This is a genomic window from Hyphomicrobium sp. D-2 (assembly GCF_029872155.1).
Classification (GTDB): Bacteria; Pseudomonadota; Alphaproteobacteria; order Rhizobiales; family Hyphomicrobiaceae; genus Hyphomicrobium_A.
In genome coordinates this window covers 743,939-859,281 of sequence record NZ_JARXLA010000008.1, presented here as the reverse complement: position 1 = coordinate 859,281, position 115,343 = coordinate 743,939, and the positions used below count along the sequence as shown (strand labels likewise).

Annotated in this window: 99 protein-coding genes, 1 tRNA gene and 1 pseudogene (1 of these 101 cut by a window edge); 42 read left to right on the top strand and 59 right to left on the bottom strand. The window is 61.3% G+C overall.

Annotated elements, in window-relative coordinates; translation table 11 throughout:
* The 4 genes from QEZ49_RS16455 to nhaA form a co-directional block, all read right to left on the bottom strand.
* On the bottom strand, positions 1-1,183 hold the 5' portion of the coding sequence (locus QEZ49_RS16455; protein WP_280388433.1) for a cytochrome c peroxidase. It extends 38 nt beyond the left edge of the window; the window shows 1,183 of its 1,221 coding nt (coding positions 1-1,183); its start codon is at positions 1,181-1,183; the stop codon falls past the left edge of the window.
* A 273-nt stretch (positions 1,184-1,456) separates the two neighbouring features.
* A complete protein-coding gene (locus QEZ49_RS16450; RefSeq protein ID WP_280388432.1) occupies positions 1,457-2,170 on the bottom strand; it encodes a Crp/Fnr family transcriptional regulator in 714 nt (237 codons plus the stop codon).
* A 75-nt stretch (positions 2,171-2,245) separates the two neighbouring features.
* The gene (locus tag QEZ49_RS16445; protein WP_280388431.1) at positions 2,246-2,608 is read right to left on the bottom strand and encodes a hypothetical protein; all 363 of its coding nucleotides are present in this window, start codon (positions 2,606-2,608) and stop codon (positions 2,246-2,248) included.
* Positions 2,609-2,989: 381 nt separating this feature from the next.
* Positions 2,990-4,381, bottom strand: coding sequence for a Na+/H+ antiporter NhaA (nhaA, locus tag QEZ49_RS16440; protein ID WP_280388430.1), 1,392 nt, complete (start codon positions 4,379-4,381; stop codon positions 2,990-2,992).
* A gap of 374 nt (positions 4,382-4,755) precedes the next feature.
* Here nhaA and QEZ49_RS16435 point away from each other — a divergent pair, with 374 nt between their 5' ends.
* Complete coding sequence (locus QEZ49_RS16435) at positions 4,756-7,023, top strand: TonB-dependent siderophore receptor (protein WP_280388429.1); 2,268 nt, start codon at positions 4,756-4,758, stop codon at positions 7,021-7,023.
* A gap of 129 nt (positions 7,024-7,152) precedes the next feature.
* On the opposite strand, the gene QEZ49_RS16430 is transcribed toward QEZ49_RS16435, so the two are convergent.
* The 6 genes and pseudogenes from QEZ49_RS16430 to QEZ49_RS16405 all read right to left on the bottom strand — a co-directional run bounded on the left by QEZ49_RS16430 (position 7,153) and on the right by QEZ49_RS16405 (position 12,698).
* Positions 7,153-7,239 (bottom strand) — tRNA-Leu (locus tag QEZ49_RS16430).
* Positions 7,240-7,329: 90 nt separating this feature from the next.
* Entirely contained in the window at positions 7,330-8,061 is a 732-nt protein-coding gene (locus QEZ49_RS16425) for a ceramidase domain-containing protein (protein WP_280388428.1), read from the bottom strand.
* Positions 8,062-8,118: 57 nt separating this feature from the next.
* Positions 8,119-8,748, bottom strand: a complete 630-nt coding sequence (locus tag QEZ49_RS16420; RefSeq protein WP_280388427.1) for an SIMPL domain-containing protein — start codon at positions 8,746-8,748, stop codon at positions 8,119-8,121.
* A 47-nt stretch (positions 8,749-8,795) separates the two neighbouring features.
* Positions 8,796-10,597 (bottom strand): annotated as a pseudogene (gene aspS, locus QEZ49_RS16415) (aspartate--tRNA ligase).
* Between the two features lie 324 nt (positions 10,598-10,921).
* Positions 10,922-12,037 carry a linear amide C-N hydrolase gene (locus tag QEZ49_RS16410; RefSeq protein ID WP_280388426.1) on the bottom strand — a complete coding sequence of 372 codons (1,116 nt, stop codon included), beginning with the start codon at positions 12,035-12,037 and terminating at the stop codon, positions 10,922-10,924.
* A 298-nt stretch (positions 12,038-12,335) separates the two neighbouring features.
* The gene (locus QEZ49_RS16405; RefSeq protein WP_157066647.1) at positions 12,336-12,698 is read right to left on the bottom strand and encodes a hypothetical protein; all 363 of its coding nucleotides are present in this window, start codon (positions 12,696-12,698) and stop codon (positions 12,336-12,338) included.
* Between the two features lie 151 nt (positions 12,699-12,849).
* Between QEZ49_RS16405 and QEZ49_RS16400 the strand changes: the two genes are divergently transcribed.
* Complete coding sequence (locus tag QEZ49_RS16400) at positions 12,850-13,416, top strand: hypothetical protein (protein ID WP_280388425.1); 567 nt, start codon at positions 12,850-12,852, stop codon at positions 13,414-13,416.
* A 71-nt stretch (positions 13,417-13,487) separates the two neighbouring features.
* On the opposite strand, the gene QEZ49_RS16395 is transcribed toward QEZ49_RS16400, so the two are convergent.
* From QEZ49_RS16395 to QEZ49_RS16385, 3 genes are all read right to left on the bottom strand, one after another.
* Entirely contained in the window at positions 13,488-13,871 is a 384-nt protein-coding gene (locus QEZ49_RS16395) for a DoxX family membrane protein (protein WP_280388424.1), read from the bottom strand.
* Positions 13,872-14,022: 151 nt separating this feature from the next.
* Positions 14,023-15,126, bottom strand: coding sequence for a TonB family protein (locus QEZ49_RS16390; RefSeq protein WP_280388423.1), 1,104 nt, complete (start codon positions 15,124-15,126; stop codon positions 14,023-14,025).
* A gap of 227 nt (positions 15,127-15,353) precedes the next feature.
* Positions 15,354-17,021, bottom strand: coding sequence for an OmpA family protein (locus QEZ49_RS16385; protein ID WP_280388422.1), 1,668 nt, complete (start codon positions 17,019-17,021; stop codon positions 15,354-15,356).
* 406 nt (positions 17,022-17,427) lie between these two features.
* Between QEZ49_RS16385 and rnd the strand changes: the two genes are divergently transcribed.
* Entirely contained in the window at positions 17,428-18,621 is a 1,194-nt protein-coding gene (gene rnd, locus QEZ49_RS16380) for a ribonuclease D (RefSeq protein WP_348534823.1), read from the top strand.
* A 222-nt stretch (positions 18,622-18,843) separates the two neighbouring features.
* Here the strand turns inward: rnd and QEZ49_RS16375 are convergent, their stop codons facing one another.
* The 7 genes from QEZ49_RS16375 to QEZ49_RS16345 form a co-directional block, all read right to left on the bottom strand.
* Positions 18,844-19,752 carry a J domain-containing protein gene (locus QEZ49_RS16375; RefSeq protein ID WP_280388421.1) on the bottom strand — a complete coding sequence of 303 codons (909 nt, stop codon included), beginning with the start codon at positions 19,750-19,752 and terminating at the stop codon, positions 18,844-18,846.
* A gap of 209 nt (positions 19,753-19,961) precedes the next feature.
* Positions 19,962-21,497, bottom strand: coding sequence for a Ppx/GppA phosphatase family protein (locus QEZ49_RS16370; RefSeq protein ID WP_280388420.1), 1,536 nt, complete (start codon positions 21,495-21,497; stop codon positions 19,962-19,964).
* A gap of 20 nt (positions 21,498-21,517) precedes the next feature.
* Entirely contained in the window at positions 21,518-23,710 is a 2,193-nt protein-coding gene (locus tag QEZ49_RS16365) for an RNA degradosome polyphosphate kinase (protein ID WP_280388419.1), read from the bottom strand.
* Positions 23,711-23,797: 87 nt separating this feature from the next.
* Entirely contained in the window at positions 23,798-24,484 is a 687-nt protein-coding gene (locus QEZ49_RS16360) for a DnaA/Hda family protein (RefSeq protein WP_280388418.1), read from the bottom strand.
* Between the two features lie 22 nt (positions 24,485-24,506).
* A complete protein-coding gene (locus QEZ49_RS16355) occupies positions 24,507-25,646 on the bottom strand; it encodes an AI-2E family transporter (RefSeq protein WP_280388417.1) in 1,140 nt (379 codons plus the stop codon).
* Positions 25,647-25,693: 47 nt separating this feature from the next.
* Entirely contained in the window at positions 25,694-26,254 is a 561-nt protein-coding gene (locus tag QEZ49_RS16350; RefSeq protein WP_280388580.1) for a CDP-alcohol phosphatidyltransferase family protein, read from the bottom strand.
* Between the two features lie 157 nt (positions 26,255-26,411).
* Positions 26,412-27,560: a DUF2066 domain-containing protein gene (locus QEZ49_RS16345; RefSeq protein WP_280388416.1), complete on the bottom strand. Its 1,149-nt coding sequence runs from the start codon at positions 27,558-27,560 to the stop codon at positions 26,412-26,414.
* 138 nt (positions 27,561-27,698) lie between these two features.
* Between QEZ49_RS16345 and purM the strand changes: the two genes are divergently transcribed.
* Positions 27,699-28,823 carry a phosphoribosylformylglycinamidine cyclo-ligase gene (gene purM, locus QEZ49_RS16340; protein WP_280388415.1) on the top strand — a complete coding sequence of 375 codons (1,125 nt, stop codon included), beginning with the start codon at positions 27,699-27,701 and terminating at the stop codon, positions 28,821-28,823.
* Positions 28,824-28,927: 104 nt separating this feature from the next.
* Here the strand turns inward: purM and QEZ49_RS16335 are convergent, their stop codons facing one another.
* Entirely contained in the window at positions 28,928-29,296 is a 369-nt protein-coding gene (locus tag QEZ49_RS16335; RefSeq protein ID WP_280388414.1) for a hypothetical protein, read from the bottom strand.
* A 235-nt stretch (positions 29,297-29,531) separates the two neighbouring features.
* Between QEZ49_RS16335 and purN the strand changes: the two genes are divergently transcribed.
* Together purN and QEZ49_RS16325 are read left to right on the top strand one after the other, a co-directional pair.
* Positions 29,532-30,191 carry a phosphoribosylglycinamide formyltransferase gene (gene purN / locus QEZ49_RS16330; RefSeq protein WP_280388413.1) on the top strand — a complete coding sequence of 220 codons (660 nt, stop codon included), beginning with the start codon at positions 29,532-29,534 and terminating at the stop codon, positions 30,189-30,191.
* 228 nt (positions 30,192-30,419) lie between these two features.
* Positions 30,420-31,817: a cytochrome P450 gene (locus QEZ49_RS16325; RefSeq protein WP_280388412.1), complete on the top strand. Its 1,398-nt coding sequence runs from the start codon at positions 30,420-30,422 to the stop codon at positions 31,815-31,817.
* A 110-nt stretch (positions 31,818-31,927) separates the two neighbouring features.
* On the opposite strand, the gene QEZ49_RS16320 is transcribed toward QEZ49_RS16325, so the two are convergent.
* Positions 31,928-32,461: a hypothetical protein gene (locus QEZ49_RS16320; RefSeq protein WP_280388411.1), complete on the bottom strand. Its 534-nt coding sequence runs from the start codon at positions 32,459-32,461 to the stop codon at positions 31,928-31,930.
* Positions 32,462-32,617: 156 nt separating this feature from the next.
* Here QEZ49_RS16320 and QEZ49_RS16315 point away from each other — a divergent pair, with 156 nt between their 5' ends.
* Positions 32,618-32,974: a cytochrome c gene (locus QEZ49_RS16315; protein WP_280388410.1), complete on the top strand. Its 357-nt coding sequence runs from the start codon at positions 32,618-32,620 to the stop codon at positions 32,972-32,974.
* A 55-nt stretch (positions 32,975-33,029) separates the two neighbouring features.
* On the opposite strand, the gene QEZ49_RS16310 is transcribed toward QEZ49_RS16315, so the two are convergent.
* Both QEZ49_RS16310 and ndk read right to left on the bottom strand, forming a co-directional pair.
* The gene (locus tag QEZ49_RS16310; RefSeq protein ID WP_280388409.1) at positions 33,030-33,566 is read right to left on the bottom strand and encodes a dihydrofolate reductase family protein; all 537 of its coding nucleotides are present in this window, start codon (positions 33,564-33,566) and stop codon (positions 33,030-33,032) included.
* 281 nt (positions 33,567-33,847) lie between these two features.
* Positions 33,848-34,270, bottom strand: a complete 423-nt coding sequence (gene ndk, locus QEZ49_RS16305; protein ID WP_280388408.1) for a nucleoside-diphosphate kinase — start codon at positions 34,268-34,270, stop codon at positions 33,848-33,850.
* 237 nt (positions 34,271-34,507) lie between these two features.
* Here ndk and QEZ49_RS16300 point away from each other — a divergent pair, with 237 nt between their 5' ends.
* Both QEZ49_RS16300 and QEZ49_RS16295 read left to right on the top strand, forming a co-directional pair.
* Complete coding sequence (locus tag QEZ49_RS16300) at positions 34,508-35,764, top strand: DUF4339 domain-containing protein (protein ID WP_280388407.1); 1,257 nt, start codon at positions 34,508-34,510, stop codon at positions 35,762-35,764.
* Between the two features lie 160 nt (positions 35,765-35,924).
* On the top strand, positions 35,925-37,844 hold the full coding sequence (locus QEZ49_RS16295; RefSeq protein WP_280388406.1) for an ABC-F family ATP-binding cassette domain-containing protein: 1,920 nt from the start codon (positions 35,925-35,927) through the stop codon (positions 37,842-37,844).
* Positions 37,845-38,253: 409 nt separating this feature from the next.
* Here QEZ49_RS16295 and QEZ49_RS16290 read toward each other — a convergent pair whose 3' ends face one another.
* The 9 genes from QEZ49_RS16290 to QEZ49_RS16250 all read right to left on the bottom strand — a co-directional run bounded on the left by QEZ49_RS16290 (position 38,254) and on the right by QEZ49_RS16250 (position 48,284).
* Positions 38,254-38,694, bottom strand: a complete 441-nt coding sequence (locus tag QEZ49_RS16290; protein ID WP_280388405.1) for a gamma-glutamylcyclotransferase — start codon at positions 38,692-38,694, stop codon at positions 38,254-38,256.
* A 124-nt stretch (positions 38,695-38,818) separates the two neighbouring features.
* Positions 38,819-41,059 carry a glycine--tRNA ligase subunit beta gene (gene glyS, locus QEZ49_RS16285; RefSeq protein ID WP_280388404.1) on the bottom strand — a complete coding sequence of 747 codons (2,241 nt, stop codon included), beginning with the start codon at positions 41,057-41,059 and terminating at the stop codon, positions 38,819-38,821.
* Positions 41,060-41,173: 114 nt separating this feature from the next.
* A complete protein-coding gene (locus QEZ49_RS16280; protein ID WP_280388403.1) occupies positions 41,174-41,539 on the bottom strand; it encodes a hypothetical protein in 366 nt (121 codons plus the stop codon).
* A 152-nt stretch (positions 41,540-41,691) separates the two neighbouring features.
* The gene (locus QEZ49_RS16275; RefSeq protein WP_068460830.1) at positions 41,692-41,925 is read right to left on the bottom strand and encodes a hypothetical protein; all 234 of its coding nucleotides are present in this window, start codon (positions 41,923-41,925) and stop codon (positions 41,692-41,694) included.
* Positions 41,922-42,884 (bottom strand): glycine--tRNA ligase subunit alpha, encoded by a 963-nt coding sequence (locus QEZ49_RS16270; protein ID WP_280388402.1) that lies wholly within the window; start codon positions 42,882-42,884, stop codon positions 41,922-41,924. The genes QEZ49_RS16275 and QEZ49_RS16270 overlap by 4 nt, the downstream gene beginning before the upstream one ends.
* 71 nt (positions 42,885-42,955) lie before the next feature.
* On the bottom strand, positions 42,956-43,615 hold the full coding sequence (locus tag QEZ49_RS16265; RefSeq protein WP_280388401.1) for a GNAT family N-acetyltransferase: 660 nt from the start codon (positions 43,613-43,615) through the stop codon (positions 42,956-42,958).
* Positions 43,616-43,781: 166 nt separating this feature from the next.
* Positions 43,782-45,386: an autotransporter outer membrane beta-barrel domain-containing protein gene (locus QEZ49_RS16260; protein WP_280388400.1), complete on the bottom strand. Its 1,605-nt coding sequence runs from the start codon at positions 45,384-45,386 to the stop codon at positions 43,782-43,784.
* A 316-nt stretch (positions 45,387-45,702) separates the two neighbouring features.
* The gene (locus QEZ49_RS16255; RefSeq protein ID WP_280388399.1) at positions 45,703-47,271 is read right to left on the bottom strand and encodes an autotransporter outer membrane beta-barrel domain-containing protein; all 1,569 of its coding nucleotides are present in this window, start codon (positions 47,269-47,271) and stop codon (positions 45,703-45,705) included.
* A gap of 230 nt (positions 47,272-47,501) precedes the next feature.
* The gene (locus tag QEZ49_RS16250; RefSeq protein WP_280388398.1) at positions 47,502-48,284 is read right to left on the bottom strand and encodes a helix-turn-helix domain-containing protein; all 783 of its coding nucleotides are present in this window, start codon (positions 48,282-48,284) and stop codon (positions 47,502-47,504) included.
* Positions 48,285-48,380: 96 nt separating this feature from the next.
* On the opposite strand from QEZ49_RS16250, the gene QEZ49_RS16245 reads away from it, so the two are divergent.
* From QEZ49_RS16245 to sugE, 3 genes are all read left to right on the top strand, one after another.
* Positions 48,381-49,412, top strand: a complete 1,032-nt coding sequence (locus QEZ49_RS16245) for an MBL fold metallo-hydrolase (protein WP_280388397.1) — start codon at positions 48,381-48,383, stop codon at positions 49,410-49,412.
* A gap of 206 nt (positions 49,413-49,618) precedes the next feature.
* Positions 49,619-50,200 (top strand): glyoxalase superfamily protein, encoded by a 582-nt coding sequence (locus QEZ49_RS16240; RefSeq protein WP_280388396.1) that lies wholly within the window; start codon positions 49,619-49,621, stop codon positions 50,198-50,200.
* A 197-nt stretch (positions 50,201-50,397) separates the two neighbouring features.
* On the top strand, positions 50,398-50,718 hold the full coding sequence (gene sugE, locus QEZ49_RS16235) for a quaternary ammonium compound efflux SMR transporter SugE (RefSeq protein WP_280388395.1): 321 nt from the start codon (positions 50,398-50,400) through the stop codon (positions 50,716-50,718).
* 56 nt (positions 50,719-50,774) lie between these two features.
* Here sugE and QEZ49_RS16230 read toward each other — a convergent pair whose 3' ends face one another.
* The 6 genes from QEZ49_RS16230 to QEZ49_RS16205 all read right to left on the bottom strand — a co-directional run bounded on the left by QEZ49_RS16230 (position 50,775) and on the right by QEZ49_RS16205 (position 54,315).
* The gene (locus QEZ49_RS16230) at positions 50,775-50,975 is read right to left on the bottom strand and encodes a hypothetical protein (protein WP_280388394.1); all 201 of its coding nucleotides are present in this window, start codon (positions 50,973-50,975) and stop codon (positions 50,775-50,777) included.
* A gap of 372 nt (positions 50,976-51,347) precedes the next feature.
* A complete protein-coding gene (locus QEZ49_RS16225; RefSeq protein ID WP_280388393.1) occupies positions 51,348-51,584 on the bottom strand; it encodes a hypothetical protein in 237 nt (78 codons plus the stop codon).
* Between the two features lie 136 nt (positions 51,585-51,720).
* On the bottom strand, positions 51,721-51,945 hold the full coding sequence (locus QEZ49_RS16220) for a hypothetical protein (protein WP_173952579.1): 225 nt from the start codon (positions 51,943-51,945) through the stop codon (positions 51,721-51,723).
* Positions 51,946-51,984: 39 nt separating this feature from the next.
* Positions 51,985-52,827 (bottom strand): S49 family peptidase, encoded by an 843-nt coding sequence (locus tag QEZ49_RS16215; RefSeq protein WP_280388392.1) that lies wholly within the window; start codon positions 52,825-52,827, stop codon positions 51,985-51,987.
* Between the two features lie 242 nt (positions 52,828-53,069).
* The gene (locus tag QEZ49_RS16210) at positions 53,070-53,915 is read right to left on the bottom strand and encodes a methyltransferase (protein WP_280388391.1); all 846 of its coding nucleotides are present in this window, start codon (positions 53,913-53,915) and stop codon (positions 53,070-53,072) included.
* Positions 53,916-54,048: 133 nt separating this feature from the next.
* Positions 54,049-54,315, bottom strand: a complete 267-nt coding sequence (locus tag QEZ49_RS16205; RefSeq protein ID WP_280388390.1) for a DUF2007 domain-containing protein — start codon at positions 54,313-54,315, stop codon at positions 54,049-54,051.
* 71 nt (positions 54,316-54,386) lie between these two features.
* Here QEZ49_RS16205 and QEZ49_RS16200 point away from each other — a divergent pair, with 71 nt between their 5' ends.
* A complete protein-coding gene (locus QEZ49_RS16200) occupies positions 54,387-55,394 on the top strand; it encodes a polyprenyl synthetase family protein (RefSeq protein WP_280388579.1) in 1,008 nt (335 codons plus the stop codon).
* Positions 55,395-55,471: 77 nt separating this feature from the next.
* A complete protein-coding gene (locus QEZ49_RS16195) occupies positions 55,472-56,017 on the top strand; it encodes a hypothetical protein (RefSeq protein ID WP_280388389.1) in 546 nt (181 codons plus the stop codon).
* Positions 56,018-56,078: 61 nt separating this feature from the next.
* Here QEZ49_RS16195 and QEZ49_RS16190 read toward each other — a convergent pair whose 3' ends face one another.
* The 3 genes from QEZ49_RS16190 to QEZ49_RS16180 all read right to left on the bottom strand — a co-directional run bounded on the left by QEZ49_RS16190 (position 56,079) and on the right by QEZ49_RS16180 (position 60,914).
* A complete protein-coding gene (locus tag QEZ49_RS16190) occupies positions 56,079-56,942 on the bottom strand; it encodes a 4-(cytidine 5'-diphospho)-2-C-methyl-D-erythritol kinase (protein ID WP_280388388.1) in 864 nt (287 codons plus the stop codon).
* A 215-nt stretch (positions 56,943-57,157) separates the two neighbouring features.
* Entirely contained in the window at positions 57,158-58,954 is a 1,797-nt protein-coding gene (locus tag QEZ49_RS16185) for a tetratricopeptide repeat protein (protein ID WP_280388387.1), read from the bottom strand.
* 280 nt (positions 58,955-59,234) lie between these two features.
* Positions 59,235-60,914, bottom strand: a complete 1,680-nt coding sequence (locus QEZ49_RS16180) for an electron transfer flavoprotein-ubiquinone oxidoreductase (protein WP_280388386.1) — start codon at positions 60,912-60,914, stop codon at positions 59,235-59,237.
* A 169-nt stretch (positions 60,915-61,083) separates the two neighbouring features.
* On the opposite strand from QEZ49_RS16180, the gene QEZ49_RS16175 reads away from it, so the two are divergent.
* Complete coding sequence (locus QEZ49_RS16175) at positions 61,084-62,019, top strand: uracil-DNA glycosylase (RefSeq protein ID WP_280388385.1); 936 nt, start codon at positions 61,084-61,086, stop codon at positions 62,017-62,019.
* Positions 62,020-62,100: 81 nt separating this feature from the next.
* On the top strand, positions 62,101-62,637 hold the full coding sequence (moaB, locus tag QEZ49_RS16170; protein WP_280388578.1) for a molybdenum cofactor biosynthesis protein B: 537 nt from the start codon (positions 62,101-62,103) through the stop codon (positions 62,635-62,637).
* A gap of 68 nt (positions 62,638-62,705) precedes the next feature.
* Here the strand turns inward: moaB and QEZ49_RS16165 are convergent, their stop codons facing one another.
* Entirely contained in the window at positions 62,706-63,455 is a 750-nt protein-coding gene (locus tag QEZ49_RS16165) for a hypothetical protein (RefSeq protein ID WP_280388384.1), read from the bottom strand.
* Between the two features lie 968 nt (positions 63,456-64,423).
* Between QEZ49_RS16165 and QEZ49_RS16160 the strand changes: the two genes are divergently transcribed.
* From QEZ49_RS16160 to QEZ49_RS16145, 4 genes are all read left to right on the top strand, one after another.
* A complete protein-coding gene (locus QEZ49_RS16160) occupies positions 64,424-65,539 on the top strand; it encodes a PA0069 family radical SAM protein (protein WP_280388383.1) in 1,116 nt (371 codons plus the stop codon).
* Between the two features lie 68 nt (positions 65,540-65,607).
* The gene (locus QEZ49_RS16155) at positions 65,608-66,264 is read left to right on the top strand and encodes a ribonuclease HII (RefSeq protein WP_280388382.1); all 657 of its coding nucleotides are present in this window, start codon (positions 65,608-65,610) and stop codon (positions 66,262-66,264) included.
* A 164-nt stretch (positions 66,265-66,428) separates the two neighbouring features.
* A complete protein-coding gene (locus QEZ49_RS16150; protein WP_280388381.1) occupies positions 66,429-67,556 on the top strand; it encodes a site-specific DNA-methyltransferase in 1,128 nt (375 codons plus the stop codon).
* Positions 67,557-67,743: 187 nt separating this feature from the next.
* On the top strand, positions 67,744-69,096 hold the full coding sequence (locus tag QEZ49_RS16145) for an NAD(P)-binding domain-containing protein (RefSeq protein WP_280388380.1): 1,353 nt from the start codon (positions 67,744-67,746) through the stop codon (positions 69,094-69,096).
* 145 nt (positions 69,097-69,241) lie between these two features.
* On the opposite strand, the gene QEZ49_RS16140 is transcribed toward QEZ49_RS16145, so the two are convergent.
* On the bottom strand, positions 69,242-69,514 hold the full coding sequence (locus tag QEZ49_RS16140; RefSeq protein WP_068460868.1) for a hypothetical protein: 273 nt from the start codon (positions 69,512-69,514) through the stop codon (positions 69,242-69,244).
* Between the two features lie 207 nt (positions 69,515-69,721).
* Complete coding sequence (locus QEZ49_RS16135) at positions 69,722-70,219, bottom strand: N-acetyltransferase (RefSeq protein WP_280388577.1); 498 nt, start codon at positions 70,217-70,219, stop codon at positions 69,722-69,724.
* 82 nt (positions 70,220-70,301) lie between these two features.
* Here QEZ49_RS16135 and QEZ49_RS16130 point away from each other — a divergent pair, with 82 nt between their 5' ends.
* The 6 genes from QEZ49_RS16130 to QEZ49_RS16105 all read left to right on the top strand — a co-directional run bounded on the left by QEZ49_RS16130 (position 70,302) and on the right by QEZ49_RS16105 (position 77,756).
* Entirely contained in the window at positions 70,302-71,207 is a 906-nt protein-coding gene (locus tag QEZ49_RS16130) for a Ku protein (RefSeq protein ID WP_280388379.1), read from the top strand.
* A 323-nt stretch (positions 71,208-71,530) separates the two neighbouring features.
* Positions 71,531-71,905, top strand: a complete 375-nt coding sequence (locus tag QEZ49_RS16125) for a septal ring lytic transglycosylase RlpA family protein (RefSeq protein ID WP_280388378.1) — start codon at positions 71,531-71,533, stop codon at positions 71,903-71,905.
* Between the two features lie 302 nt (positions 71,906-72,207).
* Positions 72,208-73,812 carry an EAL domain-containing protein gene (locus QEZ49_RS16120; RefSeq protein WP_280388377.1) on the top strand — a complete coding sequence of 535 codons (1,605 nt, stop codon included), beginning with the start codon at positions 72,208-72,210 and terminating at the stop codon, positions 73,810-73,812.
* A gap of 204 nt (positions 73,813-74,016) precedes the next feature.
* Positions 74,017-76,053: a hypothetical protein gene (locus QEZ49_RS16115; RefSeq protein WP_280388376.1), complete on the top strand. Its 2,037-nt coding sequence runs from the start codon at positions 74,017-74,019 to the stop codon at positions 76,051-76,053.
* A gap of 85 nt (positions 76,054-76,138) precedes the next feature.
* Complete coding sequence (locus QEZ49_RS16110) at positions 76,139-77,371, top strand: ParA family protein (protein ID WP_280388375.1); 1,233 nt, start codon at positions 76,139-76,141, stop codon at positions 77,369-77,371.
* Entirely contained in the window at positions 77,319-77,756 is a 438-nt protein-coding gene (locus QEZ49_RS16105; RefSeq protein WP_280388374.1) for a hypothetical protein, read from the top strand. The genes QEZ49_RS16110 and QEZ49_RS16105 overlap by 53 nt, the downstream gene beginning before the upstream one ends.
* A 41-nt stretch (positions 77,757-77,797) precedes the next feature.
* On the opposite strand, the gene mutY is transcribed toward QEZ49_RS16105, so the two are convergent.
* Positions 77,798-78,841 (bottom strand): A/G-specific adenine glycosylase, encoded by a 1,044-nt coding sequence (mutY, locus tag QEZ49_RS16100; protein ID WP_280388576.1) that lies wholly within the window; start codon positions 78,839-78,841, stop codon positions 77,798-77,800.
* Positions 78,842-78,992: 151 nt separating this feature from the next.
* Here mutY and QEZ49_RS16095 point away from each other — a divergent pair, with 151 nt between their 5' ends.
* The 4 genes from QEZ49_RS16095 (at position 78,993) to smc (ending at position 84,833) form a co-directional block, all read left to right on the top strand.
* Positions 78,993-79,592: a DciA family protein gene (locus tag QEZ49_RS16095; protein WP_280388373.1), complete on the top strand. Its 600-nt coding sequence runs from the start codon at positions 78,993-78,995 to the stop codon at positions 79,590-79,592.
* Positions 79,593-79,796: 204 nt separating this feature from the next.
* Positions 79,797-80,450, top strand: coding sequence for a DsbA family protein (locus QEZ49_RS16090; protein ID WP_280388575.1), 654 nt, complete (start codon positions 79,797-79,799; stop codon positions 80,448-80,450).
* 14 nt (positions 80,451-80,464) lie between these two features.
* A complete protein-coding gene (locus tag QEZ49_RS16085) occupies positions 80,465-81,268 on the top strand; it encodes a DsbA family protein (protein WP_280388372.1) in 804 nt (267 codons plus the stop codon).
* 103 nt (positions 81,269-81,371) lie between these two features.
* Positions 81,372-84,833 carry a chromosome segregation protein SMC gene (gene smc / locus QEZ49_RS16080; RefSeq protein ID WP_280388371.1) on the top strand — a complete coding sequence of 1,154 codons (3,462 nt, stop codon included), beginning with the start codon at positions 81,372-81,374 and terminating at the stop codon, positions 84,831-84,833.
* On the opposite strand, the gene QEZ49_RS16075 is transcribed toward smc, so the two are convergent.
* Positions 84,815-85,600, bottom strand: a complete 786-nt coding sequence (locus tag QEZ49_RS16075) for a class I SAM-dependent methyltransferase (protein ID WP_280388370.1) — start codon at positions 85,598-85,600, stop codon at positions 84,815-84,817. The two genes, smc and QEZ49_RS16075, sit on opposite strands and share 19 nt — an antisense overlap.
* Positions 85,601-85,752: 152 nt before the next feature.
* On the opposite strand from QEZ49_RS16075, the gene gloB reads away from it, so the two are divergent.
* The 3 genes from gloB to QEZ49_RS16060 all read left to right on the top strand — a co-directional run bounded on the left by gloB (position 85,753) and on the right by QEZ49_RS16060 (position 89,135).
* Entirely contained in the window at positions 85,753-86,526 is a 774-nt protein-coding gene (gene gloB / locus QEZ49_RS16070; protein ID WP_280388369.1) for a hydroxyacylglutathione hydrolase, read from the top strand.
* A gap of 4 nt (positions 86,527-86,530) precedes the next feature.
* Complete coding sequence (locus QEZ49_RS16065; RefSeq protein WP_280388368.1) at positions 86,531-86,980, top strand: cupin domain-containing protein; 450 nt, start codon at positions 86,531-86,533, stop codon at positions 86,978-86,980.
* Between the two features lie 238 nt (positions 86,981-87,218).
* A complete protein-coding gene (locus QEZ49_RS16060) occupies positions 87,219-89,135 on the top strand; it encodes an NYN domain-containing protein (protein WP_280388367.1) in 1,917 nt (638 codons plus the stop codon).
* A gap of 301 nt (positions 89,136-89,436) precedes the next feature.
* Here QEZ49_RS16060 and phbB read toward each other — a convergent pair whose 3' ends face one another.
* Both phbB and QEZ49_RS16050 read right to left on the bottom strand, forming a co-directional pair.
* The gene (gene phbB, locus QEZ49_RS16055; RefSeq protein WP_280388366.1) at positions 89,437-90,165 is read right to left on the bottom strand and encodes an acetoacetyl-CoA reductase; all 729 of its coding nucleotides are present in this window, start codon (positions 90,163-90,165) and stop codon (positions 89,437-89,439) included.
* A gap of 103 nt (positions 90,166-90,268) precedes the next feature.
* Complete coding sequence (locus tag QEZ49_RS16050; protein WP_280388365.1) at positions 90,269-91,456, bottom strand: acetyl-CoA C-acetyltransferase; 1,188 nt, start codon at positions 91,454-91,456, stop codon at positions 90,269-90,271.
* Positions 91,457-91,699: 243 nt separating this feature from the next.
* On the opposite strand from QEZ49_RS16050, the gene phaR reads away from it, so the two are divergent.
* Positions 91,700-92,356, top strand: a complete 657-nt coding sequence (gene phaR / locus QEZ49_RS16045; RefSeq protein ID WP_280388364.1) for a polyhydroxyalkanoate synthesis repressor PhaR — start codon at positions 91,700-91,702, stop codon at positions 92,354-92,356.
* Between the two features lie 178 nt (positions 92,357-92,534).
* Here phaR and QEZ49_RS16040 read toward each other — a convergent pair whose 3' ends face one another.
* The 3 genes from QEZ49_RS16040 to mtgA all read right to left on the bottom strand — a co-directional run bounded on the left by QEZ49_RS16040 (position 92,535) and on the right by mtgA (position 95,441).
* A complete protein-coding gene (locus QEZ49_RS16040; protein WP_280388363.1) occupies positions 92,535-92,945 on the bottom strand; it encodes a hypothetical protein in 411 nt (136 codons plus the stop codon).
* A gap of 259 nt (positions 92,946-93,204) precedes the next feature.
* A complete protein-coding gene (gene rpmF, locus QEZ49_RS16035; RefSeq protein WP_280388362.1) occupies positions 93,205-93,390 on the bottom strand; it encodes a 50S ribosomal protein L32 in 186 nt (61 codons plus the stop codon).
* 224 nt (positions 93,391-93,614) lie between these two features.
* Positions 93,615-95,441, bottom strand: a complete 1,827-nt coding sequence (gene mtgA / locus QEZ49_RS16030) for a monofunctional biosynthetic peptidoglycan transglycosylase (protein ID WP_280388361.1) — start codon at positions 95,439-95,441, stop codon at positions 93,615-93,617.
* A 199-nt stretch (positions 95,442-95,640) separates the two neighbouring features.
* Between mtgA and QEZ49_RS16025 the strand changes: the two genes are divergently transcribed.
* The gene (locus QEZ49_RS16025; protein WP_280388360.1) at positions 95,641-96,540 is read left to right on the top strand and encodes a farnesyl diphosphate synthase; all 900 of its coding nucleotides are present in this window, start codon (positions 95,641-95,643) and stop codon (positions 96,538-96,540) included.
* A gap of 85 nt (positions 96,541-96,625) precedes the next feature.
* On the opposite strand, the gene QEZ49_RS16020 is transcribed toward QEZ49_RS16025, so the two are convergent.
* From QEZ49_RS16020 to QEZ49_RS15995, 6 genes are all read right to left on the bottom strand, one after another.
* Positions 96,626-97,330, bottom strand: a complete 705-nt coding sequence (locus QEZ49_RS16020; RefSeq protein ID WP_280388359.1) for a porin family protein — start codon at positions 97,328-97,330, stop codon at positions 96,626-96,628.
* A 289-nt stretch (positions 97,331-97,619) separates the two neighbouring features.
* Positions 97,620-98,156, bottom strand: coding sequence for a histidine kinase (locus QEZ49_RS16015; protein ID WP_280388358.1), 537 nt, complete (start codon positions 98,154-98,156; stop codon positions 97,620-97,622).
* 30 nt (positions 98,157-98,186) lie between these two features.
* A complete protein-coding gene (gene ispG / locus QEZ49_RS16010) occupies positions 98,187-99,473 on the bottom strand; it encodes a flavodoxin-dependent (E)-4-hydroxy-3-methylbut-2-enyl-diphosphate synthase (protein ID WP_280388574.1) in 1,287 nt (428 codons plus the stop codon).
* 187 nt (positions 99,474-99,660) lie between these two features.
* Entirely contained in the window at positions 99,661-100,476 is an 816-nt protein-coding gene (locus QEZ49_RS16005) for a metal ABC transporter permease (protein WP_280388357.1), read from the bottom strand.
* The gene (locus tag QEZ49_RS16000) at positions 100,470-101,384 is read right to left on the bottom strand and encodes a metal ABC transporter ATP-binding protein (protein WP_280388356.1); all 915 of its coding nucleotides are present in this window, start codon (positions 101,382-101,384) and stop codon (positions 100,470-100,472) included. The genes QEZ49_RS16005 and QEZ49_RS16000 overlap by 7 nt, the downstream gene beginning before the upstream one ends.
* 5 nt (positions 101,385-101,389) lie before the next feature.
* Positions 101,390-101,845, bottom strand: a complete 456-nt coding sequence (locus QEZ49_RS15995) for a transcriptional repressor (RefSeq protein WP_280388355.1) — start codon at positions 101,843-101,845, stop codon at positions 101,390-101,392.
* 288 nt (positions 101,846-102,133) lie between these two features.
* Between QEZ49_RS15995 and QEZ49_RS15990 the strand changes: the two genes are divergently transcribed.
* From QEZ49_RS15990 to QEZ49_RS15980, 3 genes are all read left to right on the top strand, one after another.
* Complete coding sequence (locus QEZ49_RS15990; RefSeq protein WP_280388354.1) at positions 102,134-103,288, top strand: thiolase family protein; 1,155 nt, start codon at positions 102,134-102,136, stop codon at positions 103,286-103,288.
* Positions 103,289-103,609: 321 nt separating this feature from the next.
* Entirely contained in the window at positions 103,610-106,852 is a 3,243-nt protein-coding gene (locus tag QEZ49_RS15985; protein WP_280388353.1) for a hypothetical protein, read from the top strand.
* Positions 106,853-107,034: 182 nt separating this feature from the next.
* Positions 107,035-108,411 carry a VWA domain-containing protein gene (locus QEZ49_RS15980; RefSeq protein WP_280388352.1) on the top strand — a complete coding sequence of 459 codons (1,377 nt, stop codon included), beginning with the start codon at positions 107,035-107,037 and terminating at the stop codon, positions 108,409-108,411.
* 115 nt (positions 108,412-108,526) lie between these two features.
* Here QEZ49_RS15980 and QEZ49_RS15975 read toward each other — a convergent pair whose 3' ends face one another.
* Complete coding sequence (locus tag QEZ49_RS15975; protein WP_280388351.1) at positions 108,527-109,375, bottom strand: fumarylacetoacetate hydrolase family protein; 849 nt, start codon at positions 109,373-109,375, stop codon at positions 108,527-108,529.
* Positions 109,376-109,849: 474 nt separating this feature from the next.
* Between QEZ49_RS15975 and QEZ49_RS15970 the strand changes: the two genes are divergently transcribed.
* The 4 genes from QEZ49_RS15970 (at position 109,850) to QEZ49_RS15955 (ending at position 115,180) form a co-directional block, all read left to right on the top strand.
* Positions 109,850-110,377: a sigma-70 family RNA polymerase sigma factor gene (locus QEZ49_RS15970; RefSeq protein ID WP_280388350.1), complete on the top strand. Its 528-nt coding sequence runs from the start codon at positions 109,850-109,852 to the stop codon at positions 110,375-110,377.
* 65 nt (positions 110,378-110,442) lie between these two features.
* Complete coding sequence (locus QEZ49_RS15965) at positions 110,443-111,399, top strand: FecR family protein (RefSeq protein ID WP_280388349.1); 957 nt, start codon at positions 110,443-110,445, stop codon at positions 111,397-111,399.
* Between the two features lie 278 nt (positions 111,400-111,677).
* Entirely contained in the window at positions 111,678-114,185 is a 2,508-nt protein-coding gene (locus QEZ49_RS15960) for a TonB-dependent receptor (RefSeq protein ID WP_280388348.1), read from the top strand.
* 365 nt (positions 114,186-114,550) lie between these two features.
* Entirely contained in the window at positions 114,551-115,180 is a 630-nt protein-coding gene (locus QEZ49_RS15955) for a biliverdin-producing heme oxygenase (RefSeq protein WP_280388347.1), read from the top strand.
* The last annotated feature ends 163 nt before the right edge of the window (positions 115,181-115,343 follow it).

The window sequence follows — 115,343 nt, the reverse complement described above, 5'->3', positions numbered from 1 at the left end:
TGTCCGTCAGCGTTCTGAGAAACGCTTCCAGCGCCTTGATGCGATAGTCGCTCAGCGCTAGTCCGGTCTTGAGCTGGAACGTGGAAAGGTTCTCCGGCACCTCCGCATCGCCCCATGGCTTGCCCGTTTCTGGGTTGATCTGCGCCGCTGGCTGCAAGCTGGTGTACTTGTTGTAGAACTCAATCGACGTCCGCAGCTTGTCGAAGACGCCGTTATGCATGTAGGGGCCGGTGACAGCTACGTTGCGCAGCGTCGCCACCTTGAACTTTCCAGCCTGCGCGGGATCGGCAATGTGCGTGCCGCTGGTCAATCCGGTGTCGACATAGTCACTGCCCTTACCGCTCAATTCACGCGCCTTCGGATTCACCGGCAAACCGATGTTGTGATACTCGAAGCTCGTGAACAGCTCGGTTGAGAGATCGCCACCGCTGCGTATCGGACGATGACATAGCTGACAGTTCCACGTCAGAAACACCTGCCGGCCGAAATCCTCCAGCGACGTGAATTTTTCCTCGCCACGCAGCACGCGATCGTACTTTGAATCGAACGGCGAAAATTCTTCTGTGCTCTGATATGCAGCCAGCGCCTGCGCAGCGGCGTCAAACACCTTCTCGGGATCAGAGAAAACATCATCACCGAAAAGCTGCCTGAACTGCACGGCATATTCCGGATTCTCGCGGATACGCTCGGCCACGGATGCGCCGTCCGGCATGTTCATCTCAACCGGATTGAGCATCGGCCCTTTGGCCTGCTCTTGCAGATTGTCGGCTCGCCCATCCCAGAACAGACCACCGGTGATCTTGCCGTTCTCGTGCTTCGTCAGTGGCGGCGTCATGTGAGAATACATGAGCGTCGGAGTATTGCGATCGCCCATCGCGCCCGCTTCGTCGCCCATAGACACAGCGCGCCCGGCGGCCGTTTCACGCGGGTCGGTGAATGCGTGTTCAGGGCTATGACAGGTCGCACAGGACTGCGTGCGATTCTTTGACAGGTTCGTATCGAAGAACAGGCGCGCGCCAAGCTGCTCTATCGGCTTAAGCTGCGCATTCTGGCTGGCGGACGTGGGAACGTTCAGGAACAGCGGCGCGGTCAGCACCGCCAGCGCCGGCAGGATGATGACGCCGATCCTCCGTTTCCAGTTGTTTTGTTCCGCGCCCCCACGCGCGACCGTTTCAGCTTTCATATCGTCACCAGACTTGCAGGAATTGCGATCCTGTCCGGTAGCCTTGACGATGTAAGCAACACATCTCGCCGGCCATCCGAGACGGATCCCACAGCCGGGCAGCATATGGCGGCGGGATGCCTTTTGGCCTCCCCCCTTCCTTTACATCTTCCTTACATATTCGCGGCGCGGCTGGCCGCTTTCATCCTGTACGCAGGTGCAAAAAAAGCAGCCCGGCACAACGATGAAACCGGGCTGCTTTTGATCTACTTTCGGTGGAGATGCGGGGACGGCTTAAAAGCCAGCCGCCTCGCCCACGCAGATCTTCTCCATCAGGTCGCGATCGAGGATCGCGATCCGATCCTTGCTCAAGGGCATGATTGCGCCAGCGGTCCGCAGCCGCCGCAACACCCGGCCCACGGTAGCGGCCGCCAGTCCCAGACAGCAGGCGATATCCTGCTGCGCGGGCGCAATCCGCAGTTCACCGGAATCGCCATTGCCGTCGGCCTTGGGCAGCGCAAGTATAAAGCCAGCCAGCGCACCAGCCGCATTGGTGCGCAGGCGTGCACTCGCCTCCCGCTGCAGCTTTTCAAGCTTGCTGGTGAGCGCATCACCGATCATACGCTGCAGCGCTGGCGACTGCTCTATGGCATCGCGGCTGATCCGCATGAGCATCGTCCGCGAGATTGCCTCCGCCGACGACTGATATGTCTGGGCGGAGGAGAAGCCGAGGAACGAACCTGCGCCGGCAACTTCAATCGCCTGCCGGTAGCCGGCATCGTTTTGCGCAGAAAGAACAACCGCACCGGACACAACCTTATAGACAACGTCAGCCGGCTGCCCCTGCTCGAAAACCTTGCGCCCCTTGGAGTAGACAACGGTTGTTGCCTTGTCGCCAAGGCCGCGCAGCGCAGCGGGGTTTAACACAGTTGCTGAGCGGTGAGGCACATGGGCAGCATCGCCAGCGCGCGCGGACATGATCCGCGCAGCAGTATCCATTTTCGTCATTGATAAGATCTCGCCAAATCTTGCCCAGCCGTCCACGCGGGAAAGGCCGGTGTCTTCCGTTGGATGATGTTTCGATTAGGCGAGGTTGAGCGGTGGCCCGCGCGGCTGTGCAGGGGCTTCAAACCGAGATGGTAGTTCGGATACTTTGAGTGCGAACGAGAGCCGCACTGGCAACAGGAATTCGGGAACAACCAGCGCGATTTCCGGCACCGGACAAATGGCCGGACCGAGCAGGCAGGCTTCGCAGATCGCGCTTTTGACTTCCGCCGAGCCGTTGATCGACGCCTTGGCGCAGAGGTGCGGAACTGTGCCATCCGGCAGCGCAAACGCCGTTAGGTCAGGCGTCGGCTTCATAGGCACGTGCGCAAGCGGCAGCGTCAGCATCGCTAGCCCGTAAAGGGCGGCGAGCATCAGACAGACTGCGCTTTTGTACCTCATGGACCGCATTTCGCCATGCTACGCAGCCGATGCCAATGACGTCAATTAAGCTCCGTCGACCAAGACAGATGGCCGCAGAGCCAATTGCCGGGAATTATTAGGAAAAATTGGCTCCGCGGAACGCGTGCAGCGCAGCATTTTTACCTGGAAGCGACCGGATTGGTTGGGCCTTTTATGTGTGCAATCGCAGCAATTTGATTGGCTCTAAATTCCAAGCCCTTCGCCCGTCGATTCCGCGCTGGTAACTCCACCGGCCTCTCCTGTCTTACCGTTGGGCAAAATCTGCCGCCTTCAGATCGGTGCGCAGCACCTGCGCGGGGGATCACAATGCATTGCCGGACTGCATCGATGCACGCTTGCGCTGCGCAACAGCCGACTACACTACACGCTCAAGCCAGGCTGCGAATGGCGCCGCTGGCGGCGGATAACCATCGCACCAAACGCAAGCCCGAGAACGGCAGCAGTGACTGACCCCAGCAGGACGCCAAGCTTGGCCGCTGCCAACAGGTTTTCGTCGTTGAAGGCAAGCATGGCGATGAAGATCGACATGGTGAAGCCGATGCCTGCCAAAAGGCCTATCAGCATAACAGAGCCCCAGCTTACGCCCGGCGGCAGCTGCGCCCACTCCATGCGCACCATCAGCCAGGTGGCACCGACGACACCCAGTGGCTTTCCAAGAACCAGCGCAACCGCCACGCCAAGCATCACCGCTGCAGCGCCGTTGGCATTGAGATCGACACCGCCCAGCGTGACACCAGCATTGGCAAGGGCAAACAATGGCATGATGCCGAACGCGACCCAGGGGTGCAGCGCCATCTGAACCCGCACCACCGGCGGCAACAGATCACGCCTCGCCAGCCGGAGCTGACGTAGTGGCCGCTGCAAACTATGCGCGTCTTTCGCGCTGTCAGCATCGCCATCGCGCAACTGGCCCGCAACGCGCGTCATCACCTCAACCGGGCTCTCCCGCGATGGCGCGGGCAGCACGGGCGTCATCAGGCCTAGAACTACACCCGCCAGCGTCGGGTGTGCGCCTGTCATCAGCAGGCCTGTCCAGATGATCGCGCCGGGCAGCACATAGGCGTAAGCCGCGCCAATGCCGATCCGCTGCAATGCCAGCACCATCAAAATGCCGCCGCCCGCGACCCAGAAACCGGTGATGTCAAGACCGCCGGAATAGAAGAACGCGATGATGAGCACCGCGATGACATCATCGATGATCGCTAGCGCCAGCAGAAATACGCGCACGTTCGCAGGAATGGAACGCCCCAGTAGCGCCAGCACACCGACCGCAAACGCGATGTCCGTGGCGGTTGGCACTGCCCATCCGTGCGCGCGTAGTGGATCAGCGTTGAAAGCCAGATAGATCAACGCCGGCACGATCACGCCGCCCGCTGCGGCCACAACCGGCAGCATCGCCTGATCGAACTTGCTCAGCGCGCCTTCATGAATTTCGCGCCGGATTTCCATGCCGACCACAAGGAAGAACACGGTCATCAGACCATCGTTGATCCAGAAATGGAGCGAACGGGAGAATACGAACTCACCTAGTCCGAACGACAGCGGCATGTGCCAAAGGTGGTGATAGCTTTCGGCGAACTGAGAATTCGCCCAGATAAGCGCGAAGGTAGCCGCAATCAGCAGCACAACGCCGCTAACCGCTTCGATATGGAGAAACCGTTCAAGACGATCGAATGCCCGCTGGGCCAGCAAATGGGCGCGCGGAATTTCACGAATAGCGGATGTCGAATGGTCGGAATGGGACTGCTGCATCGGGTGCGTGTGCTCCGCGTGGCGGCCCGACCATCGCATTCCTGCCCGCCGCACTGCACAGCGTGACACCCTAAGGCGCCGTTATACACCCACGTCGCAGCATGACAACTCGGTGCGACGTGCCCGGACACATCGGAGCGCACGCAAAGCTCTGCACCTCCTGGGCAGCACTGCGATCCGCCGCCCTCCTCTGCCCGGATCGACAGTTGCCGCAACGATACAGCGTGACGAAGAACGTGTTTTCGTCACCGCAACGGATTGCGCGACAGCGACGGTCGGTGTTAACCGACTAAATCTGGATGTTATAACATCCAATATGTGTTGCTACGTCGCCGATCGAGGTGCGTAGGCGGTTGCGTAAAGTGGAGTTGTGTATGTTTGCTCGCGTATCTCTGGGCACGATTGCTTGCGTGCTGGCCACATCGGTGGCGTTGCCGCAATGGGCGGTGGCGCAAGAATCCGGCGGAAAAACCGCCACCAGCGAGCCTGCGACGGAGCTCGATGCGCTTGTTGTCGATGGCGCAAAAAAGAAAAAGCCCAAGGCGAAGTCAAAACCCAAGCAGGCAAGATCCGGCAGTGTCAGTGCTGCTCCGCCTGCCCCGACTGCAACGGCGCTGCCCGCTTCCGACAGCATAAATACCGATGCCGCAACAACAGAGAATAGCGGCAGTTACATTCCGACCGTCAGCACCATCGGCGGCAAGCTGGCTCTGCCGGTCAAGGAAACGCCGCGTTCCATTTCAGTGCTGACGCGCAAACGGCTGGACGATGAAAATGTGACGACCGTTGAGGAGGCCGCCACGCGCGCCACGGGCGTCTATGTGCGCAATCAGGGCGACCTGAACGACGGGCCGTTCTTCTATGCGCGCGGCTTCCTCATGTCCGTTTCCGAAAACGGCGTGCCGCTCGATACGACCTACTACGGATCAGGATTCGACACCGCGATTTACGATCGCGTCGAGATCATCCGCGGCCCGGACGGACTGATGCAGGGACAGGGCCAACTCGGAGGTTCGATAAATCTGGTCCGCAAAGCGCCGTTGGCTCAGCGTCAGGTGAGAACCGAGCTTTCGGCGGGGCAGTGGGATGCGTTTCGCGGCCTGATCGACGTATCGACGCCCTTGCTTGCATCAGGAGCCGTGCGCGGGCGCTTCGTCGTGCAGGCCGAAACCCGCGACTCCTTCGTTGATTACGCGGGCACCGAAAAGCTGCTGGGCTTCGGCAGTCTGGCGTTCGACCTTACCGACCAGACAACACTGACCGTGAGCGCCCTGACCCAGCAGAGCACGGTGAACCCCTACTTCGGCGCCATGCATATTCGTGACACCAACACCTACACGCCGCGCAAAATGTTTCTCGGTGCAGGCTGGAGCGAGTTCAACTATCGGCGCAATGAGCTGACAGCCGAGCTTGCGCATCGCTTCAACGAAGACTGGTCGCTGAACGTCAATCTATCGCGTCGCGACTATGACGATCACAAGCGCTTCGCGTTCCACAACCCGCACCCAAACTTTCATCAGACCGGCACGTCGGCGCTGCTGAACCGCGCCACATGGTTTGAAGGCGAGCACTGGACCGGAGACATGCATGTGAAAGGCCGCCTCAACTTCCTCGGCCGCAGACACGAGATAGTTGCCGGCGCGAACTTCGAGGATTTCGGTCACGAACGCTGGATACGCAATGCGCCATCGGTCGGCCTTTGGCCTGCGGGCAATCCGGAGGTGCCCTATGTGGAGCTCAGCAAGGCTGCATCGACAATATCGGACGTTACGCAACAAGGGTTATATGCGCAGGGGCGCTTCGAGGTGATGTCCTGGCTGCACCTCCACGCGGGCGCACGGCTGAGCAATTACAAATCGCAATCGCAGGCCAGCGCTACCGGCATCACCACTGTGCTTTACGACGAGGACAACGTCTTCACGCCCTATGGCGGCGTGGTTGTCGACGTTACGCGCGACTGGGCCGTATATGCGAGCTACGCGGATATTTTCCGGCCGCAATCGATCACAACCACGGACGCCTCCGACGCGACACTGCCGCCGATCGTCGGTGAGCAATACGAGGTTGGCGTGAAGGGCTCACTGCTTGATGGACGCCTGATGCCAAGCTTCGCGCTGTTCCGCGCCAGCGATACCGGCCGTGCGCTGCGCGATCCGCTGAATCCCGGCTATTACATTGCTGCGGGCGAAGTGCTGTCCGAAGGCATCGACATAGAACTGGCTGCTCGGCCGCTGCCGGGCTGGGAGTTCACCAGCGGCTACACATACACCGACACAACCTTCGCCGCCGGGCAACCAGCGGAAGTAGGCACACGCTTCAATTCGTTCTTCCCTAAACACACGTTCAAGTTCTGGTCCAACTATACGTTCGCCGATGGCATGCTTGCCGGCACCTCGCTGGGGTTAGGCGTTCGCGCCTACAGCGAAAGCTCAACGTCCTTCGCAAGCCCCTATCCGGCAACCGTCTCGCAACCTGCCTATGCGGTTGTCGATGGCCGGATTGGCTTCAAGCTGGATGAGCGCAGCGAATTGTCGATCAACGTGACGAACATGTTCGACACCGTTTACCTCCCTTATCCGGACGTGCGTGGCTTCTACGGTGAGCCCCGTCGCGCGGTGGCGAAGATCACAACGAATTGGTGAGGTGATGCATGCTGGCTGGAGCAGAAATGCGCAGTGCGCGTTCCAGCCAGCGCCCGCCTGAACCGGCATCCGTTGCGAACCGAAACCATAGCGCGCAGGATTGGTGTGGCGGCTGCGCGCCAGAAAGAGTGGTGCGGGCGGCCGGACTCGAACCGGCACGTCCATGAAGGACAAGAGATTTTAAGTCTCTGGCGTCTACCGTTCCGCCACGCCCGCAATCGGCTGTTTATGGGCCGAGTAAGCCTTACACGCAATCGGTCATCGGCATGTTTTTCCGCCGCAACCGTGGCTCCCCGAACAGGTATTCTATTCCTTCTCGCCTACCTTAGGCCGCACCTGCCCGTGCCGGAGCGCAGCCAGCAGCAGGATGAACAGCGCCAACCCGTTAAACACGTGCCACAGGAAATGCGTGCCCAGCGTGCGCCCGGCGACGATGGAGCGCGAACAGGTCTCCCAGTCCACGGTGCGGAACAGCATCGAGATAAAAAACACACCGGCAGCCGCGAACAGATACGGCGCTGCGCCCTGGCGGCGGAATGCAGCCAGCGCTCCAATCACAATCATGGCAACCAGCGCGGGGGCATAGTTCATCGTCCCGTTGAGACAGTGGCGCGCATTGCCCGCGACGGCAAACAATCCGGCGCGGCATTGAATGCTGCCGGCAAACTGAAGGCTCAACCAGAACAGCCCCAGGCCAAGCAGCACGAAAATCCAATGCAGCGCCAGATAGCGGCGCAACGCATATGCCACATAGGCGAACATGAAGATGCCGATCGGAATTGTATCCGCGCGCGCCGCCCACAGCGTTGCATAGGTATGGAACAGAAAGCTGCCGACGCCGATGATAAACGTGAGTGCGATCAGCAGCCATTCCGCTATGCCGCCGCGTTCACCCACCGGACGCCGCAACAGCAGCACCGCAGCCACCACAGCCGCAATGGTGAAGGCGCCATTGGAAATCGCGTTGAGCGGTTCAGCCCAGAAAGCGGCATCGCCGCCGCGCTCGCAATAGCGGAAGATTTTCTGCTGCCAATCCATTGCGCACCCGTGGGCCATGGCTCCATCGGCTGACACCTGAAGACGGAGCGCTTTGTTTTAGAGAAGCCTGAACTGCAGGTTTACCGTTGCCCCGACCGGTATGCTACTGGGCGAAAACGTTCCTAGCTTCTCATCGCTGTCGGCGTAAGCCGCTGTCAACTGGCCATGCTCTGACTGCCGCGGCGAGGCATCAAAATCGCTCTCGCTGATGTTGACCACCTCGCCCAATCTGGCGCCGAGAGCCTCGCAATAGAAGTTTGCTTTTTCTTGGGCGACCAGCACAGCGCGCCTACGCGCTTCGGTGCGCGCTGCCTGCAATTTCGATGTGAGAAATTCGATCGCCGTCAGTCGGTTCGCGCCGGATGACACAACGCCCGTCAGCACGCTCTCGACCGCCTCAAGGTCGGCGACCACACATGAGAAATTGACGGTCGCCACGTAGCCGCCCTCAATCGCGTAAGGCGGAGGCCGAATGCCACTCTGATGCAGCGCGATGCGGGACGATCGGATCTCGCCATTGCCCGACGCGATCAAAAACGCGCGGACGTTCTGGGCGGCGGTGCGCACACGGGAGAACGCATCCGCTAGCGCGGGCGCCGTGCGCGAAACCGCGAGCCTTATCAAGGCAAGGTCCGGCTCAACTCGGACAATCGCAGTGCCTTGGATGGAGAGAAGGCCCGTATGCATTACCACCGGGCCTCACACTCAGAGCCTCGCGTGCTCTACTTTTAGCTTTATTGCTTCTCCGGTGCAACCACGCGGATATGCAGTTCGCGAAGCTGCTTCGGCGCAACATCTGATGGCGCACCCATCAGCAGATCGTTGGCCTGCTGGTTCATCGGGAACAGCGAGATCTCGCGCAGGTTCTTGGCGCCAACCAGCAGCATCACGATGCGGTCGATGCCCGCTGCCATGCCGCCATGGGGCGGAGCACCATACTGGAACGCGCGATAAAGACCGCCGAAGCGCGCCTCGACATCGGCCTGCGTAAGGCCGGTGATCTCGAACGCCTTCACCATCGTGTCAGGGCGATGATTACGGATTGAGCCGGACGCAATTTCAAAGCCATTGCAGACGATGTCGTACTGATACGCCTTGATGTTCAGGCGCTCATCATCGTTGGCAGCGCCTTCAAGCGCCTCAAGCCCGCCCTGCGGCATCGAGAATGGATTGTGCGAGAAGTCGATCTTCTTGTCGTCGTCGTTCCACTCATAAAACGGGAAGTCGACAATCCAGGCGAGCGCGAACTTGCTCTCGTCGATCAGCTTCAGCTCTTCGCCGATGCGCGTGCGTGCATCGCCCGCGAAGCGATGGAACCGGGCCGGGTTGCCCGCCGCGAAGAACACAGCATCGCCTTCCTTCAGGCCCATCTGCTCGCGAATTGCATCCGCGCGCTCAGGCCCGAGGTTTTTGCCAACGGGACCCGCCGCCTCGCCTTCGCGGAAGAAGATGTAGGCGAGGCCCGGCTGGCCTTCGCCCTGCGCCCACGAGTTCATGCGGTCGCAGAATGCGCGCGATCCGCCGCCCGGTGCAGGAATGGCCCACACGCGCACCTTCGGATCCTTGTCGATCATGCCGGCGAAAATCTTGAAGCCGGAGCCGCGGAAGTGCTCCGTCACATCCTGCATCTCGATCGGGTTGCGCAGATCGGGCTTGTCGCTGCCGTACTTGGCGATGGCTTCGCTGTAAGGAATGCGCGGCCAGCCGTTGGTGACGGACTTCTCGCTGCCGGTGATGGCTGCGAATTCCTCGAACACGCCGGTGATAACGGGTTCCATCTTGTTGAACACGTCATCCTGCGTGACGAAGCTCATCTCGACATCGAGCTGATAGAACTCGCCCGGCAGGCGATCGGCGCGCGGATCTTCATCGCGGAAGCACGGCGCGATCTGGAAGTAACGGTCGAAGCCCGACACCATCAACAGCTGCTTGTACTGCTGCGGCGCCTGCGGCAGCGCGTAGAACTTGCCGGCATGGATGCGCGAGGGCACCAGGAAGTCGCGCGCGCCTTCCGGCGATGATGCTGTCAGGATCGGTGTCGAAAACTCGAAGAAGCCGCCTTCCGTCATGCGCTTGCGGAGCGAGGCAATGATCGCCATGCGCTGCATGATGTTCCGGTGCAGCGTCTCGCGGCGCAGATCAAGGAAGCGATACTGCAGGCGCAGATCTTCCGGATAGTCCGGCTCACCGAACACTGGAACGGGCAGCTCCTGTTGCCGTGCGACAGCACTTCGATCTCGGTGGCGAACAGCTCGATCTCGCCCGTCGGCAGATCGGCGTTCGTCGTGCCGTCCGGGCGCTTGCGCACGGTGCCGTCGATGCGGATGACCCATTCGGAACGCACAGCCTCAGCGTTCTTGAACGCGGGGCTGTCAGGATCGGCCACAACCTGCGTGATGCCGTAATGGTCGCGCAGATCGATGAACAGCACACCGCCGTGATCGCGCACGCGGTGCACCCAGCCTGAAAGGCGCACGTTGTTGCCAATGTCGGAGGCGCGCAAGGCCCCGCAGGTGTGCGAGCGATAGCGGTGCAGTTCAGCCATTTTCGGTCCCGTCGTCGTCCAGCGCCCAGACTGTCGGAGCTGCACCCGATTGCCAGCAAGTGGCGGACAATCGTGCATCTCCAGCACCCCGACTGCGGGGCTTCGCAAAGCGCTTGCTGCTTCGATTTTGCCGGGAAAAGCGCATGCCCCCCCTGGGTTGTCAACTGGCAACGGGGCGCGTTACCGGCTGCGCAGGTCAACTCCGCAGATAATTGCCAATGGGGGCGCTATTTCAGCGGCCATCGCCCCCAATTCGGTATGCGCGTGGTGCTTCAGCAGCGCAGCCAAGGGTTCGCCGACCGAACCCCGTGCCGTTCACGCCGCGCGGGCGTTCATTAAGGCTGGCGTGCCCTCCAGTGCTGCCCCCGTCAGCCCGTCCAGCATCAGGACCTTAGGTTCGCGCACACCGGCAAACGCCGCCAGATCCAGCCGCACATAATTCAGGCTGCGATAGTCGCGCAGGAACATCAGCCGGCGATCGAGATCGGCCAGACTGGTCCAGCATGAAAACTCGGTCGCGTAGGCCTGGCCGCTGCGATCATCCAGCCCCGGCACTTCCATCTGCGCGCCACCGCTCTCCGGATAGTCGATGGTGATGCCGCGCGGGCGGTCGAAGTTGTTCATTATGTGCCCCAGCGTCGTCACCGCATGGTCGGGCGACGCCGCCTTCTCGGCGAACTGCGCATAATAAACCGCGCGCACGAAGCGCCCCACCGACGTGTTGGAGGCGGGCAGCCCCTCGGTTGCGATGCCGCTGTCGGGTTGCATCACCTTCAAACCGCCGAACGTCGACACCGAACGGTCGACGTTGCTGAGGTAGGTGTAGTTGTCGAGATTGGTCAGGTGCCAACTGAATTCCGGACCGTTGGTCATCACGCCGACCGGATTGTCATAGAGGTGCATTTCACCATTGTGGAACTCGATCACGAGCGACGCACCCGTGGCGTCGTGCACCACATAGTGGAACGGCGCGACAGCACCGCCCAGAATTGGCAGCGCTTCCAGCATCACCGGCTGGCTTTGCAGCGCCGCCTTCACCTGGGCAACGGTTGCGAATTGCCCCAGCGCCCAGCTGCCCAGATCGATAGCAGACAGCACACCCCTGCCGGCCGGTGCCGGCGGCTGCTTGCCGCTGGCATTCGGATACGACAGCAGGCTGAATGTTAGTCCCTTGTCGTTCAGACCTTCCAGAGGCTTCAGTTCCGAGGCCGTCGGGCGGGCACCCGGAGCAGGCAACACCACCGGCATCGTGATGGCGAAGAACGCATGCTTGGCGGTGTAGGTTAGCGGCGTCTCGCCATTGATCTGCGACGTGTTTTCAAACCCGACAGGAAAGAACACCACGCGATACGGCAGGTTCATCGTGAGCTCGAGCGTGCGTCCGAAATAAACCCGGCCGGCTGTATCGCGATAGATCAGCGACGTGCACATCGTCTTCCCCTTCAAAGCAGATGGCTGGAGCCGTTCTCAGCTTCGCAAGGAAAACGGCTCAGCGTTTCGCGTCACACACAGAAGCGCGCGACGGCGTTGCACTAGTCGTCCCACCGGGGCGTTAATTTATGGTGGCGATTGCAGGAACGGCGCGGGCATCGATGCCAGGCTGCCATGGTCACAACTGCAATTGTGACGGCCGCCATGACGCGGCGCATGCCTATTGGAAAATACTTGCCTTGCTCAGCGCAGCGATTGCCGCTGCGCGAGCGTGCGTGCGATGCGACCTTTGATCGGATCAGTGCAGTGCCGGGCGCGCGATATCGCTGACTTCTTCGCTCTGCTCCTGGAGCTGCTCGGCAAGCGCTTCCGCCATTTCCATCTCGATCGCGTAGGGCGCTTCGTCATCGAAGCGAAGCAGCACCAGACGCTCGCCACTCGCGTGACCGACAGCAAACGTCCGCGGAAGCCGCGTCAATTCACCTGCCTGCGGATGGGCCGACGTCAGAGTTTCCAGCACAGGAACCAAGTTTGCTGCAATCGCCGTTGGCAGGCTGATCGCATATTCCTGACCGTCCGCATCGCGGAAGGAAAACTCAACCCGGCGTCGATCTTCCGAAACCGCAGTATCCGTGAGCGCCGTCGCTCGAAAAGTTTTCATCGCCGCCCCCAAGGCTCCGGCCGCCAAAGTCAAGCGCCTGCCTTTATCGTGAATTGAACCGTACAGCCTAACAAGGGCCGCAGCGGCCTTTATCGCAGAATTGCATCACCCTGTGCCCAAAATGAATACCGCAGCCATCCGGTGATGTCGTTTGGGCAAATTGATCGCCCCGGGGCAACCTGTTGCCCAAAATACGGAATTTGGCGGCCGCATTAGCTATAAAACAGGCTCGCCAATGCGCATCGCAAGCGAATTGAATGGCCTTTCACCGGCCACTGCTTCCGATATTCTCGCCACCGCCTGCCTTTTCTTTTTGCCCATTTATTTCGAGGAAACACCAGTGAATGCGCTGGCCGAATTGCTGAAAGACCCCACCGCCCACGCCATACTGCTGACGATCGGAATGGCAATATTGATCCTGCCGATGGTAGCGCTCAGCATCTGGTATCATCGCAACATCAAGGAGACCGAGGGCGGCCGCCGCTTGATGGGGCAACAGGCGCTAACTCCGCCGATCGCCGGCTCGTTATCCGGATTTGCAACCGGCCTGTCGCTGGGCAAGGCGATCGAAAAAGGCCTCTACGGCGATCATGCCCGCAAGATGCAGCATCGCGTGTATTGGGTGACTGGGCTGTGGCTAGCGGCGCTCGTTATCTATTTCGGACTGTTTATCTGGGCCGACGAGATCAACCGGCAGGCATCGATCCCGGCCTTGTGACGCGCCAGTTCGGTCGCGTTCTGCTCCGCGTGACCGATCAGCCCCGGCCTGCCGCCATCAACGCCGCCGCATCACAACGCCTGCGCAGCAGCCAGCAACAGTCCGCCGACGATCGCGATGTTGGCGATGAATGTGCGATGCATGACTTCACGCGTTTCGCCCAGTGGCTGCTCCCAGAAGTTCGACAGCACGTACGAAGCGACCAGCGTGTAGAGCGCCAGAGCCAGCGCAGCCGGGGCGACCATAGCACCCAGCATAAGGCACGCACCGGCAACCACCTCGAATACACTTGCCACCTTCAGCACTTCGCGCGGTGATGGGATGCCGCGCGCTTTCAATCCAGCCGCAGCCCTGTCACCGAGGGGGCCGAAATTATTGAGCCCGGTGAAAACAAACAGACCACCAAGCAAAAGCTGACCCAATGCGACCAGCATGTTTTGCAGCGAAAAATCCATTTGTCGGCCCCAATCGTTATCCCGTGCGAACATGCGAGCGAAAGCCCGAGTTCAGCGCATGTCTGGCATCATCACCATCAAGCGTGACCAACGTTTAAAGATGCGGCCAGCGACGCAACGATTGGCACTCTCGCAGCAACAATTTGTGGGATCAGCGATAGATGTACGTCACCGTAAAGGTGCGATCGGCGACCGTCGATTTCTTCGGCGGAAACGGATAGGCGGTCTGACGCGCTGCGAACACGATGTTGAAATCCATGTCCGGGTTGCCGCCGCTGTTGACCACCTTCACATCCGCGCGCGAGCCGTTTTCTGACAGCACAATACGAACCGTTACGCGCCCGCGCGCAGTCGCTGGCGGCATCGAGCGCCGCAACGCGCGTATGACATCAAGAGCAAATGCATCGTTTTCGCCCGAGCGGGTGATCCCCGGCGGCCGTTGCACCATCGAAGACGCGCCACCCGCATCCGATGAGCTCTCACCCATTTCCGAAGGCATGCTGAGATCAAGCGCGGCCGTGCGCTGACTGCGCTTCTTGGGCTGCTGCTTCGTCGGCGGCTTCTGTTTCTGCGCTCCCTTCTTCACCTCAGGCGGCTTCACCTCAGGCGGCTTCGTTTCCGCCTTCGGCGCTTCCTTCGGTGTCTCAACCGGCTTGGCTTCCTCTGGCGGCTCTTTCGCCTCCTCCGCCTTTTCAGCTTCGGCCGCATCGGCCAGCGCCGGAGCGTCCTCCAGCGCCTTCTCAACCAGATCGGGCGGCGCAGCATCAAGCGCTGGCTTCAGAGCCTGCGTGTTCTGCGGCTGCTCCGCCGGCGGCTCAGGCGCGGGCGGCGGTTCTGGAGCGGGATCGGAAACTTCAGGCTGCGGTGGCGGCGGCTGAGGCGGCTCGGGCTCGGCCATCGCCGTCTGCTGCTCTTCCTGGGGAGCAGGTGGCTCGGCCTGCTGCGGCTGTTGCGCCGGCTGTGCCATCGGTTGTTGCGGTTGCATTGCCGGCGGCGGGGAAGGTGGCGCGGGCGGCTCCATGCTATCGCGCAGCGTCGCACCATCAACGATTTCAACCGCGATGGAATCCTCAGCGCCGCCGTCAACGCCAACGCGGCGCTGTTCGTGCTCGGCCGCCGAGGTTAACGCCAGCATCAACGCCGAATGGGCCAGCAGCGCCACGAACAGCCCAAGCCAGAACGCCCGCTCCCGTTGCGGATGCAGCAAAGGCGCGCGATCTCGCTCCGGCACTGTTATGCCGGGCGTTTCCTGCACGGTCTCTCCAGCGTGCATTTGCCCGCCTGCCCCGGGTTGCCCATTTGTATCCGCCACGCCCATGGTTTGACGCCCGGCGAGCTAGTTGTCCATGCGATCCAGGTATTTTCAACAGCGAGCAAGTCGCATGGATGTCCGACACCAAGTTTCGGGGCTCCAACGCAAAAAGGCCCCCGGAAGAGGGCCTTTAAATTCACGTTGCCTTTAGCTCGCCTCAATTCCGCCGGTCACGGGCTGAGGCCAGCCACCGGCGGGATGTAGGTGGGATCGAGCAGATCGGCCAGCTCCCACATGATCCGGCGGGCGACTTCATCCATCGACGGATCGCGAATCACAAACTCGACGCGGCGGTCATCGGCGAACCGAATGGTCTGACCACGGTGCCTGAGGGCGTTGTACTTGGCGCCAGTGCTGCGGCCAACGGCAGCGAGACGGCCCGGCGCAAGCCCCTTGTCGATCAGATAGTCGGCAACGGCCTGGGCGCGATCCTGCGAAGTCTGAACCGCTGCGGAAGCTCCGGTCCGATCCGAAAAACCATGGATCTCGATCCGCATGCCAGGGCACGACTTGGCCAACGTGGCAAGGCGGTCCAATTCGTCATGCATCTCGTGATCGATCACAACACCGCGGGCGAAATGCAGCGGTCCGAAAGGCTTGCCCGAAAGATCGCAGCCATCGTCAGAGATTTCGCGCAGGCCGTTGTTGGGCTCGATAAAGGCCGGCGGCGACTGCAGCTGCGGCACGGAGATGGCACCGGTCTCAATCGACGGCGTATTCGCCGGCGGCAGCATGTAAGCGCCGCGAGCAATTTCACGGGCACTGTTCGCATTGCTGCTGGGGTTGGCCTCTGCGATCAGAAGCTGCTCGCGAGGTTCGACGCGGCAGTTGAACTGCGAGTAGCCAACCGTGCGGCACGGATCGAAGCTTGCGATCACGGTAACCGAAGCACGCGATCCAGATGCCATGTGCGCGCGATCCGCTGCCAAAACGCCAGCGACGACGAAGTTCTGATCGACTGCATCGAAACGGCAACCGGAAGCAGAGTAACCGGCAGCACGGCACACCTCGACGATCGACGCAACATGCGTAGCGCGCGTCGCATGATAGGCAAGGTCAGCACCATTAACATTGCAGCCGGAGCTGGAATATCCAGCCGAGCGGCACTGCTCCAGCACCGCGGTGATATCCCGATGGGCCTTTACGGGGCGCAGACCGACAACGGATCCGGTTGCTACATCAAGCGCTGCAACCCGCTGTTCCATGTGATTGCGCTGATACTGCTCAACGCAACGCTGGCGCGTGTCGTTGCTGACATTGCACGGCGACATGCGCGCTTCACGCTGGCGATCAAGCTCCGCATCAATGCGCGCCATCGACAGCTTGGTCAGTTCGTTCTGCTGCATGGCGAAGCGACGAACGCGCTCCTTGGCGGCAGCAACAAGCGCGTCCTTGATCCAAACCCGATGGGCCGTTTCAAGCTGCGGCTGATATTCGATCGCCGACGCGGCGATGATGGCAATCTGTTCGGCTGTGCGTGAAGCATCGAGCGCGCGGATTTTGTCGGCCCGCGCCACGGTGTCATTCAACAGGACTTCCTGATACGCGGCAAAACTATCAGCACGCGTCAGATCGCACAGCGGCGTTGAAGCGGTCGCGGTTTCAGCAGAGCAGTAGCTGGTGCTCAATGCCAGATCGCGGGCCTGGCGGGCCATCGCGACGGAAATCGAGCTGTTGGATTTTGCCGGACGGACGTGCCGCTCGAACGCGGCATCCACAGACGCCATCAGGCAACCGATACGGTCAACGGCATTGGCGCAGACACCGGTTTCGGCGGCAGCGGCACCAGGCCAGGCGAGGGGAGCCATTAACAACGGCAGAAAAGTGCGCATACGCATGACGGGGCCTCAAAAGCTGGGAGCGGCTGAAGGCGCGCTAAAAGACCCGATCAAATTGAAGATATTTTGCTTAAAATTCAGGGCAATAAAGGGATAAGTTGAGACCAATTCGCGGATCAAAACGGCACATTTGTACGTTTCTGCCGCTGTTCGAAGCGCTTTTCTGGCGACCATGATGGGAGGCTCGGCAGATCGACGCCAAAAAAGTGTAAGCGTTATTGCGGCCCAAGCTCTGCAAGTTGCACATCGGTCGGGTCGAATTTTCACCAGATGGATCAAAGGCAATTCGCAACCGCAGCATGGTTGATGCCTGCCACGAGGCTATGATCCCTGCCCGGAACTGACAGCCGGTGCGGCCATAGGGGTGCTATTTTGCAGTCGCTACCCCCGCGACAAATTCCATCGAATGCGCTATACCGCGCGCCTCATGCGCATTGTCACCGCCTCCGAAGAACTCAGCCAAGCCGTAGGGCGCCTTTCAGCCAGCGATTTCGTGACTGTTGACACGGAATTTTTGCGGGAATCGACCTTCTGGCCGCAGCTATGTCTGATCCAGATCGCCTCGCCTGATGAGGCAATGATTATCGACCCCATGGCACCGGGTATCGACCTCGCCCCATTCTGGGCGCTGATGGGCGATGAGCGGGTGACCAAGGTCTTCCACGCTGCCCGCCAGGACATCGAAATCGTGTACGCCCGCGCTGGCCTGGTGCCGCGACCCGTGTTTGACACGCAAGTGGCGGCGATGGTCTGCGGTTTCGGCGAGAGCGTCTCCTACGTTAACCTCGTCAAGAACGTGACCGGCGCGGACATCGACAAGTCATCGCGCTTCACCGACTGGAGCCGCCGTCCGCTTTCCGACCGCCAGCTTGAATATGCACTGGGCGACGTCACGCACCTGCGCGACGTTTATCGGCACCTGAAGGCTGACATCGACAAGGCAGGCCGGTCGGACTGGCTCAGCGAGGAGATGGGCATACTGACGGACCCACGCACCTATGCCTCCAATCCGGAGGAGGCTTGGCAGCGGCTGAAACTGCGCGTCAAGAACCGCAAGGCGCTTGCCGTCCTGATGGAACTTGCGGCCTGGCGGGAACGTCTGGCGCAGGCGCAGGACGTGCCGCGCTCGCGCATCCTGCGTGATGAAGCCCTTTATGACATCGCCAATCAGGCGCCGACCACGCCGGAACAGCTCAGCCATCTGCGTACGCTGAGTGAAGGCTTCTCGCGCTCATCGCGCGCGCGGGAGATTATCGAAGCTGTGAAGCTCGGTCTGGCGCGGGATGTCAAAAGCGTGCCGCCGGTCAACCGCGGAACTCAGCTTTCGGCCGAATCGACGGCTTTGATCGAACTGCTCCGCGTGCTGCTTAAGGCATCGGCCGCACGCCATCGCGTGGCCCCGAAGATGATCGCCGGTTCGGAAGATCTGGAGCGCATCGCGGTTGAAGCCGAGCCGGATATTCCGGCGCTCAAAGGCTGGCGCCGTCGTCTGTTCGGCGAAGATGCACTGCGCCTGAAGCGCGGCGAAATTGCCCTCACGCTGTCCGGCAGCGAAGTGGTGCCGATCGCAACCGGCAAGGCCTCGCAGGCAGCGCAATAGAAGCAAGCAACGCAAGGCTGCTAACGCCCCCGCATTTGGTGGATGCACGCTGCGACCACAATCTTGTCGGCCCGTATTTGCAGCGAACGCTGAAACTTGCGTAGTTCCCGGCGTTCTTTCCGACGCTCGGCGATTCCCGTTCCGGGAGCCGGCCGCCGAGTGGTTTTTACCTGCGCTCGGCGACTCCCGTTCCGGGAGCCGGCCGCCGAGCGCGTAGGGCAATTACTTGCGGCCGGGATCGTAACTGTTCTTCTGGCGCCATTCCGAGAAGAAATAGGCTAGCGTGTCGTCGATCTTTTCCGGCAACACGATGCGCACCGTCACGAGTTGGTCGCCAGCTTCCTGCTTGCCCGATGGCTTGATGCCCTTGCCGCGCAGGCGGAACACGCGGCCCGAACTGGTGCCCTTGGGAACAGTGATCTGCACACGGCCGCTGATTGTCGGCACCTCAACCTTCGCGCCCAGAACCGCCTCATCGATGCCGATGGGAACTTCGAGCATGATGTCTTCGCCCTCGCGGCGGAAAAACGGATGCGGACGCACGCGGACTTCCACCAGCGCATCGCCCGATTCGCCCGCGCCGACACCGCGCTGACCTTTGCCCTTCAGGCGCAGCACCTGCAGATCGCCCACGCCAGCTGGAACATTCAGATCCAGAGTGCCACCGCTCGGCAACGTCACACGCTTGGTGGCGCCGAGGGCAGCTTCAAGAAAATCGACTTCCAGCGTGTAGCGAACGTCCTGTCCACGGGCGGAGAAGTTCGAGGACCGCGCACCACCGCGAGCGGCACCGGAGAAGAAATCGGAGAAGATGTCGCTGAAGCCGAACTCATCAAAGCCGCCATTGGGGCCAGCGCCTGCGCCCGCATTGGCGCGCGCGCCGCGAGCGTACTGGCGATAGCCTGAATGGCGCGGCTCGCCACGGGCATTGATCTCGCCGCGGTCGAAGGCCTTGCGCTTTTCCGGATCGCCCAGAATTTCGTAAGCGGAGGTCACCTGCTTGAAGCGTTCTTCGGTGCCTTTGGAAATATCAGGATGCAGCTCCTTGGCGAGCTTGCGGAAAGCGCGCCTGACCTCATCGTCCGAGGCGCCCTTGGATACGCCCAGGGTGACATAAGGATCATCGGCCATTCGCGAGCGTCCTGTCCCCAATCGCGGCCCCATCGGGCCGGGTGCTAAACTTTAGCAGGAAATATGGCGGCGGCAGGCCGCAGGCAAGCGTTGCCCACTTCAAAGCGCCGTCTTTGCGTGCGGAGAATTGCCGCCGCCCCATCGGCGACCGCAGCCTCATCCGGCGCCAAGCCTTGGGCCCCGGACAGAAACCCGATCAATCCGCCGCATTACTTTAAGCGGATTTCGGGCTGTTTCTCAACGAGCTGCGCCAAAACCTCAAACCGCCGCCGCAGCCGCTCCCCATCAAGGGCGGCATACGATTTCGGGATCGTCAGCACCAGCTTGTCGTCCTCATAGGCGAGCGATGCCTTGTCGATGACGCCCGGCGTGCCAATCGACAGCGTATGCGCCGTACGGATCGCCGCCGCCACGATACGCGCCCTCTTCAAGGATCGCTTGCTGGCCAGCGCCTTGAGCCGCTCCGACAGATCGGCAGCATGCTCCTGGCTGGCGCCGACATGGCGGAAGAAAATCGCCAGCGCCAAGAACACGCGACCCTGATGGTCGATACCGGAAAGGCCTGCGTGTGCAAGCAGGTTCAGGCTTTGCTCGCCGCGATAATCAGGATGTTCCCGCCAGGCAATGTCGGAGATCAGGCACGCCGCATAGCGCAGGCGCCGCTCCTCCGGCGTCTCCTTGGGACCGGGCGGATCGAATAGCGGATCGGTCCACTTGCACAGCTCCCACGCCTGTTCGACCGAACGCGAGCGCAGCCCGGCGTATTCGGCGCAGAACGAAAGCAGCGGATCAAGCTGGCGCTCGTGTGCGGGCAGCAGCGAATAAATCAGCCCTTCGCGAACGCCGAAGGCAGAAAACATCACTTCGCTGGGGTTGAGTGTGCGCAGCAGCCGCTCCAGCGCGAACGCTGCGAACGGCAGCACTTCCCGCCGGATCTTCGGCAGCAGGCTGAAACCGGCCAGACCGGTCAGCTTTTTGGTTTTGCGCAGGAACTCACAAAACGCGATCGCTTCAGCAGTTGGGATCGCATAACCGTGCGTGACGTGCAGCGGATAGCGCGTCTGCTCCATGTGCAGGCGGGCAATGGCACGCCAGCTTCCGCCGACGGGGAAGAAGGTGCGGCCCGCGCCGACCGAGAGCCAGGGAACCTCGGCGATTGCGGCATCGATCAGCGGCTGGGCTTTCTCGATCTTGTTGCCGGTCGCATCGATCAGACGCAAACCACCAATCGGCAGCGTGGACGCGTGTTTGAGCTCTTCGGCCGAAATATCGATCAGCTCAAGACTACCGCCGCCGAGGTCGCCGGCAATACCATCGGGGTTGGTGAACCCCATGATGATGCCTTGCGCCACCAGCCGAGCCTCACGCTCGCCCGAGATCACTTCGATGGATGTGCCGAGCGTTTTTTCGGCTCGGGTGATGAAGTCTTTGCCGTCCTCAGCCTCACGCACCGCGGCGGTGGCGAATGCATGCAGGTGCTTGACGCCCAGCAAGCGGGCGATGGCACGGAACCGGCCGAGCGCCGCAATCGTCCGCTCGACGGCCTCGGTTCCGAGACGACCGGTAGATGCGATTGAACGGCCCAGGCCGCAAAGCACCTTTTCGTTGCATACCGGCGTGGGAGAGCGCACCGCGCCCTCATAGACCACGAGCCGAACCGAGTTCGATCCGATGTCGACGACGCCGACCGGCTCGGTCTCGCGAGCACGGCGGTTTGTGCCAAAAAGGCGCTCCAAGCTCGTCAAAGCTGCACCTGCTCCAGACGTCAGTCTTTGCTGAGCAGACTAAAGCGGGGAGGGAAGTTTTCCTTTAGCGCTTGTCCTCTTCCCGACAACGACGGGTTGGTGAGGAAGTACTGATGCGCGTTAAAGGGCTCTTCTCCCTTAGCCGGGCCGATCCGCTCTGACGAACCATCCGGCTTTATGCTCCAGCTCTGCTGGTTGTCCTTGAGGTTGGCAACCATGATCTGATCGAGCACCTGTTCGTGCACGGTTGGATTCATGATCGGCACCATGGCCTCGACCCGACGGTCGAGATTCCTTGGCATCATGTCGGCGGAGCTGATGTAGACGGCGGCCTTCGGGGATGGCAACCCCCGACCGCGTCCAAAACAGTAAATTCGGGCGTGTTCCAGGAAGCGCCCGACGACGCTCTTCACGCGAATATTTTCCGAAAAGCCAGGAATTCCGGGCTTCAGGCAGCACACGCCGCGCACGATCAGGTCAATCTGGACGCCTGCCTGACTGGCCTCGTAAAGCGCCTCGATGATCGGGCCATCCACAAGGGCGTTCATCTTCATCCAGATGGCGCCGGGGCGACCCGCCTTCACGTGCTCCATCTCCTCGCGGATGTGCGCAACGATTCGCTGGCGGATGCCGTGCGGGCTGGCCGCCATCGCCTCCAGCTCGGCGGGCTCGCCGTAGCCGGTGACGAAATTCATGATGCGCGTCACATCGCGGGCAATCGCCGGATCGGTGGTGAACAGTGACAGGTCAGTGTAAACGCGCGCCGTCTGCGGATGATAGTTGCCGGTGCCGATATGGCAGTAGCTGGTTAGCTCGCTGCCTTCGCGCCGTACGACCATGCCGAGCTTGGCGTGCGTCTTCAGCTCGATGAAGCCATAGACGACATGCACGCCCGCGTTTTCCAGATCGCGCGCCCAACGAATGTTGGCGGCTTCATCGAAACGCGCCTTAAGCTCGACGACGGCGGTGACGGACTTGCCCGCTTCCACCGCCTCTTTCAGCGCCTGCACGATCGGGCTGTCACGCGAAGTGCGGTAGAGCGTCCACTTGATCGCCATCACGTTGGGATCGGCCACGGCCTGACGCAGGAACTTCACCACCACGTCGAAAGATTCATACGGGTGATGAACCACCAGATCCTTCTTGCGGATGGCCGCGAAACAATCGCCGCTGAATTCGCGGATGCGCTCAGGGAAGCGACCGTTGAACGGCTTGAACAGCAGATCCGGCCGGTCGTTGTTGATGACCTGCGATGTATCGGCCAGCGCCAGCACGCCATCCTTGATGAAGACGGAATCTTCGCCCACCTCCAGCTCTTCGATGACGAACTTCTTCAGCCGGTTCGGCATCGCCGCTTCCAGCTCAAGCCGGATCACATGGCCGCGACGACGCTTCTTCAGCGCCGTTTCATATGACCTGACGAGATCTTCCGCCTCTTCCTGGATTTCAATGTCGCTGTCGCGCAGCACGCGGAAAGCGCCGTGGGCGTTGATCTGAAAGCCGGGGAACAGCTCGGATATAAAGAGGCCAATCACCGTTTCCAGCCGGATGAAGCGCTGTTCCTTTTCATCGGAACTTTGCGCGCTAAGACGGATGAAGCGATCAAGCTGGCCTGGAATGGGGATGAGGCCGTTCATCGCCTTCTGGTCGCTCTCGCGTTGCATCTCAACGGCGATGGTGAGGCCCTTGTTGAGGATGAACGGGAACGGATGCGCAGGATCGGCAGCGATGGGCGTCAGGATTGGGAAGATGTGCGTCAGGAACAGGCGCTGCAGCCATGTCCTGTCGGCAGCGGTGAGATCGCTCGCTCCCAGCATATGGACGCCAGCCGCCGCCAATTCATCCTTGAGCGTGCGCCAGATGGCCTGTTTCTCTTCAACCAGGCTGGCCGCAAACCGATTGATCGCGCGCAGCTGCTGCGCGGGTGTGGCGCCATCCTGTGACAGCGTCTGCACGCGCGCGGCAACCTGGCCGTAAATGCCGGCGACGCGCACCATGTAGAATTCATCGAGGTTCGACGCCGAAATCGACAGAAAGCGCAGCCGCTCCAGCAACGGATGGTTTTCGTTGCGCGCTTCTTCCAAAACGCGGCGATTGAACTGCAGCCACGACAGCTCGCGATTATAGAACCGATCCGGTCCCACCGGCGGCGACATATCCGTCTGCTTCTCTACGACAGCCTTCTCGCGCACCCTATTCCTCGCGCTCGCCATATCAGTCCTTCTCCGTCGCACGCCCGCCGCACGACATCCTACGTCACAAACGTGACACGCTGGAAACGCCTCGAAACTGAAACGAAATTAGTCATGGCTTTCGCCGAAACCGAGAAGCACCTCGGCCGCCAGTGGCCGGGTAACCTTACGGTGCTTCGCAAGCGCCAGGCGATCCACCGCCGCGACAATCGCATTTGCCGCAGCCATCGATCGCTCCATCCGAACGCTCATATAATCAATGACCGGCGGTTCGACGCTGAGTTGGCGATCGGAAAACAACTTTACAAGCACAGCCTTCAGTAGCGCTTCATCCGGCGGTTGCAGCTCAGCCATCGGCAGTGCACGCAGGCGCGACCTGAGATCCGGCACGCTGAATTCCAGCTCGCCCGGCGCTTTCCGCGACGTTATGAGCACCGCCAGTTTGCTCTCGCGAGCACGATTGAGCAGATGAAAAAATGCCTTTTCATCGGCAATGCCGCGATCGATGTCCTCGACGACGATTGCTCCGCCGTCCGGCAGGGCTGCTACAGCGTCATCGTGCAGTTCCGCCGCGGCGACGACAGATGCACCCGAGCGCAGCCGCCACACATTGGCAAGATGACTTTTTCCAGCCCCCTCCGGCCCGACAACCAGCGAAGCCGGATGCGGCCAGTTAGGCCAGCGATCGATGGTTTCGACCGCAGCCTCGTTGGAGCGACTGACAAGAAAATCTTCCGCGCCCAGCGCTTGCCGGTGCGAAAGATCAAATACGAGCTGACTTGGATAGGCGTTCATACCGGCGTGTGATTGCGGATGATTACGGCAAAACTGTTTTCGACGCAGAAGCTTGTTGTGCAGATGCCGGGATAGCGCCGCTGCCCGCAAGTGGGGGCGGAGAATCAACCCCGCTATACACAGGGCTGGCGAGGTAAAGCTGCAGCGCAAAACGCACCAGCACACCCGTCGCAGCGGCGATCGGCACTGCAACAAGTACACCCACAAAGCCGAACAGGTAGCTGAACACAAACAGCGAGAAGATCAGCCAGACCGGATGCAGCCCGATCTTGGAGCCGACGATCTTCGGCCCCAGAAAGCCGGCATCCAGCACCTGAGCGAAACCGAAGATCGCCACCACGGTGAGGATCGGCACCGTCTCGGGCCAGAACTGTACGAAAGCGATCGTCGTCGCGGTGATGAGCCCTAGCGCCCAGCCGACAAACGGCACGAAGCTCATCAGACCGGTGGCGAGACCAACCAGCAAACCATAGCGCAGGCCCATGCCAGCCAGTGCCACCGCATAATAGACCGCCAACACGAGACAGACGGTACCCTGCCCGCGAATGAAGGCTGAAACGGCCCCGTTCACTTCGCTGGCGAGCTTGCGGATGGTGGGCGCATGGGCGCGCGGCAACCAGGAATCGAGCTTGGCCAACATCGGATGCCAGTCGATCAGCACATAGAAAACCACCAGTGGCGTCACCAGCAGCAGCGAGAGGAAATCAAACAGCGCCCGGCCCTGGCTCCACAACGACGAAGCGATATAGCCCGCGAAGCTGGACATATTTTCCGTCAAGGCCTGCGCCGAGCGATCCATGCCGGCCTCGAACTCCGGATAGCTGGAGCCAAGCTGCTCACGCGCCCAGGTTTCAATCAGGGCGCGGAGGCGGCGTATTTCATCGGGCAGAGCAGCCGCAAACTGCTGCGCCTGGCTGACCAGCAGCGGCACCAGAAAAATGATTGCGGCGGCAAGCACACACGCAAATGCGGCGACGATCAGCGTTGCCGCTATCCCGCGCGGCAGCCCCCAATGGGTGAGCCGGTCTGCCAGCGGATTGAGAAAGTACGCGATCACGATGCCGGCAACGAACGGCAGGATGACACCACGCAACAGCGCGATCAGCAGTATCAGAACGATGGCCGCCGCGAGCCAGAACAGCACCTGACGTTCGACGCGCATGCTTCAAGCCCCCCGGCTGCATCAATGGTCCGCCATGCTAAGACGGTTCAGGCACTGCTGTCCTGATCTGAAATATCGTGGCCGGACATATGTAGCAGCCAACTGTGCAGGTAGGCAGCCAGCGAAGCGACGGTAAGCGCGCCGGTTATCCAGATCAGCGCGAACCGCGCCCAGCCAAGCCCAAGCCCGAACCCTTCGTCGGCCAGCACAGTAGCCGCCAGCACGATCTGCGCCACGGTGTTGGCCTTGGATACGACCAGCGGCTTGATGCGCACGGGATTGCTGAGCACCCACGACAGCATCACCGCCATGATGATGAGAATATCGCGCGAGACCACCGCAACGACCAGCCACAGCGGCAGTTTTCCATCGACGCCCAGCGCCAGAAAAATACTGACGATCAAAAGCTTGTCGGCCAGCGGATCGAGATAGGCGCCAAGCTCCGTCTGCCAGCCAAAGGTTTTGGCCAGATAGCCGTCTACCGCGTCGGACACACCGGCGACGATGAACAGCATGAAAGCGATCTGGGTTTCGTCGGTAATCAGCAACCAGAAAACCACCGGCACGAGGATCACCCGCATCAGCGTAATCAGGTTGGGGAGGTTCAAAGCCCGGTCCAAGCGTGTTCCCATCCGGCGCCGCGTTCGGGCGACGGCCATTTTCTGTCATGCCGTATTTGATCTGGCACGGATCTGCTTCACCAGCCCGAAGGAAAGCTGGGCCGTGCCCAAGCGTGCGCCTGGGGCGGGCGTCATTCAATAACGGCTAATTGCCCGAGCGCAAAATCAGCCGGTTTCCACCGCTTTCCAACATGAGGCCCCGGCCGTAGAGAGCGCTGGACAGAGCCTCCGCGCCACCTGGATAACTCATGCTGAGATCAGCTCCACGTGCCGACTCCGCCTCGATCTGCAGGTTTTCAACACCCGGCAGGCTGAGCAACTGGCGCCGCATCTCGGTCCACTCGCCGAGGCTGCCATATTGCGCCCGCAGCGCCACCGGCGTGCCCATGCCGGATGAAGTGGTGGCGTAGGCCGGCGCCGCATAGACTGAACCGCCGCCGCCGCGAGCCGGCAGCTTGCGCGCCTTCCAGCGGCCTTCAAGCACGCCCAGCCCGATGACCGCCGCCAGTTCCAGCGAGTAGGCCATGTCGCCGTCGAACACCTTATAACTACGCTTCAGGCTGATATCGCCAACAGCATCGATGCCGGCCAGCGTCACGCCAAGCTTTTTCGCGGCTTGATCAGGCTCGGCGATAGCAAGCACGACGTAGGGCGAGCCGTATTCACCCGCCAGTACCCGCTCCGCACCACTGCCGCCTTCGGCTGCGCGCGTCACCGCATCAGCAGGGATCGCTTCCTTCAGCGGCTGCACCGAGAACGGCGTCAGCGAATGTTCGAGATCAAGGCTTTTCCAGGTGTCCGACCACACCTTGGCGGCGGTGCCCTTTTCAAGCGAGCCATCCGCCTTGCGCACCACCGGCACTACGATGATCTCGCGCGCCTGATCCTCAACGAAGGGAATGCCTTCCTGCTGCAGTACCGAGCGCACGCTTTCCGGGCGGAAGGAAAAATCGAGACTGGCGATATAGCGGGTTCTGGAGTTGCGCTCCGACCGGACCGAAACGCCCTCAAGAAAATCCGAAGCCTTGAGCCCCGAGAGACGCTTGAGGCGGCCATAGTCGTTGACGGAAACCAGACGCTTGAGCAGCGATTTCAGCGCTGCCTCCTGCCCGTCGGCCATAGCCTTTTGCTTGGCGGTAACAGCGTTTTCAGCCGTTGCATCGACGGGATAATTGCCAACGGTGAAAACCCCGTCGCTGGCTGCGGAGGCAGCTCCGGCGACCATGACCACAGCGGCCGTAGCGGCGAGGCAGCGCCCCAGAAAACCTGAAAATTCCCGTCCAAACAGCCGCACGCGCATTCTCCTACCCCCGGATTCCCCGGGTTTTGTCCAGGGCGCGGTGAAACCGCGAGTTGCCCATCACCTGCATAAGCTGCTAGGGACGCGCCATCTTTTTCATTCAAACAGGCAGAAGTTGGGTTCCAAGGTCAAATGACAGAGCCTGATCGCGAACGCAACCCGGCCATCACCTATCGCGACGCCGGCGTCGACATCGACGCGGGAAATCGCCTCGTTGAGCGGATCAAGCCTTTGGCCCGCGCAACCCGGCGTGCGGGCGCGGATAGTGATCTTGGCGGGTTCGGTGGTCTATTCGATCTCAAGGGTGCGGGTTTCAACGATCCCGTGCTGGTGTCAGCCACCGATGGCGTGGGCACCAAGCTCAAAATCGCCATCGATACCGGGCTGCACAGCACCATCGGCATCGATCTCGTTGCCATGTGCGTCAACGACCTGATCGTGCAGGGCGCTGAGCCGCTGTTTTTCCTTGATTATTTCGCCTGCGGCAAACTTGAGGTCGACACCGCCGAAGCGGTTGTCGGCGGCATTGCCGATGGCTGCAAGCAGGCTGGCTGCGCCCTGATCGGCGGCGAAACCGCCGAGATGCCTGGGATGTATCAGCCTGGCGACTACGATCTGGCCGGCTTCTCGGTCGGCGCGGCCGAGCGTGGGCAGATCCTGCCACGGGACGACATCGCCGTCGGTGACGTGCTGATCGGCCTGAGTTCCTCCGGCGTGCACTCCAATGGTTATTCGCTGGTGCGCCGTCTGGTGAAGGAAAGCGGTCTCTCGTGGGAAGCCCCCGCTCCGTTCGCACCGGGCAAGACACTGGCCGAAGCCCTGCTGGCGCCGACCCGCATTTATGTGAAACCGCTACTGGCTGCCATCCGCGCGACCGGCGGCGCCAAGGACGGCGCGATCAAGGCGCTGTCGCACATTACCGGCGGTGGCCTATCTGAGAACGTGCCGCGCGTGCTGCCGGAAAACGTTGCCGCGCGCATCGACCTGAGCGCCATTTCGGTGCCGCCGGTGTTCGGCTGGATGGCGAACATTGGCCGCCTCGACGACGCCGAGATGCTGAAAACCTTCAACTGCGGCATCGGCATGGTGATTGTCGTCGCGTCGGCGGATGCGGATGCGGTGACGGCTGCTCTTGAAGCCGCTGGCGAAAAGCCGACCCGCATTGGCGAAGTTGTGCCGCCGGGCGGCGAGCGTTCGGAAGCCAAGGGCCGCGGCAACGCCTGGGCCGTCCAGTACACCGGCGCGCTCACCTATTGAAACGCTGGCCTCCTGAGCCACGCTCGCAGTCAATAAAAAACGGCGCCGACGGAAACGTCAGGCGCCGCTTTTGTATTCGCCAGTCCGGCAAACGCTTCGCTGCGTCAGCGCTCTCCGGCTGAAACCAGCTCCAGCGGACCATGGTCGTCGCAATGGTCGCCGTGCGGGTGATGCAGGTGCCCGTCGACCAGATAATCAACGTGGTCACCGTGCGGCACAGCTTCGTGGCCGCATCCCGGACCGTGAACGTGGCCCGGCTCATGCCCGGTGCACTTGTGCGCAGGCGTGCAGGCGTTCGGATTCTTCTCTGACACCTCAATCACGTGCTCATCGACGTGATCGCCGTGCGGGTGGTGCAGATGGCCATCGTGCAGATAGTCGACATGGTCGCCATGGCGAACCGCCGTGTGACCGCATTGCGGTCCATGCTGGTGAGAATGGTTGGCATGATGGGGATGAGAACATCCGGACATTGGTGGCCTCCAGCTTCCCGGCAAAGCGCGCTGCGGAGCAGACGATCTGCGGCGTTGTTATTATCGACGCTGAAAAGCTTAACGCGCTTTGAGATGAACCGCCACCAACTAACCTTCACGATAGCGGCAGCGCTCCGTCCGGTGTGCTTTCCCTTTCGACGAGCATTGAAGCGAAGGAAGCGCCTATGTATTGCAGGCACAGGCAGCAGCAACGGCGCGCGGATCACCCCAAGTCATGGCAGCGAAAAAACGCATAGGCATTCTTATCTCGGGCCGCGGCTCCAACATGGTGTCGCTGATCGAGGCTGCTCGCCGCCCTGACTATCCGGTTGAGATTGCCTGCGTGGTCTCCAACAGGCCGGATGCGGCGGGGCTGGACCGCGCGCGCGCTGAGGGCATTCCCGCCATCGCCATCGATCACAAGCTGCTCCCCAGCCGCGAAGCATTCGAGGCCGAGTTGGACGCCGCGTTACGCGGGGCGGGCGTTGAACTCGTCGTTTGCGCCGGCTTCATGCGCAAAATGACGGCTGGCTTCGTGGAAAGCTGGCGTGACGCCATGTTGAATATCCATCCTTCCCTTCTACCTTCGTTCAAGGGGCTGGACACGCATGCCCGCGCATTGGCGGCCGGGGTGAAGTTTGCAGGATGCACTGTGCACGTTGTCCGACCCGAGTTGGACTCCGGGCCAATCGTTGCTCAGGCAGCGGTGCCGGTGCTGGATGGCGACACGGAAGAATCCTTGGGCGCCAGAGTGTTAGCCGCCGAGCACAAGCTCTACCCGCACGCCCTCAAACTGTTCGCTTCCGGCGGCGCGGTCATTTCCGGCGAGCGGGTTGAGGCGGATCAAGGCTTAGTTAACCCGGCCGATCCATTGTTCTGGCCGCCGCTTGATTAGTGCCGAGCGTTGCCGCGGATCAGCGGCCGGGCGCCAAAATGAAGCGGAAACGCGTGGTCGCATGGACACTTGCGATTAACGGGTGGTACTCATTCTGCGGCTTAAGGGGGCTGTCTGGCTTGGCCGGGCAGAAGCATACGCGGGCTAGTCTCGCGCCCAGTTTATAACCCGTTGGCCGATTAGGCTTAGAAGTGCTTTTCCAACGGCCTTCTCGCCGGGAGAGACGTCATGACCGCGACGGCAAAACAGCCCACGCCAACTTCGGAAGTGGAAGCGCCAGCCCACGCTCAGGGGCTAGGCGATGAATCCAGCATCTGGTTCCAGCTATCGCCGCTGCTGAAGGGCAAGCGCGATAACCCTATGCATCTTCTGATGGAAATGGCGGAACGCTACGGCCCGGTCATTCCTATTAATCTCGCCAACCAGCGCATCGTGCTGCTGTCCGAGCCCGAGCACTTCAAGTACGTGCTCGTCAACAAGGCCGATTCCTACATCAAGTATTTCGACGGCCTGAAGCCGATCTTCGGCAAGTCAATGATCACCAACGACGGCGCGCTCTGGCAGAAGATCCGGATGCCGCAACAGCCGGCGTTCCATCCGGATATGTTCGCCGAATATATCCCGTACTTCCTGGCCGCCATCCGCACCAAGATGGACATCTGGTCCGACATCGCGAAGTCGGGCGAAAGCGTCGAGATGGTCGAGCAGACCTGGACGCTGGCCGCCGACATGATCTGCAAGGCGCTGTTCGATCGCGACATGCCGTTCAATCCGCACTTCGTTTTCAAGTGCGTGAAGACCTACACCGACGTGATGAACCACAAGGAGATCCGCCTCAAGAAGCAGGCCGGTGAGCTCTTTGAGGTCACCGAGGAGGATCCCGCGAAGGCCATGGAAGCATGGGCTTCGGTTCCCCCGCTCGTCATGGCCGCCAACCCGCGTGAGGAACGCGAGCGCACGCTGCTGAAGATGATCGAAGCAGCCGTCGCCGACCCCAGCATGCCGGAGTTCGACCAGCAGCAGGCGGTTGACGAGATCAAGCAATATCTGTGGGCTGGCACTGAGACGACCGCCCTGACGCTGGCCTGGGCGCTGTATGAAACCGCCCGCAATCCGGAAGCCGCCGAGCGCATCCGCAAGGAAGGCGAGGCCGTTTATGGCGACCGCGAGCCGACCGCTGCCGATTATTCGGCGCTGGCCTACACCCGCGCCATCATCCAGGAGACGATGCGTCTCTATCCACCGGTCTGGGGCCTGATCCGCGTTGCGACCGAGCACGACGAAATCGCGGGCAAGGCTATTCGTCCCGGCGACCGCGTCGTCATCTTCTCCTATGGCGCGCATCACAATCCGCGCTTCTGGGAAGACCCGGAAGAGTTCCGCCCCGAGCGCTGGATGGCAGGCGCTGCCAAGAAGCAGGTCAAGTATTCCTACCTGCCGTTTGGCGGTGGCAAGCGTTCGTGCATCGGCGGCGCCATGAGCCAGGTCGAGAACACGCTGGCGCTGTCGCTGCTGCTGCGCCGCTTCCGTCCGGAATATGTTGGCTCCGATCCCGCTGGCATCAACGCCACCGTGACGCTGACGCCAAAGGGCGGCCTGCACTTCAAGATCAGAGAGTTGTCTTGATAATTCTGCTCGGCGACTCCCCTTTCGGGGAGCCGGCCGCCGAGCAGTTTTAGTTGCGCCTTGCGACTCCGCTGCGCGGAGCCGGCCGCAAGGCGCGTGGGAACCAGCTTCTATTCGATTGCGGCCAGCTCGGGCGGGATGGTCCAGCCGCGCTTGCGGCGCTCCGCGATCCACTGCGCAATAACCCGCTGCGGCACGACCGTTTTCAGCAACGGAAAGTTCAGCGCCTGCGGGTCAGTCGAGAGCTGCATCACAATGGGCTCGCCACCGATGCGCGAGATCACCATCTCATCGACCGGCTCGTTGGTTTTGCCGCCCGCGCGGCGCCAGCGGTAATCGATGCCCGTGACATCAACCGAAGCAAGATCCAGCGCCACTTCACGCGGCCCTTGGCACATGCGGACGACGAAGCCACCATCCGCGACATGAATGCTGCGTACCGACGTCGTGAAGAAAGTGGCGTAAGCGGCCACCAATAGCAGTGGTATGATTCCAGCCGCCACCAGTTGCAGCACGCGCATCGTTGCACGCCGCTCCGACTCCGCCCGACGCCGCACCATGAGCCAGCTCAGAACCCCGAGCACGCCCAGCACAGCGGCGAAAATCAACGCGGAAAGGCCCATCACCTGCAGTGCTGAACCCAAGCACGTCTCATCGGCCCAATAATTTTTATAAAGCTGCTCCACCGCCAGATCTCACATCCGCAAATGCGCCGCTCGAAAAATTGCACGCCGTTGACCACGCGCAAAGTCGGAATACTTTGTATCGGTTCTACTCTCCGGGTGCCATGGAGACTGCCGATGCCGCTGATGCCATCCAGCCGTTCGATCTGTCTGATGTTCGCAACCGCGTCTGTTATCGCAGCCGCCTCGCTTGCGCCGGTCGCTGCCCAGATGCCGCCCAACGTGAAAGCGGGCCGGCAGGTCGCTGAGAAGCTTTGCGTCGGTTGCCACATCGTGATGCCGGACCCACCGAACTCCACCGTGTCGGCGGACATTCCGGCATTTCAGACCATCGCCAACCGCCCCGGGCAAACCGTCGATACGGTTGTCGGCGCAATCCTCATTCCGCATCCGCCGATGCCGAACACCAACCTCTCGCGCGAGGAGGTGAATAACGTCGCGGCCTACATCATGTCGCTCAAGAACCGGCGCTAAGGATCGCCAACCGCTGGCCTGCTGCCAGCTATCCCGGGCCTCGGCAGCCGGGCATCTACCGCTGCACCGAATACTGTAGCCGCACGACGCCATCGGGATAGGTCTCGGCGCCTTCCAGCGTAAGGGTCTGGTGGGCGCGCAAATCGTTGAGCAGGTTCAAGCCGGCGCCCAGCAGCACCGGCACCAGAAACACTTCGATCAGATCGACAACGCCCGCTTCAAGCGCCGATTGCGCAGTAACGGCGCCGCCAACGATCCAGATATCCTTGTGAGACGTGTTCAAAACCGCGTGGCGCGCCCGTTCGAGCGCAGCTTCCAGCCCGCGCGGCACTATGGCGACGCCGTTCGGAACATCACCGGGCGAGGAGGACGACAGCACGAAGACGTGCATGCCCGCATACGGCCAGCCATCGCCGAACGCGTCGATGGCATCGAAAGTGCGCCGCCCCATGATGAGCGCGCCGACCTGCGAGATGAAATTGCCGTAGCCATATTGGCGCGCATCGAAGGGCGCGAGCCAGTCCACGCTGCCGTCGCGGTCAGCGATGAAGCCATCGACACTGGTGGCAATATAAAGCCTGACGCGTGACATCCCTGCGTCCCCCCAGTTCCGCCTCGCCCCACTTCCCGCGAGAAGCAGCCGTCGGACAGTATGCCCGAACCCGGCCGCCGCAGCGCGCGAAAATGGTGAACGCCATTACCCTACGGCCGACAAAGCATCGGGCGAATGTTCGCACGCGACGGCCGGATGAGGCGATGCAGAGGATGAAGAGTGCTTGGGGAGCGTATTTCTTGGCGTGAGCGGGTTCTGGACACTGCTCACCACCGAAAGCGCACGCCCGGTGAAGGGCGGCGCTCAGGTGGACTGGAAGATTAGCCCACGATTTCCTTGGTCGTGAAGTTCAGCGCGATTTCGCGCTTGGCCGAAGCGGCGCTGTCCGAGCCGTGAACAGAGTTCTGGCCCTTGGACTCAGCGAAACGCTTGCGCAGCGTGCCACGCTTTGCTTCTGCCGGGTCAGTCGCACCCATCAGCGCGCGATAGCTCGCGATCGCATCTTCGCCCTCAAGCACCTGAACAACGATCGGACCGGACGTCATGGTCTCGACAAGCTCAGCGAAAAAAGGACGTGCCTTGTGCTCGGCATAGAATTCACGGGCCTGGGTCTTGGTCCAGCGCACGCGCTTCTGTGCAACAATCCGCAGGCCAGCGTTCTCAATCAGGGTGTTGATTGCGCCAGTGAGGTTGCGTCCGGTTGCATCCGGTTTGATAATGGAGAAAGTTCTCTCGATGGTCATACCTAGATCTCTGAATCTCGGATAGGAATTGTATGGATTTCCGCGCCTTCATAGCGGGGCAACGTAAGCGCAGCAAGAAAACAAGTGCGTACGGTGGACTATCTACACATGCGATAGTGCGGCCAATTGACGAGTGACGGCACGGAGAACCACATTGGCGCCACGCAAAACGGCCAGTCTTACGGCTATGCCATCCCAATTCCGGTTCGTCGCCCTACAACGACATGAGACCTCTATATGACTGGCCAGCAGGCTGATATTCAGTGGTATATCGCCCGTGAGGGCAAACAGCACGGTCCTCTCTCCGATGCGGAGATGCGCACCTTCGTGGCGCAGGGACACCTGAAGCCCACCGATCTTATCTGGCGCGCGGGGTTTGCCGACTGGCGACCAGCGCCGGCAGTGTTTCCGTTTCCGCAGCCCGATGCGGCGCCGCCACCTCCGCCGGCCGCGCCTGCAGCCCCGGCTGCACGCTGGCCCGAATCGGGTCCATCGCAGCATGCGCAGAACTACGGCGGCGGCGGGCACCAGGGCGGCATGGGCGAATCCTACGGTGGCGACAACCAGCCATCGTTCGACCCTGAACGCATCCGGACAACAGACGGTTTCGACGAAGGACGCGGCTCCAATCTGCGCCGCATCGTCGGCGCGCTGACCTTGATTGCGCTGCTCGGTGGCGGTGGCTGGTACTTCTGGCAAAGCGGCGCCGTCAGCTCGCTGCAGGACAGCATCTCTTCCGCAGATGGCGAAGTTCCAACAGTCCGCGCACCGGACGCCACCACTCCAGACACACCGCTGTCGGCTCAGAACGCAGCACCCGCTGCTGAGCTGAACGCCAGCGCGCAGGAACTCGACGCAAAAATCGGCCAGCTGGCCGCCTGGGTTGTCGTGAAGCGTGAGTTTCCGGACTGGTATGCCCAGAAGCTCAATGAAGCCGCCAATCTGAAAGCCGAGAACAAGACCGAAGCCGAGATCGATCAGTTCTTCGCGGAATCGCTGGTAGCGCTCCGCCGTGAACACGCCAACGATGCTCTGGCCTCAAGCACGCCGCATCTGAAGCAGGTTGCAGCGGCATTCCTCCAGAACCTGAAGGCGCTGTCCGAGAAGAGCATGGACGCCTGCTACAGCTTCATCTCGCAGGGTGAGACATCGGCTGCGGTGCTGGAAGTGTTGCAGTCTCCGGAAGCGGGTGCGCCGGTGCAGGCGCAGGTTGCCTCCATCTTCGAGGCGATTGCCGATGGCCGCCGCTCGCCGACCGCGCACGACAAGGCCGTCAAGGAAGACTACGACGTGCTGGTGCAGGAGCTGACCAAGCTGGGCTGGCAGCCCAACGATCTGCAGGTGTTCTCGAACCCTTCCCTGCTCGGCAAGGAGCCGCCACAGCGGGTCTGCCAGATGGTGCAGGACTGGTTCCTGGCGCATCTGTCCGTGCCCGACGCGGCAGTTCAGGAACGGCTGCTGGTTGAAACCCTGAAACCCGTGGTTTCCGGCTGATCGATCGCCCCATCGCGCAGGTTTAACGATGCAAGTATCAGGCAGGCTGCAAAACGCGGCCTGCCTGTTGTCTTTGAGGGGAAGGTGAAATGCCACTCCCTCGCGAGCCCACCATCGCGCCCGGTGACAGCGTGCCTGCAAGCGGCTATGTGCTGACGTCATGCTGCACATCAATGATCTGAGCTATCGCATCGAAGGACGCCCGATTTTCGAGGGCGCAACCGCCGCCATCCCCACTGGCCACAAGGTTGGTCTGGTCGGCCGCAACGGTGCGGGCAAAACCACACTGCTGAAGATCCTCTCCGGCGAACTTGCTCCGGACATGGGAACGATCACCATGCCGCGCACGGCCCGCATCGGGCATGTCGCGCAGGAAGCGCCGGGCGGCAAGGAACCCATCATCGAATGGGTTCTGGCCGCTGATACCGAGCGCGCACAGCTGCTGGCCGAGGCCGAGACGGCAACCGACCCGCACCGCATCGGCGAAATTCACGAACGCCTCGCCGACATCAACGCGCATTCGGCCCCGGCCCGGGCGGCGCAAATTCTTTCCGGCCTCGGCTTCGATGAGGATGCACAGCAACGCCCATGTGGATCGCTGTCAGGTGGCTGGCGCATGCGTGTTGCGTTGGCGGCTGTGCTGTTTCTCGAACCGGAAATATTGCTGCTCGACGAGCCAACGAACTACCTCGACCTTGAAGGCGCGCTCTGGCTTGAGAACTATCTGCGCAGCTACCCGCACACGGTCATCATCGTCAGCCATGACCGCGACCTGCTCAACCGGGCGGTAACGGCGATCTTGCATCTCGATCGCGGCAGGCTGGTTTTCTATTCCGGCGGCTATGACGATTTCGAGGACGCGCGCCGCGAGAAGCAACAGCTCGAACTGAAGCTGAAGAAAAAGCAGGACGACGAGCGCCGACGCATCCAGGCGTTTATCGATCGCTTCAAGGCCAAGGCTACCAAGGCCAAGCAGGCGCAGAGTCGCGCCAAGGCTCTGGCCAAGATGAAACCGATCGCCGCTCAACTCGACGACCGGGTAAGCCCGTTCCATTTGCCGAACCCGCAGAAGGCGCTGGCTTCACCGCTGATGCGATTCGAAAACGTCTCGATCGGATACGCGCCCGACACTCCGGTGCTGACCGGGCTGAACCTGCGTATCGATCAGGATGACCGCATCGCGTTGCTAGGCCAGAACGGTAACGGCAAATCGACGTTTGCAAAACTCATCGCCGGCAAACTGGCGCCGCTGACGGGCAACGTGGCCGGCGCCAAGAAGGTCGACGTCGGTTACTTCGCCCAGCATCAGCTTGACGAACTTGCATCAGGGAAATCGCCTTACGACCACATCCTCGATCTGATGCCGGACGCGACTGAAGCGCAGCGGCGCACGCGCCTCGGCACCTACGGGTTCTCGGCCGACAAGGCCGATACCAAATGCGATAATCTTTCCGGCGGTGAGAAAGCGCGTCTGCTGCTGGCGCTTGCAGCGTTTCATGCGCCGCATCTTCTCATACTCGACGAGCCGACCAACCATCTCGACATCGACAGCCGACAGGCACTCGTGCAAGCGGTGGCAGAATTCGAAGGCGCTGTCATCCTCATCAGCCATGATCGTCATCTGATTGAAGCATGTGCCGATCGGCTTTGGATTGTGCGCGGCGGCACAGTCAAATCCTACGACGGCGATATGGATTCCTATCGCGCTGATCTGCTCGCCGAGCGAGGTGCGAGTGTGCGCGCGAAAGCGGCTGCAGTCGCAAAGACGGAAGCACCCCGCGCAGCGCGTGCAGACCAACGCCGCGCAGCCGCAGATCGACGCGCAGCATTGGCCCCATTGAAAAAAGCTATGCAGGTTACTGAACGAAAAGTTGACTCGATCAGTGCGGAAATAGCGCGTCTCGATAAGCTGCTCGAAGACACGGAAATCTACACGCGCGATCCTCAAGCTGCACAGAATGCATCGATCGAGCGCGGCTTATGCGCCAAGCGTCTCGCGGAAGCGGAAGAAGAATGGCTGCTTGCGAGTGAAGCTTATGAAACAGCAAGCGCAGCAGCAGAAGACGAAGCGGATGCATGAGTGATGCAGGTTCTGCATCACGCTGCGCACGCATCTAATGTGCGTGATGCGCAAGCTTAGAACTGATGCAAGAAATTTATTTTGCTTCGCGCTGCACACAAAAAACGATGTGCAATGCATAGTTCCTGCTAACGCCCTGCAATCACGCAGCGATTGCGCATCAACTTAAATCGACGCGATATGCACATTAAAATTGTTTTCGACTGCCCTAATAGTGGTCGAAGCGTGGCCGGTGTATGAACAGGTGTCTGGGAGCTGGCCGCCACAGTCTTTAGCGGGAACTGTGCCTGCGAGGTGAGGGCCAAGCAGGGTCGCGAGCCAGCTCTCAACATACATCACCTTCAATTTTGATACTGAGCGCGATGCAGTTTGCACGTTGCATGACTGCGCACTTGTACGCGCTGCTTGTTCAGGCGCTGCCGTCGTTCCAGCGCCCACTGTCGATGCGGTGCGCATTCTCCGGCGTGCGACACAACACATAAACCCAAGCATCGAACGTCTCGCCGCCGGCCAGCCGGACCTGCTGCACAACGCGCTCGTATTCCGCAGCGTGTGTCGCTGAGGTTTGATCCGCAGGCGCGCAATCTTCATAGACATCGAGCCACGCGAATGTTGCTGCAGCGTCGGCGAGCAGCACTGCTTCGCCATGCACGATATCGTCCGGACCGCCGGTGCAATCGACACCGGGATAGCGGCCAAGATCATAAAGTTTCGCGTGCGGCAGCGATGCGGGACCGAGACTGTCGGACTGCTCGGCAAGACGCAGACGTTCGGCCGCTCCGAGGCGCGTGCGCGCGCCACTCATCAGCGTGCCATAGACGAACAGATAACGGGTGTCGTGTGCGCTCATGCGCTCCGGTCTAACACAGCCCGGTTAGCGTTTCGTCAGCGCCGCCTCTACGCGTCTGGCAGCGGGCTGCCCGAAGGGCTTGTGCCTTGCGGCCGGCTCCGCGTAGCGGAGTCGCAAGGCGCCACTAAGAAGCAATCTTCGTGAAGTCGGCGACGTTTAGAGTTGCAGCGCGGATCTGCGACAGCAGATGCAGCCGGTTCTGACGCAAGGCCGGATCGTCGGCATTCACCGTCACCTTGTCGAAGAACGCATCGACCGGTGCGCGCAGCTCGGCCAGAGCACGCATAGCACCAGCAAAATTCTCTACGCCAAGCGCCGCTGCGGTGTCGTCCTTCACTTTGTCGATGGCCGCAGCGAGCACCTTCTCCTCATCCGCCTGCAACAACGCAGCGTCGTAGTCACCCGCGTGGCTGGTCTTGTCCTTCTTCTCCTCGATGGAGAGGATGTTCTGCGCGCGCTTGACGCCTGCCAGCAGATTGACACCGTCGTCCGTCGCCAGCAGTTCGCTCAGCGCCTCAACACGCTTCACAATCAGCGCCAGATCGTCCTGCCCCGGCAGTGAAAAGATCGCGTCGATGAGATCGTGCCGCGCACCCTTGTCGCGCAGATAAACTTTCAGCCGGTCGGCGAAGAAGCTGAGCAGGTCGACGGCCTTTGTGTGTGCCTCGTAAACGATCTGCTCGACAACGCTCTGCGACGGCGCATTCATCTGCCCCAGTTCGCTGACAACCTGCAGCTTGGTGGCGATTGAAACCGGCGATGCCAGCAACTGTTCCTGAATGTCGGCGCGTTCCTTCGAAGCGTTACGGCCGCCGATGTTGCCATGCATGAACGCAAGCGCAGGCACCGTGTAACGCAGCAGGGGCAAGCGCAGATCGTTCTCAAGCACGATGCGGATGACGCCCAGCGCCGCACGGCGGAGCTGATAGGGATCGCCCGAACCAGTCGGCTTTTCACCGATGGTCCAGAAGCCGACCAGCATGTCGAGCTTATCGGCCAACGCCACGGCAACAGCTGCCCCATCGCCCTCGCTTTCCAGCGGCAAAGAATCCGTCGGGCCCTTCGGCTTGTAATGCAGCTCGATGGCGCGCGCGATCTCAGGGTTCATGCGCTCCGCTTCAGCGTAATAGCGCCCCATCAGGCCTTGCAGTTCAGGGAACTCACCCACCATGCCGGAGACAAGATCTGCCTTGGAAAGCTCGCCCGCGCGCAGCGCCAATGCCGCCTCGCAAAGCTCCTGCTCCTCGGCAATGGTGTCGGCTAGCTCCTTGATGCGCTCGGTGCGCTCGAACTGCGTGCCAAGCTTTTCGTGGAAGGTGATGCCCTTCAGCTCGTCGCGCATATCGTCCAGCGTCTTCTTGAGATCGGTCTCCCAGAAGAACTTCGCATCCGAAAGGCGCGCCGCGATCACCTTCTCATTGCCCGCGACGATAACCTTGCCGCCATCCTCGGCCTCAAGGTTCGTCACCAGCAGAAAGCGGTTGGCCAGCTTCTTGCCCTGCCGTAGCGAGAAACACTTCTGATGCATGCGCATGGCGCTGGTCAGACACTCGGCCGGCACATCGAGAAACGACTTGTCGAACGTGCCCATCAGCACCGTTGGCCACTCGGTGAGGCCCGCGTTCTCCGCGGCTAGACCTTCATCCTCGACCAGCGTCAGCTTGGCATCCTTGGCGAGCGCATTTGCACCTTCGTTGATAGCAGCAACACGCTCGGCGAAATCAAGGATGACCTTGCGATCGCGCAGCTTGGCGACGTAATCGTCAAAGCCCGAAACCGTGAACGGTTCGCCGCCCATGAAGCGGTGGCCGCGCGTGACGTTGCCGCTTGCAATGCCGGCGATCTCGAACGGCACCACCGCGCCATCGAGCAACAGCACGATGGAGTGCAGCGGCCGGATCCAGCGCAGCTCACCACCGCTGGCCAGCTTGGCGTTGAAGCGCATGGCCTTGGCCCACGGGAAATTGAGGATCGTCTCGCGCAGAGCCTCGGCGATGATCTCAGCCGCAGAACGGCCCGGCTTCTCGATGCGCGCGACGTAGTAATCGCCCTTTTTCTCGTCCTTGACGACTTCCGCCTCATCGACAGACGCCAACCCGGCCGCCTTCAGAAAGCCTTGCAGCGCCTTTTCCGGAGCATCGATACGCGGGCCTTTACGCTCATCGGAAATGGCCGGCGACATCTCCGGCACGTCGGCGACGACAAGTGTCATCCGACGGGGTGTCACGCAGCTGCGCGCCGCCCCCACATCCAGACCGCGCGCCTTCAGGCCATCGACCATGAGCCGGCGCAGATCATCCGCCGCGCGAACCTGCAAGCGGGCGGGGATCTCTTCACAGAACAGCTCAAGCAGCAGCTCAGACATTGGTTTTTCCGGATATTTTTGGCGGTAAATGGCTTGCCGCACTCATACGTGATCGGCGCAGTGCTGTCATCCCGCATGGGCACATGCGTCAGGCCAGGCGCGCTCGGATTACTGTCAGCCGATAGAGGCCCGTATGCCAATGTCGTAATCGGTGATGGCAAAATGGATGCTTCGTGGCTCGACCACCATAGGCGCGACCCCCATGACAATATCGACGACAGCGCCCGGGGCCTGAAACAGATTGAGCATCAGCATTCCGTTGGGAGCGGCAAGGTAGCCGTGCAGAAAGACGTGGGCGCTCTTTTCGTCCACATCCAGACGCCCGACCGCCCAAGGCGCCAACGGTTTCACTTCCTCGGCGTGCAGTACGTAGATCGACAGATCCTGAAGTTGCGCGGCGAATGGCGCGAGCGCAGCGCTGAGCGCGCGATCCTCTATCGTCGCCGGATCGATCGCAGTATCGATCCGGAACAGCGGCACGCCGTCATTCGGGCCATGTCGCCAGATGCGGGAAACATACGATCTTGGACGCGGCCGGAGCTCCGCGACTGAAGCGCTCGCCGGAGCGCTCGATCCAGCATAGGGCACCAGCGTCATTGGAGGCTCCACCCGCCAGTTGCGCGCGTCGGGATCTAAGGCTCGATGATGGAAGGTTCGCCCGGTGCAACGGCCAGCCCGGTCTCGCCTGCCACCGTATTGGCGATGTCCGACAGCGCGCCCGTGCCGCCCAGATAGCCGAGCCCGACCAGAATGAGCGCGAAGGCAAACCAGAAGATACCGCGCGGCTGACGATAAAGCGCCCAATAGGCGATCAATGTAGCGGGCACACCCAGAATGAGAGCACCGAGTACAGCCGACGGGATCATGCACCACCTCCAGCGGTCTTGAGCCATGCCGCGCAGCAGGCCTTCGCCAACTCGCGAACACGAAGAATATAGCTCTGCCGTTCGGTGACGGAAATAACCCCGCGTGCATCCAGCAGATTGAAAACGTGCGAGGCCTTGATGCACTGATCATAGGCCGGCAGCGCCATCAGATGCCGCCCCTCAGGCGTCTCGCCCTTTTGCAGCAATGACTTGCACTCGCGCTCGGCGTCGTTGAAGTGCTGCAACAGAAGCGCGGTGTCGGCGTGCTCGAAATTGAAGCGCGAAAATTCCTGCTCCGCCTGCAGAAACACATCGCCATAGGACAGCGCGCGCGCATCGGTGCGCCCGTTGAAGGAGAGGTCGAACACGCGGTCAACGCCCTGCACGTACATGGCAAGCCGTTCCAGACCATAGGTGATTTCAGCCGCGACCACCTCGCAGTCAAAACCGCCGACCTGCTGGAAATAGGTGAACTGCGTCACCTCCATGCCATCGCACCAGACCTCCCAGCCAAGCCCCCAGGCACCCAGCGTCGGGCTTTCCCAGTCGTCCTCGACGAAGCGGATGTCGTGCAGTTCCGGCACCAGCCCGATGCGGCGCAGGCTCTCAAGATAGAGTTCCTGAATGTTCTCCGGCGCCGGCTTCATGATCGCCTGCAGCTGATAATAGTGCTGCATGCGATTGGGGTTTTCGCCGTAGCGGCCGTCCTTGGGACGGCGCGAGGGCTGCACATAGCAGGCATTCCACGGCTTGGGCCCCAGGGTGCGCAGCGTCGTCGCCGGATGGAACGTACCAGCGCCCACTTCCATGTCGTACGGCTGCAGGATCACGCAGCCCTGCTCGGCCCAGAAGCGCTGGAGGGCAAAAATAAGATCCTGAAAGGAGTTAGCCGGATGCAGCGGCGCAACCGGAATGCCCGGCGCACTATCGGCTACATGGGTGGATTGGCTGTTCGACATGGTATGGCCCTGGCTGAGTTGGCCGCACTATACGCACCACGGACGCGCTGTCACGCCTGGACCGGGCGCGACTAAAGTAATGCCGCCAAGCTAACAAGCGGAACCCGCTCCGGCAGCGCCGCCAGCATCCGTGCGATGCGAGCATCCTCGGGCGGCAGATCATAGACATCGCCATAGATGGCGATCAGCCAGCGGTGCAGAGCAGATCGCTCAACGGTGGCCAGTTGCGGCGCGCCGTGGACCAACAGCAGCATCGGCGGCGGTATTTCCCCCTGCTGCGGCGGCAAAATGTAGTCGAGCCCGGTCATCAGGCGGCAGCCGGTGCGATTGTAGAACGCGAGCCGACGCAGCATCGGATCATCAGCGCCGATTCCCGCACCGGGCTTCTCCACTTCGAGGATGCCAGGGGCATCGCCCGTGCGCTCGTCGGCAAACGCAATTGTCGCCGCGAACAGCTTCGACCCAAGCCCGGACGAGCGTAGCCCCGCATCGACAGCCAGATACTCCAACAGCCAGAACTCACGCGTCGGCGGGATGTAAACGCTGGCAAAGCCGACGACTTCGCCAGCGATTTCCGCGATCAGAAAGCTGTAACGACTATTGCTTACCAGCGTCCGCAGACGCTCTTGCGGCTTCTGCTCGGACGGGTCGATGGCCTCGCGGTAGATGCGCATGGCGGCATCGAAGCGCAGATCGTTGCCTGATGTGAGAACGGTGAACGTGGGCGACACGGCGGAACCTGACGACAATTCAAAAGCGTTGCCGCTGATATAGGAACACTTCGCGGGCTATCCCACGGGCGAAATGGCCGCGCATCGGAAGGCACCGAAAAGCAAAATGCGCGGGGCCCTTTCAGAACCCGCGCGCATCTTGCATCTCAATCTATGGAGCCGTTGCTCAGTTCAGCGGTACGTTGACCGTGCCCTGCAGCGTGTAGCCGTTGTAGTCGCCAGCGCCCATGCCATCCCACGACGCCATGCCACGCACATAAACACCGCCGGCCGTCACGACGTTGAGACCGCCCTGCAAACGCCCCCAGAACTCGCCCGGGCCAACGACCACACCGTTGACGAATGCAGCCCGCGTATCGTCGAAGTCCCACACGCCCTTGATGGCGGCGAATGGCTCGATGAAGGCATCGGCGGTGTGCCGGATGCGATAGCCGATCTCAGGACCGAACTGCAGCCGTCCCAGCGACACCTTCTGGCCCGCAATGAACGTGCCCGTTGAATCCGTGAACCCATCGGCGTTTTCGGAAGCGTAGGCCAGATCAGCCGATGGCGTGATGCGCCAGGCATCATAGGCCCAGTTACCCGCCAGCGTGCCCTGGACAAGCCAGCGCGAGGTGTCGAACGCACCGGTGGCACCGGCCAGAGCAAGGTCATTCGACGAACGGCCCCACGCCGCGCGTACATCGAGATAGATGTTCTGGTGCACACGCGCGGACATGTAGGGGCCAATCATCCAGCCGTTGCCGTCGATCTTCGACTGCAGCGCGCCGGTCTCATCCTTCGCCCAGTCGAACTGGGCCAGCACACCGACGATCATGTTCTCGGTCACGCGGTAGTCGCCGCCGACGTAAAGCAAGCCGACATGGCCGCTGCGGCCCAAGTTGGCAGTATCGTCGTCGAAAGCGGAGTAGCGGCCCTCAACCCAGATGTCCCACGGCGAAGCTGTTTCATAGGCCAGCGGCAGCGCGCCACCATCACCGGCGCCCAGCGCCATGCGATGCTTTTCCATCTGCGCTGCGCTTGCATCACGCCGCATCTGCGACAGCGAATTGCGGAACTGGACGTTCCTGCTGCCGAGCGTGCTTTCGTCGGCATCGTCAAAGCGGCTGGCGCCACGGCCGATTGCAGCGCTCGATCCCGCTCCAGCGCCCAGAGCCATTGGCGGCGCAAATCCCGGAACGGACGCGACGTCCGTAGTCCCGCCGATGGGGGCAGACTGCAATCCGCGGTTCATGATGCTGGTGCTGCTTGGGGCGCTCATCAGAATGCCACTGACGCGGGCGTCAACGAACGATGCCACTATCGCGGTGGCCGCAGCAGCATCAGTCTGCGCGGATGCTGGAGTGCAGGTTGCCGTGACCGAAATGTTATACGTTCCCGCAACAACACCGAAAAACGTCTGAAGCGTACCATCGTTGGCTGCGCCGCCAGCAACCTTGTAACTGACCTGTAGATGATGAGCACCGTTTAAAGTCACGTACATACGGTCCACCCCGGCGCCGTTTTTCAGCACAAAGCTGGACTGGTTTGGGGGCGCCGTGCTGGTTACCCAGAATGTAATCGTATCGCCGACTCGGAAGCCAGAAACGGTGATCAAGGGGCCGCCCGAACTGCCGTGATTGGTTAGGTTGAAAAGGCCGGCATTCACATCCGAGCACGCTTCATAACCCGACGCGGCGTAGGCATGTGGCGTGAGACTAGCGGAGAGGGTGACGGCGGCCAGCGCCGCAGCGATCCGCGCGGCACGAAAGCTTCTGGCGATGCTGTGCATAAATAGACCTCAAAAAGCATTTGTCGGTGGACAAAGCCTTCACGGTCAGCACGCGAAATCAGCGATCGGCCCTGCAAGAGATTCTTTAATCAGGTGATTCGCAGCGTCTGAACATCGCTCATTGCGATGATGACTACTCACAGCTTATACGCATGTTGCGCACAAGTTACACACAGTCCGATGTCTGTTAGAGCATGCGCGAGAAATGAGCCTGTGAGCGTCAGTGCAAGCGCGCTTCAGTGCATAGCCAATAGCAAAATGCGCGGGCCCCTTTCGGAACCCGCGCATTTGGCATCTCAAACTATGGAGCCGTTGCTCAGTTCAGCGGTACGTTCACCGTGCCCTGCAGCGTGTAGCCGTTGTAGTCGCCAGCGCCCACGCCGTCCCACGATGCCAGACCGCGCACGTAGACACCGCTGGCTGTCACGACGTTGAGACCGCCCTGCAGCCTGCCCCAGAACTCGCCCGGGCCGACAACCACGCCGTTGACAAACGCGGCCCGCGTATCGTCGAAGTCCCACACGCCCTTGATGGCGGCGAACGGCTCGATGAAGGCATCGGCGGTGTGCCGGATGCGGTAGCCGATCTCAGGACCGAACTGCAGCCGCCCCAGCGACACCTTCTGGCCCGCAATGAACGTGCCCGTTGAGTCGGTGAAGCCATCGGCGTTCTCGGAAGCGTAGGCAAGATCGGCCGATGGCGTAATGCGCCAGGCATCATAGGCCCAGTTGCCCGCCAGCGTACCCTGAACCAGCCAGCGCGAAGTATCGAACGCCCCGGTGGTGCCGGCCAGCGCAAGGTCGTTCGATGAACGGCCCCACGCCGCGCGGACATCGAGATAGATGTTCTGGTGCACCCGCGCCGACATGTAGGGGCCAATCATCCAGCCGTTGCCGTCGATCTTCGACTGCAGCGCGCCGATCTCATCCTTCGCCCAGTCGAACTGGGCCAGCACGCCGACAATCATGTTCTCGGTCACGCGGTAGTCGCCGCCGACATAGAGCAAACCGACATGGCCGCTGCGGTTGAAGTTGGCGGTATCGTCATCGAAAGCAGAGTAGCGGCCCTCGACCCAGATGTCCCATGGCGATGCCGTTTCATAGGCCAGCGGCAGCGCGCCACCATCACCGGCGCCCAGCGCCATGCGATGCTTTTCCATCTGCGCCGCGCTTGCATCACGCCGCATCTGCGAAAGCGAATTACGGAACTGGACGTTCCTGCTGCCGAGCGTGCTTTCGTCGGCATCGTCAAAGCGGCTGGCGCCACGGCCGATTGCAGCGCTCGATCCCGCTCCAGCGCCCAGAGCCATTGGCGGCGCAAATCCCGGAACGGACGCGACGTTCGTAGCGCTACTGCCGAAGGGGGCAGACTGCAAGCCACGGTTCATAATGCTGGTGCTGCTCGGAGCGCTTATCAGCATGCCGCTAACGCGGGAAGAAAGAAATCCTGTCACCAGTGCGGAGGCGGGATTCGATCCGCTCGGACCGGGCGGTGAAGGCGATCCCACGCAGGTTGCCGCGATCGTAATCTCATACGGCATCGCTTGAACGAGCATGTAGGTGTTGATTGTGGTGTCGTTGTTGGCCCCTGTAACAGTGTAGTTGAGGGTCGCCGGACTAGGCGTGAGCGGATTGGACAGCAGCACCGTATTCAAGCTGCCATTGATGAGCTGAAAGCTACTCCCCGTGAGGCCAGAGACAGAGAAGGTGATCACATCACCGACCTGAAATCCCGAGATCGTAGCGAGAACTCCCGAACCGCCAGGCGTCAGAGCGGTGACGTTGAAGGCGCCCGCGTTAACATCGGAACATCCATGATTGGACGCCGCAGCGTGCGCGCCTGGTGTGAAACTGGCGGAGAAGATGGCGGCCAAAGCCGCAATCATAAGCGGAGCTCGGAGGCTCCCGGAAATGCTGTGCATGAAATGACCTCAAAAAAGCTTTTGTCTATCGACAAAGCCTTCGCGGTCAGCACACGAAATCAGCGATCGGCCCTGTTTAAGGATTCGTTAATCAATTGATTCGCAGCGCCTGAACATCCGTCATCAGACGAGTTGCTGCACGCCGGTTATGCACATGTTGCACACAAGTTACACACAGCTGGCATACGTCAGCCTCACAGCCCCCGCGAGGGTGGCGCACCGAACGTCGCTTTGAACACCCGCGAAAAATGCGCCTGATCGGCAAAGCCTGCAGTGTGGGCGGCATCGGTCAGACTGGCTCCAGCCGCAGCGGACCGGATCGCCATGCGCAGCCGCTGCCATTGCCGGTAGCGCCGGAAGGGAACCCCCACTTCGCGGGTAAAGAGATGCTGGAACCGCGTGGCGGAAATCCCGGCAGCCGCGGCCGCTATCGAGACTGAAGGCGCGGCCGCGAGATTGAACTGCAATTCGGCGACAGCGCGGACGATCCGATCATCCATCCGGCGATAAGCACGCCCCTCGGCATGCCGAACCAGATCGCTGACGCTGGAGGCGACTTCCGGTGTTGTTCGCCGCGCTTCAAAGCACGGACGCATGATCGAGTGATCAATCCGACCGATAAGCGCGCCACCGATTTCGTGGCCCGTTTTGCTGAAAGCGGCCAGCGCATCAGGCCCGGCGAGATTGGGCTCCAGATACATCACGCCCAACGGATCGCCGCCGACATCGAACTCGTAGACGGTGCCGGGGCGGATGACGGCGCTGCGGCACGAGAACCACTCTCCCCCGCCGACGCGAAGCCGGAACGTGCCATAGAGTCCCGCCAGATAAACCGCCGTTGAATGGGCATGCGGCGCATTGCGATTGAGCGAACCGGCGAACATCGCCCAGCCGTCGTCGACATGCCACAGCGCGTCGGAACGACTGGCGCGGACACCGCCGGGCTCGGTCGCCACACCCTCTGAAACGCTACCCATCGCCCATTGCTCCGCAGCACGTTTGTTCAAGCGCAAACCGCCAGCCTTTCCTATTGTGCGGCCCAAACACCCGCAAGGTTGCAGAGGACGAACAGCGTGGCAACGATTGATAATAAAGCAAATTCCAGCACAGTCAGCCGCAGGGGCTTTCTGGCCTCAGCCAGCGCCTGCGCGTTGCCGCTGGTTGCAGGCGCCATGCCGCTGGGCGGTCTATTCTCCAGCGCCGCGCACGCCGCCGCCCCGCAGCTAGGACTGCGCAAGCCCGACTGGGCCCGCTTCAAGCTCGGAGGATTCGAGTTCACCACGCTTGCCGACAGTGACATCTTCATCGACGGGCCGTTTCCGCTGATTGGCGGCAACGCGACCGCTGATGAGGTGGCCAAGCTGATGGGCGACAATCTGCTGCCGCCGGACAAGTATCAGCCCGGCTTCACGCCAACGCTGCTCAACACCGGCAAGGAACTGGTGCTGTTTGACGCCGGCAATGGCAGCAACGGCTTCGTTGCGCGGCCCAACGGTGGCTGGATGGCGAACAATCTGGCCGCGGCCGGATACAAGCCCGAACAGATCGACGTGGTCGTCATCACGCACGGCCACTCCGACCATGTCGGCGGCCTGCTGGAAAACGGCAAACCCGCGTTCCCGAACGCCCGCTACGTCATCTCAGCAACCGAATATGATTTCTGGGCACCGGCCGGAAAGCACTCCGGCGATGCTGAAAAGATGGCGGCCGTGTTCCGCTCCAACGTCGTACCGCTGGCCGAGCGCATCAGCTTCATCAAGCCCGGCGATGATGTTGTTGCCGGCGTGCGCGCTATCGAAGCCTATGGCCACACGCCGGGCCATCTGGCCTTCCACATCGAGAGCAACGGCAATCGCCTGCTGCTGTGGGGCGACTGCGCGCACCATCAGGTGGCATCCCTCGCTCGCCCGGACTGGCACTGCGTGTTCGACGCCGATCGTGAGCAGGCAGCGGCGACACGCAAGCGCGTGTTCGACATGGCCGCGACGGAGAAAATTGCCGTCGCCGGTTATCACATGCCGTTCCCATCAGTTGGATACGTCGAGCGCGATCCTGCCGGTGGCTATCGCTGGCTGGCGCACACCTGCCAGCTTAATCTGCCCTGATCGTGCGCGCCTGATCGTGCCTGATTGACGGGCAGCCTCACTCAGGACTAGCGTGGCGGCGGACCGATGCAGCCTGCCGCCTGCACCCGCAAGGGTACGGTGAAAGCATCCAGATACAGCAATGATCCCATTCGCTTTTGCTGCGAACGGATCGGCAATGCAGGCGCTGATCGCTTCCGTTCGCACGCAACGCGAAAGGATCAACGATGCGTACTTTCATGGACGCCAAAGCCATGGCGCGCGCTCTGCGTGATGCGATGGCCAATCATCAGACCGATCTATCCCATAGCGAATGCCTGGAGATTGTCGCCAGGCAGTTTGGCCTACCCGATTGGAACGTACTGGCGGCGAAGATTGCAGCGGCGGAGAACACAGCATCCGCCAACGCTGCGCCCGCAACCCCAATACGGTTCAGCTCGACAATCCCAATCCTGCGCATCTTCTCGGTCGAGAAGGCGATGGAGTTCTATGTCGATTTTCTCGGCTTCACGATCGATTGGGAGCACCGGTTCGGCGACAACTTCCCGCTCTACGCGCAAGTCTCCCGCGCTGGCATAAAACTGCATCTCTCCGAGCATCATGGCGACGCGAGCCCCGGCTCAACCGTGTTCATATGGATGCGTGGCATCGCCGCCTATCATCAGGAACTGCTGGGCAAGAATTACAAATACTACCGGCCCGGCCTCGAAGAGGCGGTATGGGATGCGCAGATGATGCAGGTGTCTGACCCGTTCGGAAACCGGCTGCGTTTCAGCGAGCCGAACAAACCCGACGATCCACGCGCCTGAGGCGCCGCGCGCTTAACCCGGCGATTACCATGCAACGCGCAACGGCTGGAGACATCTGGCCGCTGCGCGTCTGGCGCCTGATTGACCCGCACGACAACCGCGCTAGATTTATGCGTGAGGCAACGTCCTCGCCCCGCAAATAAGTGTGCGGGTTTCCACGTCGGGACGGCCCGGCTCTCAAAAAAGGAGGGCCGATCATGGCCTGGATTTCGCTTTTCATCGCCGGTTTGCTCGAGGTCGTCTGGGCCTTCTACATGAAGCAGTCCGACGGCTTCACCCGGCTTACGCCTTCAATCATCACCTTTGTCGCGATGTTTGCGTCGTTTGCTTTGCTGGCATACGCGATGCGCCTGCTGCCGCTAGGCACAGCCTACACGGTATGGACCGGCATCGGCGCGGTAGGTGCGTTCATCGTTGGGATTGTCGTGCTGGGCGAAGACGCCAGCGCCACGCGCATGCTGGCCGCCGGGCTTATCGTCAGCGGCATCGTGCTGATGAAGTACTCATCCAACGCATAAAGCTGAGCGCGCAGATCGCAAACGCGATGCGACATGCGACGGCCGAACTGGCCGCCTTAGCCGGCGGTCAGACGGTCACGCTCGGCAAGCAGCGCATCAAGCTTGGCCTGCTGATCGGAAATGCGGTCGGCCGTCAGCTCTTCATTCGCGGCGCCGGAATATCCTGCGGCCTGCTCCACCAGCTCACGCAGGTTATCGCGGATGATGGCAATGCGGCTGTCGATATCGGCCAGCACATCAGGATCGACATCAGCCATTGAAAACCTCGCGAAGCTTTAGACTGCAGCGATGCGCGCAGAGACATGTCTGCGCGCTGATGAATGTACGGCTACAGTGTTAAGCAACGTTAAGCGCGTGGGGAGATGCGGCCTCGGTAAGCAACGCAAGCATAGGGACTAACCCATGCGCACTGAAAACCAGCGACAAGATCATCAAGGAACTGAAGGCCACGGCCACTGACGTGAGCTTGCCCGAGAGCGTAAGATCTGAGGCGTTCCAGAAGATCAGCAAGGCCGCGTTACGGGCACCGAGCGAGGCCGTCGAGGACGTTGTGGACAGCTTAAAACGGCCCGAAGCTTTAATTGGCGCGCTCCTTATTAAAGGTTGTGCATCGAAGCGCGCTAATCTGACTACCCCCGCCGACGTAATGTGAGGCTGATTTCTGCCAGCGTTCCGACGAGCACCGCTACAAAGACAACCAGCAGCCCTGAATCGAGAACTGCGCCCGAAGATAATTCTCCCGTGTAGCGGTCTAATGCCTCTGGGTTCAAAACACCGGTTGCTCCGGCGATGCCAAACCCAACCCGCACAGTCCCGAAAAACAAGCCTACGGCCGCGATCACACGGCACAGATGCGTAAAGAACATGCCCACCTGGCTCCCCTAATATCGGAGAGAGCCGAGTAGCACACAGCGCCAAATCTGGCGATCATCTAGGCCGTTGCTCCGTATTTGTTCTCATTCTGCAACCGGCTTGATGCTGTCCGCGTGGCGTGTTCGCAGCTCAGGCGAATGGGCCGGTACGACGCACGGCAGGGCGATAAACGCCAGCGTCGGCATCCCACACCAGGGCGCCCAGATCCTTCGGAACAGTGGCCAGCGGATCGTTGCTCACCATCTCTTCCTGCGAAGCATCAACTCCGGTGGCGCGGGCGACTTCACGCGCGATCCATTTAACGCCAGCCACGATACCGGCGCCAATGAGCACAACAGCGATCAAATGCGGCATTGGCTGAACTCCCTCAAGAAGAGCAACAATCGACAGCCATTAAAGTCCGAAGCGCGCCCACAAGCCGCGAGCCTCAATGGCGGAAATTACATCGTCGGCAAAAGCAAAACCGCCGCCAGTTAATTCCTCGTAACCTGTGGCAGCGGGAGATCGCCGCAGCCTTGACAAAAGACCACCGCGATCCAGAGGAACTGGTTTCAATCGAACCTTTTCACCGTAAAGCTCACGCATCTTTGAACGCACGTCGGCAATGCCGTCGATGAGCCCAAGGTCGACGGCCTTCTGACCGGACCAGAACGCGCCGGTGAACAGCTCGCCATCCTCCGCCTTCAACTTACCTGCACGGCGCTGCTTCACCACGCCGATGAAAGCATCATGCACATCCTGTTGCAGCGCCTTGATGCGCGCCACATCTTGCGCGCGTTCGGGCAGGAACGGATCGAGCGTGTCCTTCATTTCGCCAGCGGTATATACGCGCCGCTCGATACCGAGCTTCTCGATCGCCTTTTCAAAACCGAAACCGGCCGAAATCACACCGATGGAACCGACGATGGATGATGCGTCGGCATAGATCTCATCGCCCGCCACCGCGAGATAATAGCCACCTGACGCTGCCGCATCTTCGCAGAACACGTAGACGGTTTTCTTCTTCTCGTCGGCGAGTTGCCGGATGCGCTTGAAGATCAGGCTCGACTGAACCGCCGAGCCGCCCGGCGAATTGATGACGATCGCCACAGCAGGACATTTCGAAAGCTCGAACGCTTTTTCAATCGCCGATGCCGCCGTGCCGATGGATAGCCCCGGACGCAGCGGCGTCGCCATTCCGATCGGGCCTGAAAACCGCAGCACCGGAACAACTGTATTCTGGCGAAGAAACCACATTCCTTGCTGCCTCCTGGCATATTTGAAATTAGGCGCGCGCGAAGATCTAGAGCCTTTCAGCATTTCGTTGAATGCGGAATGGCTTCTAGATGTCTGTTGTGTCGTGCTTCTGGTCGGAAACCGGTTCCCACTTTTCCGGAAGCACTGTAGGCACCTGCACCGAACGAACCGTTATCGAATTGAGTTGCAGCTCCAGTGCACGTGCTACGTGACACGCAATGCAGCCGCTTCCGGTTGGCCAATCACTTCCCCATCAGCGGCAACAACGGGCCGCCGTTGCGGAGTATTTCCTGGGCTTCGGGCGTAAAGGCGTTGCCTTCGCCATGCAGGACAAAGCCCTGCATTATGCGCAGCGGCGCGCGGCTGCCCTTCACCCCGCGCATCAGCACACGGCTGGCCGGTTCGCCCTCACGCGGATGCAGCGGCAGGATCGTGATCGCGCCGAAGCGCTGTCCAAATGCTTGCAGCAACTGCGGCAAGGCATCGGCCCGGTGTACAACAACAGCCACCCCCAATGGACGCGCCATCCGGGCCATAAAACGCGCCCAGCGCTCCAATCCGTCGCCGTCCATGGCATGCGCACCGGCTTTAAGCCTGTCAGGCGCGACGGTGCCAGCGCTGACGTCGTAATAGGGCGGGTTGGCGATGACGTGCGAAAAGCTCTCGTCGGCAAGGCCAAGCGCCCGCAAATCCGCTACCGCCGCACCCACTGAACCGGCCATGGCGCGGACGCGTAAGCCAAGATCGTTGCGTTCGATATTACGCGCAGCCAGTTCCGCGAGTTCGGGTTCACGCTCCAGCAACGCAACTTCCGCCATGGGCAGACGCCGCGCCACGCACAGCCCGGCCGTTCCAACACCAGCACCGACATCCAAAACCCGCAAGGCATCATCACCCGCAGGCGCAACAGCCGCCGCGAGCATCACCGCGTCCAGTCCGGCCCGATAGCCGGAGCGCATTTGCAGGAGGGCAAGCGCGCCGCCGAGAAAGGCGTCGTCGGTCAGATCCCCATCCCGGTCGGTTTCTGGAGCATCGATCGCCCCGCTCAGGCGAGACGCCGCTTCGACATCGCCGACTTCAGTTGCCATCCCGCGATCCTCGAAACCAGCTATTCGCCGCCATGCAGCGCCGGAACGCCATTGATGCGTATTGTCACGCCGGGATGGACAATGGGCCACCCAGCAAAAGCTCCTGATGCCCCAGCCCGTTCAGGGCCTTACTTCAGGTTTCGAGTATCCATTGGCCGAGATCCGCCTCGATCAGCAGCCTTTTTGCTGCTTCCCAGTGGTCTTCGGGGACCGAAACCCGCTGCGTAACGGCACCGAGGCTGCCCTGGACGGAGCTCATGTTTCGGTCAAAAACAAAGGCCTCGATGCCTGCTTCGCGTAATATCGCCAACAGGTAACTCAAAAGTATGGGGTCGTTAGTCGCCACGAGATCGCGCATTGGGGTAAGATAAAACCAACAGCGCCTTGCGGCAAACTTCATGTGTGCTTGCGGGCGGTCAGACGCTATATAACCGCAATAAAAACCTGCTCGGAAACAGGCCCTCGGCACAGATCATTCCCCTCGATGCCGCTCGCACCCCACCGGCCAGCTTGCAACCGCTGTTCGACTTGGTGGCCAGCGACATGGAGGCCATCAACCGCATCATCCTGGACAAACAGGTTTCAGACGTCGAGCTGATACCTGAACTGGCCCATCACCTCATCGATTCCGGTGGCAAGCGGCTGCGGCCGATGCTGGCGCTGGCGGCCTGCAAACTCTGCGATTACGAAGGCGCGGGCCATGTTCGCGTTGCGAGTGCTATCGAGTTCATGCACACGGCGACGTTGCTGCACGACGATGTCGTAGATGAAAGCGGCCTTCGCCGGGGCAAGAAAACCGCGCGCATGCTGTGGGGCAATCAAGCCAGCGTGCTGGTGGGCGATTTCCTGCTCGGCCAGGCTTTCCGCATGCTGGTGGATGTCGGCTCGCTGCCGGTGCTGAAAATCCTTTCCAACGCCGCTGCTGTGATCGCTGAAGGCGAGGTCATGCAGCTCGCCGCCGCCAACAACACGGCCACCACTGAGGATGAGTACCTCGCGATCATCAATGCCAAGACCGCCGCTCTGTTCTCAGCCGCCGCCGAAGTTGGCGCTGCGATTTCGAGCCGCCCGGTGGCCGAGCAAATGGCGCTGCGAGCCTATGGCCGCAATCTTGGTCTCGCGTTCCAGCTTGTTGACGACGCGCTCGATTATTCCGGCGACAGCGCCAATCTGGGCAAATCAACCGGCGACGATTTCCGCGAAGGCAAGATAACTCTGCCGGTCATCCTGTCGTTCCGCCGTGGCAACGCCGAAGAGCGCCAGTTCTGGAAGCGCACCATCGCCGAAGGCAAGATCGAGGACGGCGACCTCGAACATGCCATCGGGCTGATGAAGCAGCACAAGGCGCTGGAAGCCACGATGGAGCGCGCCCGTTCCTATGGCGCCATTGCGCATGACGCTCTTGGCATTTTCTCTGACCGTCCGGAGAAAGCCGCCATGCAGGAAGTCATCGCGTTCTGTCTGCATCGCTCGCACTGAAAAATCACCCGACCCATCGTGCCGATATTGCTCACCCTGCGGCGGCATCCTAGAGTCGATCCGCTTTCGGAGAATTCGTGAGGAAAATGGCTGTGTCGTCGCTTCAGCATCACGTCGCGCGCATGCTCAAACCGGGCGGCTGGCTGTTGGCCTTGATCTGCTTTGCAGTGCTAGGTGCGGCCGCAGCCAAGGCCGTATCTTCTCCCGGCGCGCTGCTGGCTCCGCGCCAGATTACATCGGCTCAAACACCGCTTTTCACGCTGACCAAGCTTGGCATCGGCGACATGAGCGCCAAGGAGCAGGCCAATCTGTGGAAGCTGGTTGAAGAATACGCCACCGTCGATGCCTTGCAGGAATTCTGCGGCATCAAGCTGAACCTGCAGCGGCGGGCGCTGAACGCAGTTGGCTCGTGCGTTGAAGCTGCATCGCTGAAAAAGGTATTCTCCAAGTTCCGTTCCCAGAAGGGCGAATATCTGAAGCAGTGGCAGACGCTGCACGGCGAGGAAGAAGCCAAGAAGACGATTTGTGAGCGCTTCAAGCCGAAGCTGACCGAATACTCCAAGATCATGAGCGGCCAGATCAACGAAGCTGCCACCGCCTGCCGCAACTGCTTCTTCTGCTGATCGCGATAACAACGGCCTCAGCGACGCGAGCGGCTCCCGCCGATCGCTCGCGTAACGCTCATCACTCGCCCAGAACCACCGGCGCCACCCACCATTCGGGGTGCTGCGCCTGCAGCGATGCTGCTGCCGCCCGAGCGCTATCCGCATCGGCGAATATGCCGAAGCTGGTCGGCCCGGCACCGGAAAGCGCCACATAAAGACAACCTGTCACCGCTTTCAGCGCAGCTTCCACTTCGGCACACACCGGCGTCACCGCAAGCGCAGGCGCGTTCAGATCATTGCCGATGGAACGCATATAATCGATCAGCCCTGCCACATCGGTGAACCGTGGCAACGGCTCGGGATCAACAGTCGGTCCGGCCGGCGACAGCGATAGCTGAGAGAATACCGCACGCGTTTTGCCCATCGGCGCAGCCCCCATCGGACAGACAAGCACCGCATGCAAAAGCGGCAGGCCTTCCGCTGGAGCGATACGCTCGCCGACGCCCCACACGAACGAAGAGCGGTTCGCCAGACAAACGGTGACATCGGCACCAAGCCGCGCAGCGATGTCATCCCACGGTGCCACGCTCTCGGGATTGACACGCCGGACCGCGCGCAGCACTGCGGCGGCATCGGCTGAACCGCCACCAATCCCGGCCGCGATCGGCAGCAGCTTTTCAACCTCAACGCTGCCCAGCGTCAGCTCGGGATCGGCAGCAGCAAGGCGCGCCAACGCCGTATCGATCAGGTTGCCGCCCGCTATCGCTTCCGCAAACCGCCCGTGCATCCGCACAGCTGTCGGTGCGCCCGAATGAAAACGCACGTCATCGCCCACATCGGCGAACACGATGAGGCTTTCCAGTGTGTGGTAGCCGTCCGCCCGGCGCCCCAGAACCCGCAGCGTCAGGTTGATCTTGGCGCGAGCGCGCTCCGTGATGGTCATTTCTAGATCACCCATCGAGCCACCGTGTGTACGTCACATAGGGACGCCGGTTCACAGACTGAGCCGCGCTTACATTCACCGCCGCTCGGCTCCAGACCGAATACCTCCTGCATAGGTCGCGGGCGTCCAAATGCAAAGAGCCCCCGATGCGATCGGAGGCTCTTCTGATTTCAATGCGCGATGAAGGAACCGCAACAACCTTCAACGGCGCCGGATCACTCCACCATGCCCGGGCTGAGCTTGGTTTGCTTCTGCGGGTCGGCGCTGTCCTTCTTTTTGGTCTCGCGCTGGCCAACACCAAGCTGCACGCTGCCGGGCATACCTTCGGCCAGCTTCTTCTTGATCTTGTCGATCTCTTCCGGCTCCGGCTCAAGCGTCAGCGCCTGATCCCACTGGAAGCGGGCCTCACGCTCGCGACCAACCTGCCATAGCGCATCGCCCAGATGGTCGTTCAGCACCGGATCCTGCGGCTTCAGCTCAACCGCGCGCTCAAGGAAGCGAACCGCCTCGGCGAAGTTGCCCAGCTTGTAATGCGCCCAGCCAAGGCTATCGACGATGTAGCCATCATCCGGCTTCAGCGCGACGGCCTTCTCGATCAGTTCCATGCCCTCCTTGAGGTTCATGTTCTGGTCGATCCAGCTATAGCCAAGATAGTTCAGCGTCAGCGGCTGATCTGGATAAAGCTCGAGCGCTTTCTTGAGATCGGCTTCCGCCTGCGACCACTTCTTCAAGCGCTCGTAGCAGGTGCCGCGAGCGTAGAAGATGTTCCAGTGACGCCGATCCGGCTCCGGGATCAGCTTGATGGCGCGCGTATAAACTTCCGCCGCTTCGTCATAGCGCTTGCCCGCGCGCAGGATGCTACCAAGCGCATCGAGCGGCTTGAGGTCATCGGGGTACTTGGCGGAAAGCTTCTCAAGGATCGCAATCGCTTCATCCGGCCGTTCAAGCGAATTGAGATCGAACGCCTTGCGGATATCGATGGCGCTCTGCAGTGCGGTGTTCTGCGGGATGCGATCGTACGCGTCGATGGCGTCCTGATAGCGCTGCGCGTTCTCATAGGCACTTGCCAGAGCAGCAAGCGCGAACGCGTGCTTGGGATCGGCATAGAGCGCAAGCTGCAGATAAAGAATGCCCATGCCGACGCCGCCTTCGCTCGTCAGCGCCTCACCCAGGCCATAGAAAACCTCGGCCATGCCTTCGTTGGCGGTGCTGGCGATCAGCGGCGCCTTCACCTTGTCATTCTTCAGTTCGTCGCGCAGCTCACGCACCAGAATGTGCGGTTCCGGCTGGCCACGATCGGCGTAGGTATCCAGAATTTCGTTGGCGCGCTTCACATCGCCATGATGGGCAGCGTGACGCGCATAGGCCAAAGCGATACGCAGCGTGCTCGCGTCCTGACGCACCGAGTGCTCGTAGGCTGTTGCAGCCTCTTTGGTATCGCCAAGCACATCGGCGATCAGCGCCTTGTGATAATTCAGATAGAACTGCGCCCACTCAGCCTGACGCGGCTTCGACAGCAGCTTGATGGCGCGCTGCCCATTGCCAGAGGCCGCAGCCGCCCAAGCGCGGGCCAGCGTGCTTGTCAGCTCACCGATCGGCCCATCGCTGGCCCGGAGCAACGACACGTCGGCTTTCTTGTAGTCGCCGCGCTTGAAGCTATCGATGCCCAACAGCAGATGGGCCATGCGATTGTCTTCATCCTTCTCCAGCAGCTTGCGCGCCAGAGGCACCGCACGCTCCCAGTTGCCCGCGGCGGTCTCGATCTGGAACGCCTGCTCGATCAGGACAGGATTGTTGGGATCGAGCGCCAGGGCGCTCTGATAAAAGCTCGCGGCATTAGAAGTGTCGTTGGCATTCCTGGCCATATTGGCGGCCAGATAGCTGCCCAGCAGCGAGTGCGAAGTGACTTTCGTGGAGAACCCGGTCGCGGCCTGCGCGGCGCTGAGGGTTACGACAAACGCACAACCGGCAAAGGCCGTGGCGTGCAACAGCTTGCGAAGGCTGGACGGCATTCAAACTCATCCTTTGGAGGCTGTGGGCCGATTCCCGCAGGTGACAGACTGGCAAACAACCCGATGATTTGGCGACAGCGGGCTTGAGTAACGTTGAATCTGCAAATCTTACGGGAAAAGCCCACACCCCTCATGCGTTTAGGGCCAGCCTTCCACAGTTGAGGTGAATTGCGGTCCTGCGATGGCACCGGGGGCATTTGCCGACTCAATTGTGGCGGCAAATGCCGAAATATGCCGAAGCAGGGTTGGAAGCACGGGTTACCCGGCCTCAAACGCAGCCTCACATGCCCGCGTAGTTGGGGCCTCCGCCGCCCTCCGGGCACACCCAGGTGATGTTTTGGCTCGGATCCTTGATATCGCAGGTTTTGCAGTGGACGCAATTCTGGGCGTTAATCTGGAAGCGCGGCTCGCCGTCCGCTTCCACCACGATCTCATAGACGCCAGCCGGGCAATAACGCTGAGCTGGCTCGGCGAATTCCGGCAGGTTGATGGAGATCGGCAGCGCCGGATCGGTCAGCTTCAGGTGAACCGGCTGCTCTTCCTCATGGTTGGTGCCCGAGAACGACACGTTCGTCAGGCGGTCGAAGGTCAGCACACCGTCGGGCTTGGGATACTCGATCGGCTTGGCCTTTTCCGCCCGCTTCAGCGTTGCATAGTCCGGCTTGCGGTGGCTGAGCGTGAAGCGCAGCCCGCCCGGGATCAGAGTATTCAGCCACATATCGAGGCCAGCGAACGGGAAGCCGATAAAGGTGCCGAAGCGCGACCACAGCGGCTTAACATTGCGCACCGGCTTCAGGTCGCGGGCGATGTCGCCGTTTTCGACCGCTTCGGAATAGGCGGTCAGCTCATCCTGCTGGCGGCCCTCGGCCATAGCGGCGAACGCCGCTTCCGCCGCTGCCATACCGGAAAGCATGGCGTTGTGGCTGCCCTTGATGCGCGGCAGGTTCATGAAGCCGGCCGAGCATCCCAGTAGCACACCACCGGGGAACGTGAGCTTCGGCACCGACTGCCAGCCGCCCTCGGTCAGCGCGCGCGCGCCATAGCCCATGCGCTTGCCACCCTCGAAGGTGTCACGGATCGCCGGATGGGTCTTGAAGCGCTGGAACTCCTCGTAAGGCGACAGATACGGATTTTCGTAGTTCAGGTGCAGCACGAAGCCGACCGAAACGAGGTTGTCGCCGTAGTGATAAAGGAACGAGCCACCCCCGGTGCGGCTGTCCAACGGCCAGCCGAATGAGTGCTGCACCAGACCGGGCTTGTGCTTCTCCGGCGCGATCCGCCACAACTCCTTGAGACCAATGCCGAATTTCTGGCTTTCCCGGCCTTCCGTCAGCTTGAACTGCTCAATCAGTTGCTTGCTCAGCGAGCCGCGGGCGCCCTCGGCAAAGAACGTGTATTTGCCGCGCAGTTCCATGCCGCGCACGAAGTTGTCGGTGGGCTGGCCGTCACGGCCGATGCCCATGTCACCCGTCGCAATGCCCACAACGGCGCCGTTTTCGTCGTAGAGAACCTCGCTGGCCGCAAAGCCCGGATAGATCTCGACACCCAGCTCGGTCGCCTGCTCACCCAGCCATGCGCACAGCGCGCCGAGGCTGACGATATAGTTGCCGTGATTGTTCATCAGCGGCGGCATCAAGAAGTTGGGCAGCCGCAACGACTTGGTGGCCGTCAGGAAGTAGAAACGGTCATCCTTCACTTCCGTATCGATCGGCGCACCCTTCTCCTTCCAATCCGGAATGAGGCGGTTGATACCCTTGGGGTCGATCACAGCGCCGGAAAGAATATGGGCGCCGACCTCCGAGCCCTTCTCGACCACGACCACCGAAAGCTCGGTTCGCGCCTCTGCGGCGAGCTGCTTAAGGCGAATAGCGGCACTGAGCCCGGCAGGACCTGCCCCGACGATAACGACGTCGAATTCCATCCCTTCTCTGGGCGGCAGCTCGGGAGCGGTCTCGGCCATATTTGGTATCACCTCGCGTGGCGGGAAACTTCTAATGTCTCTAAGGTGGTCGTAGGTCTCCCAGCCCCGCAGCGTCAAGCGCCGCAGGGCCGCAATTTTCACAACACGTGGCTGCGAGGGAAAAGCTGCAACGCTATGAGAGCACGCTGCACCGCGATAAGGTAGCCCCATGAGCTCTGACAGCAATCGCGACATTGAGGCCCAGCGCGCCGCCGGACGCATCCTTGCGTGGTATGCGGCCATGGGCGTCGACGCAGCAATTTCCGACACCGCTGTCGACTGGCTGGCGCGGGGCGAACAGGCGCCAGGACAAGGATTTAGGCTTCACGCCGATGCAGGCCAAGCGCCTCAAAGCGCACAGGCTTTTTCCCAAGGGAGCGTTGCTGCCCGGGGGCCAGGTGCACCGGCGCGACCGTTGCCAACCGGAACACCGCAGCGCACCCCTTATGCCGGCACAACCACATCCGCACAGCCTGCGCGCCAGTTCTCGGTGCGCCCAGCAGCCGCACCCGCTGACGCCGCTCCAGTTGTCGATCTTGCGAATATCAACACGCTGGCCGATCTGGGCAGTGCCCTCGCAGCTTTCGACGGCTGTGGATTAAAGGCGACAGCCAAGAACCTGTGCTTCTATCGCGGAGCAGAGCGCGCCCCGCTGATGATCATCGGTGAAGCGCCGGGCCGCGATGAAGATCTGGCCGGCAAGCCGTTTGTCGGCCGTGCAGGCCAGCTGCTCGACCGCATGCTGGCGGCCATCGGCGTTGACGAAACCAACGTCCACATCACCAACATCGTCTATTGGCGTCCGCCGGGAAACCGCACGCCAACACCGCAAGAGGCAATTGCCTGCCGCCCGTTCCTTGAAAAGCAGATTGCGCTCGTCGGACCCCGGATCGTACTCGCTCTCGGCGGCTCGGCGGCCAAACAGCTGTTTGATGTTGCCGATGGCATCATGCGCCTGCGCGGGAAGTGGCGACCGTTCGCTGTCAACGGCCACGAATACAAATCCATGGCAACGCTGCATCCGGCCTATCTGCTGCGCACACCGGCTGCAAAAAACATGGCCTGGCGCGATTTGCTGAATGTGAAAGCTGCATTGAAAGGCTGACCCAGGGCCAGCATCAGTTCAGTCCGACGCTCCACGCCAAACCACATCCAGCCGCTCAAGATCGGATGCCGACGAATGTCCATCTCCAAAATCGATGAAAGCCTTACCTTCCGTCCTCTGCGGATTGCCGTGCTCACGGTTTCTGACACCCGGGACCGATCAACGGACCGCTCTGGTGACACGCTGGAAGCTCTGATCACGGAAGCAGGTCATCACCTTGGCCGGCGCGAAATCGTCACCGACGACATCACCGCTATTCGCGCACAGGTCGAAGCGTGGATAGCCGATCCGGCCGTTGATGTCATCCTGACCACCGGCGGCACCGGCTTCACCGGACGCGACATCACCCCCGACGCGGTGAAACCGCTGTTCGAAAAGGAAATCGAGGGATTTTCGGTCGTGTTCCACATGCTCTCGTTCCAGAGCGTGGGCACTTCCACCATCCAGTCCCGCGCCTGCGGCGGCACGGCGAATGGCACCTATATCTTCTGCCTGCCGGGCTCCCCCGGAGCCTGCAAGGATGCCTGGAATGGCATTCTGAAATGGCAGCTCGACAGCCGCCACAAGCCTTGCAATCTGGCAGATATCCAGCCCCGCCTGATGGAGCGGAAGGGCTGACAACCTGCTGCCTTTGTTGAGCCCGACCAGCAGCCAGCGGGCTATTTGCCTGCGGGTGGTGCGGTGCTTCAGTAGCCCTTCGGCGCGCGCTCCATCGCAGCGGTTTCAAGCGCAGCGTTGGTGCTGTCGAAAATGGCCACCGCAATCTGTCCGGCTACGACAAAGCAAAGCCCGAACACAGCCGTGGGCACGCCCACAAGCACACCAATCGGCAGACCCAACAGCGCCGGCATGGCAAGTTCAGCGACGAGATCGGCAACGCCGCCAACAAAACCTGCAACGCCCGCAGCGATCATAATCCAGCCAACGGCGCTCAGCGTGTGCGCAACGATCCGTGCAAGCCTGAAACGCTCTTCAAAATAATCCACCTCGCCCTCAGCCTCGTTGCGACGGCGCGAAACAATCTGCGGCAACGTAGCGGCCGAAGCTTCAGAACGAAAGTCTGCAGATGTGTCGTTGGCGGGATTAGCGCGATTATTGTGCCCATGCTGACGAACCGGCGGCGGAGCAGGCGGCGTCTGAGCGCGCTCGCTGCGCTGGTTGTGTCCGTGTTCAGCTACAGGCGCGGCGTCACCGGACTGGGCGCTTGCACTTTCGCTACCACCATCGCGGCCATGCGTAACGCGCGCCTCACCCCAACGCCATTCAGCGATGCGAAACAATCCTTCACGCGCTTCCTGCGCTTCAGGCGTGTTGCCGTGCTGCTCAACAAGATGACGATAGAACTGGAGGGCATAGTCCATCTTGCCCTCGGCTTCGGCACGCTTCGCAGCCTGCAAAACCTGCACGGAGGTGAATTGCACTTGTGTTTGCGCCATCACCGATCCCCCTCGACACTAAACTCACACGCGATGCACCACTACCACTGTCAACCAGAATTGTCCGCCCACCCAGCGCGCGCAATTCCGGAAACCGACAAACGTAACTAACGCCGTTGCATGCAGCACGATCCGGCTGCGTTACTTGAAATTCTTCTAAGCTTTGCAGCGACCGATCTCGACGTTGCGCATCAGATTCAAACGTCGATCACGCAGCACCACTGCGCACGGGTGACGCCTTGCGAACTCCATGCGCGACATCGCTGCAACGTAAGATTTGCGACGACTGTGCATGTTGGCCGCTTCACCCGGAAGCGCTGATCCGCCATCAGAGCATCGAAATCTCGCGGCGAAATTAGGACCAACAAAGGATTTCAACCGCCAATGCGCGCGGTCGATCCGGCACACGCTGAGCAAGCCCGCAGCAGCATGCCCGTGCGCCCCATATGCGCCGCGACCGAGCCGCGCATGCAATGTGATCCCGCGCACATGTGGCGCCCCAAGTGAAACCGCCGCGTACGATTTTACCGTGGCTACAAGTGGCGTGCGGACAGCGGGCGCCGGGGCCAATTGCTGGAGCGCCCAGATATTGCCGCCCACACTTAGGGGTTGCGCCCTTTTCAGCTCAAAGCGCCGATCGGCCATTTTCCTGATCGGGCCAAACTATCCCTCCGGCCTGCCCTCTGCCGCTGCCAATGGCGGCGCGAAGCCAAAAGCCAAGCCGTTCCCGCGATCCGCTTTTACGTTCGCCCCCTCCGCGCTCGGTCGCTACGCCTTGAGCTGGGCTTCTCAATCAAGCTGCCCGCGCTCAACCCGAGCGCCTACCGCAGTCCCATCATCCCTACTATCAATTAGTGTTCAGTTTTTGTTCTTGTTTTGTATGCGCCCCCGCCCTAACTTCTGCCTGGCGGCTTCTTGCGTTTGCTAAGGCGCCAGCAGATCGCCAAGTCTCAATGCGGAGCATTTGCGTGCAACACTTTCGCCGCCAGCCAAAACCGATAGCATCGCCTGGCGGCCTCGTTGACGAGGAACGCAGGCGCGGACGCGGCGCGCAATCCAATCACACCGGCCGCTTCGAAACCGAGCGGCGCGAGACGTTCGATGACGGCTGGGATGGCCTTGCGGAGCTGGACGCCTTCAAGACGACCGTTTTTGACGATCCCGCACGCACCATCATTACCCGCAACGACAGCCCGGACATCTCGTTCGACCGCTCCATCAATCCCTATCGCGGCTGTGAGCACGGCTGCATCTACTGCTTCGCGCGGCCAACCCACTGCTATCTCGGCCATTCAGCCGGGCTCGATTTCGAAACCAAACTCTATGCGCGCACCAACGCAGCACAGTTGCTTGAGCGAGAACTTTCCAACCCGCGCTATCAACCCGCCTGCATGGCGATCGGCACCAACACCGATCCTTATCAGCCGATCGAGCGCGATCGGCGCATCATGCGTTCGGTGCTGGAGGTGCTGGAGCGCACCAACCATCCAGTCGGCATCGTTACGAAGTCGACGCTCATCACGCGCGACATCGATATTCTGGCTCGCATGGCGGAACGCGGGCTAGCGCGGGCAGCCCTATCGGTGACGACGCTCGACCCCAAAATCGCCCGCGCGATGGAGCCCCGCGCACCGACACCGCGTCGACGGCTGGATGCGGTGAAGCAGCTCGCCGCCGCAGGCATCCCCACAACGGTGATGGTCGCGCCGATCATCCCCGGCCTGACCGATCCGGAGATCGAAAGCATTCTGGAAGCCGCGCACGAGGCCGGAGCAACGCAGGCCGGCTATGTCATGCTGCGCCTGCCGCTGGAAATCAGCACGCTGTTCCGCGAATGGCTGGCATCGGAATTTCCCAACCGCGCCGACCGGGTCATGCATTTGCTGCAATCGATGCACGGCGGCCGTGATTACACCGCCGAATTCAGCATCCGCCAGCGCGGCACAGGCCCCTATGCCGATCAGATCGCGGCCCGCTTCCGTCTGGCCGTGCGGCGCCTCGGCCTTAACACCGAACGCAAGCAGCTGCGCACCGACCTGTTCCGCCATCCCGTGCTCAAAGGGCAACAAATGGCGCTATTCTGAGCGTTTTCCTCAGGCTATGGCCGGATGTGCTTTGACTCTACAGGCTGGCAGGCCGAATTTCTCTCTCCATGGGGAACACTGCCGCCGAGCCAAAACTGCGCCCGACCTTCGAGCTGGAAGCTGCGGAGCTGCAATTACATGGCGGCCCTGTCGCCGGAGTAGACGAAGCCGGCCGTGGTCCTCTGGCGGGGCCTGTGGTCGCCGCTGCCGTGATCCTCGATCCCGAGCGCATCCCTGACGGCATCAACGATTCCAAGGTGCTCGATCCCGATACGCGCGAGTTCCTCTATGGCCGCATCCACGCCACCGCAATCGTCGGCGTCGGCATCGCCACCGTTGAGCAGATCGACAAGCTCAACATCCTGCACGCCACCATGTGGGCGATGGCGCAAGCTGTGAAGCAACTTCCGCAACGGCCAAAGCTCGCGGTGATCGACGGCAATCGCGCGCCGACGCTCAACTGCCAGTCCCGCACTCTGGTAAAGGGCGATGCCCGCTGCCTGTCGATTGCAGCCGCCTCGATCGTCGCCAAGGTCACGCGCGATCGGTTGATGGTGCAGCTTGCCTCACAGCATCCGGGATACGGCTTCGAGCGCCACAAGGGTTACGGCACTGCCGAGCATCAGGACGCCATCAAGCGTCTCGGCGTCACCATTCATCACCGCCGCTCGTTCCGCACCGTGCAACTCGCGCTCGGCCTGCTTGAAGACGAGGAAGTTGTATAGATTCCGAAACGTCTCCAAGTGCTTGATCCGACTCGCCTTCACCATTTTGCCTGCATCGGCAACAGATAAATTGCTGGCCAAGCGCAACTTTCCACAGTTAGAATCCAGCCAGTTCCGGTCTTTGCCGGGTGTGCTGTTCCCCTTACGTGTGAGAGTTGCGTTTCATGGTTATGCGTCGTTCGTCCAAGGCCGCTTCGGCCAATCGCATCATCGTCGGTGATTGCATTGCTGCCCTGAAGAAGCTTCCCGACGCTTCCGTCGACCTCGTCTTCGCCGACCCACCCTACAATCTGCAGCTCGCCAGCGATCTGATGCGCCCGAACAATACGCGCGTCGATGGCGTCGATAATGAGTGGGACAAGTTCGACAGCTTCGCCGTTTACGATCGCTTCTCAAACGCCTGGCTCGCCGAGTGCCGCCGCGTCCTGAAGCCCGATGGCGCAATCTGGGTGATCGGCTCCTATCACAACATCTTCCGCCTCGGCGTCAGCCTGCAGGATCTCGGCTTCTGGATTCAGAACGACGTGATCTGGCGCAAGGTGAACCCGATGCCGAACTTCCGCGGCAAGCGCTTCACCAATGCCCACGAAACCCTCATCTGGGCCACGCGTGACCAGCGCTCGCGCGCGACATTCAACTATGAAAGCCTGAAGGCGCTGAACGACGACCTGCAGATGCGCTCGGACTGGCTCATCCCCATCTGCTCCGGGCCGGAGCGGCTGAAGGACGATGGTGGCCGCAAGGCGCATCCAACGCAGAAGCCGGAGGCGCTGCTGCAGCGCGTGCTGCTAGCAACGACCAAGCCGGGCGATGTGGTGCTTGATCCGTTCTTCGGCACCGGCACAACCGGTGCAGTGGCCAAGCAGCTTGGCCGCAGCTTCATCGGCATTGAGCGCGACCCGGATTATGCCAAGGCCGCCGAGGAGCGTATTGCCCGCGTCACGCCGCTGCCTCTGACCGCACTGGAAACTGTGCGCAGCAAGCGCGCTGAACCGCGCGTGCCTTTTGGTCAGATCGTAGAAATGAAACTGCTGACGCCGGGCGCAACGCTGCTCGACTCGCGCAAGCGCATCAAGGCTGAGGTTAAGGCCGACGGCACGCTCACCTGGGGCGGCAATCAGGGTTCGATTCACCGTCTTGGTGCTATCGCGCAGGGAAAAAGCGCTTGCAATGGCTGGACTTACTGGCACTTCGAAGCCGAAGGCAAGTTAAAGCCGATCGATCTTCTGCGCGAAGAAGCAAAGCGCCAGCTTGGGCTTAGCAGCACTCCCACACTGGTGGCTGCCGAGTAAGTCAGCAAACGCACCATTCTTGCGACAATTGCGCCGGGGCAGGCCTTCCGGCGCATAGCGCACGCCCGCCATTGCTGGATGTTGTCAACTGCCGAGATGTTAGTTGAGTCTCGCCGCAGTAGACGGCTGCGCTGCACGGGTCTAATCCAGTTCTGTTCATATCGTTATGAATGAATGGGGCGGGTGAATGCGTCGTACTTCGCTGAGAACCGATCGCCTGCTTGTCATCGGTGCAGGCCCGGTAGGTCTGGCGATGGCGGATGCGCTGAAGCAGCGCGGCGTTGCCTTTGACCTGATTGACGCCAGCGACGGAGTGGGTGGCCTATGGCGCCACGGCGTCTATCAGGGCGTACACATCGTTTCATCGAAGAAGTCGACGGCGTACACGCACTATCCGATGCCGGCGCATTATCCTGACTTTCCCAGCAGTACGCAGATCCTGCGCTACCTGGAAAACTTCACGCACGATCGCGATCTCGGCCCGCACATAGAATTGCAGCGCAAGGTGGTGCGCGCGCAGCCTCTTGCCGACGAAAGCTGGCAGGTGCGATTTGATGACGGCGAGAAACGAACCTATCGCGGCATCGTCGTATGCAATGGCCACCACTGGGATCGGCGCATGCCGCGCTATCCTGGCCGCTTCACCGGTGGGTTCATCCATTCCGCTGATTACCGCGAACCCAAACAGCTCCAGGGCCAACGCGTACTGGTTATCGGCGGCGGCAACTCCGGCTGCGATATTGCGTGCGAAGCCGCCCGCGTCGGAGTTTCATGCGACTGGAGCCTGCGCTCGGGCTATTGGTTCCTGCCCAAAACCGCATTCGGACGCCCGCTGACCGATCTGCCGATCTGGAACCTGCCGGTCTTCATGCAGCGCATCATCCTGCGCGCGCTCATCTCAGTCTTCATCGGCGACTATCGTCGTTATGGGCTGCAGAAGCCGGATCACAAGCTGTTCGAACGCCACCCTGCTTTCGGCACCGATGTGCTGAACTATCTGCGCCAGGGCCGCATTCGTCCGCGCGCGGATATTGCGCGCTTCTCAGGCACGCGCGTGCATTTCACTGATGGCAGCGTGGGGGAATATGATCTCGTCGTCGCCGCCACCGGCTTCAACAATTCCATCCCGTTCCTGCCGAAGGGGCTGGTATCCATCGAAAACAATGTCCCGCAGCTTTACGGCGGTGCCTTCTCCCACGCGGTCAAAAACCTCTACGTCATCGGCGCGGCCCAGCCGCGTAACGGCTTCGGTAGCCTTGTCGCGCCCGCCGCGAAGCTGTTCGCTGAACTGATCGAGATGCAGGACGAAATGGAACTGCCGATCGGCTATGTCCTGAAAGAGCAGGGCATGCGCCTGCCAACCACGCCGCTGATCGATCCGGGCGCCGCGCGCCGCGAAATCCATCTAGCCAACTGGACGCTCTGGATGTTCAAGAAGCAGGCACAAAAAATCGCCGAGACAAAGCCCCGGCCGCCGTTCGATCCGTCGCTGTATGAGTTTGTGGGGGACGAAGACGGCCCCGTCGCCGTGAACCAATAAGCCTTGCCGGCCACTTACAGAACGAATGGGTGCGGGCGCCGCGCGATGAGCGGCCGTCGCGCAACGCCCACTGACAACAGCAAGAGCCGGCCCGTGCGAAACGGACCGGCCTCGATAATTCTATTCAGCTAAGGCGTAGCGCAGCCTACTGGCGGCGGACGCGCTCACGATAGGGCGCATCCGAGGGACGCACCTCACCGGTACGCTCGCGGTAGGCGAGGCCCGGATAGTACGGATAAGCATAGCCCTTGTAATAGAAGAAATAGGGGCCCTGGTAATCCTGGGGTAGGCGGCGCCATTTCACCTCACCGGACGGGGTCCGGTAGAACTCGGCGCGAGCATCCGACTGGGGGACCGTGAATACGGCCAAAGCGGCGAAGGCCGCCAGAGCGAGAGCGAACGTGATCCGCATGGTCATCCTCGTATCAGCAATAGAGGACTACGGAACACAACCTCCCCCCGCGCCTCATTTTGGGAAAGTAACAACCCTTGCTTAACTAAGGGTGACTGCAATGCCACGCCAGCCGACCAATGCGAATCGGATCGGCCGTCGCATTTGGCTTGGCGGCTTTCCGGACCGAGCCCACTCCGGCCACCTCGGAGCCTACCAAAGCAGCCCAAGGGCTCACAAACTCCGGAACATCACCAGCGCATCTACATACCCCTGGACCGGATGGTGGAACGCCTCCGGCAGCCGGCCAACCTCCTGGAAGCCCAGCGACCGCCAGAGATGGACGGCCGGCGCATTGGCCTCAACGACGAAATTGAACTGGACCGCCCTGAACCCCTCGGCGCGGGCGGCATCCAGAGAATGCTCGGCCATTTTTCGCGCAAACCCCTGGCCGCGATGCGCCCCTGAGGTTGCATAGCCGCAATTAGCCACATGCGCGCCACCGCCCAGCTGGTTGGCGCGCAGATAATAGGTGCCCACGACCCCGCCGTCCTTCTCGGCCACGAACGTCTGCCGATCAGCGCCGGTCCAATAGGACAGAGCCTCCTGCTCCTGCATGTCGCGAGGCAGCGCATAGGTCTCGCCCGCGCGGATGATGGGCTCCAGAACACGCCATACCCCCAGCGCATCGCCATCGACATACGGGCGGATCAACAGATCTGGGCGCTGCATGGCATCCATTGGCGACGGAACCTTTTTCTCATCATTGACGTCATAAGGTGGAGGCCACCACCTTGAGTTTGCGGAGTAGACGATGGCCGCGCGTGCATATTGGAAGGGCTTCCTGCGGCTATCGCTGGTTTCGATAGCCGTTGAAATTTACAACGCCGTCGAGAGCAAGTCTGAGATCTCGTTCCGGCAGATCCACAAGCCCTCCGGCAAGCGCGTCAACTACACCAAAACGGTCCAGGGCGTTGGCGAAATCCAGAACTCCGACATCGTGAAAGGCTATGAGGTCGACGCCGATACTTACGTCGTGCTCGACCCGGACGAAATCGACGCCGTAAAACTTGAAAGCAAAAAGACGATAGACCTCGTCAAATTCGTCGACAGTTCGGAAATCGACCCGCGCTTTTTTGAACGGCCGTATTACATCGCCCCTGCGGATCAGCATGCCGCCGAAGGCTATGTCGTCATTCGCGATGCGCTGCGGAAGACCGAAAAGACTGGCCTGGCCCAGCTCACCATCGGCGGGCGCGAATGGCTTGTGGCTATCTCGGCGCTGGAAGACGGGCTGCTGATGGAAATGCTGCGCTATGCAGATGAGTTAAAAGAGGCGCCCCAGTTTTTCGCCGAAGTGCCCGACATCAAGCCCGACAAGGAAATGATCGATCTGGCGATTGAACTCATCGGCCGTAAATCCGGCACGTTCAAACCCAAGGAATTTGAAAACCATTACGCTGCGGCCCTGCGTGAATTGATCAACCAAAAGCTCAAAGGCCAGAAGATTGTCGCCCCGCATGAGGAGCCGCCGCCTGGCAGCGCTAAGGTCATCGATCTGATGTCGGCGCTGCGCAAATCAATCGGCGAGGGTGGCGCAGCCAAAGGCCGAAGCGGTGGCGGCGAAAGCCCGCCGAAAGCCAAGACATCGGCCAGATCGACGCCCGCACGGCGTAGCGCATCAGCTGCCCCCAAACGCACCACCAAGAAGCGGGCCTGAGCCCTAACACAGTTCGGGTTGCATTCAATCGTACGGCTGAAGCGCGCGTTCGACCCGGCGAAGCGCAGCTCAAACGCCGCCTGAAACAGTGTTCAAATCGAGCTCAAACCGACAATTGATCAGCGAAGAGAGTTAATGCGTCGCGACAAAACGCATCCTTCGATCACCGCATAAAATTGAAAGCTTACATATAATACGGGCAACCAGACGTTTAATGAAAAGTATATTGCAGCAAGTTGCATTTCTTTGAATAGCGCAACCATTCCCCTGCCCAGTTGTTCATGCAAAAGAGCCTCCCGTCGAAAGTAACCCCGGGAGGTCCCATGCAAGCTCTATTTTCTGGATTGATTGCAATTGCTACAGCCGTCGCCCTGCTGCCCGCCTCGAACGCTAACGCGCAGACCGGCATCGCATCCCACTATTCAAACCTGAAAGTGACCGCGAGCGGTCGCTCCTACAGCGCCGGTGACATGGTCGCCGCACACCGCAGCCTGCCGTTCGGCACCAAGCTGCGTGTGAAGAATGTCCGCAACGGCCGTTCAGTGGTCGTGACCATCGTGGACCGTGGCCCGTTCATCAAGGGTCGCATCATCGATCTTTCCAAGGGCGCTGCCAGCGCGCTTGGCTTCTCGGGCCTGCAGAAGGTCCACCTCTCGGTTATCAAGAAGGGCAACGGTCGCCGCGGCGTTCGCCACTAAGCTTCCGTCCCGGCGCGCGCAATGCGTGCCCTTTTGCAAATGCCGCGGGCCATGATCGCGATCATCAGTCCGAAGACAGCGTATTTGCTGAAGTCGACGCCCCGTACACCGAGCAACGCCCTTCGGCTTTCCCGCCGGAGGGCGTTTTCATTTTGAAGCATCTTTTAGCGGTCAGACGACGAAGAAACGGATTACCGGCGCAACCGGCGAAATAGTTTTGACAGCCATACATTATATTCACAGTTTATCAGGCACTATGACGGCTCAACCCGCTGCGCTGCAACAAACAAAAACAAGCCGCCATGTCTGCGATCGCACGCGCCCTCGTTTCTGGGCACCATCAACGACTGCTCCGCTTTCTACTGTGGTGTGGCCTCTTTGGCGCCATGCTGCTGGTTGGCTATGGATTCATCCTGTGGCAGGTGTCGAGCCTGATGCACCAGCGGCAGCAGGAGGAATTGCAGCGCACTTCGGCAGTGCACCAGAACGCGATACGCACATTACGATTGCTGAACGACAATGTGACCGGCATTCCGTGCTCGCAGCAATTCCGGATGCAAATGCTGCGCGTCGCATTCCTGCCGGACGGTCTGAATGAATTTCTGTACGCCCCCGATGGGCGTGTTCTGTGCTCAACCAGCCAGATTTCTTTCAATCCGCCGATCTCTCTGGGGCAGCCCGATGTCGTTACTCCGGGGCCCAACAATATAAGCTGGCGCATTCATCGAAATCTGGAGCCCATAGGTCTCTCGGGCGCGATCGGAAGCATCGCCCAACTCGGCAATTACGCCGTAGCCATCCCGCCCTATGCAAAAAAAGCGCAAGATCTCTCCTGGCTAAAATCGGAGCTTGTTGCTGTCTCCCCGGATAGAAGCTGGCATCTCAACGGCCAACGGGGCCTCTACGCCGGCTTCAAAGACTTTCAGCCACAGACATGGAACGCTCGCTTAAGCACGCTGTCGTCTGAATCCTGCGACGAATACAAGTTGCATTGCGTGGCCTCCAGGGCAGACTTGTTCGGCTGGGCCAACAGTGCCATCACCATTCTCGCGTCCACCGTTGTCCTGACAGCACTGTTTGCCTGGATTCTGGCGAACAACGTGCTTTCCTGGCTGCGCAACTACTGGTCGTTCGAAGCGCGCTTTCTGCGTTGCCTCAATGCCGATACGATCGCCGCGCTGTACCAGCCGATCATCGATCTGAAGTCTGACAAGATCACCGCAATCGAAGTACTGGCTCGCTGGAAAGACGTCGACGACACTCTTGTCAGCCCGGCTAAATTCATCGACATCGTTGCCAAATCGGGCCGCACCGCAGAATTCACGCAACTGATCGCAGATCGCGCCTTCGACGAACTCACGCGCGAGCCATTGAGCGACGATGTGCTGGAGATCAACTTCAACGTTTTCGCCTGCGACTTCGACTGCCAACGCATTTTGAAGATCTTCAGCAGGTTCCTTGAACATCCCGACCGCTTCTGCCTCGCCATCGAACTGATCGAGTTCCACGAGATCGATTTCGACAAGGCTCAGGCCACCATCGAAGCGCTTTCTGCCCACGGCGTCAGAACCTACATAGATGACTTCGGCACCGGCTATTCCAGCATTGAGCGGGTGGCGCGCCTGGCGGTTGACGGCGTGAAGCTTGACCGCTCGTTCGCGATGTCTCCGCCTGACAGCATCATGGGACGCATGCTGGTGCAGGTTATCGAGATGGTGAAACTCTCCGGCCGCTCGATCATCGTTGAGGGCGTCGAAACCCAGGCGCGACTGGAACTGCTGCGCTCGACCGGAATGGTTGAATTCGTCCAGGGTTATGGCATCTCGCCACCGATAAACATCGCCGCAATGCGTAAGCTGCTGGCCGACACCAACCCAATCTGGAAACAGAAGGCCAAGGCCGCCTGACAGCTCCGCTCCGGCGGTCAGCTAACCGTAAAACGCGCGGGCGCCTATTAGCTGTTTCAGGGACGAGGCACCGCACCGAAGCTTGATTAAAGCGGATAACCCGCCTGCTGCGCTCCTCAGTTTAAGGCTGCGCCTTTATTTCAGCCAAACTTTCGCCACTATGGCCGATGGGCAGCCATCGGAAGATTGCGGGGGGAGGCTGAAATGGCTTTCATGTTTCAGGCTTGGTATCAGTTTCAGGCTTTGCGCCAACTCAGGGTTTGGTGCCAACAGCCGCGCACCCGCTACCGTGTGCCCTCTGCGATCAAGACCGGAGCAATCGCGGCATTGTCCACCGCGGCCGCTGCTCTGATAGCAACGGCCCCAGCGACGGCAGAAACTGCGAATGGCCATTGCGAAGATGTAGGCGTCGCCGTGCTGGCGTCACCGCACGCGCCATGGAAAGGCGCTCCGCTCCGCGTCCTGTTCTCAACCGAAGCGCCGCTGCAGGGCGAGCTGTCGCTCATTGCACCCAATGGCAAGGTGGCAGCGAAGTCCGACGCGCGCCTCGGTGGTCCGCCCTATGTGTGGTTTGCGGAAGTTCCTGCGCCAGCGCCCGGCGAGTGGAAAGCAAAGCTGCTGCGCACCAACGTCGAGGGCGACTGTTCAACCATCATTCACCCGATCACGGTGCGGGCCAAGGCCAGCGCGTCGCCGCGCCAGACACAGGACAGCGTCTGGCCGATCCGCGCGGCATGGGATCGCCCGACGGAAAATCTCTATTCAGCCTGGATCGAAAAACTGTTCGACGCGCCGCTTGATGAGCAGCCGTCGTGGAAGGCGCTGCACGACGTGCTGCGTGACCGCCAGCGCAACGTGCTGTTCGACCATCTCGGCCTGCGCGAAGACCAGCAGAAGCTTTTCATCCGCCCCGATTGCGCTGACCTGCCCTACTTCCTGCGCGCCTACTTTGCTTTCAAGCTTGGCCTGCCGTTCGGCTATGCAAAATGCAATCGCGGTGGTGGCGGCAAGGCACCGCAATGCCACGCGTGGTGGAACATCAATAATGAAGAACCGCCGCCGGAGCCGCCTGCGCCGAAAACACCGCCGCCTGCAGCCGACTTCTTCTCGCTGTTCACCGGATCGACGCCGAAAAAGCCTGAGCAAGTGAAGCAATCACTGCGTCCGCCGGGGCTTGTCCCGTCGTTCGGCTACTATCTGCGCACAACCATCGCTAACGGCGTCCATTCCGGCTCCGGCCGCACAGCGAACACCGACGACCGCACCGACTACTATCCCGTGCCGCTGAAGGAAGACACGCTGCGCCCCGGCACGGTTTACGCCGACCCATACGGACATCTGCTCGTCATCACCAAGCGCGTGCCGCAAACGGAAGACGGCGCGGGTGTGTTCCTGGCGGTGGATGGTCAGCCAGACGGCACCATTGCGCGCAAGCGCTTCTGGCGTGGCAACTTCCTGTTCGCGCAGGACCCCGCCCTCGGCAGCCCCGGCTTCAAGCGTTTCCGTCCGGTCGTCATGTCGCGCGACGGCTCCCTGCGCCGACTGACCAACAAGGAAATTGCGGCGCACGCCGACTATGGCGATTTCTCGCTTGAACAATCCGATCTGGATCTCGAAGCCTTTTACGACCGCATGGACGAGTTGATGTCGCCGCGGCCGCTCGATCCACTGCGCGCCATGCAGGAAGCGATCACCGCCCTGGACGAGCAGGTCAACGCGCGCGTTACGTCGGTTGAGAACGGACGCAAATATCAGGTGGGCGGCGGCCGCGAAGTTGCGATGCCGGATGGCGCTTCCATCTTCGAGACCACCGGTCCGTGGGAAGATTTCGCTACACCGTCGCGTGATCTGCGGCTGCTGATCGCGATCGATGTCGTGCGCAAGTTCCCCGAGCGCGTGGCCCGGCGTCCGGAGCGTTACGCCATGCCGGCCGGCAAAACCGCGGCCGATGTGAAAGCTGAGCTTGAAAACGTGCTGGCGACCGAGCTGAAGGCGCGCAGCTTCACCTATACGCGCACCGATGGCTCGCCGTGGAAGCTGACGCTGCAGGATGTGGTGGAGCGCACGCCGGATCTGGAGATGGCTTATAACATCAACGACTGCGTGGAACTGCGTTGGGGCGCATCGGCGGACAGCGACGAAGCCGCCACCTGCAAGCGCCGCGCACCCGGAACGCAGCGCCAGAAGATGACCGAATACCGCGAGTGGTTCTCCGAGCGCCGCCGCCCACCAAGAGGCTAATATACATTAACAAAGTAGTTGCGCCGAGCACAACTGCGCGGCATCCTCGGCCTCATATTACGCGTAAGAGTAATGGGGTGGCGTTGTGCTGGGGGATTTAGCCTCGCTCGTCAGCGGTGGAGTGCCCACTGCTTTTCAGTCTGTGCTTGCAGCTATGGCCGCAGCAGTGACTATCTTCGGCGGCGGCCTAACGCTTGGCAAACTTCTGGGCGGCAGCTCCCTGAAGGCCCGCGCCCGCGAGGCTGAGGAAAAGCTCGACGCGGAAAATGAGCGCGCCACGGCGCTTGAAGATCGTTTTGCAGAAATTCAGGACGTTCTCGATGGGGCCGTCAACATCTGGCTGCGCCCGACAAAGCATGACGTCGGCCAATATATAAAGCGGCTCAACAACAGCATCCCAATTCTAACCGTTGCCAACTTCAAAGGTGGCGTTGGGAAAACTACAGTCTCCGCCAACCTCGCCGCGTACTTCGAGCTTCATCTCAACAAGCGGGTTCTGCTGATCGATTTCGACTATCAGGGATCGCTGACAGAAATTCTGCTGGCCGCCTCGAAGCTCGATAACGTAGAGGCTTCGGCCAAGCGTCTCATTCAGGGTGAAGACACGCCGGAAATGGCTTTTGCAAAGGCATACAGCCTGCGTCCGGAGCTACCGAAGAGCCAGTTTTTCCCATGCTTCTACGGGTTCAATAAAGTTGAAAATCAAGTGCTATTGCGCTGGCTCACCCAGCCAAACGCTCCGGAAATACGATTCAACACGCACAAATATCTGTCTGATCCGATTGTTCAGAAGAACTTCGACGTAGTGATTATCGACGCCGCCCCGCGATTGATGACAGCTACCATCAATGCTGCTTGCGCCAGTACCCACGTTCTAATTCCAACGATGTTGGACGGCCTGTGCACCAACGCTACCATCAATACCTTGGGCGTGTTCCATGAGTTGAAGACCGAGCTTAATCCGGCGCTCGATATCGTCGGCGTACTTCCCACATTCGTGGCGCAATCCAAGAATTTGACGTCGAATGAAACTGCCGCTTTGAACCAGCTACGCCAACTCATACCATCGTACTGGAAAAAGGCACCCTTCCCCGAAATCATCTCGGATGCCTGGATTTGCAGGAAGGCTGCAATCTCGAGAGTTGCGGGCAATGGCCTCGCATTCAGTACTGATAATGACGTGCGCGATATGTTCATCGCGCTCGGCGACAAGATAAGCGCAAGGATCTTCCCCAATGAAGATAGGCCAACTCCGGATGCTGGTATTGGATACGCTGCAAGCGTCACGCCGATCGCTTCCGCGCGCCGAAGAGGATGATCTCAGGGCGTTTTTAGATGCCCTTGCCGAGTTTGACGACATCGATCTGACAGCAGTTCTTGATGGACTAAAAAAAACAAAGCCGAAAACCAAGGCAAAGAATGGAGCACCGAAAGCGGCAAAAAATCCGACAGCCTTGAACGAAGCAACTGTCACCAAATACGTACAGGAACTGCGCAGCGCTCAGACGCCCGAAGCTGTCGCGGCCATTTTGCAAAGCATGAAATCGATAAAGCTGCCTGAGACCAAAGCTATCGCCAACAGGTTCCGCGGCTTCGAGGCAAAGTTTAAAAGCAAGACTGAAGCGGTAGCGGAGATCGAAACCTGGGCCCTCTCCACCATGCGGGCGCAGAACCGCAAGGGAAAAATCAGCGAAATATTCTGATCAAACCCGTGCGCATAGCCAGGCCGGCAACCACCGCGAAGTTAGTTCTCGCTTAGGGCGTGGGCGATGATCTTGCGCATCACGCTGGGCAGGGCGGCGGCGTGCAGATCGCGGCGCGCGACCCACTGGCAGCGGTCCGGCTCGGCCCAGAACGTCAGCGATGCATCGGCCGGAACAAGCGCGCGGAAAACGATCACTTCCAGCCGGAAGTGCGTGAACACGTGCACCACTGTGCCCGGCACCTCCCACCAGTCGCCGCGCACCGGCGCTGAACGCAGCGCATCCTTGCGCGGCGGCAGCTCATCGCCCCACGTCGGCCCCGGCACCTCCAGCATGCCGCCCAGCAATCCAGCTTCTGGGCGACGGCGCAGCAACACGCGGCCATCCTCGCTCAGCGCCACGAAGGCGAAGCCGACGCGATTGGGGCGCTCGGCCTTGCCCAGCTTCATAGGCAGAGTTTCTGCCATGCCGTGCGCGGCAGCGGCGCAATCGCTCTGCACGGGGCAAACGAGACACGACGGCCGGCGCGGCGTGCAGATGCCCGCCCCCAGATCCATCATCGCCTGCGCGAAATCGCCCGCGCGCCGATCCGGCGTCAGCGTTGCGGCGAGGCGCTTCAGCTCTGTCTTGGCGGTGGGCAGCGGCTGACGCACCGAGAACAGTCGCGCCACGACGCGCTCCACGTTACCGTCGACCGGCGTAGCGGCTTCGCCGAAGGCAATCGCGGCGATGGCGTTAGCGGTATAAGGGCCGATGCCCGGCAGCTTCTGAAGTTCGGCCACCGTTGAAGGGAACTTGCCGCCAAACTGCTCGACTACCGCGATGGCGCACTTATGCAGGTTGCGCGCGCGGCTGTAGTAGCCAAGGCCGGCCCACGCCGCGAGCACGTCGTCAAGCGGTGCGGCGGCCAGAGCCTTCACCGTCGGCCAACGGTGGAGAAACCGCTGATAGTAGGGGATGACCGCCTTCACGGTGGTCTGCTGCAGCATGATTTCGCTTAGCCATACCCGATAGGGATTGGCACGCTTTCCCGGCGCCACGCGCCAGGGCAGCTCACGCCGCTCCTCATCGTACCAGGCAAGCAACGCGTCCACCGTGTCCGGCCCAGCGGGCCTAAGCGGAAGTTGCTTTCGCGCAACAGCAGTCAAGGGGATGTTCTCCCGGCGCCGGCGAATCGATGACCTTGATGGTAAGCATCGCATAGCGGGCTGCAAACGTTCTAAGGTGACAATCCCCATGGCTAGCAACGCCACGTTGCCACGCTCCCGGCCGATGATGCGCTCGACTACCCAGCGCAATCCGGCAGCGCCCACCGGCTCATATCAGCCGATGCGCTCGTCGCGCGACTACATCTCGGCCCGCGCAGTTGGCGCCTTCGTGCCCAAGCTGACCCACAAAGCCTTTGAAAAATATGGCTTTGCCGCCGCCACCCTCATTCTGGAATGGGCTACCATCGTCGGTCGAGACGTTGCTGCCTATACCGCCCCGGAGCGGCTGAAGTGGCCGCGTGGCGTTGACTATTCAGATCCCGATGAAACCGCTTCCAGCCGCCCCGGCGGCACGCTGATCCTGCGGGTGGACCCGGCCCGGGCGCTCGACATTCAGTACAAGGGCCAACAGCTTATCGAGCGCATCAACGCCCACTTCGGCTATCGCGCCGTGGCTGAGCTGCGCATCCTACAGGCGCCGCTGCCCGAGCGCGAGGACGCAACCTCCATGCTGCCACCGCCGCAGCCGGTACCCGCCCCGGAGCTGGCCGATATCGCCGATGAACGCCTACGGCAGGCTCTTTCAAAGCTCAAAACCGGCCTGATGAGCCGCCCCCAAAGCCGCTGAGCATCGCTTTGCTTAAGCACAGTTTAAGCTTGACCGGCTTGGAGCTAAGGGCGTTTTGCCTTATTCCATCGCCCCATAGCGTGCTAACCCGTCCCTATCGAAATGATTGAAGGCATGGGCGGTGCGCCAACAAACAACGCCCAATAATTCCTACTCCCAAGGAGCATGCACGTGTCCGCATCCAAGATCTCATCCGGCCGCTATATGATTGCTCGGCGTGCCGTGCTCACCGTCGCCTGTGCCGCTGCACTTGGCGCCGCCGTTTCGCTGCCGCTCGCCGCCCAGTCGCGCGGCCCGAGCGAAGTGCCGGTCGCAGAACTCATGAAGCCGGTTGGCCTGCCGGATCTGGCCATCGGCCCGGATGACGCCAAGGTGACGGTTGTCGAATACGCGTCCATGACCTGCGGTCACTGCGCCACCTTCACCAACAACGTCTGGCCGGACTTCAAGAAGAAGTACATCGACAGCGGCAAGGTGCGTTACGTGTTCCGCGAATTCCCGCTCGACAATCTGGCTGCTGCAGCATCGATGCTGGCCCGATGCGCTGGCAATGACAAGGCGCTGCCGATGATCGAAGTGCTGTTCGAGAAGCAGAACGAGTGGGCGTTCGGCGAAGGCAATCCCGTGCCGCGCCTGTTCGAGATCGCCAAGCAGGCCGGTTTCACGCAGGAATCGTTCGACAAGTGCCTGACCGATCAGAAGCTGCTGGACGACATCACCGCCGGCCGCACGCGCGCTTCGGAAGTGTTCGGAGTTTCGGCCACGCCGACGTTCTACGTCAACGGCAAGAAGCTTGAGGGCGGCAACACGATGGACAAGTTCGACGCCGCCATCGAACCGCTGCTCGAAAAGAACTGAGCATCGCACCCGTGATGAAATCAGCCGCACTCGCCGCCGCATTGCTGTTGTCCGCCTTGGTTGCGGGATGCGGCGGTAGCGCGCTGACCAGCACAGCATCGTTGTCGCCGGAACAGACCACAGCCGACGACAACAGCCCCTTCCCGACCGCTGAGGACGTTGCCTCCAGCGGACCGGAGCGGTTCCATCCGTTCGCTGATCCGACCGCCAAGCCGGTCGGTGGCCGCGAGGTCATCAACGACCCGACGATCGAAGATGTGATGCTGACCGGCTCGCTGCCGGAGATGTCAATCGGTCGTGCCGATGCGCCGGTGACGATTGTCGAATACGCCTCGCTCACCTGCCAGCACTGCCGCAACTTCCACCTGAATACGTTTCCGCAGCTGAAGCGCGAATATATCGACACCGGCAAAGTGCGCCTGATCCTGCGCGAGTTCCCGATCGGCAAGACCTCGGGCAACGCCACCATCGCGCTGCGCTGCGCCCCGCCGGATAAATATCTGGCGCTGCATGGAAAATTTCTTGAACAACAATCCAGTTGGGTCTCGCAGGAAGTGCGCCTCGACCCCATATTCAAGGTTGCAGCTCAGGTGGGGATGACGCGCGACCAATTTGATGCGTGCCTCAAGAATCAAGCCATGATTAACGGGCTCAAGTGGGTGAAGGACCGCGGGCGCAAGCTTGGCGTTATCGGCACCCCCAACTTCTTCGTCGGCAACCGGCTCGTAAAGAAAGAGCTGACGATGGAGGACATCCGGGCGATGGTCGACCCGCAGCTTGCAGGCCAGACCGCGTCGGCGGCCACCGTCCCGAACTGAGCAACGGCATCGTATTGGCGCGGAGTTTTTCGCCCGCGCCCGGTGCCGATGAAAGTTGCGTGATCCGCGCTGCGGACACGTTGGCTGCCGTTTGGGAACCGCGATGAAGATCACGCGCCTCAGATTGCTGGGTTTCAAATCGTTCGTCGAGCCGACCGAGCTTGTCATCGAGCCCGGCCTGACGGGCGTTGTCGGCCCCAACGGCTGCGGCAAATCCAATCTCTTGGAAGCGCTGCGTTGGGTAATGGGTGAGACCTCGCACAAGAGCATGCGCGCGGCCGCCATGGATGACGTGATCTTCGCCGGCACCACGGGCCGCCCGCCGCGCAACAGCGCCGAAGTGACGATCTTCCTCGACAACAGTGCACGGCTGGCGCCGGCCGAGTTCAACAACTCCGACCATCTGGAAATCACCCGCCGCATCGAGCGCGAGGCGGGATCGGCCTATCGCATCAACGGCCGCGAGGCGCGCGCGCGCGACATCAAGATATTGTTCGAGGATGCCGCCACCGGGGCGCGTTCACCCGCACTGGTGCGGCAGGGGCAGATTGCCGAGATCGTCAACGCCAAGCCGGAACAGCGCCGCCGCATTCTTGAGGATGCAGCGGGCGTTGCAGGTCTGCACAGTCGCCGCCACGAGGCGGAGCTACGTCTCAAGGCTGCCGAAGCGAACTTGGAGCGCCTCACCGACGTTCTCGGTCAGCTCAATACGCAGGTTGAAGGCCTGAAGCGGCAGGCGCGCGCGGCCCGGCGTTACAAGGAAATATCCGACGCCATCCGCCGTGCCGAAGCGCTGCTGATGCATCTGACGTGGGTGGATGCGCAGACGCACGTCGACGCGGAAGAAACAAATCTGCGCAATGCACTGGCGTTGCTCGGCACGGCAACCGAAGAAGAAGCGCGGGCGCTGGCCGAAGAAGCGCGCATCGCCGAGACGATGAACCCGCTGCGCGAGGAGGAAGCCCGGCGCGCCGCAGCCGTTGGGCGCCTGAGCATTGAGCAGGAGAATCTGGAGCAGGAAGCCAAACGCGCTGCCGACCGCGAGCAGGAAATGCATGCCCGCGCCGAGCACTTCACCGCCGACATCGCCCGCGAAGAGGATGTGATTACCGAAGCGCGTGAGATCCTGGCCAACCTCGCAACAGAACTCGAAACGCTGGCGCTTGACGATGTGCAGGCGGAAGAAACCGAAGACCGCGCCCACGAGCGGCTGGAGGAAACGCAGGACAATCAGCGCCTCGCCGAAGCGCGCCTTGCCGACCTCACCACCAAGTTCGCTGAACAGCGCGCACACCGCCAGACCATTGAAGCCAATCTGTCCGAGCGGCAGGGGCGCGTCGCCAAGCTGAAGCGCCAGCTCGATGAACTGCATGCGCAGACGCAGGAAATCACCAGCCGTGCACCGGATGCGCAAAAGCTGCAGCAGATTACCGACGCTGGAAAACAGCTCGCGGAAAAAATCGCCAAGCTCGAAGTGCAGGCGCTGGCCGCCGAGGATCACGCGCGGGCGCTGATCGTCAGCAACGATGCAGCGCGCGAAGACGGCGCAGCCGCGCGGCTGCGGCTTGCAACGCTGCGTGCTGAACGTGAAACGCTGGTGAAGCTGCTGATCGGCACGCGCCAGGCCGACTATCCGCCGATCGTGGATCGTCTGCGCGTCGCCGCCGGATACGAAACCGCTCTCGGCGCCGCGCTTGGCGACGACCTTGAAGCCCCGGCAGCGGAGCAGGCGGCTGTGCATTGGCGCAATGTTCCGGCGGCCGCATCCGACCCTGCGTTGCCCGCCAGCGTCAAATCGCTGTCTGCACACGTCAAGGCGCCGCCGGAGCTTGATCGCCGCCTGCGCCAGACTGGCATCGTCGATGACGTGGAGCAGGGCCGCGCGCTGCAAGCGAAGTTAAAGCCTGGTCAGCGCCTCGTTACGCGCGCTGGCGATCTGTGGCGTTGGGATGGCTTCACCGCTGCTGCCGAAGGCGCAACACCGGCAGCGCAGCGCCTTGCCGAGCGTAATCGGCTGTCGTCCATCGAGCTGGAGGAAGCCGAAGCCCGCACCGCTGTCGCCACCGCTGAAGCGGCTGAGCGCCACGCATCGGAAGCACTCACCGCCGCCCGCACCGAAGAGCAACGCTTGCGTCAGCTGGGCCGCGAGGCGCAGACCATGCTGGCGAAAACGCGCGACAACCTCACCGCGATTGAGCGCGCAGCGCGCGAAACTGAAAGCAAGCTGGCGAGCGTTACCGGCGCGCGCAGCCGCGCTGAGGAAGAACTCGCATTGGCGCAATCGCTGCTGGCGGAAGCTGAGCAGGCCGCCGCTGGGCTCGCCGCCGCCGACGATCTCGAAACGCCACTGGCCGAAGCCAAGACCAAAGCGGAAGCCCGCCGGATGGAACTGGCCGACGCCCGCAGCGCACTGGCCAATATCGAACGCGACCGGCGCATGCGCGCCAACCGCCGCTCCGCCATCAACGTTGACCGCGAGCGCTGGACGGCACGCTCGGCCGGCGCCGACAAACAGATCGAAGCGCTGAAGGCGAGACTTGCAGAAGCAAGCGCGGAACTGGAAACGCTGGCCAACATTCCCGCAGCAATCGACGAGAAGCGCGGCAAACTACTGTCCGCACTGTCGGAAGCGGAAGCGGCGCGCCAGCAAGCGGCTGATGCCGTCGCAGAAGCCGATACCGCAACCAAGGCCGCAGTGCTGACGCTGCGGGCGGCGCAAGGTGCCGTGGCCGAAGCACGCGAAGGCCGCGCCCGCACCGAGGCCCGGCTTGAGGCTGCGCGCACACGCCGCCAGGATGTTTCGCGCCAGATCCGCGAGGAACTGGACGTTGCGCCGGAGAACTGCCTGGCGCTGGCTGAACCGGAACCGGGTGCGCCGTTGCCCGAGCTGTCACAGGTCGAACGCAAGCTGAACAGTTTGCGCGGTGATCGCGAGCGTCTGGGCGGCGTCAACCTGGCCGCCGATCAGGAACTGGAAACGCTCAGCGCGCAAACCAACAATATGGAGACCGAGAAGGCCGATATTGAAAGCGCCATCGCCAAGTTGCGCGGCGGCATCGGCCAGCTCAACCGCGAAGCTCACAAGCGCCTGAATGAAGCATTTGAAGCGGTGAACGCTCATTTCGGGCGGCTGTTCTCAACGCTGTTCGGCGGCGGCGAGGCGCGGCTTGAAATGGTTGCTGGCGAAGATCCGCTGCAAGGCGGGCTTGAAATCATCGCCAAGCCACCGGGCAAGAAACCGGCGACGCTATCGCTGCTTTCCGGCGGCGAACAGTCTCTCACCGCGATGTCCCTGATCTTCGCCGTGTTCCTCACCAACCCATCGCCGATATGCGTGCTGGACGAAGTTGATGCACCGCTCGACGACGCCAACGTCGATCGCTTCTGCCGTCTGCTGGAGAACATGGCCGAGGAAACCGCCACGCGCTTCCTCGTCATCACGCATCACCCGATGACCATGTCGCGCATGAGCCGTCTGTTCGGCGTCACGATGGCTGAGAAAGGCATCTCGCAGCTTGTGTCGGTGGATCTGCAGACCGCGCATAGTTATCGCGAAGCCGTTTGATCCTTCGCTTTTCTCTCATGTGGTGTCGAAGCCTCGCGACGTGCTGCCGGATTGGCGACGGTTGCGAGCTGCCGTGCACGCCGCACCTTCTGCGGCTTGCCGCCGATCGGCGCCATCAGCTCCTTGGCGACCTCAACAATCAGCACGCCGGAAAACGCAGGCGAAAGATTTGCGCCCACGCGCTCCCATGCCGTCGATGAGCGCAGCATGACACGCCATCCGAACGGCGGAAAAAACAGCGCGCCATTGCAGTCCATCGGCGTGAACATCGCGCCCTCCAGCAGTTGCGTCAGCTGCTGCCGGCTATAGGGCCGCCCGTGTCCGAACGGCGTTTTATCGAGACGCGCCCACACGCCACGGCGGTTCGGCACCACGAGTATCATCCGCCCTTCCGGTGCCAGCACGCGCCACATCTCGCGCAGCAGGTGTCGGGTGTGATCGGCCACCTCCAGGCAATGCACCCCCAGCAGGCGATCAACCGAACCATCGGCCAGCGGCAGCCGATTATCGTCGACAAAAACCGCTTGCGACGGCCCTTTTATTGGCCAGCGCGCGCATCCGCCCATGCTGTCGGGCACCAGCGATCCGAGATGGCTGACTTCACCGCGAAATGCGCCCAGAAACGGCGATGTGTAGCCCAATCCCACCAGCGTCATGCCACTGAGGCCGCGCCAGCGCGCGCGGATGCGATGCGCCAGCATACGGCGCACCGTCTGCCCCAGCGGCGTTGCATAAAATGCCTGCAATTCGTCTACGTGTGACTGCACCCGTATTTCCGTCCAGTTGCTTCAGCCGCCACTCTGACCGCTTCGCCCGCCAATTCAAGCCTTCGGCGCGATGACGTTGTCATACCTGCGCAGCACGGTTACCCTTTGCTTCATTCAATTTTCCATCAGAACTCGTCAGGGTGCCGCTCCGCATGACACCGAAGCTCGAAATCGAGCAGTTTCCTTGTCTGTCCGACAACTATGGCGTGCTGATCCATGATGCCGATGCAGGCGTAACGGCCTCGATCGATGCGCCCGACGCCGAAGAGGTGCTGGCGCAGCTGGCCGTCAAGGGCTGGAAACTGACGCACATATTCGTCACCCACCACCACAACGATCACACCGGCGGCATCCTGAAACTGAAGCAGGCGACGGGTTGCACAGTCATCGGCCCGCGCGGTGAAGCCAATCGCATTCCAGGCATCGACAAAGCTGTCGGCGAAGGCGACACGCTGCGCTTTGGCAACTTCGATATCGAGGTGCTGGAAACCCCAGGCCACACCATTGGCCACATCGCCTACTGGTTTCCCGCTGCGAAAGTGCTGTTTGCCGGCGATACACTGTTTTCGCTCGGCGCCGGACGCATCTTTGAAGGCACGCCGAAAGGGATGTGGCAGTCACTGCAAAAGATCATGCGTCTGCCGCCCGACACTCAAATTTATTGCGGACACGAATACACCCAATCCAACGCGCGCTTTGCACTGGCGCTGGAACCGGACAATCAGGCGCTCATCAATTTCGCCGCTCGCGTCGAGCAGCTCCGCGATCACAATCAGCCAACACTACCGACAAGGCTCGACCGTGAAATGGAAGCCAATCCGTTTCTGCGTCCGCATTCGGACGCGATACGCTCGCTGCTGGGTTTGAAGGATGCAGCGGACTGGGAAGTGTTCGCGGCTGTGCGCGAACTGAAAAACAGAAGCTGACACAATGAGCGAACTCACTGCCTCCGACATCATCCGGATGCTTGATCTCAAACCGCATCCTGAAGGCGGACATTTCCGCGAAACCTTTCGTGACGAAAACACCATCGCGACCGACGACGGTGGAGCGCGCGCCGCATCGACAGCGATTTATTTTCTGCTGGCACACGGCGAGGTATCGCACTGGCATCGCGTTGACGCGGTGGAAATCTGGCATTGGCATGCCGGCGCTCCGCTGCAACTCTCGATCGCGCCACCGGATGGAACGATCGCCGATCTGACTATCGGTTCGGATCTCATCAAAGGGGAGCGACCTCAAGGCATTGTTCCGCCTGGATACTGGCAGAGCGCACGCAGTCTGGGCGCGTGGACGCTGGTTAGCTGCACGGTAGCGCCGGGGTTTCTGTTCGAGAAGTTTGAACTTGCAGCGCCGGATTTTTCACCGCCACGCGTGTGATTCAACGACACTGGACCGCGCGGCCTGTCAGCTTGTTGCGATCCAGACAGCCCATATGTTGCATCGAAACATCAGAATCGCGTTTTCCACCACTAACGACCAACGCTGATCATCTCTAACCCACCGTTCGCACACAGTTTTCCAGCCTTGTTGGCTGTCAGACGGTTGCCGCGCTTATGCGACTCACCAAATGGTTCTAGCAACGTGATTGCTACGGCCATGCGGGGGGATGTGGGTTATGAAACGCGAGTCGTCAGGGCCAATTCTGACAGCGGTGTTTGTCGACTACGACAACGTCTATCTGTCGTTGAAGCGCAAGAGCGAGGACGCTGCGAAGCGGTTCTCCAAGGATGCTGGCGCGTGGCTCAAAGAGATCATCAACGGATCTCTGATGACGGCGACCAATGCGCCGAAGGCCGATGCTGAGCGGCGTCTGGTTATTTGCCGCTGCTACGGCAATCCGGTTCCCCGCCGCAATCAGAACGACAACTCCACCGACATGAGCTCGTTCCCGTTCGTGCGCCATCATTTCCTGCGCGCCGGGTTCGAAGTGGTCGACTGCCCGCCGCTAACCGCTCAGCTCAAGAATTCGGCTGACATCCGCATGGTCATGGATGTGCGCGATACCCTCACGCACGACACCCGCTTCGACGAATTCGTGATCCTCTCTGCCGATGCCGACTTCACGCCCGTTCTGCACCGTCTGCGTTCCCACGCACGCCGCACGGTGATCTATTCGAACGATCACACCGCCGCCCCCTACACCGCCATCTGTGATGCTGAAATCCGCGAAGCCAATTTCCTGGCGCTGCTGACGGATGGCAGCAACAAGATTGCCGACCAGTCGGAAGCCCAGCAGCGTGGTGGCCAGCAGCAGGCGCTGCCGAGCGCAGCTTCCATCGAAGCTGTACGCAAGGAAATCCTGACCGAGGTTGCCAACATCGTGCGCACGGCCGACCAGCCGGTGCCGCTTGAGGCGCTCGCCGATCGCTGCGTGCGCGTTCTGGGGCACGAGAAAACCGCTGGTTCGGCATGGGGTGGCACCGGAAGCTTCCGCGATCTGCTTACGCGCGGCCTGCCGGAAGATATCCGGCTTACTGCCCAGCCGCCGTACTTCGTCTACGACGCCAACCGTGCGGCGCAGGCAAGTGCCCCGCGCATTGAAAGCCGCATGATGGAGCAGCCGCGTGCCGAGATGCAGCCCCGCGCAGAAATGCCGGTGCCGGCACAGCAGCCGCGCATGGAGGGCCGTATCGCACCACGGGCAGAGATGCCCGTCGCTGATCCGTCCCGCGCCGAAGGGTTGATGGCACAGCGCTCACTGGCGCCATTCTTTGGCCCACAGCAATCCAATGCAAATCACCGGCAAGTCGCAGCTACCAACGATTACCCCAATCCGATGGAGCAGCATCAGCCGATGACCCCGGCTCAGCCCGAGACCCTCACGGGCCAGCCGGGGGCGTTCCGTCAGCCGCTGCAGCCTCAGCATATGTCTCAGCCTCAGCAGGCCCCCGCACAGCAAGCGCCGATGTCGCCGCGTACTGCACAGGGTGCTGCTTCGATCCAGCAGTCGATCGCGCGCATCCACGAAGCCAGCCAGGCGCCGACACTGTCACCGCAGGATTACCGTACGCTGTTCGATGTCATGGCGCAGGAGATTGCTGCGAACGGTCTTGCTGGCCAGCAAACGCTGGCAAACATCGTGAAGCGCGCAGAGAGTGTTGGCATCGGTGTGCGCCGTGACGACGTTCGCTTTGTGCTTGATGTCGTGAGCGAGGCTGATCCCTGGTTCGATCAGGGTGCATCGCCCAGCCTGTTTGCATCGCGGTTCCGCAACTTTGTCGTCGCACGTTGCCGTGGTCAGGGGCTCAATCTTTCCGCTGACGAGCTTGACCTGATCGAAGCATGGTTTGCTGCTCCGGTGGCAGCCCAGCCGCAGCAGCGTCAGCGTGCTCCGCAACAGCAGGATGGATACGCGCCGACGTGGCAGCAGCAGCCCGGCATGGCCCAACCTTCGCAGGCAGGCATGATGGATCCGTCAGTCCAGCAGGGCGACCCTAACCAGCGTTGGTGGGGCAATGAAGATACCGGACAGGCGACCGGAACGGGTGGAGACGACTTCCCTCGCATCATCCGTACCCGTCTGCGCGGATAAGAGACGCATAAACTTCGAGATCACTTCAACGGTCGGGGTTTTCCCGGCCGTTTTCTTTGGTGCTGCTGTGCTGTGCGTTCCAACGCACTGAGAACGTCGCCAGCCGTGCGATCAGTGCAGGCCGTCATCAAACGCAAATGGCCAAAAAAAATGGCCGGACAGAAGTCCGGCCATTTCCATAAACAGATCTTGGCTGCTGGCTTGGAGCCTTTCAGCGTTTCGTTGAATCGCGGAAAGGCTCTAGCTGTTTGTTGGGTCGTGCTTCTTGTCGGAAAATCGGTTCCCACTTTTCCGGAAGCACTTAGGTAGCCATGTAATGGCCGCCGTTGATGTCGAAGCAGGCACCGGTGATGAAACCAGCGCTGTCGGCAGCAAGGAACACCACGGCGCGCGCGATTTCGTCGGCTTCGCCAAGGCGGCCGGCCGGAATCTGCGGAATGATTTTGGTGTCGAGAACTTCCTTCGGCACCGCCGCGACCATCTCAGTGGCGATGTAGCCCGGCGCGATAGTGTTGACGGTGATGCCCTTGGCAGCGCTCTCCGCAGCCAGCGCCTTCGTGAAACCGTGCGCACCAGCCTTTGCGGCCGAATAGTTCGTCTGGCCCATCTGGCCCTTGCGGCCGTTGATGGACGAAACGTTGATGATGCGGCCGAAGTTGCGCGCGCGCATACCGTCGATCACCGGACGCGACATGTTGAACAGGCTGTCGAGGTCGACGTTGATGACCTCGTTCCACTGCTCCTTCGTCATGCGGTGAAGCATGGCGTCGCGCGTGATGCCGGCGTTGTTGACGAGAACGTCAACCGGGCCAACTTCCTTGGTCACCTGCTCGATGCCAGCGGCGCAGGCGTCATAGTCGCCAACGTTCCACTTGAAAACAGGAATGCCGGTTTCGGCCTGGAACTGCTGCGCGGCGGCGTCATTGCCAGCATAGTTGGCGGCGACGCGGTAGCCCGCATTCTTCAGGGCGACGGAAATTGCGTGGCCAATACCACGCGTACCACCCGTCACCAGGGCAACACGAGCCATGAAGAACCTCCCTCGATTGGTCTCTTGATTTGGATAATGACGATTTCAGTGCTGCGATAAAAAACGGGGCCCGACGCTAAGCGCCAGAGCCCCGATCTTTAAATCAGTCGCGTGCAACGCACATGGCGATGCCCATGCCACCGCCGATGCAAAGCGTGGCGAGGCCCTTCTTGGCGCCGCGACGCTTCATTTCATGCACCAGCGTGGTCAGAACGCGGGCACCGGAAGCACCAATGGGGTGACCAATGGCAATCGCGCCACCATTAACGTTGACCTTGTCCGTATCCCAGCCAACGCCCTTGTTGACTGCGCAGGCCTGTGCCGCGAACGCTTCGTTGGCTTCGACGAGGTCAAGATCCTTGGCATCCCAGCCGGCCTTCTCCAGCGCCTTCTTGGAAGCCGGGATCGGACCCGTACCCATGATGGACGGATCAACGCCGGCCTGTGCCCACGACACGATGCGTGCGAGCGGCTCGATGCCACGCTTCTTGGCTTCGGCGGCGGTCATCAGCACCAGCGCGGCGGCGCCGTCGTTGAGGCCCGATGCGTTACCGGCGGTAACAGTGCCAGCCTTGTCGAAAGCCGGACGGAGCTTGGCAACGCTTTCCAGCGTGGCGCCGTCACGGATGTACTCGTCCTCTTCAACGATGACGTCGCCCTTGCGACCCTTGACGGTGACGCTGGCGATCTCATCCTTGAACTTGCCGGCCTTCTTTGCGGCTTCAGCTTTGTTCTGCGAAGCGACGGCGAAGTTGTCCTGATCTTCACGCGAGATCTGCCACTGGCGAGCGACGTTCTCGGCGGTGGTGCCCATGTGGTAGTTGTTGAAGGCGTCCCACAGGCCGTCCTTGATCATCGTATCGACGAACTTGACGTCACCCATCTTGGTGCCATTGCGCATGTGAGAAGCATGCACCGACTGGCTCATGTTCTCCTGGCCGCCTGCAACGACGATGCTGGCGTCGCCTGCAAGGATCTGCTGGGCGCCGAGGGCAACCGCGCGCAGGCCCGAGCCGCAAACCTGATTGACCGTGAAGGCCGGGCTGTCGACCGGGATACCGGCGCCAATCGAAGCCTGGCGGGCCGGGTTCTGGCCCTGGGCGCCCGTCAGCACCTGGCCGAGGATCACTTCCGACACGTCGCCCGGCTCAACCTTGGCCCGCTCGAGAGCAGCCTTGATCGCGATCGTGCCGAGGTCATGGCCGGCTACGGTCGCGAGGGAACCATTGAATGAGCCAACTGGAGTGCGCGCCGCGCTCGCAATGACGATGGTTGTATTGTCGTCGCTCATTCGGGAAGGCTCCTTTTGTGAAGAGTGTGGAGTTTGCGAATTGGGGCGCCACGCGCAAGGCGGGCAGCACCCGTTAAACTGGGGGCCAGCCCGGCCGTGGCGTAAACCACGAATTACCAAAGCTTAGGCTTGCCGCCAGCTAATGCGCCATCTGGCTGCAACGGTCAACACAAACGGCTGGCCCATGCGGTCCGGGGTGTGTTACGCTGCCGCAGTGCAAAATACCTCTGGCGGCTCTCAGGAATGCTGAACAAACCCGACCCATCTGCCGAAAAGAAAGAAGCGGTTGTCATAAAAAAATATGCCAACCGCCGGCTCTACAATACAGAAACGAGCACCTACGTGACGCTCGAGGATCTGGCTGCGATGGTCCGATCCGATCGCGACTTCGTCGTGTACGACGCCAAGTCCGGCGACGATCTCACGCACTCCGTCCTGACACAGATCATCGTTGAGCAGGAGAACCGCGTCGGTGGGCAGACCCTGCTACCCGTGCCGTTCCTTCGTCAGCTCATCCGCTTCTATGACGACAGCATCGGTCGCATGGTGCCGGGATATCTCCAGTTCAGCATGGAGAATCTGGTCAAGGATCAGGAGAAGCTGCGCACGCAGTTCGCGTCTGCATTCTCCAATCCGACGGCAGCATTCGAGGTCTATCAGGACCTCGCGCGCAAGAACATGCAGATGTTCGAGCAGGCGGTTTCGATGTGGAGCAATCCATTTACGCAGGGTATGCCCGGCGCTGCCAAGCCAACCGGTGCGCAGCCGCAGGCACGGCCTCAGCCAGCTCCCGCCGCCACAAAGACATCTGCTGACTCCGGCTCTGATATTGACGACCTGAAGGCTCAGCTCGCTAGCATGCAGCAGAAGCTGGACAAGCTTTCACAGGATCGCGATTAGCGCCGGAAACAGCGCATTTCTGCGCAACTGCGGCTCGCCAACCTGACCCGCAATATATCGACACAAAGAAAAAACCCCGCTGGCCACAGGCCTGCGGGGTTTCTTTTTGTTTCGTTGCTAGCGGTGCAGTACGTGCGTTCACTGAACGCCCGACATACGGGCGCACTTCAGCGCGCTATCAATGCTCCATGCCACCGATAGCGAGGTCGCGACGTGCAACGCGAATGCCGATAGTGAAGCCGGCGATGACATCGATGGCGGTCGCAACGGTGATGAGGAAGAACGTCGACGTAGCCGCCAGCGGAGCAAGCAGGAACTCGACGAGGCAGACGACGAACAGCACCATCGACAGGCCGTGGTCGACCAGCGACGACGTTGATGTGTAGGTCGACTTAATGAGCTCGGCGAACAGCAGGAACAGCGTCAGCAGAATGATCGCGTCGCCAACCTTGAAGCTCCAGTGTCCACCGCTCAGCATCGGCATTTCAAACAGCGAATTGCTCAGAACCTCAGTGCCGCCGGAAACGAACACAACGGCGTTGTAGATGATCAGAGCAAAGACGATCGACGGGATGGACCGGAGCGACATAACGCATTCCCCCTATTGGCCAGCACTGGCCGGAGCACGAGCACAACGGGCGAAAATTGCCCGCCAGCGGTTTCAGATGGCGTATTTCTGCCCGGACATTGCGCCGATTTCTGGCCATTCCCGGAGCGGCAGAATTTTTTCGCGCAACGCCCTAAAGCCGGCATGACATTGCAGCGCACCACAGATGCGGCACGCTGTCTCAATGCGTCAACCCACAATTTTTTGTGCCCGGAACCTGCTTCCGGGCATCAAAAAAGGATCAAACGTCTGCCTTGGGCTCAAGAATCTGGCGACCGCGATACTTGCCGGTCTTCAGATCGATGTGGTGCGGACGGCGCAGCTCGCCCGAATCCTTGTCTTCGACATAGGTCGGGTTGGCGATGGCGTGATGAGAACGGCGCTGGCCCTTCTTCATGGGCGATACTTTTTTGCGCGGAACGGCCATTTGAGTAAACTCCGAGGTAAAAGTCGGGCTGGCGCGGAGCCAAAGACACCGCTGCCGGGCCTTTCGGGCCCTGCAAATCCCGACTGTGAAAGCGAATATCCACTAAGCGCCCCTCGGCGGCGAAGCCAGCGGGAAGCCTGTTGGGGCGCCTTATACTACATTCTTCGCCGAGTTCCAGTGGTCTGGCGTTGTCATGGAAGACAGCCGAACCACCTGACAAAGCGTTAACGCCCCTGATCGATGCAGGAAAGCACGCCACGGGCCCCGGCCGCCCGCTGTTGAATGACGCCAGCGCGCTTGCGCACCAGCGGTCCGGGCCGGCCGGCATTGCGGACAATCGGGTTCGGCAGCGAGACTGCCAATTGCGCCGCCTGACGGGCCGTAAGCTGCGAAGCGGGGCGCTTGAAATGGGTGCGCGATGCCGCCTCGGCCCCGAACACACCGGGCCCCCATTCGACGACATTCAGATAGACTTCCAATATCCGCGCCTTCGGCCAGGTCAGCTCGATGGCCACGGTCAGCGGCACTTCGACCATCTTGCGCAGGTAGCTCTTCGTCGGCAGCAGAAACAGGTTTTTTGCCAGCTGCATCGTTATGGTGCTGGCGCCGCGCGGATAGCCGCCGCTCGACCGCCGGATGGCGTTGGCCATTTCTTCCAGATCGATGCCCCAATGCTGGCAGAAGCGCGAGTCCTCCGACACCACCACCGCGCGCTGCAGGTTGGGCGAAATCTGCTCCAGCGGCACCCACTGCTTCTGTATCGAAGTTCCGGTGAGCCACTGCTGCGCCATCAGCATAGAAAATGGTGGATTTACAAAGCGGTACAGCACCACCAGCGCCAGCACGAACGCAAACCAGCCCACCAGCACAAAGAAGCCTATGCGCGCCACACGGTAGGCGAACGCCTTCCAGTCCCGTCTCTCCGGCTGCCCGGAGGCTGGCGCTGCTGAAGGCGGGCTGTGCCACCCGATGTCCGCTGCATGGGCTGCGGATACAAACGCGGACGAGGGCGCGATCGCCGCCGCCTGAGGCGCTGACCACATGCGGCTAAAGTCCGGCCCTGGGGCAGCGGTTTCCGGGACAGAAGTCACCTCTACGCTCGGCGTCCAGTCGCTATGCGAATCCGGGTGGAGGGACAGCTTCGATGCTTGAGGGGTTGTCGGCGCATCCAGCGAGGGCAGTGCCGGCTCAGGCGCCCGCCAAGCGCCGATATCGGGCACCGTCACGGGCGCGGAGATGGGCGCAGACATTTCCGGCACGAACGATGGCGCATCGGTATCGGCAGGCGCGAGGCCCAGGGCGGTGTCTGCCGCGTTGCCGCCTGCGGTTGGCTCAGCAGCTACCGCTGGCGGCATTAAATCTGACGCCACGGCCTCATCGGCCGCATCGTCTTCACCTGCCTCAAAGCCCGCCACAGCCGCGCCTGAAGGCATTGGCTGCGGGGCCTCATTCGCAGCATTGGCGGTCTTCGCAACGTCGGCAAAGTCCTCAGCCGGCTGCGAACCGGAAATTTCTTCCGCCGCTGCCATTGGCAGGCCCGGCACGTCGCCATCAGATCGCGCCGTTTCCAGTGGATCGGGCCACGGCTCCAGTGCCGGAACGCCCTGTGTATCGGTCGCAAGCACTGGGTGATCCGCAACGGCAGCTTCTTCTGACAGGGTCGGCGTTTGAATTTCCTGCGGCATCGCCACGCCAGTCACACCATCGGGAAACGCATCCGCTGGCTGCGGAAAAAGTTCAGGGGTTGGGGGAGGCTCTTCACTCAGTACCGGATCGACAGGGCGCTGCATCCGATCGGACTCATCACCAGCGGCCGTTTCAGCAGCGTTTGCGTCGACAGACGGGCCATCCAGATCCGGACCGACCATGCTTGTGAAGCCCAGAAACGGCCCCGCCTGCACAGGCCCCTCGACTGTTTCCAGGGGCGGCGGAGACGCTCCATGCGCCTCGACGCCAGCAACAGCCCCATCCTCATCCGATGGCTTCGATTGCCCATCCGGAGACGCGGGAAAGGCCTTGGCGAGCGGCCGTGGAGGATCGGACCTTTCCATACTGTGCTTGCGTCGCTCCGATGCTATATGCGCGGCTTGTTTCACCGCTCTAGAGCCGCTCCTGTTTCTGATGGATCAGGAAACAGCTCTAGCCATTTTTTCCATCGTGCTTTTGGAAAATCGGTTCCCATTTTCCGGCAGCACTCTAGCGCCCGTTCCGCTCCGGCGCGCTGGTCCGATCGCAGTTAGGTAGCCAAAAATGACCTTCGTGCAAAGGCTCGCCGTCCAGGCGGAGCGGATCGAACAGCACCTCACCGAAATGCTTGCAAAATACGGGCCTCAAAATGGCAGTCGTCTGAATGCCGCCATGGGCCACGCCCTGCTGGGCGGCGGCAAGCGGTTTCGCCCGTTTCTGGTGATCGAGAGCGCGGCACTGTTCGGCATTCCGGCTGAGGGCGCGCTTGATGCCGCTGCCGCCTTCGAGTGCATTCATTGCTACTCGCTTGCCCATGACGACCTGCCCTCGATGGACAACGATGATCTGCGCCGGGGGCGCCCCACGGTTCACAAAGCGTTTGATGAGTGGACTGCCATTCTTGCCGGCGATGCACTGCTGACGCTTGCGTTCGAGATCATAGCCAGCGACAGCGCGCACGCGGATCCAGCCGTTCGCGCGCGGATGGTGGCCCTGCTGGCGAAGGCCGCAGGCGGTCGCGGCATGGTGCTGGGACAGATGCTCGATCTTGAAGCGGAAAAGCGCAACGAACCTGCACAGCCCAGCGCTGGCCACATCCGCCATCTGCAGGCGCTGAAAACCGGCGCGCTGATTGCAGCGGCATGCGAAGCCGGTGCGGTGCTTGGCGCAGCCTCGCCCGCCCAGCGTGACGCGCTGCGTACCTATGGCGAAAATCTGGGGCTGGCGTTTCAGATTGCTGACGACCTGCTCGATGCAGAAGGCGACGCCGCAACGATGGGCAAAGCCGCGGGCAAGGACGCGGCGGCAGGCAAGGCAACGCTTGTCGATCTCATCGGCATCGACAATGCGCGCGCGCAGCTTGCTGAAGCAGTACGCGGCGCCGAAGCAGCGCTGGCACCGTTTGGCGAACGCGCCTCATCTCTCATCCAGGCGGCACATTTCGCGGCCAAACGCGAGCACTGACACCCAACAAAAAAGGCGCTCCGAAAAGCGCCTTTTGCAATGTGATGGCAGAGCGGAGCGCTGCGCATGCAGCCTCAGCGCCGGATCAGAAGCGATAGTTGAGACCCACGCGCGCGCTGTGGAAATCGGTCTCGGTCGTGTAGGTGCCCGATGGCGTCGAGAACGTCTCGCTGCCGAGATCGACATAGAGATATTCGCTCTTCAGCGACCAGTTCGGCGCAAACGCCCACTCGATACCACCGCCAACCGTGTAACCGGTCTGGATCTCGCTGCTGGAAATGCTGGTTGTCGGCGACATCCCGTTGAACTGCACATCGGCGAAAGCGAGACCGCCCGTCACATAGAGCAGCGCCGGACCGGCTGCGTAACCGATGCGGCCGCGCAAAGTTGAGAACCAGTCGACGTCACTCGTCACACCGGTGAAGCCGCTGCTGAGTACGGTTGAATCGCTGAGGTCAGCGCTTTGAATATCCCATTCGACACCCAGCACCAGTGAATTGAACTGCGCGTTGTAGCCGATCTGGCCGCCGCCGAACCAACCGTCCGGATTGGTGTAGCCAACGCCGCCGCCGATACCGTTGAAAGAAGCGGCGTTATCATTGCCCCAGCCATAACCGGCGTTGACGCCCATGTAGAGGCCTTGCCAGTTCCACACGCCACTCTGCACCGGCGCATAGGCGGGCTCGTAGTAAGGCTCGGCACGCGGCGGGTTATACGGGCCAAGATCGGCGGCAATAGCGCCACCGGACCACGCAGCGGCGGCAACGCCTGCAAGCAGCAATCTGTTCATGGCGAGGGGTTCCTGATTTTTGCGGATGTTTGTTCGTTTTGAAGCCACGCGTTAACGCTCCGGCAGCAAAAAAGTTCATCGAATTAACCAATTCGATGACGTCGCTTCGAGCTTAGGATTTGCCAATGGCGTGAGCTTGGCGGGGACGTGGCGAAGCTGCCCCATTTCCGGGATGAATGTGGCCACAACGCGCCGCTCAGATAGCGGCATCAGCCCTAACAATCGGCTAAGAATGCGGCGAGGTATTCGGGGTCACTGCGGAACGGCGCGGATGGCGTATCGCCCGCCGCTACATGCCGCCGACGCCCGGGCCGCCCTTCTGCGATTCACGCGGGTCGCCGGACTCTGCCTTCTTGTGCTCGAAGATTTGTTCAGCGTTAGCGCGCGCGCCAGCGACCTGATTGGCGGTCAGACGGCACGAATTATCCTTGTCCAGAAGCGCGAACGCGCGATTGGGCTTATCGACGAATTCGGTGCGGTCAACTTTGCCGTCGCCGTTGGCGTCATAGTAGCTGAAGTCCACCGTCTGGAACATGCGATCGGTGGAAATGATCTTGGCGTATTCCGTGCGGTCCAGGCTGCCATCGCCGTTGCCGTCGGCGGCATTAAACAGCTCGGTGGCGTATTCCTTCCACTCCTCGCACGTCACCACGCCGTCGCGGTTACGGTCCCAGCCGCCAGCAGCGGAAAGAAACACGCGGTCGGTATCGGGAAGGCTTGAGCCGGAGCATCCGCCAAGGGCGACAACCGCCACACCCAGCGCAGCCGCTGTCAGGATTGTCCGCGAGCCAAGGCGCACCGTGGGCATTTTGATTTTTGTTGTCATTCGTATTCCCCCACGGGTTGCGGCTGCGCCCTATGCCGTATGGCGCTCCTGCGCCTCCACATCAACAGCCTTGGAGTTCCCAAATCGGCGTTCGATGTAGTCCTCCACGATTTTCTGGAAGTCCGCCGCGATGTTCGGACCACGCAATGTCATGGCCTTCTCGCCGTCGATGAACACCGGCGCGGACGGAGTTTCGCCCGTGCCCGGCAGCGAAATACCGATATCAGCCTGCTTGGATTCGCCCGGCCCGTTCACAATGCAGCCCATGACGGCGAAATTCAGCGTCTCGACGCCCGGATAGCGCCGGCGCCAGTCTGGCATCCGGTCGGTGATCATGTCCTGCACATTGCGGGCAAGTTCCTGGAACACGGTGGACGTGGTGCGGCCGCAGCCGGGACACGCCGTTACCACCGGCATGAACGAGCGCAACCCCATCGACTGCAGGATTTCCTGCGCCACCCGAACTTCCAGCGTTCGCGCGCCACCCGGCTCCGGCGTCAGCGATACGCGGATCGTATCGCCGATGCCCGCCTGCAGCAGAATGCCGATGCCGGCCGTGGAGGCGACAATGCCCTTCGAGCCCATACCCGCTTCTGTCAGGCCGACGTGCAGCGCGTATTCACTGCGGGCAGCCAGCATGGTGTAAACGCTGACGAGATCCTGCACCGCCGACACCTTCGCCGACAGGATGATGTCGTTAGCGGTCATGCCGAGTTCTTCAGCGCGCGCCGCTGAAATCAATGCCGACTGCACGATGGCTTCGTGCATCACCGCGCGCGCATCCCTGGGCTCCGCCGCGCGTGCGTTCTCATCCATCAGCCGCGTCAGCAGCTCCTGATCCAGCGAGCCCCAGTTGACGCCGATACGAACCGGCTTTTTCCAGTGCAGCGCCGTATCGATGATGGCGGCGAACTGGCGGTCCTTCTTGTCCTTGAAGCCGACATTGCCCGGATTGATGCGATATTTCGCCAGCGCCTCCGCTGCGGCTGGATTGTCCGCCAGCAGCGTGTGGCCGTTGTAGTGGAAGTCGCCGATCAGCGGCACTGAAACGCCCTGCTTCAGCAGACGGTCGCGAATGTGCGGAACCGCCTTCGCCGCCTCGTCGCGGTCCACCGTCAGACGCACCAGCTCCGATCCGGCCCGGGACAGCGCCGCAACCTGCGTCACAGTGGATTCGATATCCGCGGTGTCGGTGTTGGTCATCGATTGCACGACGACGGGGGCCCCGCCCCCCACGGTCACGCCCGAGACACGGACGGAATGGGAGGAACGCCGGGGAGCAATCAAGAGAGTGGCCGTAGCCTGCATGGCTTGCATATCCGCCATTGGCACCAAGGGTCTAGCTAGAGCACGATCCCGTTTCTTTAAACCGCGATGTGGCTCTCGTCTTTTTTTGAGACCGATGATTCACGCTGCGGGCTGACAGGGTCCGCAGCGATCATGGTCTAATGCAGCTGCCACCAATTGGCCAGAGGGCTGGCATCGGCTGGCGTCGGTTAATCCTTTATCGCGTGGCCCCGCTACCGCGACCCAGCGCCGCCCAGCTCAGGGAAAGCGCGGCCACAAGCGACATTACGATCACAATCGAGGGGCCGCCGGGGGCGTCGAAGGCAAACGACAGCCATAGCCCAACCACTACACTGGCCACCGCAATCAGAGCCGTCAGCAGCACCATGCGCTCCGGCGTCCCGGCAAGGGGACGCGCCGCCACGGCCGGCACCACCAGAAAGGCCATGACCAGCAAAATGCCGACGATTTTCATCGCGACGGCGATCGTCACCGCCAGCAGGAATATGAACGCGGCGCGGATCCTGTCGCGCTTCACGCCCTCAGCCGCAGCCAGCTCCTCGTGGACCGCCAGCCGCAGCAACGGCTGCCACAGCAGCAGGATGCCCGCCAGCACGATGGCGCCGCCGACATAGATGATCGTCACATCAGTCGAGCTGACCGCGAATACGTCGCCAAACAGAAACCCGGCCAGATCGACCGGCGGTCCATCCAGCATCGAGGTGGCGATGACGCCAGCGGCGAGCGCGGCATGGTGCAGAAGGCCCAGCACGGGATCGAGGCCGACCAGTTTCTGGCGGCCGAACCACAGCAGCAGTGCCGCCACCAGCAACGCAACCACCAGCACGCCCCAAGTGACATCCATATGCAGCGCTAAGCCGAGCGCCACACCGATCAGCCCCGCCTGCGCAACGGTCTCGCCGAAGTAGGCAAGACGCTGCCACACGACGAAGCATCCGAGCGGAGCCGCGACGATTGCCAAACCAATTCCGGCCAGCAGCGCCCGCAGAAAGAAGGGTTCAAATATCAGCACGCGCTGCCGCCCTCCGGGCTGTCGCTATCGGTGGTATCGCCCGAGGCAGGATGGGGCATCCCGGCCAGGTCGTGGTGGTGATCATGCTCATGCCGATAGATGCCGAACGCCCGCGCGGCCTGCGGGCCGAACAGACGACCATAGGCCGGATGCTGCGCCACCGCCTGCGGCACGCCTGAGCAGCACACATGGCGATTGAGGCAGACCACGCGGTCAGAGCGCGCCATCACGATATGCAAATCGTGCGAAACCAGCAGCACGCCGAACCCGGCTTCATCGCGCAGGCGCCCGATCAGGTTGTAGAGATCGGCCTCACCGCTGTAATCGACGCCCTGTGCCGGCTCATCGAGCACGAGAAGGTTGGGTTTGCGCAGCAGCGCACGGGCCAGCAAAACGCGCTGCAACTCGCCGCCGGAAAGCTGGCCGAGCTGCTGCTGCGCCACCGATGAAGCATCCACCTGCCGCAGCAGATCCTCAACCCGACCGCCGTTGCGGCCAAGACCAAGCGTCAGGAACCGCTCAACCGTCATCGGGACAGAAACATCGCTGTCGAAGCGCTGCGGCACATAACCGATGCGCAGATCGGTCCGCCGGTGCACCTCGCCGCGCGTCGGCTTCTCCAAGCCCAGCAATACGCGCACCAACGTTGACTTGCCGGCGCCGTTGGGCCCGATCAGCGTAACGATCTCGCGCTCATTGATGTCGAGGTTGACGTCGATGAGCTGGTCGCGCCCGCCGCGCGTTACGCTAACCCCACGGGCGGATATGAGCGCGTCGGGATTGAACACCGGCACCTCTCCGGCACAATTATGATCGGCCTGGGCGTGCGCGCATCCATGACCGGACGCGTGACCGCACGCATTCGGCGCCGCCGCTGCGGCTGTAAGGTTTTTATCCGTGCCGGCCATGTCCGTCAGTCCTTACCCGGCCGGCACGCGTCGCACAGACCCGAGACCTCGACGAACTTCACGCGCGGCTGAAAGGATGCTGCAGCGGACAGCCGGTCGATCGTTTCAAAAATACCGTCCGAGTCCACTTCCTGCACTCCATTGCAGTTCTCACAGGCCAGGAAGATGGGACGACGCCCGGTGCGGTGTTCGATGCGCCGGCAAGCAAAGAAAGCGTTCTTGCTTTCCAGCCGGTGAATGACGCCAGCCTCCAGCAGCGCATCTATCGCACGATAGACCGAGATCGGCGCCAGTCGCGTGCCCTTCTCTGCCAGCCGCGCAAGAATGTCGTATGCGCCGATCGACGCGTGGGTGGCCGCAATCTCCGCGAAAACGTCCTGGCGCAGCTGCGTGAAACGCAAGTTCTTTTCCATGAATGCCTGTTGGGCCCGTTCGACCGCCTTAGCCAGCTTCCGCTCCATCTGAGCGGACGGCATAGGCCCGTTCGGCTTGGCTTGCGCCTCGGTCATCGCGACTTCCCAATTGCTCCGGGCAAATTCGGAAACGTTACTTTATACCACCGGGCCGCCGGGGCATAGCCGCGACACTGCCCGCAAAATCCCTCCTTCAGAGCATCCCTTTTCCGCCACCATCGTGTGTTTGCTAACTGATTGCAGAAACAGAACAACGGCGGCAGACACCGGGCAGGGCCCGGCGAATGTCTTGCCCCGCTCCCTAGCGTATTGATTATTCGAGAACCACAACGCGCAATGCATTCTCCATCGGCGTACATCGTTGCGGCGCGGCGCACCGCCATAGGCCGCATTGCCGGACTGCACAAGAACCGTCGCGCTGAAGATTTGTGCGCGCCTCTGGTCGAGGTCGCGCTGAGCGACAGCGGACTTGAGGCCGGCAGCATCGACGAGTTCATCGTCGGCAACACCACCGAAGGCGGTAACCCTGCCCGTCTGATCGCGCTTGCGGCTGGCCTGCCCGAGCACGTGCCTGCCGCTACGCTGGATCGGCAGTGCGCTTCAGGGCTAGATGCGATCCTGGCCGCAGTGCGAGCCATATCGCTCGGCGAGGCCAACGCTGTCGTTGCCGCCGGAGTTGAAGCCATCTCCACCGCGCCGTGGCGGGTGGCAAAGCCTCGCAACCTCACGCAACTGCCGCGCTTTCTCAGTCCGGAACCGGGCTCGGGAGAGGAGCGGGATGGCCCCGCCCATCTGGAATCCACCGAAGCGCTGGCAGCAAAGTTCGGCATCGGCCGGGCAGAGCAGGACTCCTACGCGTTACGTTCACATCTCAAGGCCGAGCAGGCCCGGGAAGCAAAGCGGTTTGTCGGCGAAATATCGCCGCTGCGCTCCAATCCTGAGGAAGCGCGCGATCAGAGTTCCATCGCCCCCGACTTCAAAGACCTTGCCCAGCAGGCCCCCTATCTGCCGGACGGCACGCTGACGCCAGCCAACACAGCATCCCTGCACGATGGCGCATCGGTGGCGATAGTTGTCTCGCAGGATGTTTGGGCATCGCTCGGCAAGCCGCGCGGATTGCGCTTTCTCAGCCATGCCGCGCGCGGCGTCTCGCCGGAGCATGAAGCCTCGGCGCCGATCGAGGTGATGCAGCGTCTGACGAACGGCACGCGTCCGTTCAGCATGGCTGATCTGGGTTGCATAGAGCTGAATGAAACTTCGGCCGCGCAGGCCATCGCTTTCGCCCGCAGCCTTGAGCTTGACGAAGACCTGTTGAACGCCGACGGCGGCGCTGTCGCCCGTGGCCATCCCCTGGCCGCCGCCAGCTCGGTGCTCGTCACGCGACTTTTCACCCGCATGGCGCGAGGAGAAAGCCGTGGCGGCTCGCTCGGTGTCGCCGCGCTTGGTGTTGCCGGCGGCATGGGGCTTGCCGCGCTGTTCGAGGCTGTCTGAGAAGCACGCGCGATGGCCCGCAGCGTTATCCTGCCGCAGCAGCGCCATTGGCTACGTGTCTCAAAGACCTAATGAATAATACGTCGACCGATATTCTTCCTGACCGCATTTCCCACCTAAAAAGCATTAGCCGTGTCCAGCCAACGCTGCGGTTTCACTAGCCGGAACGACATTAAAAGCTCTCCATGAAACCTTGATCGCCCAATTCCTGCCAATAAGTGGTCCGGTGCTGTACCTATCCTGCATCGCGTGACCTTTGCGCCGCTGTGATAAAAGCAGCAGAGGGCACGTACTGCGGCCGCCCGATGGGACAGGAAACCTATGGACTTCAGTCAGGCAGTTGATGCCGTGATGGCGAACCCGGCCGGGTACGCCAGATATGTTTTGATTGCCGTGCTGGTGATCGCCGCGACGGTCGCCATGTTCAAGGTTGGACCGCGGCTTTGGCGCGTGATCGAAGACGTGTTCTTCACCAACTGGCAGCTCGCGATGTTGGGCTCAGCCGCAATCGCGCTTTCGCTGGCGGGCGGCTGGACCACATGGGACGGCATGACGAACTTCACCGGCGAGCCGGTGCTGTCACTGATGTTCACCTTCGGCATTCACTGCGTGATGCTCATCAGCGCCTGGCTGATCGGCGAAACCTTCGCCACTGGCATGAACACCGTTGCGCGCTCGGGCCTTGCACGCGTCACCGCTCCGCTCATCGTCATTCTCATACTGGGTGCCGCACTGCTGATCGCCGGCATCGCCGTCTATCAATACAATTACGGCCTTGATACCGGCTACGTGATCAACACGCTGCTGGCGGGCGGCGCGGTGCTGTGCGTGCTCGGCCTGATCGTAGTGTTCGCGCATACCGATGTCGTCGCACCGTACGCGCAGGCGCTGCGTATCATGGCCAAGAACTCGATGCTGTGGGTGATGTTTCTCGCCACAATGGCGACATCGGTGTTCTTCTCGTTCGATAGCCGCTTCAACGTCGTGTTCCCCCAGGACCAGCGCGAACGCGTTTCGGAACTGCGTGCCACCAATCAGGTTTCCGCTATCATCGCCGATATCGGCGCCACCATCGCCAACGAAGAGCAGGTGCAAACATCATCGCTGTTCCAGAGCGAGGGCTGGCACAAGTATGAAGACCAGCTCGACCGGCTGGCTTCGATTGCGCAGGATTCCTCGGGCGAGATCGAGCGCTACTTCAACGACCAGATCGAAACCCGCAACCGCTCCATCATGGAGCAGCAGGAGCGCATCGCCACCGCGCAGAGCGGGCAAGCTGGCCTGAGCAGCAAGAAGACCAGCATCACGGACGAACTTGCGCGCCTTGAGAGCGACCGCTCAACCCTCGCCGCCGATCATTCAGCCGCGAAGACCGAACTCGACACCCGCGCCAAGGCCATCGATGCCAAGCGCGTCGAGGCAATGGCCGAAAGCAAAGGTGTCGAAGGCACGCTGAAGGAAGGTCGCGGCCCCGTATACCGCCAGTTGATGGGCGACCTATCACGCATGCAGGCTGCATACAAAATTCAGGATGACCGCGTTAAGGACGCCAAGAAGCGGCTCGACACCGCCGACACGCGCATCGCGCAGATCAAGCGCGAGCTGGCCTCCATCGACGGTGAGCTGGCGAAGTATAAGGGCGAGCAGGAAACTGCATCCCAGCGCATCGACATGATGCAGACCGACACAGGCAGCGAAGACGCAACCCCGCGCGTCGATCCCGGTCGCGTGCTGCCCGCATTCGAAACAGCACGTGCTGAGTTCCGCCAGTCGCCGGCTGCCGAGCGTCTTGCCCTCGTGCAGCAGCGGTGCACACAGCTATACAGCGCAATGTATGCCGCTGACGTCACCAAGCAGAAGGTGGCGGGCATCGATTGCGATCCCAAGCAAGCCAGCGAAGCAGCCGCCGCGCTATTCACGCTGCAGGCGGGCGTTAAAACCTTCAACGCCAACTGCGTCGGTGGCGACAAGCTGGCTTCCCAGCGCTCCACCGATGCGCTGTTCGGATTCGCGGTGAAGTGTCTTTCCGACAGCGGTCTGCCCAGCCAGAAAACCGACGAGCTGCGCGGCACGATTGCGTTCGCCGAGATGAACCGCGACGACCGCGCGCATCGCTTCGTTGTGTCGTGGAACGCGTTTCAGGACGGCAATCGCCTCGCCTACCTTGCGCTCGCCATCGCCATTGGCATAGACTCACTCATTTTCATGACCGGTCTTTTCGGCGCCAACGCTGTGCGCTCGCCATTGGCCGATGTGCCCACCAGCAAGGGCCGCAACTCGCAGCAGCTTGAAGCGATCATCGAGAACGCGCTGCTGCCGGACACCTTCGACAATGCTCGCGCAGCTCTGGATGCCATGCAGCCAATCACCAACGCTGACGGTTACATGGCGGAGGTGCGTCCGGAAATGCTGGAGCCGCATACTCGCCATCAGGTAATGAACGTGCTGAACGCTGGCGCCACCATCAGCGCAGTTGCGGTCGATGCCGCCACCAATCGCTATCTGGTGCGCTCGGAGCTGTTCGAATTCCTGTCCATCGTTGCCAAGCGCTCGTTCGAAGCCAATCGCGACAACGTAGATCTGGCCGAACTGGAGAAGATCGTCGGCGTGGCGCTGTTGCCGGATCTCAACCGCAACGCCGAAATTGTGCTGTCATACCTGCAGCCGATCGATCCGGAAAAAGGCTTCACGGCGGAGATCAATCTGGCCGAAGTCCTGGACGAAGATCGCCGCATCGTGCGCTCAACGCTCAATGCTGGCGCCACGCTTGGACGCGTACAGCGGGCGGGCAAGGACACCGGTTATTATTACATCCACCGCGATCTCTATAAGACGCTGGCCCGCATCCGCGCCCGCACGCTGTCAGTGAACGTTGCCCAGCCGCGACTTGCTCCAACCGATACGCCCGCTGCGATTGCACAGCACGGCCAACACTTCGGCGGTTCGCTGACCGAACCCGCCCGCGCCATCGAGCACATGCTGCCGGAAGATGAATTCTCGCCAACCGAAATTCGCGAAGGCTTCGTCACCCGGCTGCTGACCGCCATGCGCATAGAGCCAGCAGCCTGGAACCGCACCCCCGGCAATGCACTGGTAACGGCCATTGCCGCCAACGAAGCGTTCGTTCGGGCGCGGCGCATCAACACCGCGCTCGACAGTGCCATGCGCCAGCGCGAGGACGAGGCACGCACATCGTTCGACGAAGCTTACACGCTGATGAAAAGCAAGCTGCAGGGCCCGCATGCCAGTTGGGACCGGCAGATGCTGGACGATGCGTATCACGATCTGGCCCAGAGCTGGCCGGTGCTGATGATGCTGCCAAACGGCCCGTTCGAAACGGTATTGCGCGATCTGGTCGAGGACCTGGAAGCTGACGCAGGCGACGGACGCCTCACCGGCGAACAGCAAGCGTTGTTCGATATCACACGCACGATGCTGCAGGCCTTCCGCGCCAACAACCGCACCAACGAAACATCGTGGCGGCATCTGCAGTTGTTCCTGGAAGATCTGCCCCACGCTGAAGCGCGGATTTCTTCCGATGACGGGCGCACCCTGATGAACTGACCTTCAGCTCATCACACCAATCACAAAGCCCCGCTCGGCATCTTGCCTGCGGGGCTTTTTGTTTTTGTCCCGGCGCAAAGTTGTTGCGCCTTGCAATGGACGCGGTTTCGCCACGCCGCGATCCCGCTTCCGCCGCGGACCGTCGTTAACCTTCGCGCACATTTCAACATGGAGATTTTGCGATGACCATGTTCTCGCGCGCGGTGCACGCAACCACGCTCGCCGGCACAGCGCTACTTGCTGCTTTCAGCATTGCACCGCCAGCATCGGCACAAACCCTGAAGCTGGAAGCCGATCTTGGCAACACGGTCGTCAACACCTCCAAAGCAGGCAGCGTTTATCTTCGCCTCAACCTGAAGAGTGCGGCGAGCAAAAACGCTGCCCGACGTGCGCCGATCAACGTGGCGATTGTCATCGACAAATCCGGCTCCATGGACGGAGACCGCATCGCTGCCGCAAAGCAAGGCGCACGCGTTGCGCTGGAGCGCCTCTCCGCCGACGACACCGTTGCGCTCGTCGCCTACGATCATAACGTCAACATTCTCAGCGCCTCTGCTCCGCTGCGCAGCTCGCGCGAACGTTTGGAGAAAGCCATCGACGGATTGCAGGCTGGTGGCACCACCGCGCTATACGGCGGCGTGCAGGAGGGCGGTCGACAGGTCGAGAAGTTCATCTCCGACAACAACGTCAATCGCGTTATCCTGCTTTCCGACGGCCTGGCCAATGTCGGGCCGTCTCAGCCACACGATCTCGCCCAACTTGGACGCAAGCTGGCATCCAAAGGCATCACCGTTTCCACCATCGGTCTTGGCCTCGACTACAACGAAGACCTGATGCAGCGCCTCGCCGCGGCCTCGGACGGCAATCACGTGTTTGTCGAACGCCCGAGCGACCTGGCTGAAATCTTCGACCGCGAGTTCGGTGATGCGCTGTCGGTTGCAGCACGCGACATCACCATCACCATCGAATGCCGCTCCGGGTTCACGCCCAAACGCATCCTTGGCCGCGACGGTGACATCGAGGGCCAGCGCGTGACACTGAAGCTCAACCAGCTTCAGGCCGACAATGAGCGCTATGTGATTGTCGAGCTGGACGCCCCGTCCGGCCGCACAACCGGTACTGCCGACGTGGCAGACATTTCCATTACCTATGCTGACCTAGTCGACGAAGGCCGGCAGGCCAACGCCAACACCAAGGCGAGCATCGAGTTTTCAGCCGATGCGGAAGCGATTGAAGGCGGTATCAACAAATCGGTCATGAGCCAGGTGACCGAACAGATCGCCACCGAAAATACTGAACGCGCCGTGGATCTGCGCGACAAGGGCGATCTCGCCGCCGCCAGGAAAGCTCTGGAAGATAACGCCGCTTATATCCGGAGTTCGCGTGAATACTATTCGTCGGGCAGCACACCGGCATCCACAGCCGCGATCAGCAAGCTCAACGACATGGAGAGCAAAAGCCGCGACGCAGCGAGCAATCTCGATGCCGGATCGTGGGATCGCACCCGCAAGATGATGCGCCACGACCAGCACAAGGCGAAGGTGCAGCAGGCGTATTGATCGCTAGAGCCTAACAGCGTTTCGTTGATGCGCGTCCCGCAAAACAATAGCGCCGCCCGGAAGCCACCGGACGGCGCTATTTTTAAGCTGCTTCAACTTCTCGAAGCGCAACCGATCAGAGCTTGAACGGCACGATCGTGGCGCGCTGTTCGCCCAGGCCATCGATCCGCAGCACCACTTCGTCGCCGGCCTTCAGGTATTCACGCGGCTTGCGCGCTGAACCGACACCCGGAGGCGTGCCCGTCGTCACCACATCGCCAGGCTCAAGCACCATAAACTGGCTGATGTAAGAGAGCAGCTGCGCGATGGTGAAGATCATCGTCGAGGTGTTGCCGGTCTGCTTGCGCTCGCCATTCACGTCCAGCGTGAGCGCCAGATTTTGCACGTCGGCGATGTCGTCCGGCGTCACCAGCCACGGGCCCAGCGGTCCGAACGTTTCAGCGGACTTGCCCTTCACCCACTGCCCGGCACGCTTGACCTGGAAGCTGCGCTCGGAAACGTCGTTGCAAAGGCAATAACCGGCGATGTGTGCCAGCGCGTCCTTTTCCTCGACGTAGCGAGCGCGGCTGCCGATCACGAATGCGATCTCGACTTCCCAGTCCATGTGCTCCGAGTTCTTCGGATACATGATGTCGTCGTTGGGTCCGCAGATGCAGCTTGGCGCCTTGTTGAACAGGATCGGTTCCGCCGGAATTTCCTGGCCGGTTTCCTTCGCGTGATCGACATAGTTGAGGCCGATAGCGATGAAATTGCGCGTGCCTGCGACCGGTGCGCCAAGGCGCGTACCGGCAGGCACTTCCGGCAGGCTCGCCGGATCAATGGCACGCAGCTTGTCGAGCGTCGCCGGCGAAAGGTTCGCCCCGGCGAAATCGTCAACGTGGGCGGAAAGATCGCGGATCTTGCCCTGGCTATCGATGAGACCCGGCTTTTCGCTACCGGGCTGGCCAAAACGCACAAGCTTCATGGGGTCGGCGCTCGCAATTTTGAGTGGAAGGGAATGCGGTTATGCGGCTACTCGCTATATCACTCGGCGCGGGACGGCAACTCGCCGACACCGACAAAAAGGCCGCGCGAAGCCCCGATGCGCTGCCATGCAGGCGCCATTCGCAACCGGAAACGCCCGATTTTACACCGCCCGCATGACGCCAACCGCCAGCGGCACGCCGCCCGATGCAAATTTAGCGAACCATCAATGCGGCATCGCCGACGAACCCCGGCGCGCTTCACCTGCCTGGCACCACGCTGGAACAGATCCAAAACGTGGCGCGATGGCCACGACCCGAGGAGGCATGACGCAGATCCTTGCGCCCCTATGTTGACTAGGTATGTCAACAAATGGCTCTATGCGGATGACTGGTTTGCGTGACATTGGCTATCCGCCGCTGCAGATCCGCATGCCAACCGTCATTCCACTCCTGTTGCAGATAGCGGTTCCCACGTGGCCCATCCCATTGAAATCGACAGGCTCGGGTTGCTCAACCGAGCGATCGAAGAGCACTACGAGGAGATGAAGGCTACGCTGCGCCGTCGCGGGCACGGCAGCGATGCGGCCGACATCATCCACGAGCTCTATATTCGCTTTGCGGAGCAGCCGGAGAAACTTGGCCGCGCCCATTCGATCCGCGCCTTTCTTTCCCGCGCTGCCGTCAATCTCGGCATCGACCGCGCCCGGCGTAACGGATTGGAACAGCGTATTTTTTCTGGCAGCGAGGCTGAAGGGCTCGCCGTTCCTGCCTCCACCCCGGCGCCGGACTTCATGCTGGAGGTCACGGACCGCCTGCGCCGGCTAAAAGACGCAATCCGTGAGCTGCCGTGCACCCGCCGCGCCATTTTCGTCCTGCACCGCCTGCATCAGCTGCCGCCCGATGCCATTGCGCAGAAACTGGGCATTACCCGCGTCACAGTGGATCGCCATCTGCGTGCCGCTTTGTTGCACTGTCTGGAACGTGTAACAGAATCTGACTGACGGACGCGCCGATTTGGCCGCTTCAATCGTCTTCACTTTAGAAGCGGTCGAAGATCGAGATAACAATGGCACCCACCGACGATGCTCAGGCCCAGCGGAAACGCCGCGAGAAGGCCATCGATCTGCATTTGCGCACCCAGGACCCCGATCAGGCGACGGCGGCGCACAGGGCGCTTGAAGCCTGGGTCGCCCGTTCGCCCCGGAACGCCGAGGCCTATGAGGAGGTGCGCGCACTGATGGGCGAAGCCCGCTCCGCCATCCTCTCCGATCCCAAACTGACCGCGCTAAAACCTAAAAAGCGCAGCTCCGCACGCACGAAGACGGCTGCCGTCGCGATGCTGATCGGCACAGCGACCGTCGCCTTCTACACTCTCGACGGGCCGATCCGCATGCAAGCCGATCTGATGAGCGGCACCGGAGAAATGCCAATCGTCACGCTAGCGGACGGTTCAACCATGCAGCTTAACGCCAACTCTGCCGTCAGCTTCGAGTTCGGCGAGCACGAACGCATCGTTCATCTGCTGCGTGGCGAAGCGTATTTCGAAGTTGCAAAAGACGCCAAGCGGCCATTCACCGTCGAGACAATCAACACCAGAGCGCGCGCGCTTGGCACCGCCTTCAATGTTCGTTTGGCTGCAGATACGCAGGTGATCGTCACCGAACACGCGGTAGACGTCGCATCGCTTATGTCGGAAACGCCGAAAGTGCGCGTCAGTGCGGGTGAAGAAGTGGTCTGCTGCACCAACGGGCGCGCAGGAAAAGTCCGCACGGTCGATCCCGCCGTCGCGCTGGCATGGCGACGCGGACAGCTCGTTGTCGATAACGTAACGCTGCAAGCGGTTATCGACGAAATCCGGCGTCATTTCTCCGGCAGCATCATCATTGCCTCGGACGAACTGGCCCAACGCCGTGTCAGCGGAACATTTGCCATCGCCGATCCCGACAAGGCGCTGGATCTTATCGGTGCTTCGCTCGGCATAACGATTACGCGCCTCGGCCCGGTAGTGATCGTACGCGGCTGATAAATCCCACCACGCAACCACGCCGCGAATGCCGACAAAAAATGTCGCAACACAAGGCATGATTTTTTTCGCTACTTTTTGACTCCTTTTGGTCGACCCTTGTTCGTCTACCCAGTGAGCGCCTTTGGGGGGCGCATCACATTGTGTGAGTTGCGTAAGGGTAGCGTAGTATGTCGAGGCGTAAGTTGCGGCCCGCAGCCAGCGGAGCTGCGGGATATTTCCATCACCGTGCGATTTTGTGTCTGTCTGCCGCCTTGCTGGCAGGAGCACCCGGCCCAGTGACGCCTGCAATGGCTCAGTCCACGCAGAGCACCACCAAAAGCTTTTCCATTCCTGCCGGCTCGCTGACCAGCGCGCTAAATTCGTTTGCCGCGCAATCCGGCTTGCAGATCCTGTTCGATGCCAGCCTTGCCAACGGCAAGTCGACCGGTGGCGCTTCAGGATCACTGACACCCAATGAGGCGCTGTCCAACATTCTCGCTGGCACCGGCATCACCTATCGCTACACCGGCCAGTCGACCATCACGCTTGATGGCCCCGGCTCGACCAACACCGGCGCCAACATTGACGGCGCAATTGCTCTCGACACAATTGATGTGGGCGGTGGACAGAGCTCGGCGGCCAGCGCCGACACTCCGTACGAAACGCCAGGCTCAACATCGTTCATCACATCGTCGCAGATCGAACGTTTTCCCGGCACAACCGCTGGCGACATCTTCAAGAACACGCCCGGCGTTATCTCAGCGATGAACCACAACGGCTCGTCCGTCGACGTCAACATTCGCGGCATGCAAGGCATGAACCGTGTGAAGGTTACGATCGATGGCACGCAGCAGACCACCTCCACATGGCGCGGCTACCTTGGCGCCGACGATCGCACCTATGTCGATCCTGATTTCATCAGCGGCGTGAGCATTGAAAAAGGACCAGCCGGCGGAGCCGCAGGTGCGGGCTCGAATGGCGGCGTTGTCGAGTTCAGCACCATCGGCGTCAATGACATTCTGCTGCCGGGAAAAACTGAAGGTGTTCGGCTGCGTATGAGCACCAATGACAACGCAACCAGCAACATTCGCGAGACCGCGTTCGATCAGAGCACCGATGCGCCCGGCCTGCTTGATTTTGACAACAAGACCGGAAGTGCCGCCTTTGCCGCCACGCGCGAAAATTTCGATGTTCTTGTCGCGGTCGCGAAAAGAAAGCAGGGCAATTATTTCGTCGGTAAGAATGGACCGACAAAGTATTGGACTTCGCAGGGTTCCAACGCGCCACTCTCGTACACCAACCCAGGCGAGGAAATGTTCAACAGCTCGGAGGAAACGTTTTCGGCACTGGCGAAAGCGACCATCAGGCTCGACGAAGAACAGACACTCGACATCGGCTATCAGCGGTTCTCAAGCAGGTTCGGCGAAACGATCGGCAGCTTGCTGGTTACGGGCGATCAGTCGTTCCGCCAGTTGCCGCTCGCCCATGCAGAAGTTGACACCTACACGGCACGCTATCGCTGGAATCCGCAAAGCGACCTGATCGATCTGCGCGCCAATGTCTGGGCAACTGACGTCCAGTCGAGAACTGTATCTGTCGGGCCAGCGATCTATTTTCCGCCATTCCTTACTAAAGAGATGATGGCACTCGATACCCGCTACTCCGAAACCTGGACCTACGGCGCCGATATCTCCAATACGAGTTTTCTTGATACCGCCATAGGTAATCTCAAGCTCGCTTACGGCGCCGCCTACACGCTGGAAGACACCAAAGGCAAGCCATACCTGAGCGGGCGGGCGTACAAGACCGAGATCGGCGTTCCGCTACAGGGAAGTGTCGGCACCAGAGACGTAGCCCGCGCATTTATGGATGGCGAATGGAAAGCTAGCGAATGGCTGAAGTTCAATGGCGGTCTGCGCTACGATTACTTCAGCATTGAAGACAAGGGCGGACCGCGCGTCTCGGGAAGCGGAAACAACACGCACATTGCAGTGTATGCCGACAAAAGCGGTGGCCGTCTCAACCCGATGGCAAGCGTTACCGTAACGCCGCTGAATGGCCTTCAACTCTATGCCCAATACGAAGAGGGATTCCGTCCACCCAGCCTGCGGGAAACCATCGGTAGCGATTCCGGTCTTGCGCCCAATCCGGCATTGGAGCCCGAGTTGGCGAAGAACTGGGAGTTCGGCGTCAACTACATGAAAGACGGTCTGCTGACTGATGACGACAAAGCCCGCTTCAAATTCGCCTACTTCCGCAACAACTACGAAAATTACATCGCCCGCGTTCCAAATCCCAACATTGGCCAAGGACTGCCGTTCTATAGTGTCGACAACATCGCAACCGCGCGCTTCAACGGGTTTGAAGCGATGGCTGAATATGACATCGGCTATTTCTTCGCTCAGGCATCGCTGACCTACTACACAGACTTTGAGTTCTGCAAAACCAAGTCGACCTGCGCCTCAGCCAATCTGACCAATGACTATGCGGCCAATCACCTGCCACCGGAGATCTCGCGCAGCCTGACACTCGGCGTACGGTTGCTCGATCAAAAGCTCGTTGTCGGCGGCCGCGTCATTGACGTCGGCAAACGCATGGGACCGCTGCCGGCCAGCGCTCAGCAGACCAACTTCTGGCTGCCTTACACTGTGTACGACGGGTTCGCGTCATACGAGTTCAACGACAACACGACGTTCTCGCTGAATGTGGAGAACCTGACCAACCGTTATTACGTCGACGCGCTTAACGGCTGGATGCCTTCACCGGGACGGACGGTACGCGTCGGCATGACCGCGAAGTTCTGAACGCCTGACGAACGGTGGCGGCCGCTGAGCCGCCACCGTCATTGCGCGCCCCGCCCAGCCACTAGCTCTGCCCGGAATGTCCAGCGCCGCATCCTGCCAGCGGGATACCGCCCACTTCGGCACAGCCCGCTCTCGCGCTCGCAAGGCCCATGCGCCGGCCTGCATATGCATGCGCCACTGCGCGTAATGGTGCCGGCAGGCCACAACCTCCGATTTCAATACTACCCTCGTAATTTTTTTCGTCTTTCGGGGCTGCGGAGCTGAAAATCCGGCTGTCTCGAACGTCTTATTCAATAGAGGGGCCACGAGGCGGCTGGCTTTTCCAAATGCAGGCAGTCTTTTCGAACAGGGAAACGAGACACACGATGACGACGACTTTGACTGACGCACCGAAGGCAGAAACGCCAAGCAGGGCCAAGGACCTGCGGGCTGCCACCCACGGTGCCCACGACCGGCTCGACAAGCGCATCATGGCCGCCGCGCCATTCGCTGACCGGGCACGCTATGGCCGCTTCCTGCTGGTACAGTACGCGTTTCATCGCGACATCGACGCTCTCTATGACAACGCGATGCTCGATGGCCTGCTGCCGGATCTACCGGGGCGCCGTCGCGTTGGCCAGATCCAGGCCGATCTCACCGATCTTGGCATCGCCATACCCGCCATCGAAACCCCGCCGCACTTTGCAGCCGGCGCTGAAGTGGATCTGCCTGCGGCTCTCGGCTGGCTTTATGTTGCAGAGGGCTCCAACCTCGGGGCCGCTTTCCTGCTGAAGGAAGCGCTGAAGCTGGACCTCAACGAGGGCTTCGGCGCCCGCCATCTGGCTGGTGCTCCCGAAGGGCGCGGCCTGCACTGGCGCACTTTCACCGCCGCGCTTGATGCCGTCACCCTCTCGGATGCTGAAAATGAGCGGGTGATCGCCAATGCCGTCGCCGCATTCGACCGCGTGCGTGGCCTCGTAAACGATCACATGCCGCTGCCGGCGGAAGCTGTTTGAGCCCAGAAGGCCGCGCCGCACCACATGATGCCGACCAGGTCAAATTCTCCCGTCCATCAAACCGCGCAGGCAACACACCCTGCGCGGCAATCGATGGGGTTTGGCATGGGGAGCGCTGCGGCGGCCACATCAGCAAGACAGGGGAAGCGCAACCGTACGCGCC

Coding starts and splice junctions, on each gene's coding strand:
- QEZ49_RS16450 (WP_280388432.1), bottom strand. CDS start 2,170: ATGACGAAAATGGATACTGCTGCGCGGATCATGTCCGCGCGCGCTGGC.
- QEZ49_RS16445 (WP_280388431.1), bottom strand. CDS start 2,608: ATGAGGTACAAAAGCGCAGTCTGTCTGATGCTCGCCGCCCTTTACGGG.
- nhaA (WP_280388430.1), bottom strand. CDS start 4,381: ATGCAGCAGTCCCATTCCGACCATTCGACATCCGCTATTCGTGAAATT.
- QEZ49_RS16435 (WP_280388429.1), top strand. CDS start 4,756: ATGTTTGCTCGCGTATCTCTGGGCACGATTGCTTGCGTGCTGGCCACA.
- QEZ49_RS16425 (WP_280388428.1), bottom strand. CDS start 8,061: ATGGATTGGCAGCAGAAAATCTTCCGCTATTGCGAGCGCGGCGGCGAT.
- QEZ49_RS16420 (WP_280388427.1), bottom strand. CDS start 8,748: ATGCATACGGGCCTTCTCTCCATCCAAGGCACTGCGATTGTCCGAGTT.
- QEZ49_RS16410 (WP_280388426.1), bottom strand. CDS start 12,037: ATGTGCACGTCGCTGATCTATCGCGATACAGCCGGCCGGGTTTATTTC.
- QEZ49_RS16405 (WP_157066647.1), bottom strand. CDS start 12,698: ATGAAAACTTTTCGAGCGACGGCGCTCACGGATACTGCGGTTTCGGAA.
- QEZ49_RS16395 (WP_280388424.1), bottom strand. CDS start 13,871: ATGGATTTTTCGCTGCAAAACATGCTGGTCGCATTGGGTCAGCTTTTG.
- QEZ49_RS16385 (WP_280388422.1), bottom strand. CDS start 17,021: ATGCGTATGCGCACTTTTCTGCCGTTGTTAATGGCTCCCCTCGCCTGG.
- rnd (WP_348534823.1), top strand. CDS start 17,428: ATGCGCTATACCGCGCGCCTCATGCGCATTGTCACCGCCTCCGAAGAA.
- QEZ49_RS16375 (WP_280388421.1), bottom strand. CDS start 19,752: ATGGCCGATGATCCTTATGTCACCCTGGGCGTATCCAAGGGCGCCTCG.
- QEZ49_RS16365 (WP_280388419.1), bottom strand. CDS start 23,710: ATGGCGAGCGCGAGGAATAGGGTGCGCGAGAAGGCTGTCGTAGAGAAG.
- QEZ49_RS16360 (WP_280388418.1), bottom strand. CDS start 24,484: ATGAACGCCTATCCAAGTCAGCTCGTATTTGATCTTTCGCACCGGCAA.
- QEZ49_RS16355 (WP_280388417.1), bottom strand. CDS start 25,646: ATGCGCGTCGAACGTCAGGTGCTGTTCTGGCTCGCGGCGGCCATCGTT.
- purM (WP_280388415.1), top strand. CDS start 27,699: ATGACAGAGCCTGATCGCGAACGCAACCCGGCCATCACCTATCGCGAC.
- QEZ49_RS16335 (WP_280388414.1), bottom strand. CDS start 29,296: ATGTCCGGATGTTCTCATCCCCATCATGCCAACCATTCTCACCAGCAT.
- purN (WP_280388413.1), top strand. CDS start 29,532: ATGGCAGCGAAAAAACGCATAGGCATTCTTATCTCGGGCCGCGGCTCC.
- QEZ49_RS16325 (WP_280388412.1), top strand. CDS start 30,420: ATGACCGCGACGGCAAAACAGCCCACGCCAACTTCGGAAGTGGAAGCG.
- QEZ49_RS16315 (WP_280388410.1), top strand. CDS start 32,618: ATGCCGCTGATGCCATCCAGCCGTTCGATCTGTCTGATGTTCGCAACC.
- QEZ49_RS16310 (WP_280388409.1), bottom strand. CDS start 33,566: ATGTCACGCGTCAGGCTTTATATTGCCACCAGTGTCGATGGCTTCATC.
- ndk (WP_280388408.1), bottom strand. CDS start 34,270: ATGACCATCGAGAGAACTTTCTCCATTATCAAACCGGATGCAACCGGA.
- QEZ49_RS16300 (WP_280388407.1), top strand. CDS start 34,508: ATGACTGGCCAGCAGGCTGATATTCAGTGGTATATCGCCCGTGAGGGC.
- QEZ49_RS16295 (WP_280388406.1), top strand. CDS start 35,925: ATGCTGCACATCAATGATCTGAGCTATCGCATCGAAGGACGCCCGATT.
- QEZ49_RS16290 (WP_280388405.1), bottom strand. CDS start 38,694: ATGAGCGCACACGACACCCGTTATCTGTTCGTCTATGGCACGCTGATG.
- glyS (WP_280388404.1), bottom strand. CDS start 41,059: ATGTCTGAGCTGCTGCTTGAGCTGTTCTGTGAAGAGATCCCCGCCCGC.
- QEZ49_RS16275 (WP_068460830.1), bottom strand. CDS start 41,925: ATGATCCCGTCGGCTGTACTCGGTGCTCTCATTCTGGGTGTGCCCGCT.
- QEZ49_RS16270 (WP_280388402.1), bottom strand. CDS start 42,884: ATGTCGAACAGCCAATCCACCCATGTAGCCGATAGTGCGCCGGGCATT.
- QEZ49_RS16260 (WP_280388400.1), bottom strand. CDS start 45,386: ATGCACAGCATCGCCAGAAGCTTTCGTGCCGCGCGGATCGCTGCGGCG.
- QEZ49_RS16255 (WP_280388399.1), bottom strand. CDS start 47,271: ATGATTGCGGCTTTGGCCGCCATCTTCTCCGCCAGTTTCACACCAGGC.
- QEZ49_RS16250 (WP_280388398.1), bottom strand. CDS start 48,284: ATGGGTAGCGTTTCAGAGGGTGTGGCGACCGAGCCCGGCGGTGTCCGC.
- QEZ49_RS16240 (WP_280388396.1), top strand. CDS start 49,619: ATGCGTACTTTCATGGACGCCAAAGCCATGGCGCGCGCTCTGCGTGAT.
- sugE (WP_280388395.1), top strand. CDS start 50,398: ATGGCCTGGATTTCGCTTTTCATCGCCGGTTTGCTCGAGGTCGTCTGG.
- QEZ49_RS16230 (WP_280388394.1), bottom strand. CDS start 50,975: ATGGCTGATGTCGATCCTGATGTGCTGGCCGATATCGACAGCCGCATT.
- QEZ49_RS16225 (WP_280388393.1), bottom strand. CDS start 51,584: ATGTTCTTTACGCATCTGTGCCGTGTGATCGCGGCCGTAGGCTTGTTT.
- QEZ49_RS16220 (WP_173952579.1), bottom strand. CDS start 51,945: ATGCCGCATTTGATCGCTGTTGTGCTCATTGGCGCCGGTATCGTGGCT.
- QEZ49_RS16215 (WP_280388392.1), bottom strand. CDS start 52,827: ATGTGGTTTCTTCGCCAGAATACAGTTGTTCCGGTGCTGCGGTTTTCA.
- QEZ49_RS16210 (WP_280388391.1), bottom strand. CDS start 53,915: ATGGCAACTGAAGTCGGCGATGTCGAAGCGGCGTCTCGCCTGAGCGGG.
- QEZ49_RS16205 (WP_280388390.1), bottom strand. CDS start 54,315: ATGAAGTTTGCCGCAAGGCGCTGTTGGTTTTATCTTACCCCAATGCGC.
- QEZ49_RS16190 (WP_280388388.1), bottom strand. CDS start 56,942: ATGACCATCACGGAGCGCGCTCGCGCCAAGATCAACCTGACGCTGCGG.
- QEZ49_RS16185 (WP_280388387.1), bottom strand. CDS start 58,954: ATGCCGTCCAGCCTTCGCAAGCTGTTGCACGCCACGGCCTTTGCCGGT.
- QEZ49_RS16180 (WP_280388386.1), bottom strand. CDS start 60,914: ATGGCCGAGACCGCTCCCGAGCTGCCGCCCAGAGAAGGGATGGAATTC.
- QEZ49_RS16175 (WP_280388385.1), top strand. CDS start 61,084: ATGAGCTCTGACAGCAATCGCGACATTGAGGCCCAGCGCGCCGCCGGA.
- QEZ49_RS16165 (WP_280388384.1), bottom strand. CDS start 63,455: ATGGCGCAAACACAAGTGCAATTCACCTCCGTGCAGGTTTTGCAGGCT.
- QEZ49_RS16155 (WP_280388382.1), top strand. CDS start 65,608: ATGGGGAACACTGCCGCCGAGCCAAAACTGCGCCCGACCTTCGAGCTG.
- QEZ49_RS16150 (WP_280388381.1), top strand. CDS start 66,429: ATGGTTATGCGTCGTTCGTCCAAGGCCGCTTCGGCCAATCGCATCATC.
- QEZ49_RS16145 (WP_280388380.1), top strand. CDS start 67,744: ATGCGTCGTACTTCGCTGAGAACCGATCGCCTGCTTGTCATCGGTGCA.
- QEZ49_RS16140 (WP_068460868.1), bottom strand. CDS start 69,514: ATGACCATGCGGATCACGTTCGCTCTCGCTCTGGCGGCCTTCGCCGCT.
- QEZ49_RS16135 (WP_280388577.1), bottom strand. CDS start 70,219: ATGCAGCGCCCAGATCTGTTGATCCGCCCGTATGTCGATGGCGATGCG.
- QEZ49_RS16130 (WP_280388379.1), top strand. CDS start 70,302: ATGGCCGCGCGTGCATATTGGAAGGGCTTCCTGCGGCTATCGCTGGTT.
- QEZ49_RS16125 (WP_280388378.1), top strand. CDS start 71,531: ATGCAAGCTCTATTTTCTGGATTGATTGCAATTGCTACAGCCGTCGCC.
- QEZ49_RS16120 (WP_280388377.1), top strand. CDS start 72,208: ATGTCTGCGATCGCACGCGCCCTCGTTTCTGGGCACCATCAACGACTG.
- QEZ49_RS16115 (WP_280388376.1), top strand. CDS start 74,017: ATGGCTTTCATGTTTCAGGCTTGGTATCAGTTTCAGGCTTTGCGCCAA.
- QEZ49_RS16095 (WP_280388373.1), top strand. CDS start 78,993: ATGGCTAGCAACGCCACGTTGCCACGCTCCCGGCCGATGATGCGCTCG.
- QEZ49_RS16090 (WP_280388575.1), top strand. CDS start 79,797: ATGATTGCTCGGCGTGCCGTGCTCACCGTCGCCTGTGCCGCTGCACTT.
- QEZ49_RS16085 (WP_280388372.1), top strand. CDS start 80,465: ATGAAATCAGCCGCACTCGCCGCCGCATTGCTGTTGTCCGCCTTGGTT.
- smc (WP_280388371.1), top strand. CDS start 81,372: ATGAAGATCACGCGCCTCAGATTGCTGGGTTTCAAATCGTTCGTCGAG.
- gloB (WP_280388369.1), top strand. CDS start 85,753: ATGACACCGAAGCTCGAAATCGAGCAGTTTCCTTGTCTGTCCGACAAC.
- QEZ49_RS16065 (WP_280388368.1), top strand. CDS start 86,531: ATGAGCGAACTCACTGCCTCCGACATCATCCGGATGCTTGATCTCAAA.
- QEZ49_RS16060 (WP_280388367.1), top strand. CDS start 87,219: ATGAAACGCGAGTCGTCAGGGCCAATTCTGACAGCGGTGTTTGTCGAC.
- phbB (WP_280388366.1), bottom strand. CDS start 90,165: ATGGCTCGTGTTGCCCTGGTGACGGGTGGTACGCGTGGTATTGGCCAC.
- QEZ49_RS16050 (WP_280388365.1), bottom strand. CDS start 91,456: ATGAGCGACGACAATACAACCATCGTCATTGCGAGCGCGGCGCGCACT.
- phaR (WP_280388364.1), top strand. CDS start 91,700: ATGCTGAACAAACCCGACCCATCTGCCGAAAAGAAAGAAGCGGTTGTC.
- QEZ49_RS16040 (WP_280388363.1), bottom strand. CDS start 92,945: ATGTCGCTCCGGTCCATCCCGTCGATCGTCTTTGCTCTGATCATCTAC.
- rpmF (WP_280388362.1), bottom strand. CDS start 93,390: ATGGCCGTTCCGCGCAAAAAAGTATCGCCCATGAAGAAGGGCCAGCGC.
- mtgA (WP_280388361.1), bottom strand. CDS start 95,441: ATGGAAAGGTCCGATCCTCCACGGCCGCTCGCCAAGGCCTTTCCCGCG.
- QEZ49_RS16025 (WP_280388360.1), top strand. CDS start 95,641: ATGACCTTCGTGCAAAGGCTCGCCGTCCAGGCGGAGCGGATCGAACAG.
- QEZ49_RS16020 (WP_280388359.1), bottom strand. CDS start 97,330: ATGAACAGATTGCTGCTTGCAGGCGTTGCCGCCGCTGCGTGGTCCGGT.
- QEZ49_RS16015 (WP_280388358.1), bottom strand. CDS start 98,156: ATGACAACAAAAATCAAAATGCCCACGGTGCGCCTTGGCTCGCGGACA.
- ispG (WP_280388574.1), bottom strand. CDS start 99,473: ATGCAAGCCATGCAGGCTACGGCCACTCTCTTGATTGCTCCCCGGCGT.
- QEZ49_RS16000 (WP_280388356.1), bottom strand. CDS start 101,384: ATGGCCGGCACGGATAAAAACCTTACAGCCGCAGCGGCGGCGCCGAAT.
- QEZ49_RS15995 (WP_280388355.1), bottom strand. CDS start 101,845: ATGGAGCGGAAGCTGGCTAAGGCGGTCGAACGGGCCCAACAGGCATTC.
- QEZ49_RS15990 (WP_280388354.1), top strand. CDS start 102,134: ATGCATTCTCCATCGGCGTACATCGTTGCGGCGCGGCGCACCGCCATA.
- QEZ49_RS15985 (WP_280388353.1), top strand. CDS start 103,610: ATGGACTTCAGTCAGGCAGTTGATGCCGTGATGGCGAACCCGGCCGGG.
- QEZ49_RS15980 (WP_280388352.1), top strand. CDS start 107,035: ATGACCATGTTCTCGCGCGCGGTGCACGCAACCACGCTCGCCGGCACA.
- QEZ49_RS15975 (WP_280388351.1), bottom strand. CDS start 109,375: ATGAAGCTTGTGCGTTTTGGCCAGCCCGGTAGCGAAAAGCCGGGTCTC.
- QEZ49_RS15965 (WP_280388349.1), top strand. CDS start 110,443: ATGGCACCCACCGACGATGCTCAGGCCCAGCGGAAACGCCGCGAGAAG.
- QEZ49_RS15955 (WP_280388347.1), top strand. CDS start 114,551: ATGACGACGACTTTGACTGACGCACCGAAGGCAGAAACGCCAAGCAGG.